Origin of the sequence: Citrobacter sp. Cf072, from assembly GCF_030334485.1 — a bacterium.
Lineage (GTDB): Bacteria > Pseudomonadota > Gammaproteobacteria > Enterobacterales > Enterobacteriaceae > Citrobacter > Citrobacter freundii.
In genome coordinates this window covers 113,956-207,068 of sequence record NZ_JAOWDX010000043.1, presented here as the reverse complement: position 1 = coordinate 207,068, position 93,113 = coordinate 113,956, and the positions used below count along the sequence as shown (strand labels likewise).

Here is a 93,113-nt window from a genome sequence, read left to right as displayed (position 1 = left end):
GGGATGCTGGAAGTATTTATCAAAACGATTTTCCAGCTTAAAAACTCTATCGTCGCAATTATGGCGATCGTCGCGCTGGCCACGGTGATGGATCTCAGCGGGATTATCTCCACGCTGGCGCAGTCGATTGTCGATCTGACCGGCAGCTCGTACGTCTTCCTCGCCCCGGTGATTGGCGCGCTGGGCACGTTTGTTACCGGCAGCGATACCAACTCGAACATTTTGTTCGGAAAACTGCAAACCATTGCCGCCAGCAAACTGCATATCGATCCCAACTGGCTGGCAGCGGCCAATACCTCTGGCGCAACGGGCGGGAAAATGATTTCGCCGCAAAGCATCGCCATCGCGGTATCCGCCACAAAAATGGACGGTCAGGCCAACCAGATCATGTCTGGCACCATGAAATACTGCTGCGCCTATATCGTGATCCTCGGCTTAAAGGTTGGCCTCTTTTATTACTGGTTTATGGCGTAAGCCATTGTCAACCCCGTCAAATTTGCGGCAACCGTATTTGACGACGCGGTGACCAAAAAGGTTTACACCTCCCCGGGAACGGAACGAGGCGACAGACTTTACGATTTGTCGGCGCTGACTAAAATAGCGCCGATGTTTCAAATCGAGGATTGTTGTTATGTTGTTCTGGAAAAAGATGGTGAAGAAGTTCGACGCCTTTTCCGCGTTGATTCCACCACGCTACTTCCGCGTGTAATACTGGGCACTTATGCCTGATGGCGCTTCGCTTATCAGGCCTACGTTTCGCATTCATTTGTAGGCCTGCGTTTCACGCTCATTTGTAGGCCGGATAAGGCGCTAGCCGCATCCGGCAGCAGCGTAAAATGTTCACCCCTTTCTCTTACGCAGTCCGCACGCTCTTAACATCACAACCCAAATACGAAGCCATGCAAAACGGTAGACCAGCGGATGCTGAAACCTCAGCAATGTCAGAAACACAGAGCCCCCTTGCGGCTTCAGATCACCGTGGCCTGATAGCGAACCTGTGGGTCCATAATCTGGTGGCGCGCGTCTATCAGCCGCAGTTCATACGAATCATGCTCTTTCGTCAGCCGCATTACCGCGTCAACAACACTGGTGGTCCGCTCCAGTGCCAGCTTGTCCTCATAACCATTGAGCAGTGAGGCCAGCATCACGCTGCAAATCAGATCCCCAACTCCCACCGGCATTTTGGCAAAGGTATACAGCGGCCGGGCAATGTGTAACGTCTGTTCCGGCGTCACCAGCAGCATTTCAAACGCCTGTTTGTTCCGCGAACAGTCGCCGAGATGCTTCACCAGCACCTTCTTTACGCCCCACGACACCAGCTGCCGCGCCGCTTCCACCACCTCGTCAAAACTACGCAGTTGTCTGCCCGTCAGCACGCCCAGCTCATAGAGATTCGGTCCCATCATGTCGGCCAGTTGAATGGCGTCATCGACAAAAAATGACTCCACGCCCTGCGCGACAATGCAGCCTTTTTGCGGGTCGCCCATTACCGGATCGCAAAAATAGAGCGCCTGCGGATTACGCTGACGAATGGTGGTGACCGCGTGCTTCACCTCTTCACAATGGCGTTTATCTCCAAGATACCCGGACAATACGGCATCGCATTGCGCCAGCTTTTGCAGGTCATCCAACCCGCTGATGATCGCGCTCAGCTCGCCGTGCGGCATCGCCATACCCTGCCACATCCCATATTGGGTGTGGTTGGAAAACTGTACGGTGTAAAACGGCCAGACATCGATCCCCGAGAGCTGCATCGGCAACACAGCGGCTTTATTTCCGGCATAGCCATAAACAACCGACGACTGAACAGACAACACGTTTTTCATTTTGACTCCGTCTAACGAAACGTTGGCAGCAGACCAAATACGTCCAGAACAACCGTCAGATAGACAACCGCTCCGCAGACAATCACCAGGTTAAGCACGGTGTTATTACAGGGCGCGGTATAGCTGGCGGTTGGGAAACGTTTCCGCGCGGCTTTCACCAGGAACGGCGGCAGGATCACGCTCCAGATGGTAAAGGCCAGACCGGCGTAACCAATCGCGTGCACAAAACCGTTCGGGAAGAAAAAGCACACGGCGGCTGGCGGGAAGTAGGTCACCAGCGCGGTTTTCAGGCGGCCCATACCGTCGTCCGGGAAGTGAAACAGATCGGCGATGTAATCGAACAGGCCAAGCGTCGCCGCCAGCAGGGAACTGGCTACCGCGAAGTTGCCGAAAAAGGTGAGGATCAGATCCATATACCGGCTGGTGAACAGCCCGCTGATGGCCTCGACAAACACATCGATATTGCCGCCTTTGGCGATGATCGGCGGGAATGAGGAACGGCTGATGTTACCCATCGTCACGCCCAGCCAGAAAATATACAGCAGCAGAGCAAACAGCGTACCGATGATAATCGAACGCGTAATATTCGAGACTCCGCTTGTGCCATACAGTTTGACCAGGCTCGGCACGTTACCGTGAAAACCAAACGAGATGATGCAGAACGGCAGCGTCATCAGGATGTACGGCAGATACTGCGAATTGGGCAACGCCACCGCCACGCTGTCGATGAGTTTTGCCACTTCGATATGGCCAATCAGCCCGGAGAACGTGGCAAAGAACGCCACAAACTTACCGATAATCAGCACGGTAGTGATGCGTCCAACCAGCAGGGAGCTATACCAGGCAATCGCGCCGACCAGCATACTGACGATCACCACCGAGATATTCGCCGGAAAGCGCACGCCGCTGTATTTGAACACAGTTTGCGCCATCACCGCCGACGAACCGGAGATATAGGCATAGGTCAGAATATACAGCACAAAGCCGAAAGCGATACCAACCACGATATTCCACTTCCGGCCTAATAAATCCTGAGTAAAGGTATTAAAACTGGCACCGGCGCCATAATGCAGGTTAACTTCAACCAGCATCAGACCGGTTAATAACATCATGATGGCGATAAACAGAAGAATAACAGACGCACCGGGGAACCATACGCCGGCCATCGCAATCGGCAGGGAGAACATCCCGCCACCCACTACGGTCGCGATAACCAACATGGTTCCGCTAATCAGTCCGGGGGTACTACTCTGTCGCTCAATGGCATTAATATCCATGATAAATGTTCCTGTAGACTATTCGTTATAATTACAGCTGTCATTTGTACATCATGCGGATAATAAAAATGTCGGAGTCAGGGTTTACTTTTTTTAGTTATGTCACGGTAACGGGCACCGCAAAGGCTTCCTGTTCATGGAAAAGGAATACAAAAAAGCCCCATCACGTGATGGGGCCATAACTATTTTTTAGATGTAATCAAAGCGTGCAGTAAAGAAACGCAACTGCTTCGGCTCGTAAATAAACTTCAGCCCGCGAATATCTTCTTTGTGCTGGTAAAGTTTAATAATACCGTCAGCCACAACATCCATATGTGCGTAGGTATAAACACGACGTGGAATAGTCAGACGCACGGTTTCCAGTTTCGGTCTGTGGTGTTCACCGGTCACGTTATTACGGCCCGCAGAGATAATTCCGCGCTCCATACTGCGCACGCCGGTTTCCACATAGATGCTGGCAGCCAGACTTTGTGCCGGGAACTCATCTTGCGTCAGATGCTCGCAGAAGCGACGCGCATCGAGGAATACCGCGTGACCACCTACCGGTTCAACAATCGGTACGCCAGCGGCTTTCAGCTTATCGCCCAGGTAGCGAACCTGCTTCACGCGGTGCTCAATATATTCGTACTGCATGGCTTCACGCAGGCCAATCGCCATGGCTTCCATATCACGTCCGGCCAGGCCGCCGTAAGATGGCATCCCTTCGTAGACCACGACTAACTCTTTGGCAGAAGAGAACATTTCGTCATCGTTCATGCACAGGAAGCCGCCGATGTTCACCAGACAGTCTTTTTTACCACTCATGGTACAACCGTCGGCGTAGCTGAACATCTCATGCACGATCTCGGCGATGCTCTTGTTCTCAAAGCCCTGCTCTTGCTCTTTGATAAAGTAGGCGTTTTCTACGCAGCGGGTAGCGTCGTAGAACACTTTAATGCCATGCGCTTCTGTCAGTTCACGCACCGCACGCATGTTAGCCATAGAGACCGGCTGCCCACCCGCGAGGTTAACCGTCACCGCCAGGCAGATATACGCAATATTCTCTGCGCCTTTTTCATCAATCAGCTTTTGTAATTTTTTAAGATCGATATCACCTTTAAACGCAATATTCAGACCGGCATCGTGCGCTTCGTCACGAACGATATCGACAAACACCGCACCATTTTTTTCCTGGTGATAACGGGTGGTAGTGAAATACATATTCCCGGCAACATATTGCCCAGGTTTAATAGCCAGCTGCGATAACAGGTTTTCTGCGCCACGCCCCTGGTGAGTCGGAACAATATGTTTAAAGCCAAACAGTTCCTGCACGGTTCTTTCCAGATGATAGAAGTTTTCGCTGCCCGCGTACGCTTCATCACCCATCATCATTCCGGCCCACTGCTTGTCGCTCATTGCGTTAGTGCCACTGTCTGTCAGCAGGTCAATATAAATATCTTTCGAATTTAACAGGAAAGTATTGTAACCCGCTTCCTGCATTTTTTTGAGGCGCTCATCACGCGGGATCATAGATACAGTTTCAACGCTTTTAATACGGAAGGGTTCTGCCGGATAATTCATTTTGTTTCTCCAGTAACAGTGGTCATGTACGTATTAATGTGAAGTAAATCATACCTGGTTCATCAACAAATCCTGATGAAATATAACTATTCGCCTCCTGAGTCAGGGGGAGAAATAATGTGGAGGCACTATGCAAGATTTGATTGATTATGGAAATAGCCCGGTCAACATTAATCACTGGCAATAATTTAAAAAGCTGTAAATGTGGGTGATGCAAATCACACGTCATTTTTTTACCCGTTAATATTCAACAAGTTTTTTTTTGCTTTTCGATTTGCCATTCGTCGTAGTGTGTCTGCGGAGAGTGGAAATACTGAAAACATAACTTTCCAGGCTGGGCGCATAATGTATTGGTGAATGAGTACACCTCATTTTGTGAGAGTCGGATCACTTCACGGAGTGATATTTGTGATTCACATCACTAAAAGTGTAAAGCAAAGTGTACAAAATGCTGCGATTTCATAGTTTGCTATTTAATTCAGTGATTTAGATCTCATTTTTTGTCTGATGCAGATGGGCGTTATTTTCTGGAAATGGCAGGTATTTGAGAGATTGGATGAGAATGAATTTATACGGTGAATAATACCGGATGTATTGAGATAGAGAGGATTTCTATTTATTCCGAAAGCATGTTAATCGCGCTTATTTCATCTTATTTACATCTGGACTTCCCCCATTCTACTGGCGTAATTTACAGGTGTTTTTATTAGCGCGATGCGAAGGTGCGCCAACACCTCCGCATCGCTAATCGCAGTAACTATTAAAGGGAATAGTCACCATGACTGATACGCATTGTATTGCAGTTTCATTTGATCCAGAAGTCCACGCCGCAGATAACCGCCGCCTGAAGGTGGGTTATGCGAGCCGTTATCCTGATTACAGCCGTATTCCGGTGAAGTACGTCCGGTTTCCGTCCATTGTGATGAAGGGCCAGTGGCTGAAAGCCGCCGGATTCGACACCGGCACCAGCGTTGATGTGCGCGTAATGCAAGGCTGCATCGTATTAACTGCCCGCGCCGCCGAACCCGAAGAGTCAGAACTAATGAAATCCCTGCGCGCCGTGGAAAAGCTCTCCGCGCGTAAGCAAAAGCAGGTGCTGGAGTTTATCGGGGTAATTGCGGGGAAAACGTTGAAGGGGTGAGTGTGTGATTGTCATTGAGGCGCCTGCGGGCGCCTTTTTGAGCTTTTACAGGTAAGCGATAAAGGGACATCGATAGTGTATCGGCCTCACACCTGTTGATCAGGTGATAATTTGCGAGCATCATCGCAATTATTTACCCGATAATGAAATCAATGACTTCCAGTAAAACCCTGCAACAGGCAATTGCCGACATCACCATCTGGCGTAAAGGCGAGCAACGTGCGCCGCATAAGCCTCTGCTGCTGCTTCATGTGCTGGCGGGTTATCAGCAGGGTCACAGTCGCCTGTTTGACTACGGTTCGGAAGTTCGCGACCCGTTGCATAGCCTGCTGGAGCGATTTGGGCCACAGCGCGCGCAGTACCGCCCCGATATGCCCTTCTGGCGCTTACAGGGAGATGGGTTCTGGGAGCTACAAAACGCCGAGCATTGTTCAACTTCCGGCAGCAGCAAACAGCCCCCAGCCGGAGAACTGGTGACGCATAACGTTGCCGGAGGCTTTGATGAACAACATTTTGCCCTGCTGAAAAAGAGTAACAACCTCATCAACGCCCTGGCCCAGCACATCCTCGAGGCGCACTTCACCGAAAGCATCCAGGAAGAGATCGCGGATGAACTGGGATTTGATATCCTGCAAATCCGTAAACAGCGGGACCCGTTGTTCCGCCAGCAGGTTCTGCGCGCTTATAACTATGAATGCGCTATTTGTGGCTTCAATATGCGCCACGACAGCACCTCTGTCGCCCTGGAAGCCGCCCATATCAAATGGAAACAGCACGGCGGCCCGTGCGAGATTTCAAACGGCCTGGCGTTGTGTGCAATCCACCACAAAGCCTTTGATAAAGGTTCGATTGGGCTGGATGAGAGTATGCGGATTCAGGTATCTCCCGCAGTGAATGGCAGCAGCATAGTGGGCAGACTGTTCTGGGATTTCGACGGGAAGGAGATTGCTCTACCGATGATGCGCGAAAATTATCCACAAGAAGGGTTTGTGGAGTGGCACAGGAAAGAGGTGTTTAGAGGGTGAGTGCGAAGGCCGGACTCACCTTTATAAATTAACAAACTGAATTATAAGCAATTTATTATTAATGGATTGGTTATGTATACTCAGTTATATACTCAACAGCTTTCTTTCCAAAATCACCGAGTAACAGAGTATATAAACCAACTCAGATATGATGCAGCAATTATACCCGATAGCATCGTTTCAGCCAGGAGTGTTTTTTACTATCGAGAGGTAGCATCCTAGATAATGTTTCGATCAGTTAAAACTTCAGCTTCAGTTTGCATGGTATTTTTTCCTATAAAAGCAAATGCCCCCAATACCTGCAGGCACATTATCTAAAGAATAAACAAGGAAGAAAGGTCGGCTGTGTACACCGGGAAGACAATTCACAATCCGGAGTTACTACTGTTTCGTCGCAACAAGCCAGTTGCCTGTCGTGCCCGGAGAATATCTACAGCCCGAAGATATGGGGACTGCTCTTGCCAGCTAAGTCCTTTGCGATCGATACGAACCAATTCATATTTCACCACCAAAAAGTTAACGGCATTAGCCAGAGTAATACCGGCATCGATATGTTCCTGTATAACCGTTTCATCACTGAACTGCGTATCGTTTAGTGTAAGACCATAGTGCTGTTCCAACAGGCGTGTCAGTAACATTTGCCAGACTGCCACAGGCGACAGACATAGCGTCGCCGCCTGCGGAGTTATTGCAGGCAGAGTTTTCATGCTTGCTCTCGTGAAATTAGTTAGCGTTGTGTGGGATAAATGGCGATGTATACGTAGCCGCAACTACCAAGGGTATCGGCTTCGCAGGTGAAACAATTGTGGTACAGAGTGACACAGTGGGCATGGCGAGGGTTCATTTCACCAGTAGTCAGCATCGACTCCATCTGGCTGATAAAATGTGGGAGTACTTCATCCAACTTCAAAGATTCTGCATTATTGAATTCACCGGTAATGCTGGCCCGGTCAGCCAGATAGTACAACCGGTTTCCCTCCTGTACTAGACGAGCACCAAAGCAAGGTGTCACATTACGATTCAGTCCCCATTTTAGAAATGAATCGTTCTCTGAGTCAGTAGATTTCATTGAAGTGCCCTCATATCCAGCCTCGCTCTGCAAATGACACAATGTCATCTGAGCCGATGACCAGATGATCGAGCGTGTTCACATCAACCAGTGCCAGCGTTTCTTTAAGCCTATCGGTAATGTTGCGATCGCATTGGCTGGGCTCCGGGTCGCCGGATGGATGGTTATGTGCCAGCACGACAGCGGCAGCATTGAAACGAAGCGCTGACTTCACCACTTCACGGGGATGGACCTGGACATGGTTAACCGAACCGGCAAATAGCGTTTCGCTCTCCAGTAAACGGTGCTGGTTATCGAGATAGAGCACCATAAATACTTCCCGTTCTTGTCCTGCCAGCTGTAACCGAAGCCAGTCACGGGCAGCAGTACTTGAGGTAAAGGATATACCGGGCTGGCGCAGATATTTATCCAGCAAGTTGATAGCGCGGCGAATGGTTCGTTGGGCATAGGGCGTCAATCCGGATGTCGCGGGAAGCAGACAACTAGGTTGAGCCATAACCGGCAGCGGAAAGAGTTCAGGCTGTGATGACATCGGGGATAATGCGGTATTCATGTAAAGCATTCCTCAGTCGATAAGATGCATAATGGCGCTGCATTCCGGATGATTCAGCGCGTAGTCGCGTAAAAGATAATAATGCTCTGTCATCGCGTCACACTCGGTGCGACAGGCATGGTGGCTGTATGCCATCAGGCAGACCGCAATACCGGCAGCCTCTCCGCTTATTTCCGCACCATTGCCGTTCATGCCGTTGAACAGATGCCATTTATCGTCACCGTCAGCATCAGGGGCCATAAACGCACCGCCATTACTGAGCATGTAAAAGGACCAGATTCCACCGCAGTACTCGTCACAGAAGCGATCCATCCAGGCGAAAATGCGAGGTTCAAGAGTTATCCATTGCGGGATGGAGCCAAAGTGCTGCGGCCAGAAGCCGATGCGTAACTCGTCTGGGACCACTGAGGCAGTAATTGCGGTATGCTCCGCGAACTGATGATTTTGTGTATTCATTAAACTATCTCCTTATGCAGGAACTGTTGTTTAACGCCCGAAAAACTCGAGCATGCTTTCTGCCATCACCCACAGGGCGCGGTTGAGTTTCACATCGCCGTCAATGCCGGTAACAGCACGGGTGCGGCTGCTTTTCCCATGTGCGGTTCGCCCTGACAGACCGCCTTTTATCAGGTTCTCCTGCACGCGCTGGTAGACGGTCCACAGGTCATCGCTGTAGTCCTCCCGGCGACGTGGGGTCAGCAACTGCGATACCGTTACCGGCTGGTGGTTCTCACCAAATCGATACTTCAGCGCGGCATTCGCCAGGGCGTTACGGGCTGGTTCTGGCAACGCCAGTGACTGCATCGCATCGCGCTTCTCCTCCACCCGGTCAAAGCCCCCCAGCACTTCGTAAGCCCCTTCAATCACCTTCTCGACGACATTACCTTTATGCGGCACCCGCACTTCTCCGAATGACTGACCGCAGACCAGGCCGTTGGTACAGACGCCACGAAACAGCCCCGGCAGCATCTGGTAGCTCGAGGATCCGTCATGGCTGTTGAGCAGGATGATTTCCGGTACCTGATGCCCGGTAAGTTGCCCGGCTCGACGCAGACGAAGCATGTGTTTGGTGTGTTCCCGCTTGCTCTGATCACGGACCTTTGTCTGGCAAGCAAAGAACGGCTCAAAGCCTTCACGCTGCAGGCTTTCGAGAATGGTGATGGTCGGGATGTAGGTATAACGGTCTGAACGAGATTCATGCTTGTCACTCCCGAACACGCTGGGTACATGACTCATCAGCTCTTCATGGGTCAGAGGCCGGTCACGTCGTATCTGGTTTATACGACCAAAGCGGCTGGCTAATCGCATAGCTAACTCCTTATCTGATAATGAATTAAAAACGAAAAGGCCATGTTCCCGAAGGAGCATGGCCTGTTGCTATCTGGTGTTGGTATGTTGTGGGGTGGAGAGGTCTGAAATGTAAGTAACTAATCGCTGTAGTGTGTGGTTCGGCACTCACTGAGGTCAGACAGCTCTTTTTGCGTATTCTTCAGCCCCGGACTGAAGGTGCCGACTTTTTTATCGTTGACGTAAACATCAAAATTCTCAGCCTGACTCAGGGCGTCAATAAATGACACCCAGGCGTTATCGCCATTCCTCCAGCCGAGGGATGAAGGTAATGGGAACTGACTGTTATCCATGACGACCGTTATTTCCGTCCCGTCGTCATGAGAACTTACTGATGTCCCATCAGGCAGGTTGAGATTAACGCCGTGTTGCAGAATATTCTGCGCATCCGGATTGCCAGTACAATTCAGATTAAACACCACCTTCTCCGGGCTGGTAATGATATATTCGGTCACGCCCATCCCAAAACCACTCGTCCACATATTGGGAATAGCCTGTGCTGTTGATACAGAAGCCAGCATAGCTAATGTAAATATCACGTAAGGCAGTCGCATAATGTTGTCCTCAAATCATGTAATAAAGCTTTTGTTGTTTAAAACAATAAAGTAACGAAAAAACAGTTGGATTATTTTATTTGTTTGTAGCGAAACGCTTCTTTCCCGGCATAAATCCCGACGAGATCGTCATAACGAGGGTCCGTTTTATTCGGGCGGAACGTTACTTTCATATCGGGACTGCACATATCCTTCATGGTGAGATTGAATTCTTTACCTGGCGTAATGGTATACCCTGTTGCCACATCGTCTTTACTGGGAGTGATCCACCCCCAAAGGCCGCCCGGACAATCTCTGGAAGGTTTCGAGCGAACAACAATAAACCATCCCATTGAATCCACTTCCGTCGCCGTACACAGTTTTCTGACCTGGCGGTGCGCATCACACCAGAATATATTCCCACTCTTGTTATTCACTGCTGCAGGCAGGAACTCGATATAAGGACGTGCTGCGTAAGTATTACCTGCAAAAAGTAAGGGAAACAATATGACTGGCAGTAAAGACAATAATTTCAATTTTTTCATTAGATTAACCTTACATTTAATTATGGAGACCATCTCTAATCAGTTTGTCCGGATTGCCCCCGACTTTCTGAGGGAGAAAATGAATTCAGCGACTGCTGAATAAAACGGAAATGAGGTAAGGCAGAGATAAAATGCTTATCCTCCGACAACTGATGGAGAAGCTCACTGCGAATAAATGTTTCCCGGGATGGCCTTACCAGATGAATGTCATCCAGCCGGAAGACACGTAATTGCCTGTTATGTTCAGCGACCAGATACCAGTAACCGTCCAGAGCGATTAGCCGGTAAGGTGCAACGGCCTCATGACGCTCCCCTTCAGTCAGAATGGTGATGCGCTGACATCCCGAAATAGCTCTGACCAGCCTGTAGAAGGAGAGCTTTCCTGCCGGAGGATGAGGTCTGTCCTGATGCCATACCAGACAGGGTCGATCATCACAATCCAGCAGGCTGCTGACCAGTCGCCGGTCAAAGCCCGGGAAAACCCCGGCCAGCCCCGTGCGGTGAGCAAAGGTCAGAATATCTATTTCCTGCCGCGTACTGTGAATATCCGAGCGCAGACTGCACTGCCCCTGATAATAATCCAGGTCGAGATACATCAGACGTTCCCGAAAGTCACGACGTAACGTGCGCTCTGACACCCCGAATTCAGTTGCCAGTTTGCGAATAAACAGAGTTTCACCGGACACCAGGCGGCTGATAATCAACGACAACCTGACGGCAAGCCGGTCATGTCGCCGCTCCTGAAGCGTCATGAAAGATTTCTCCTGAGAAGTTAACTCTCTGAATTAATAATGATTACTTTAAAGGAAGGAGTGGACAGGGTATGGACAACATCGGAACTATTTTTTATGAGCAGTCCAGCCTTGTGGGCGCTCGTCTGACAGATAATGATGCTTCGCCTGATTTAATTGATGATAAAACGCAGTGGAAAGGACGTGTCCACAATCAACACATCATTAACAACCAGTTCATCATTCGCAGAGAAAATTGCGATATCAGAAGAATATCCAGTCCCAGACGGCTCGTGCGACCGACACCACCGCATCACGCACGGTACGAATCACCTTTTTCAGTGGCGCAGGCAGCAATGACGATGACTCAGCCGTATCGAAAACACGGCCCACAGCGTCACCGAAACTGTCACGGGCCTGCGACTTTACCGGCTCTGTGCAGAGTCTCCCGTGCAGTTGTGTCACCACCGGGCTGGTGGCGCGGTCAGGCAGACAGCGCATCATGGCTGCCACCATATCCTCAATGCCCCATCCAGTGCTGGCGGACACCGCACAGACCGGATGATGTGGTTTAAACATCGCCATAATCGCAGCCTGCTTCGCTTTAAGATTTCCCTGTTGGTGTGTTGAAGGTTTGCTGGTGAGGGTATCCCATTCATAGCAGGGTTCGATTTTGTCGGCCTGGTTAATCACAAACAGTATCTTTTGCCTGTAAGGTTGCATCACACCGAGCCAGAACTGCTCGTCCACGGTCAGTGCCCGATCATCGGCCTTAATGACCCACAGCACCAGGTCCAGCTCCGGCAGCATTCGACGGTACAGGGCTCGGTACTCATGATCCCGTCGCCCGTTTTCACCTACACCCGGTAAATCGACAATCACCAGACTGTGACGACCGCTGCGCAACCGGAAGCGCAGTACGTCGCGAGTGCAGGCGTTCACGTCACTCACCGGTGACACCTCGCCCCGGAAAAGTTCATTGCAAAGAGAGGATTTACCAGCACCACTTTTGCCCATGATGCCTATCACCGGCTCGTAATGGGTCAGGTTCTGGATACGTTCAAGAATAAGCTCGCGAAGCGTAGAGGGAAGCGATGCCAGCGGTTTTTCCAAGGCCTGAAGGCCATCAGTTTTATTCATACAGTAGTCTCAGCGTGAAGAATTAAAAACCCCGCGTTCCAGTCAGGAAGGCGGGGATTCACTGAGATAATATCTGTCTGAAATTATTTGGAATATTAGGTTAACACGTAAAGGAAATTGTGCAATCCAGAACTGAACGATGTCCGCTTAGTGCCAGGAGCGGACATTGTTATTAATAGCAGCAGACGCCAGCCGGACTCTCTCGTCTTACAGCACTTCAACCACTTCAAATTCTTCTGCGATCAACTCCATATCTTTAGAAAAATGACCTTCGCGGGTAAAAAATCGCTGATGCTCATTTCGCCAGTATTGAAGGCTTAAATCGCCTTCACCTTCTTTGCGGGCAAACTCCTCAGTCACATCACAAAAACGCACCAGTCGCATTGAAACCAGCCGGGTCACGCAGACCGGGGCATTCAGGCCATCAAGGATAATGTTATAGCTTCCAATCCTCGGGGCAGACTTTTCTTGCTGGTAAGAGGCAAAGGATCCGCAGGAGGCCGTTTTAATCCCTTTTTTAATCAGGTCCGCAAGCTCGCTGGCCAGTTCCGGGCTGTCTCCCATTTGCCAGGCATCTGCGCCTGGATACTTTACTTTTAATACCTCAACAGTAGCCATTAAGAGCCCTTTTTAATCGTCGATGAAAAATGTCATACAGAGTTTTAACATGAACTTTCCGGACATTAACATTGATGCTTTCCCTCTGCTACTTTGTCCGCTCTTCGCTCAAAGTAGACTGTCAGATTTGATAGTGTGCTGCCAGATAAATCTGTCAGGTCAAGTCTGAGCTAATACACTATATCTCGGCCAGGGCTTTGAGTTCGGCAAGCTCACTCTCTATACTTTTTACCCGGTTGGCCAGCTCCTTCATGGCCTCAACATACAGGGCGCTCATCGCACTGTAGTCCACGGTTTTGAGATCGTTAATCTCCTCTCCATTCTGCGTTGTGCCGGTCCCGCCAGAACTTACAGCAACGGGTAACACTTTTTCCAAATCCTGAGCGATGATGCCTGCGCTGTGCACCGATTCCGATTCAGTCAGTTGGATGCCGAACGTATAACCCGTCAGGGAACAAATCTTCTCCAGAGCGTTACTGACGGGCTCTTTATCGAACTTCACTCGCTCATCCGAAGTCTGGTTCACAGAAATACAGGTAAATGGGAGGTCATTAATGCCCGTAAGTCATGAAATGAATAATACCGTTGTTGCCTGCGTGGACGGTTCGTCATCAACACAGGCCGTCTGTAAATATGCGGCCTGGGCGGCCTCCGCGTTGAAGATATCTGTGGCCCTTCTTCATGTACTGGAAAAAAGTGACCAACCTGTGGTTTCGGACCTGACAGGAACCATCGGCTTAGACAGTCGGGAACATTTTACAGAAGAGCTGGTTCGCATTGAGGGCGAACGTAACCGATTGTTGATGGTACAGGGTAAAGCCATCCTGAAAAATTGTGCTGAGCTGCTGACAGAGAAGGGGCTACCGGAGCCAAAGCAACTGCAAAAACATGGCGCGCTGGACGGGATTTTGGCTGAATTGGGTGATACGCGTCTTATGGTGCTGGGGCGCCGCGGGGCATCTAATCCGGTCGGAAGCCATATTGAGAATGTCATTCGTCTGCAAAAAAATCCTGTGTTAATCGTACCCGAAACCTTTTCTTTCCCTTCACGCGTAATGTTCGCCTATGACGGAAGTGAGGCGAGTCTGGAAAATTTGCGCCGACTTTCTGTAAGTCCATTGTTCTTAAATCTTACGTGCCACCTGGTGATGGTGAATGGAAATTCAGAATCGCTGGATGCAGCTCAGTCTCTGTTGCAAAGAGCTGGCATAACCAGTCAGGCAAGTCTGCTGAAAGCCGATACCGTGGCTAATGCACTGTGCCGCTACGCCAGGGAACACGGGATTGATCTTATGGTCATGGGAGCGTACGGACATTCACGCCTGCGCAGATTCTTTATCGGCAGCAACACATCAGAGATGCTATCTAATAGCAGTCAGCCCCTGCTGATGCTCAGATAAAAACAGGCGGGCCCTGATTTGAGGGTCCGCTTTTCGCTCAAAGCGGACCTGACAACAAGCTGGTCGGTCCGCTCCGTACCAATAGCAGACGTTGTTAAGCTCATGCAGTATGGATTCACGAAGAACATACGTTATTTTTTGTCCTGATTGACTCGGAATGAAAGCTCCTGATGGTTCTCATTTCGCTCGCTGTAACGATCAGCAAGATAACCGGTTTGTCCCTTAAGCTGCACTGTGATTTTAAACAGCTCCTCGGCTACATCGACGGAAATAAATGTTTCTCGGCTATTCTCTAAGGCAACTTGCGGCCTATACAAAAAAGAGCCGGGTTATACCCGGCTCTTTTTAGCTGATTTCAAAATCTTTTAATTCCCCACCTTCAGCAATCAGATTTGAGATCCGCTTCGGCATTCGCCCCTGACCTGACCATGTTTTTGACTCTCCAGTTTCGTCAGTATATCGATACTTCGCGGGGCGGGGGGAGCGCGTCCTTTTAGCCTTACCCAGAGAGCCAATAGCAGCTAAAAGTTCGGAGGGGTCGATACCCTCATCAAGCATCATCTGACGAAGTGTTTCCAGTTTATCGCGGCGCTGACTTTCATTTGCAAGACGTAATGTCTCTTCTTCTCGTCGTTCTATAAGAATAATTTTAAACTTTTCCAGAACATCTTCCAGTACATCTAATGACATTTCACGAGTCTGAGAACGTAAGGTACGGATATTGTTTAACTGTGTTAGAGCATCTGACATAAAGAGACCTTTTAAAGTTTTTTCGTTGTTCAGCAAATACCAATGTCGACGGTTGCTCATCAACACGATTTTTCTTACTGAGCATTTTAATCCGTTTGGGACATATTGTTATTAACGAGGTTTAGACTACTTATATAAATCTCTTATCGCAAGAAAAATTAAGAAGAATGTGCAAGAACTAAATTACAACTCATACGAAATGTCCATGCATTTTTGAAGGTACTTAAAACTATGATGCCAGGAGTCATCCGGAGAGCCTTTTTATATCCTCATAACTTATTGCTTCAGTCACACCTGATGAGATTTAAAATGAGGAGAGACAGCGCCGCCGCTTAGCAAGGTTTTTTCACAAATGGCAAGATGGCACGCAGGGGAGAGACACCTGCATTTTGTCAGAAGGTAGCGAATTACTCTCTCTTTATAGAGGTGTTTCTAAAAAAGTGTAATGTAAAAAAAAGCCTGCTGTTAGCAGGCCATAAATGTTTTCAACTCATTTTTTGTTCGATTCTGATAAATAGGGTAAGTATGCAATTAAACGTGGAGCAGAGAGCATGACAAAAATGCTATAAATATTTCCTGGCCGCATCAAGTATCTCCTGTGACGTTAACTCCCTGTCAGTAGCCACGTAAACAATACCATGATCGCCAGTTAAGGAAGGAAAACCTGCAGACATAATCCGAAGATGTGTTTCTTCACCGTTTGGATATTCCTGCCTGATAGAGGATATACCTTCCAGAACGGTCATGACTTTACAGGATTCAGCATTAAAGAAAACAAGGACTTTAATCATATTCTATTACCATGTTCTCTCGTGGATATTAACTGGCAGATGCCATTAAGGTAAAAGCCATTACGCACTTCTTATTTAACATGTGGTTAGTTTGTGCTTTTAGACTTTTTATGCAGTAGTACTGCACTTCATCACATCGGTTAGCATACTCATAATTTTGAAAAATATGCTGATCAGATATTATGAATAAACGACTTTCATCTGATTTAAGTTATGGATCTGTCTACTCAGGAATAATCCTTCATCGTTATCGCAGACCCACAATGATTTATTTATCGCAAAGTGTTACGTTTGCAGCAGCAGGACCCTTGTCTCCGCGGTGAATGGCGAATTCAACTTTCTGACCTTCAAATAAAGTTTTAAAGTTGTCGCCATCAAGTGCAGATAAATGGACAAAGATATCTTTGCTGCCATCAAGAGGAGAGATGAAGCCAAAACCTTTGTCTTCGTTAAACCATTTAACCAGGCCCATAATTCTAGAGGTCATACTGACTCCGTTATACATGATTGTATTGATAGTAAACGTATAAGATTAAACATATGGACTCAAAAGAGGGGATATCAACGATAGCGCCTGGTAATGAGAACTGCCCGGAAAATTTCTAACTTTCATTAGTACATCGAACTGATGGGATTCATTAAGGCACAGGGAATCGATATAAGCAAATTATCTTTTAGCCGTCCAGAGGTCCTGTAGGGAAAATAAAAGTGGCTGAATGCCATTTTCAATGTATAGTCTTTACGTGTTTTCAATAAGGAATTGACTTGTCCCATAAAATGACAGGAATTGTCAAAAGCTTTGATATTCTTAGTGGTAAAGGCCTCATCATCCCATCTGATGGACGAAAAGACGTTCTGCTTCACATTTCAGCCGTTAACTCTCGCGAATCAGAATTACTCATCCCTGGAAGCCGCATAGAGTTTTGCCGGATAAACGGTCTCAGGGGGCCTGTGGCTGCGAACATTTATCTTTCCTGATTTTCAGTGTGTCAAAATAGATAGATTAAAACTTAACCACATGTGGTACGGTGAAGCTCATTCATTGAAAGGTTAATGGTTATGTCTGTTATCAATTACGCAATGAAATTCTTCAGCAGTGCGTCTACTGCCACTGCTGCCTGTCCTGTTTGTGGCTTAAAATCAGCACAACCGTTGTCAAAAATCCGGCTCAACCAGACCATGCTTTGCCCCGGATGTAAGGCTCTGTTTATCTCCCGACGCTAGCTCGACCAAAACCGCAGAACAGAGCTCATGTCCTATACTTATGTTAGATTCCGGCAGCTGTTAAATCCCTGATGCCTGACGCACATCCTGAGAGAACGTTTCTGAACTGATTTCGCAACTGCTCCTGCGCGCTAATGTCGCATCAGAGCAATGCTATGAAAATGAACCCCAGAGCGTGGTTTAACCGCTCCCGTATTCCGATGAATGCTGCCGAAAACCTAACGTTTTCGGCGAACGATCCTGCAAGCGAAAGCACTCCGCGGTCAGAACTCTTTTCGACTGCCCAGATGGAACGCTATGGTCAGAAGCTGGCACGGACCCATAAAGTATCACCGGATAAACATCCCTATTATCTTCTGAAACGGCTTGGCGACAATGAGGCCGTTATCACCCAAAACTGCTATGAGCTTAATGCAGGTAAAAAGACCAGTATCATGCCCGCCGGGGAGTGGTTGCTGGACAATTATTATCTGATTGAGGAACAAATCCGTACCGTCCGCCAGCACTTGCCGAAAAGTTTTGGTAAAGGTCTCCCGTCGCTGATGTCGCCGCTGAATTGCCCAAGAATTTATCATATCGCATCAGAGGCCATTGCTCACGGTGATGGCCGCTGGGATGCCACCAGTCTGACCAGCTATCTCGCTGCCTATCAACAGGTGACTCCGCTGACACTAGGTGAAATCTGGGCATTACCGGGAATGCTGCGCCTGGCGCTGATTGAAAATCTTCGTCGTATCAGTATGGAAGTGATAAAAGCGCAACAGGACAGAAACCTGGCAGATACGTGGATAACCAGGATTTTCGAATGTGCAGAGAGTGCGCCTGGTGATTTAATTATGGTGGTTGCCGATTTGGCGCGCTCCCGTCCTCCGTTATCCAGCGCGTTTGTCGCAGAACTGGTGCGGCGTCTGCAGGGGCACGGCAACGCGCTGTCGTTACCTCTTACCTGGGTTGATCAGTGCCTTCGGGAACAGGGAGTCACCACTGACATTCTCATAAATAACTTCAATCAACAGCTTGCCGCCAGCCAGCTGTCTGTCAGTAACAGCATCGCAGGTCTGCGATTACTGGGTGAAACGGACTGGGCTGATTTCGCCGAAACGATAAGCGTCGTCGAACAGGCATTAAGAAATGATCCTGCCGGTATCTATCCCCGGATGCACTTCAATACCCGGGATCATTACCGGCACGTAGTTGAGGTCCTGGCCAGAGACAGTGGGCTCAGCGAGCCTGAGGTTGCTGACAGGGTGCTGGCGCTTTCAGAGGAAAAAGCCCCCAATACACTGGAACATCATATTGGTTATTATCTCGCCGGCGAAGGTCGACAGGCACTGGATATACATCTTCTGGCAGACACCTCAAGACTCATACGCTTGCGGCACAGTTTCAACAGAATAACCCTGCTGTCATGGCTTGGCAGCCTGGCGTTGTTGACAACCGCAGCGACCGCGGCAATATTGCACGAAACTGCCATGCAGGGCGCAGGTTGGTTGTTAATCGCGGTGATATTACCTCTGGTTATCGCTTTAACTCAGTTAATGAGTGATTTACTCAGTGACGCAACCACCCGTTTTCGCGTTCCTCGCCCCTTGCCGGGGATGGATTTTTCAGCCGGTATTCCCGCTGACAGTGCCACTATGTTAGTCATTCCCTGCATGTTGACCAGCCACGAAAGTTTCAGCCAGCTCCTCACCAGTCTTGAAGTTTGCTGGTTGGGGAATGAAAACGAAAATCTCAGGTTCGCGCTGCTCACTGATTTTGCAGATTCTGAAAATGAACCCTCGCCGGAAAGTCACGCGCTGCTCAGACAGGCTATCGCTGATACGCAGGCGCTGAATCGGCGCTACCCCTCCGGCCGACCACGTTTTTATCTGTTACATCGTCAGCCTGAATGGAACCCCTCGGAAGGAGTGTGGATGGGCTACGAACGCAAGCGGGGAAAACTGGCGTTGCTGAACAGCTGGTTGCGCCATCCGGGAACGCAATTCGTCAGCGTTGCAGACATGCCGGCCCACCTTTTACCGGATCACATTAAATACGTCATTACCCTGGACAGTGATACGGTGTTGCCGCGCGATACGGCTCACAAACTGGTCGCGGCGATGGCCCATCCGTTGAATACGCCAGAGTATGATCCGGTACGCCAGAGGGTGGTCAAAGGATTTGGTATTTTACAACCCGGTCTTGCGGAGGAGATACCACGTAACGGTCAGGGGCGTTACGCCGCCCTGCGCAGCAGCATACCGGGTAATAACCCCTATACTATGATGTCTTCGGATATCTATCAGGATCTCTTTGGGGAAGGCTCGTTTGTGGGCAAAGGGATTTACGATGTTGATATTTTTATGCAGGCCACTACCAACATCTGCCCGGAAAATCTGGTACTCAGCCACGATCTGCTTGAAGGATGCTATGCACGTTCGGGTCTGCTGAGCGAGGTGTTACTGTACGAACAGTACCCTAATAATTATCTGTCGGATGTTGCACGACGTTCACGCTGGATCCGGGGTGACTGGCAACTGCTTAACTGGCTAAAACCACGCGTCAGAAAAGCCGATGGAACCCGGGTCAGGAATCCGCTGACCGCGCTTTCTTACTGGAAATTACTCGATAATCTACGTCGCAGTCTGGTCGCCCCCTCCTTACTGATATTGCTGTTCTTCACTCTGCTTTGGGTACCCAATCCGGTTTACTGGCTGGGCATACTGTTGCTGATATGGTTGTTGCCAGCCATCCTCTGCATTAGCCACGACCTTCTGCATAAACCTCTGCGTCGCCGCGTGAAGTCGCATCTGTTACTGGTGGGGGCGGGCGCGCTAAAGCGTCTGTCAGGTATCAGCCTTAATTTTGCGATACTGCCGCACGAAGCCGGATATTCGCTGAAAGCGATCGCCGTGACGCTATGGCGACTGGGGATAAGCAGGCGTCACCTCAGCCAGTGGGTCAGCCACAGCCAGGACAGCAGTCAGGCCAGACCCACTGTTGCACGTTTTTATCAGGCGATGTGGCTGAGCGCTGCCGGTGGCGTGGCGCTGACAATACTGACCGGACAATTTGCCCCACAGCTGCTGGGGATTGCGCTACCGATCGGTTTGGTATGGTGTGTGGCACCGCTGCTGATGAGCTGGCTGAGTCGCCAGCCTGTGCGAAAGGTTTTTTCGCCTAATCAGGAACAAAAACAGCTGTTACGCCAGACAAGCCGTGAAATCTGGGCTTTTTTTGAAACATTTGCCACAGCAAAAGAGAACTGGCTTCCGCCTGATAATTATCAGGAAATACCACAACCGACGGTGGCACACCGAACTTCTCCTACCAATATTGGTCTTTCACTTATGGCTAACCTGACGGCATGGGACTTTGGCTACCTGCCTGGCGGAGAGGTGCTCCGGCGCGTGTCGCTCACGCTCGACACGATGGATAAAATGGAGCACTACCGGGGCCATCTCTACAACTGGTATGACACCCGTACGCTGGTCCCCCTCAGTCCACGCTATATCTCCAGCGTCGACAGCGGCAATATGGCCGGGCATTTATTGACCCTGCGTGCAGGCCTGTCCGCCATGCGTCATCAGCCTGTTTTAAGCAACCAACAGATACTGGCAGGACTGAACGATACGCTGGATATTCTGGAAAAACAGTGGGGTAAGAACCCACCTGACAGCCTGAGACTGCTGCGCAAGCATTGCCTGAACGCGGTGTCGCTCTCTCCGCAGGCGCTTTTCAGCGAACTGAAAAGCATGCGCACCCAGTGCAACCATCTGACCAGCGCATGTCATCAGGGATCTCCTCTTCAGATGCGCTGGGCTGGACATCTGGAGCATCAACTGGTTCAGCTTTGCCATGAGTGGTCTCTGTTGCTTGGCTGGTTGCCTGCATCCTGGAATGAACAGACGCTGCCGACGCTGAGCGAGCTTGCCCGTCCGACATTAACCGGTACAGGAACGCCTCCGGCGTCAGTGGCGGAGCAGGCCCGAATGCGACTCAATATTATCACCGAGCTGGAACAGCGGCTGGATGAGCATGCCCGGATGGATTTCGCCTTTCTGTACAGTGAAGCAACCAGTCTGCTCAGCGTCGGTTATAACTGTGACACCAATATGCCTGACAAGAGCCACTACGATCTCCTGCCGTCTGAAATCCGCCTGACCAGTTTTCTTGCCATTGCGACTAATCAGCTGCCTCTTAAAAGCTGGTACGCGCTGGGTCGATTGTTTACCACGATTGATAATGAAACTGCCCTGATGTCATGGAGCGGATCCATGTTTGAATATCTGATGCCGAATCTGGTGATGCCCACCTGGCCCGGCAGCCTGCTCGATGAAATGAGTCAGTCGGCGGTTATGCGCCAGATTCACTGGGGGAAAGAACGCGGGGTACCATGGGGTGTTTCAGAGTCTGGCTATCATGCTTTTGATGTTCAGCATAATTATCAGTATCAGGCATTTGGCGTACCGGGGCTCGGTCTGCGCAGGGGACTTGCCGATGACATGGTTGTCGCTCCTTACGCCACGCTGCTGGCGCTGATGGTTTCCCCGCAGAAAGCTTGTGAGAACCTGTTCAGGCTGCAAAAAAATGGTGCATGCGGAGAATACGGTTTTTATGAAGCGCTGGACTATACCCCCTCACGTCTTGCAACCGGTCAGCTCTATGCGGTGGTACAGTCCTGGATGGCGCATCACCAGGGTATGGCATTTCAGGCGCTGGCTCATGTGCTGCTTGATGCCCCCATGACTGAACGCTTTATGTCCAGTACGGTATTCCGGTCAGCGAGTCTGCTGTTACAGGAGCGCGTGCCGGATGCGGTCGATCTGTACAGTCCGCGCCGTCATTTTGAATCTCATGAGGGCATGGTCAAACCCGTTCGCTATGAACCCCGTATTTTCTATAGCGTGGATACCCCCGCCCCGGATATTCAACTCCTGTCCAACGGCCATTATCATCTGATGTTGACCGCGGGCGGCGGCGGTTACAGTCGCTGGAATGATATTGCACTAACGCGCTGGCGCAGTGATACCACCCGTGATAACTGGGGAGCTTTCTGCTACATCCGCGATACCCAGACGGGAGATGTGTGGAGCAATACCTGGCAACCAACAGGCTACACCAGCGGACAAGACGAGGAAGTGTTGTTCACCGATGCGGGGGCAGAATTCAGACGCAGCTTAGGGGGACTCAGCGTCAAAACTCAGGTGGTGATCTCTCCGGAGGATGATGTTGAATTGCGACGGCTCACACTGATTCATCGTGGTCGCAAGCCTCGCTCTCTGGAGCTGACAACCTATGCTGAAGTGGTACTGGCACCTGATGCCAGCGATCTGGCACACCCGGCATTCAGCAATTTGTTTATTCAGACTGAGCTGGCTCCTGAGCGTGACGCTATTCTTTGCCACCGGCGCCCGCGCTCACCGGATGAACCGGGCCCTTGCCTGTTTCACATGATGGTGGTGCACGGCGATAACCGACATAACGTGTCGTTTGAAACGGACAGGGCAAGGTTTATTGGACGTGGCAGAAACCCTGCGAATGCACAGGCAATAGAGACGGGAGGGATGCTGGGCAACACGTCGGGCTCGGTGCTGGATCCGATACTGGCAATTCGCAACGCCATTATTCTGCAGCCGGGGCAGCCGGTTACGATTGATATCATTTATGGCATCAGCGAGACCCGTCAGCAGAGCCTGGCGTTGCTGGAGAAATATCGCGATTACCCTATCGCCGATCGCGTCTTTGAACTGGCCTGGTCTCACAGTCTGGTGGTATTGCGCCAGATGAACGCCAGTGAAGATGATGCCACGTTGTTCAATAGTCTCGCCAGCGCTGTGCTTTACCCTGTCCAGGAGCTGCGCGCCGAAGGCCAGGCGATCGGCCGCAACCGGCGTGGCCAGTCCGGACTGTGGGGCTGGGCAATTTCAGGGGATCTGCCGATAGTGCTGCTGAGTATAACCAGCGAGGAAAGTATCACCTCAGTGACCACACTGATTCAGGCACACCGTTACTGGAGACAGAAAGGGCTGGATGTTGATTTAGTTATCCTGAATAACAGCCCCGGCGGCTACCAGCAGGGATTACAAAATCAGATTATGGAGTTAATTTATGCCGGGTCTGAAGCCAGTCTGCTGGATAAAAAGGGCGGGCTTTTTGTCCGCAACGGTGAGCATCTCTCCGCTGAGGATAAGTTGCTTTTGATGAGCGTGGCCTGTCTTTATCTTGATGACCGCGCAGGGGGGATTAATGAGCAGCTTAACCAGCGTATTCATACCCTGAAATCGCCGGCAAGGGCATTCATTCCGCGTGCTGTGCGCGAGCGTAATCAACATACGGACTGGAGCCCTGATACCAGTCAGTTATGCCATTTCAATGGGTACGGTGGATTTTCTCAGGATGGGCGGGAGTATCAGATCGTCCTTCGGGAAAATGCGCTTACACCGGCTCCCTGGTCGAACATACTGGCAAATTCTCGTTTTGGCAGTGTGATCTCAGAGGCAGGGCAGGCCTATACCTGGTATGAGAATGCCCATGAATACCGGTTGACGCCGTGGGAGAACGATCCGGTGAGCGATCGCAGCGGCGAGGCATTTTACCTGCGCGATGAAGAGAGCGGGGAGTGCTGGTCGCCGACGGCTTTACCTGTTCGCGGACACGGTGATTACCTGACCCGCCATGGTTTTGGCTACAGCGTTTTTGCCCATCGTGAGAGTGGTATAGACAGCGAGTTGACGGTCCTGGTTGCTGAAGAAGATCCGGTTAAACTGGTGCTCCTGACGCTCAGCAACTCTTCGGGACGGACACGTCAACTTTCCGTCACAGGCTATGTAGAATGGACGCTCGGAGAAACACGAACGCGCTCAGCCCCTCACATTGTGACACATGTGGCCAGAACGCCCGGCGGCTGCGGGGTGCTTGCGAATAACTTTTATGGTGATAATGGTGGCGGCCGAACTGCATTTTTTGCCGTCAGCGGTAATGACTGTTCTCTGACAGGGGACCGCCGGGAGTTTATTGGCCGTAATGGTTCCCTTCACGCCCCTTCGGCTATGAAACTGCAAAAGCTTTCTGGTAAGACGGGGGCCGGTCTGGATCCCTGCGGAGCGGTGCAATCGGCGGTTACATTAATTGACGGGGACCAGAGGACGTTTATTTTTATCCTCGGCGCAGAGGAGAATGATGTTTGTGCTCAGGAGACGCTGGCCCGCTACATGAACGAGGATACGGTCCGCCAGGAGCTGAACCGGATTCATAATCATTGGCACAATGTTCTCGATAAAATCGTAGTTAACACCCCCGACACGTCCGTAAATTTACTGGTTAATGGCTGGCTGTTGTATCAGACGGTCGCCTGCCGTCTTATGGCCCGGAGTGGCTACTATCAGTCTGGCGGTGCATTTGGTTTTCGCGATCAGCTGCAGGATACGCTGGCTCTGAGCCACGCTGCTCCGGACCGGATGCGTGAACAGATAATACTCTGTGCATCACGGCAGTTTATCGAGGGGGATGTGCAGCACTGGTGGCACCCGCCACACGGCAACGGTGTGCGTACCCGCTGTTCCGATGACTATCTTTGGCTGCCGCTTGCTGTTTGCCACTATGTTGAAACGACGGGGGATAGGGATGCACTGGAAATACGCATTCCTTATCTGGAGGGACGCTCGCTTCAGCCTGGTGAAGAGTCTGTCTATGACACGCCGGTCATCAGCGGCACCGAAGAGACACTCTGGTTACACTGCGTCAAAGCTATTCACTATGGACTTCGCTTCGGGGAGCATGGCCTGCCGCTGATGGGGGCTGGTGACTGGAATGACGGGATGAACCGGGTGGGTATCGAAGGCAAAGGTGAAAGCGTCTGGCTGGGCTTCTTCCTGTACGACATTTTGCAGCGGTTTGCAGCGCTGGCGGAGCGCAGGCTGGATGAAAGCGTCGCCGCGATGTGCCGTTCACAGGCTCTGCGCCTGCAAAGTAATCTCGAAGCCCACGCCTGGGATGGGGAATGGTACCGGCGCGGGTATTTTGACGATGGTACTCCCCTGGGATCGAAAACCTCACAGGACTGCCGGATTGATGCGATTGCGCAGAGCTGGTCTGTATTGTCCGGCGCCGCGAGCCCGGGACGGTGCGCAAAGGCCATGCAGGCGCTGGATAAGCACCTTGTGGATAACGAAGGAGGGCTGATCAAACTGTTAACGCCTCCTTTCGACGGACACGGTCCAAATCCGGGCTACATACAGGGGTACCTGCCCGGCGTGCGGGAAAACGGAGGGCAGTATACGCATGGCGCCATCTGGGCAGTGATGGCCTTTGCCCGAATGGGGAATGCCGGACGAGCCTGGCAACTCTGGTCAATGCTCAACCCTATAAATCATACCCTGAATGCGGACTCTGTCGGGATTTATAAAGCTGAGCCTTATGTCATGAGTGCTGATGTCTACAGCGTCGCTCCCCATACCGGACGTGCAGGGTGGAGCTGGTATACCGGTTCCGCAGCCTGGGCCTGGCGTTTACTTACCGAGGAATTACTGGGGATAAAACGTTCCGGCACTGACTTTAGTGTTCATGCCAGGTTACCGGATGAGTGGTCGTCTTTTTCTATGGCATATCAATATGGTGAAAGCCATTATCAGATTAGTGTTTCACGCGGCGATGCAGAATATTGCGTGACGCTGGATGGTGTTCTCCTCCCTGATGACAGAATACCGCTGAAGGATGATGGACAAAACCATACGGTTGAGATCATTCAGAACTGACACTGATCCCGGAGGTGCATTAACGTCTGCCGTTAATGCGCTGATTATCCCTGAGAACATCAATCGCAGTCTGCATGGCGATTTTGTCATCCCGCCTTTTTTGTTTGTCCTGCATGACCTGAAGGTATTCCAGCAAGGTGCGGGTATTAATCGGTCGGCCCTGTTTACCCACAGCCAGCACGGCTTCGCCAAGAATAATTTTCACAGGCGGTAGTTGTGCCGGATACCAGTCAAGGGTGTCTTCTGATTTCATCTTAAATTTCTCACGGAAGGGTAGTGTATCATAAATCAGACGTTCAATTTTCAATATCTGATATCCTGATTCAGACACAACTTAACATAACTTATGCCAGTTATTTTTCTATTAAAGCGTATAATAATCACTCTATTCCTCAGAGAATTATTTATGTCTTATACAAATGGGCTCAGGTATTTTAAAGAAAGACCGGTTCATGTTGCCTGCCCGGTATGCGCACACAGAGCCGATCAGAAAGCAGGTAAACTAAGAAAAGATGCGGTTCTTGAGTGCCCTGCCTGCGGACTGTTGTTCAGGCCTTCAGAATGCTGGTGTATCGGCGGCTGATCAGCTTCTGCCACTTAACGACAGTGATGTCGGGAAATGACAACATTTCTCCTGTACTGCAGTTGTCGAGGGTATGATAATGAAATCTAAAAAATCTGTTTTTATTGAAGGGCATATCCTGTCGAACAGCTGTCACGGACAGGCTGGCCAACCTTTCTGTATTCACCGGGTCAGGTTTAGTAATGGTAAATATGCGATTATCCGGGTGGCTTCAGGGATATGTTTCAAACCAGGCGAAAGTATTCAACGAAACGATTGCGAGTGGTTTTATAAACTTACCAAAATTCGGCTTCTTTCTTTTGAGTACCTTGATGATGATGAATCAAGAAGACAATTTCTTGAGTATCAATGATAAAACCATGGATTTATAACAGAATAAATTTGCTGGCTTACAATTCATCCTGGCTCTTTAAATCCTTTACCAGGCATTTCAAAATTATTTTCTCTGAATTTAGATGGGTTTAAATTGTCTAAAACAAAATGTATCGCTAAAGACGAATTGCCTCATTGTTTTCCTTTTGCGTTATAACCTTCATTAGCATTAAGGAAATTTATGGCACAGACGTTTACTCATAATTTACTTCATCCTCGCCACTGGCTTACCTGGTCTGGTTTGGGTCTGCTGTGGCTTCTCGTTCAGCTTCCTTACCCGGTTTTACATATTCTGGGTTCTGGCCTTGGAAAAATATCCAGACCCTTTCTGAAACGTCGAGAAGGAATTGCGATTAGAAATATCGAACTGTGCTTCCCCGAGATGACACCGTTTGCCCGGAGCCAGATGGTTAATAAAAACTTTGTTTCTCTTGGGCTGGGACTGATGGAAACAGGAATGGCCTGGTTCTGGAGCGATGCGAGAGTCAAAAAATGGTTTGATGTTGAAGGGCTTGAAAACCTGACCGGCGCGACAAGAGGAGTAATGGTTGTCGGGATTCATTTTATGTCCCTTGAGTTGTGTGGAAGGGTAATGGGGTTATGTCATCCTATGATGGCAACGTATCGCCCACACAATGATCCATTAATGGAATGGGTACAGACAAAAGGGCGTATGCGTTCAAATAAAGCTATGATTAATCGCCGTAATTTATCTGGTTTTGTTCATGCGCTAAAAGCTGGTGAAGCCGTTTGGTTTGCACCAGACCAGGATTATGGGTCTAAAGGAAGCGTTTTTGCACCTTTTTTCTCGGTAAAAAAAGCAGCAACGACGAACGGAACGTATGCTCTGTCAAAGCTCGCTGGTGCACACTTAATCACACTTAGCATGATTCGACGTAGCGATAAAAAAGGTTATCACATGTATATCAGCAATCCGTTGTCAGGCTATCCAGGGGAAGACAAGGTCGCCGCAGCGGCTTATATGAATAAGATCATCGAGCATGAAATTCTCCGTGCTCCTGAGCAATACCTGTGGATGCATCGCAGGTTCAAAACGCGTCCTGAAGGCGAAGTCTCTTTATACAAATGAACCACTCTACTTGTCATGAGCCAGAATCTGTCTTTCTTGACACTGCGTATTTGTAAAAAATGCGATAAGGAATTTTCGATCGGATTCATGTTAACGATGGCTTGACTGACAGCCAAGGTTAATCAATCGAACCGGTTCGGATTTGAAGGTCCGTTTTTCGCTCACAGCGGACCTTCAGATCAGTCAGTTTGTACGCTTCGAGCCAGAAGTAAAAGTTCTAACTTCCATGCCTCGGCTACGGTGCTCTGTACGTAACGGGCAAGAGAGAGACAGCTATAGAACCTTGGTCGATTAAGATTCATAACAATACTGAGAAATCAGACGAAGAAACCGCTGGGATCACAACGCTATTTAGCAGATCGCCGATAAGATTTCGCCGCTTGCCAGGCATGTTTCATCTTCTCAATAAACTCCAGCTTCTCTTCAGGTTGGACGTTCCACACATCTATAGCCGCAATAATCATGTCATAACGCATAGAGGTATTATAAGGGCGAAGATAGCCTGCTATTCGTCCTTTTCCTTTGAGATAGTCCCAGAGATAGACTAACTGAATTTCGTCATCACGTGACATCCAGTCAAAATCTGTCAGAAAAAAATCATATTGCTCAAGCCAGCGCTCATGCAGTTTTTTGAAATAAGAGATCTTATCTCCAAGTGAGCATGGCGCTTCATCAATGTACCTCATCACACCATTGATGAGTTCACGCTCAGTTACCGGAGTGGGGTTATACAGAGAGGTACTAGCTCCCGCGTTCAGATAAAATCGGGAGAAAACGCGTTTCGGTTTCTTTGAAGCAGTGGCCTGTGGATTTGTTATCAGGTCCCAATCTATATCGTCCAGGTCAGTATTCAAATTAGAGAAATCAAGATTTGTGAAGATATTATCGTCCATTAAAAGAGAATTAAAACTACCAGAACAACCGACGTCATTCCCCAACCCACCAAGCGTCAGCCCTGCAGATAATACCGGGTATTCAAAAATATAATGGTGAGCAAACCACAATGCTCTTGGTGTACCTTTGAAACAATCAAAATAATCTTTATCAATCAGTAGCAGCTCAGCCCATTCTTTAAGAGTTTTCCGACCAACTTTGATCCTGTCCTGATCGCCCAGGAAATGCCGTTCAAGGATCTCAGAGATTAAACGTCGAAACTGATCCGGCGAATCATAAGTACTCCACTGTAAGGAGTAATCAGTGTTGGAAAGCGCACCAAGCATTTTTAGATACATTATCTCGTAGCGGATCATATCGTAATGCAACATCGTCTCTTCCCTCTAATTCTGGCTCCTGGACACAGATTAGCATGAGCATCTTTTAGGTAGAGGGAGGCGGGTCACAGGCTGAGGAATGGCTGATTTTTTACTGATATCCCCCTGATTCTATTGTGATAATACTCTGACACCTTACTGCATTATTCCTGTGATTTTTACCCTAGGATCGTCCTCTGTTCACCTCATTAGCATCGTTCAACAGCAAATATGAACATTTGGGTTTTTAGTATAATTAAGGGGGACTCCCTGTCTCTATACCACCCTGTTCATAGCTCCTTCCCCCAACAAGCAACCCTGCCTGTATTCCCCTGGATACACACTTTCCTTTATCTGCTGCATCCCCGCTTCTCTTAAAAATTACATCTCATCCCAATCCTTTGAACACTACCAGACAAAGGATAAATCAATGCACACACCTTACCCTTTTAATTCCAGATACACGATGAACTGGTTTCTGCTGTCTCTACTCAATGACCACCTGAATCAACTACTGAACCGATATTCCCGAATACAGGCACTCAGACTCGACCTGTTCTATCAGAAAGGTACGGAGCGCTATAAACGTCATTCATGGAACGAAACCGAACGAGAAGTACGTATGCTGGTTGAACGCACCCTGCAGAACACAAATCTGGCAGGATATTTCTGGGTACTTGAGAACTCTGTAGACCACGGGTGCCATGCTCATATCGTGTTCTATCTCGACAGGCACCTTAACCAGGCTACCTACCCAATAGCTGAGAGAGTAGGAACAATATGGCGGGAAATAACGCAACGAGAAGGCTATTACAACCGCTGCGTGTACAAACCCACTTATGAAGTAAGTATTGATAGGCCGGTGAACTACGGTGATACCGAAGCCATCGATAACCTGCGCTACATCATCAGCTACCTCGCCAAAGAAGAGCAAAAGCACGGTCACTATCACTACGGAGCCAGTGAGGTACCGCCGCCCAGCGGACTGGGGCGTCCTCGCACGTTGTAACCTACATTCTGCACTTTTTTACGTATCAATCCATTGATGTGGAAGGGCTGGTGGTAACGAGCAATCACCCACCAACTCGGGCTAATCCCACAATGGAAGACAGCATCATGACAGAACATATTTCTTTGCTCGATGATCAACTTGTGGATATGCGGTTCATCACGAAGCTAACGGGGCTGACAGATAAATGGTTTTACAAGCTGATAAAAGATGGCCTGTTTCCGAGACCAATTAAGCTGGGCCGCAGTTCCCGCTGGAAGCAAAGCGAGGTCGAATTATGGTTACAGCAGCGCATTAAGGATTCGCGCGGCCAATGATACAACCAATTCAATTAAGCTACGCCTTGCCAATACCCCAATCCTTAAAGCACCATTCAGACTCGGCACAATTCAAGCGATATCGTTTATCACCCCATTCACTAAAGTTCTCAATTCTGAAGCTGAAAAACTGAAGCTCCCCTATCCCCGGCCTATTTGGCATTATGTTGAACCGCTGCCACACGGGCGTTTATTACCTCAGGGGAGCTTCATGTTTTTAACGATGCGTCAGAACAATCCTGCGCCTGGCATATAAAGTTTCCGCAGACAACTGGAATCCATATTCCGATGACTTCAGCTTTCTCGATTTAAGCATCTTCATCGTAACGCCGCTAATCTGCCCTGCTTCCACCCTTCTCTGAATCTCACCAGCGCTCAGCATGAGCTGTTGCTTCAAAATCGACAGCAGACTTACCTGAAATGTACGGGAGATCCTGACACTAACGTGAACCCGCTGGTGGGCGGTGATGCTTAACTGCCAGCGCTCCTGAACGGTAAAATCAGGCCGACCCGATAGCTCGGCGTTGTTCCGCTTCAGCGTCGCGATATCACAGGCAAAATGTTGAACCGTAGCGGCATCGTTTGTCATTAGCCGATGATAAAGCTGGCGGTCAATTTTGCTGACGTGCAGACGCGAAAACAGGGAGATATTCCAGGTGTAATCACAGTGTGTGCATTTATAGATACTCCACACGTCCAGCACCTTCTTTTGCGAATTAACCCGAAATGCACCTGACGGCGTGAAGTCCCGTTTAATGTTGCATGAAGGGCATCGTTTCGCGATGCGCTGATACCCCACAGGCGTGACGGTCCATGTAACTTTCATAACGTACCTTTTTTAACCCATACAAAACCGGATCCGTACTAAACGGACCATGAATGTTTGTGTATGAAAAATATTTAAGAGATATTTTTCAGCAGGTTAAAAAAAGATTTCCAACGTTACAATCCTGTAAATGGTCAACGAGTTAAGTCGAGCCTATCAAAATGGAACTTATCTGGTAAATGAGCTCAATCAATGTTCATAGTGGTTCCGTTCCATCAGGAGCTGTTGATCTGACCCGTTAAAGACAGTGCAGTAAGTTTGTATGTTTAGCAGACAATCAACTGACTGAAGGAGCACATGATGACACAGAACAAGTGGTTTAATCAGGCCTGCGGAATGGCGATGTATTCACCCGATGCACACAGTGCCAGTGATAAATATTGTGCGTACCGCAGCGACGGCAACGGCAATCTTAAACACTGGTCATAGGCGATGCAGGGTTTCCTTGATTGCTGGCAAAAAGTCGGGCACAAAAGCAGGCAAAACGTTACCTGACGGCAATGCCCGCCTGGGAATTTCCAATCTGAATGGTTATCAGCTGGTGGCCCTTAACCGGGCCAGCATGCATCTCGATTAAACTTTCTCTACAGGGAACTGTATTTCAGTCATCCACTCTGCGGAGTCTTGTTTGTTCCAGATGCCGTCGATGTAGCTTTCCCTTGGTGAATTTGTTAACAAGTAACCATTATCTTCAACCCATTGCATAAGGTAAATGTAAGCATTTCTTAATGAATCATATGGTCCCTTATGTATTACAGTTACAGCTGTTATGGCAGGGATTACCTGAAAAAAAATACTCCCTTCATTCTTACCAAAATCATCAACAGCTTCACAGAACTCCACATCCATGTTTTTCTCTTTGTACTCTTTATCATGATAAAGAGTGAAGCAATAAGCTGGGGTTGCTAAAGTTAAATCTGGATTTGCCTTCACAACCTCTTGTCCTATATGCGGAATTAATTTGAGATATGAGGAAAAATCAGGAACAATGAAACGCTTGGAGTAAACAATACATTCCGGGATCTCTTTCAAAACAGCTTGATATAACATAATTCCTTCCTTTTTTTTATGTTGCAGATAGTGGTTAATTCGGGAGAGAATATCGTCCATGTCTCGAATTTGTTTCTGTATTTCAAGGCGTCGCCGTTCAATTATGTGGCAGGAATTTTCATCCTGAGTAAGAGTAACTATTTCTGTTATGGTAAATCCAAGCTGACGTAAACTCGCAATCTGATGGAATTTCATTAATTGGTCAGAAGTATAAAATCGATAACCATTCTCAGGATTAATATAGGCAGGAACAAGTAAACCAATTTTATTATAGTAATGAAGCGTTTTTATCGTCACACGGCAGATCTTTGAAAACAGCCCTATTTGATACATGTAACTATCTCCCTGAATGAGTATGTGAACCTTACAGTCTTACCTTACAGGAGAGTCAACAACAAACTGACGCGTCTTACGTTGAGCCATCATTATAGTACTGGTTAATCACGCTTATTAAACCTGAGAATCAACTGACCGGGGTGTGATTGCATTGTGGCTCATCAGAAGGAGTCATCTCTCCAGTTCTCATAAGCGCCTATCAATTAGCGTTTCTGGATAGTTCCGGATTGATTATTATTTGAGCGCACATTATTCGATTAGTATTGTTTAAATAAATGCTAAACAACCACTCATTTGATATGGATATACTGTTTTTATCCGTTAACCTGTTCTGGCTAACAAACGAACAGTTCTACAGGGTGAAGCTGTCAACTCAGAAGGAAAACGGTTAGCCACTTGTGGCTTGTTTTTACCGCCTCGACCGTTACGTTAGCTCCACGGCAATTAACCTTGCTCATAAGTGCCTTGTTTGTGGAATAATTTTTTTCATTGTTTAGTAGCCTGTGCAGGCGGCTCTTTTTCAGGAGGCAGCATGTCACACAATAAAATGAAGCGTCATGCCATACTCCACACGCTCTCTATACCTGAACGTAAACTACGCCCTGTAAAATGGCTTGCTCTTATCTCATCCCTGCTCGTTATATTACAACTGGCAATTGAGAGCCTGGTCATCAGCGAATAACGGAATAGCAATTCCTGTACAAAGACCAAATCTGGAATGATTTTCTGATATCTGTCGGGTTCAGAGCACAAAACTTAACGTATTTTTTTTTCCAACAACACAATCATTACGTAGAGTTGTGCCTCTGTTGAGTTTCACAGGTAAAGACCTGACTGACAGAATCTGAATAAGGAAATGAACCATGGATAACTATACGCTGCATCGTGGCAGACTTATCGACCATATCCAGCTCGTGGTAAACAACTTTGCCGCAAGCAAAGCGTTTTACACTGCTGTTCTGGCGGAACTTAAGATCCCCATGGTTATTACCGATGACGATTATATCTGGGCCGACGAACTGGTCATTTCGTCGGTAAAAAGTTCGGAGTCTGGCGGGGTGCCTACAGGACGGCACCATCTGGCCTTTCAGGCCGCAGACCGTGAATCGGTGAACGCGTTTTACCACGCAGCACTAAATCATGGCGGACGTGATAACGGCGCACCTGCAGAACGAACCTATCATCCGGGATACTATGCCGCTTTTGTTCTGGATCCGGACGGTAACAACATCGAAGCTGTTTACCATGGTGAGGGCGATCGCAGTGCCCGCTCTGTAGAAATCAGCTTCACTGTCTGAGAAAACAGGGAGCATATTTTCCCCTGTAGCTCCCGGTAACCGCAATGGAGAGCTTTATCTATGACCGTTATTCCGGTATCAGCCCTTGAATGCAGCATTACTGAGCTGTGCCGTATTCTTGCAGACAGCTTTAATGAAACATTGACACCGTTTGCGTTGCCACCGGAAATGTTTGCCTCACGTTTCATTTCCGAAGGACTCAGCCTTGAAGACTCGTTTGTCTGGCTGGTCAATGATAACCCGGCGGCAATAGCCATCGTAACCCGCAGAATGGACAAAGCGCGTCTGGCAGCATTTGGTGTGTTGCCTGAGTACCGGAGCCAAGGACTGGCAAAACAGATGCTTACTCCTCTGTTTACCTCCTTAAAAGAGAAAAAGTTATCCAGCGTGAGACTGGAAGTGATGCACGAAAATACCCGGGCAATCGCTCTCTATCACGCGCTCGGTTTTCAGGTTCGTCGACATCTGTGCAAATACCGGGGAGATCCACAGTCTCGTCCGGAAATACCTTCAGGGGATATGGAATCCAAGACTGCTGATGACTTCCTGCGTACCGTCTGGTCTGCACCAGATGATGATCTTCCCTGGCTGGCCAGCCCCCTGCCGCTCTTGTCTATTCCCTGCGACATCCTCAGGGATAACGAACATGCATGGTGTGCTGTCGCGGAGTTCATGGGACAACCTCAGCTCCGCTGTTTGTTTGTGGAACCGGTGTATCGTTACCAGGGACGGGCTAAAAGAATGCTTCAGAAAATCAATGCCAGATGGCCTGGCATAGGTACATCAGCCGCGATCCCAGAAACGCTGGCACCATTATTTACTGCGGCGGGTTATCAGGCTGAAACGTTATGCCAGTTTGAAATGGAACTGACATTTTAAACTATCGTTATGCTGCATTCCGCATGACAGGAGAACAATGATGATTTGCAAGTTTGAATGGATCAATGAGCCCGCCGTATGGTGCTACGAAAATAACGCCCTATCGGTAATCACAGATGAGCATACTGATTTCTGGTGCCGTACCTGGTACGGGTTTGAGCGTTTTACCGGCCACATCTACGCTACTGATGTAACAGGTGATTTTACTTTTCAGGTCAGGATCCGCGCAAACTTCACCACACTCTATGACCAGGCCGGAATTATGATTCTCTCTGACGAACAGCACTGGCTCAAAGCTGGCATCGAATTCAACGATGGCGCACCTGCAATCGGGAGTGTACTCACGCAGGGATGTTCCGACTGGGCTACAGGACTCTTTCCTGGGGATCCGAAGGAATTCTGGCTGCGTCTGACCCGTAAAAAAGATGCGTTACGACTGCAGTACTCCTCAGATGGACAGCACTGGCCATTACTTCGCTTATGCCATTTCCCTACGGGCCCTGTCAAAACGGGAATCATGTGTTGTACACCTCAGCGCAAGGGGTTGGAAGTAGAATTTCTTGATCTCAGACTAACTCCTGCGATGGATAAGGAACTGCACGATCTAAGTTGATAATAACCATTCAATAATAAAAAATCGGAGAACCCGTTTATGAAGCCATTTTCGGGACGCATTGGCAGGTATGGCAGCGTGCTATTATTTCCACTGGCGATGATCATCTACGATTTTTCAGCCTACCTGACAACGGACCTTATTCAGCCGGGCGTCATTAACATTATAAATGAGTTACAGGCGGATGTTACGCTGGCTCCAGCATCAGTCAGTTTGTATATGGCAGGCGGACTGGCGCTACAGTGGCTCCTGGGGCCACTCTCCGACAGGATTGGCCGCCGCCCGGTCCTGCTCACGGGTGCAATGATCTTTGCCCTGGCATGCCTGAGCATGCTGTTTGTCACCTCGATCGAACAATACTTCGTCGCCCGCTTTATTCAGGGCACCAGCATCTGTTTTATCTCCACCGTTGGTTATGTATCAATACAGGAGGCCTTTGATGAAAAAGATTCCATCAGGATCATGGCTGCGCTGACCTCCATTGTTCTGCTCGCCCCAATAATCGGGCCGGTGGCCGGCGCTGCGCTGATGGCGTTCATTCACTGGAAACTGCTCTTTGCCATCATCGGTGTGTTTGGTCTGGTAGCATGGTTCTTACTACTGTTCAAAATGCCGGAAACAGTTATATCTCAGGGAAGAGAATTCAAACCGGGTGAAGTGCTGTCAGATTTCATCGCGGCCTTTCGCCATCCAGTGGTGCTGACCGGCTCACTGGCAGTCGCTTTTGGTAACCTGCCCATCATCACCTGGGTGGCGCTCTCCCCCGTGATCCTGATTGAGCACGGGGGTATGTCTCCCGGTACCTATGCCTGGACACAGGTGCCCGTGTTTAGTGGGATCATTATCGCCAGTGTGATTGTAGCGAATGTTATCAAAGACCCGACGTCACCGCGTTTTATCTGGGGTACTGTCCCGATACAGTTTGCTGGCTTGCTGGCTTTGCTGGTCGGCAACCTGCTATGGCCACACGTCTGGCTATGGTCAGTAGTGGGAACGAGCTTTTATGCCCTGGGTATTGGACTGCTCTATCCGGTGCTGTTTCGCTTCACGCTCTTTTCTCATAACCTGCCAAAAGGCACCGTTTCTGCCACGCTGAATATTCTGGCGCTCGGCATAATTGCTCTTAGCATTGAAATAACCCGCTGGGTTTACTTCCATGCCGGCGGCAGGATTGCTTTCCACGGCGCGGCGCTGCTGGCCGGTATAGCCGTCATCATATCAGTTGCCCGCCTGCTTATGCTGCGTGGGCAGCATCAGAGCCAGTCAGTATCACCGTCAGGCTGTCAGGAACAATAATACAAAAGTGAGTAAGGAGGGTTTATGTTTTCTTACGTGATGCTGGGTACTAACGATCTACAGCGCGCCATAAGGTTCTACGATCCGCTGATGGAATTGCTTGGACATCCAAAGGCAGGCCGTAATGAAGAAGGCGCATCCTGGGGGACGTTCAGCAATAACCATACCATCGGATTGTGCGTCGGCAGGCCCTTTAACCAGCAACCAGCGAGCGTTGGTAATGGCACGATGGTCGCACTGAATACCCACTCGTTTGAACACATCCAGCAGTTGTACGAACTTGCTATCAGTCTGGGCGCCAGGGATGAAGGTACACCGGGGCACAGGCCACAATACGGACAGGGATTCCATAGTGCCTATGTACGCGATCCGGACGGGAATAAGCTGGCGTTTGTGTACTATGCCGATGAGGGTTGAACATCAAACTGACAGTTTTCGTGTTGTGTATGAAAGCGGCGACGCACCGGACATAGTCAGAGAGTAGCCGTCGGGCGTAGCGTCAGGCGGTAACTCTTGTAGTCGCAGAGACTGGGGCAGGAGAATCACTAAACAGGAAGCCTTATGCAAATAATATCGTCAAGATGCATCATTCGACCATTTCAGTCACACGAAATTGATAGTTTTATGCTGTATCGTAATGATGCTGAGTGGATGAAATATCAGGGATTTAAGGGGCTAACAAAAGAGGACTATGAATCAGCATTGCTGGGCGTTCTTACGCTTACTCAGGGAATTCAATTGGCCATCGTCAACAAGCTGACGCAGGTTTTGATTGGTGATATCTATTTACGTCAGCAATGCGATGTATTTTGGCTCGGTTATACCATCACCCCCGCTCATGCTCGCCAGGGATATGCATTTGAAGCCATTACCGCCACCATCGGCTGGATAAAAGAGAACGGTTTTTCACTCATCAAAGCCGGTGTGGATCCGGAAAATACCTCTTCAATAAAATTACTTATCAGGACTGGCTTTCATTTTTCAGGCATCGAAGAGGGTGAGCATATTTATGTTCTGGATTTAACAAAAGGAGAATAACCTCCGGAGGGGAAAAGCCAATGAGGCCATATAAGGGGTACTAAAACCTGCATTCGTCAGTGCACCTGCCTTTTTTCAGTAAATGAGCTGGCGTTCGATTTCCGAAGTACATCACACTTTTTCTACTGAAACATATCCCTGCTAAAACTACGTGTTATTATTCGCTCCGTAAATACCTTTCAACTCTACCCGAGGCTTTGATGCTGGAGAATGTAATCATCCGATAATCAGCTTACCGACCTTTTCAGGCCGGACTGATTATCAATGCGCCGAAATCGAATGCGGACACCGCCGTGTGTTTGCACGTTTTGCACATGATGATTAAACAGGTTCTTCAGTATGAATTTATCCCGTCAGGAACAACGTACCTTACACGTTCTCGCTAAAGGTGGACATATTGCGCACGTCCGCGATTCTTCAGGCCGCGTCACTTCCGTTGAATGCTACAGCCGCGAAGGGCTGTTGCTGACCGACTGCACGCTCACCGTCTTCAAAAAACTCAAAACCAAAATACTTATCAAGTCCGTCAATGGTCAGCCCTACCGCATCAACACCACCGGGCTGAATAACGTTCGCTCACAGCTCGATAACCGCTAAGGAGAGCATAATGGATATCAGCACCCTTATTTCCTCATCCCGACACATTCAACTGTCGGCGGAGGAGAGCAAAATTCCCTGGGACGAACCGGCCTTTAGCCAGCGCATGCTCGCGAACCATTTGTCGCAGGATCACGACTGGGCCAGCCGCAGGCAGGAGGTCATTGAGCGGCAGGTGAATTGGATCGCCAGCCTATTACCCCCAGGCGCACGTATTCTCGATCTCGGCTGCGGTCCCGGCTTTTACACCCACCGCTTAGCAGAGCGTGGATTTCACTGCACCGGCGTGGATTTCTCACCGACATCAGTGAGCTGGGCCCGCCAGCAGGCGCAGCACGCCGGATTGAATATCGACTATGTTCAGCAGGATGTCCGCGCATATTGGCCCGATAAATCTTTCGATTTCATCATGATGATATTCGGGGAGTTGAATGTTTTCAGCGCGGCGGATGCGCGCTCACTCGTCAGTCGCTGCGCGCTGTGGCTGGAGTCGGGCGGCAGGCTGCTCACTGAAGTCCATACTTTCGACGAAGTTAAGCGTCAGGGAATGGCTGAAGCAAGCTGGCAACGCTGTCCGGACGGGCTGTTTCTGGGCGTCCCTCATCTGCTGCTGACTGAACATGACTGGGATGAAGAAGCCCAGACCAGCTCAACAAAGTTCTGGGCCATAGAGGCAAACGGCCAAACCACCTGTTTCGGCAGCCAGATGACGGCATGGCGCGATGACGAGTACGTCAGCCTGCTCGACAATGCCGGATTTAACCTGCTTCCTCCTCCTGAAAGCCACGACTGGTCAGTCAGCGAAACATTTGAAGGAAAGCTGTTTGCTCTGCTAGCCGAAAAAGCAAAAGCCTCAGAGGAACTTCCTCTTAATACTCAACGCAATAAAAGGAATTCCAAATTGGATATCCCACGTATTTTTACCATCAGCGAAAGTGAGCACCGCATTCATAACCCGTTCACCGAAGAGAAGTACGCCACGCTGGGTCGCGTGCTGCGCATGAAGCCGGGCACCCGCATTCTTGATCTCGGTAGCGGCTCGGGCGAGATGCTCTGCACCTGGGCCCGGGATCATGGCATTACGGGGACTGGCATCGACATGAGTTCGCTCTTCACCGCGCAGGCCAGACGCCGCGCGGAAGAACTCGGCGTCAGCGAACGCGTACATTTTATTCATAATGATGCGGCGGGTTACGTCGCCAATGAAAAATGTGACGTGGCAGCCTGCGTCGGCGCGACCTGGATTGCCGGAGGCTTTGCCGGGACAGTCGAACTGCTGGCGCAGAGCCTTAAACCGGGCGGCATCATGCTCATCGGTGAACCTTACTGGTGCCAGCTTCCGGCAACGGACGAGATAGCCCAGGCCTGCGGCGTCAGCTCGACAAGCGATTTCCTGACGCTTCCAGGGCTTGTCAGCGCGTTTGACGACCTCGGCTACGACGTGGTGGAAATGGTACTGGCGGACCAGGAAGGCTGGGATCGGTATGAGGCCGCGAAATGGCTGACCATGCGCCGCTGGCTGGAAGCCAATCCTGACGACGATTTCTTCGCCGAAGTCAGGGCCGAGCTAAACATCTCGCCGAAACGCCACGTAACGTACGCGCGGGAATACTTTGGCTGGGGCGTATTCGCGCTCATCGCCAGGTAACAACAGGTTCCCGGTATTTCTGACTGGAGTTACCGGGGGCTTCGCCTTGGCTTTGACCAGATGCAACACCTGCACAATACATACTCTGTATGTTTATTAATCAGCACGTCACCATAAGGAGCATCATATGTCACAACATGAACAGTTCTGTCAGGCTTGCGGGATGCCGATGTCTGCACCCGATGCACACAGTGCCAGCGATCAATATTGCGCGTACTGCTGTGACAGTAACGGCAATCTTAAACCCTGGGAAGAAGCGGTATCAGGTTTAGCCAGCTTCCTTGATTCCTGGCAAAAAGTCGGCCCGGAAGAAGCACAGAAGCGTGCAAAACGTTACCTGACGGCAATGCCCGCCTGGGCTCATAAAGCAGACGAGTGAAGAACAAAGCCTGAGTATTTTAGGCAGACTATGTTCACTCCCCTGATTCCATAAAGGAGAGACGATGTTTTCTTACATTATGCCCGGCGACCTGCCACACGCCATCACGTTCTACGATCCGCTGATGGATATGCTGGGGTAATAGCGTTACATAGTGAAGAACCAATTGGTATTGACCTACTGGAATAATTGACGAAATAAAGATGAAGGGGCATTTGCCCCTTCATCTTTATTTCAGTCGTTTACCTGCATCATCAACGACTTTCTCGCCGTCTTCCTTGGTGAACGCCCCTTTCTGCACATCTGGAAGGATATCAAGAACCACCTCAGAAGGACGGCAAAGTTTCGTTCCCAGTGGCGTCACCACAATCGGACGGTTAATCAGAATCGGGTGCTGTAACATAAAGTTGATGAGCTGATCGTCAGTAAATTCATCTTCTGCAAGACCCAGTTCCTCATACGGCTCGACATTTTTACGCAGCAGTGCCCGTACCGTGATCCCCATATCGGCAATGAGTTTGACCAGTTCCTCGCATGAAGGTGGAGTCTCAAGGTAAAGAATCACGGTTGGCTCAGTACCGCTGTTGCGGATCATCTCCAGCGTATTACGTGATGTGCCGCAGGCTGGGTTGTGATAAATGGTGATGTTGCTCATATCAGTATCTCATTACAAAGTGAAAGAGAGACGTAGCGCCAGCGCGGCCAGCGTTACAAACAGAACAGGCAGAGTCATGACGATCCCGGTGCGGAAATAGTATCCCCAGGTGATGGTCATGTTCTTCTGTGAAAGAACATGCAGCCAAAGCAGCGTTGCCAGGCTACCAATCGGTGTAATTTTCGGCCCCAGATCGCAGCCAATCACGTTGGCATAAATCATCGCCTCTTTGATAACACCGGTTGCGGTGCTGCCATCAATAGAGAGCGCGCCAACCAGCACGGTAGGCATGTTGTTCATGATGGAAGACAGGAAAGCCGTCAGGAAGCCGGTACCCAACGTCGCGGCCAAAAGCCCTTTATCTGCCAGCACGTTCAGCACACCGGAGAGGTATTCTGTTAGTCCGGCGTTACGCAGACCATAGACCACCAGATACATCCCCAGCGAGAAGATGACGATCTGCCATGGCGCACCGCGCAGCACTTTGCCAGTGTTAATGGCATGGCCTCGTTTCGCTACCGCAAACAGGATGACAGCCCCGACAGCCGCAATCGCGCTAACGGGAATACCGAGCGGCTCGAGGATAAAGAACCCAACCAGCAGAAGAATCAACACTATCCAGCCTGTTCTGAAGGTTGCCAGATCTTTAACCGCTTTTGCCGGTGCTTTCAGCAGAGCCAGGTCATACGTTGGCGGAATGTCTTTGCGAAAGAACAGATGCAGCATCACCAGCGTGGCGATAATCGTGGCAATATCCACCGGCACCATTACCGACGCATATTCTGTGAAGCCCAGCCCAAAGAAGTCCGCCGAGACGATGTTAACCAGGTTCGACACGATAAGCGGCAGACTGGCCGTATCGGCAATAAACCCGGCGGCCATGACAAATGCCAGCGTAGTCCCTTTACTGAAACCTAATGCCAGCAGCATGGCGATGACTATTGGTGTCAGAATCAATGCCGCGCCATCGTTGGCAAACAGTGCAGCTACCGCTGCGCCGAGCAGAACAATATACGTAAACAGTAAACGGCCACGACCATTGCCCCAGCGTGAAACGTGTAGCGCCGCCCATTCGAAAAAGCCGGATTCATCGAGCAACAGACTGATAATTATCACGGCAATAAAGGTCGCCGTCGCATTCCAGACGATATTCCACACTACAGGGATATCACCAAAATGGACTACACCAGATATCAGCGCCAGTACCGCGCCCAGCGTCGCACTCCAGCCGATCCCTAATCCCTTCGGTTGCCAGATAACCAAAACGATGGTCAGGACAAAAATAGCGCCTGCCAGTAACATACATCCTCCAGACAGGACGGCTTTGCCGCCCTGTATATACAAAAAAATTAAACGGCCAGCTCTCTGAGTTTCTCGATACCAGTGGGCTCTGCAGCCATTACCGGTACTAACGCTATGCGGCTTGCATGCTGGTTTTTCACAACCTCGATTTGAGGAAGCTCTTGTCGGGCACGCTGGCAAAGCAGTGGCGATTGAGTCTGTGCAATAGAAAGGCTGTTATTGATAATCCAGCCCCAGGGATGAATTCCCGCACGTTCCAGATCGGACTGTAAATTTGCCGCCTCCAGCACCGGTGTGGTTTCAGGCAGAGTGACCAGCAGGACTTTGGTGCGTTCCGGGTCCTGAAGCTGCATCATCGGCGTGGTAAAATGACCTTTATCCCCCATCTTCCTGGCAATCTCACGGTGATAAGCCCCGGTAGTATCAAGCAGTAATAGCGTATGCCCGGTAGGTGCCGTATCCATGACCACAAACCGTTTGCCTGCTTCACGAATTACGCGTGAGAACGCCTGGAACACCGCAATCTCTTCTGTGCAAGGAGAACGTAAATCCTCTTCGAGCAGCCGTTTCCCAGCCTCATCCAGATCCCTGCCTTTCGTCTCAAGAACATGCTGACGATAGCGTTCAGTTTCATCGTGAGGGTTGATTCGGCTGACCTGCAGATTTTTGAGGCTGCCATTAAGCGTTGTACTGAGATGTGCAGCAGGATCTGAGGTGGTGAGATGCACATCAAAACCCATGTCCGCAAGTCGGACGGCGATAGCAGCAGCCATCCTGGTTTTACCTACGCCACCTTTGCCCATCAGCATAATCAAACCGTGTTCACTGCGGGCGATATCATCAACCATGGCAGACAGCGACATATTCTCTGGCTTGTTCTGTATGCTTTGTTCAGGAAGCGATGCTATCTCAGCGTGTTCGTTGAGCAGGCCTTTCAATGCGGAGACACCAACCATGTTCAGCGGTTGAAGGAATAGTGTATCTGTCGGCAAGCCAGATAACCCAGCAGGAAGATTTGCCAGCGCCTCTTGTTCCCGTTGCCATATTTTAGCGGCCAGGGCGTCATGTTCAGCTTCGGCTTTAGGCAGCACACCATTAATCACCAGATACTGGTTTTTCAGTCCAATTGCGGCGAGTTCTTCATGGGTGCGGGCGACTTCCTGCAGCGTAGATTTTTGCAGTCGTGCAACCAGAACCAGGCGGGTACGTTCAGGATTGGATAACGCCTCTACCGCATGAGCATACTGCTCACGCTGCTTTTCCAGCCCGGCCATTGGGCTAAGACAGGAAGCACCATCTGGATTACTTTCAATGAAGCTACTCCAGGCACCGGGAAGCTTGAGAAGGCGAATCGTGTGGCCCGTCGGCGCTGTATCAAAAATGATGTGATCGAAGCGGGTCAGCAGAGAAGCGTCGGTCAGTAAGCCAGTAAACTCATCGAACGCCGCAATCTCAGTCGTACAGGCTCCTGAAAGCTGCTCGCTGATACTGTTAACGACGTCATCTGGCAAAAGACCTTTAATAGGGTCAACGATTCTGGCGCGGTATTGCTGGGCGGCGTCCTGTGGGTCAATCTCCAGCGCTGAAAGGCCTGGCACCGCAGCCACGGGCTGGATCGTGTTGCCAATAGCCTGGTCGAATACCTGGCCGATATTGGAGGCCGGATCGGTACTGACCAGCAAAATCCGCTTACCCTGTTCTGCAAGGCGTATAGCCGTCGCGCAGGAAATTGAGGTTTTACCTACTCCTCCTTTGCCAGTGAAAAACAGGTAAGGCGGGATATTCTGTAAGAATTTCATATGTCCTCCTGACATAATCAACAACAGGAAGTATTACCACCACAGCAGCTTGTCGGAGCCACTCCTACTTTCTCCAGCGGAATACCAAACCAGCGCGCCAATTCAGCGCGTTTGGGATATCGCCCCGCCATCACCGTTTCGCCATCAAGCAACAGCAGCGGAAGTCCTTCAGCGCCAGACGCTTCAAGAAATGCTTTCGCTTTTGCGTTCTCAACGAAGCTCATCGGCTGCTGCACCAGGTTGTAACGTTCAACCTGTACGCCACGTCCTTTCAGCCACTGCACATCAGCAGAAAAATCAACCAGAACCTGATCGACATCTGAGCCACATACGCCGGTACTGCAGCACATCGCCGGGTCAAACACCGTTAACGTCTTCATTCTGAATACCTCACATTCGTAAAATCATATATGTTCAGGCAAATTTTTTAGATGCAAACAGCCTTGCCGCTACCAGAGCAGTTTGCTGATGCCAGCTTACGGGCGATGACCTGTACGTCGTCCTGTTGGCTTAACCAGGCCTGCTCAATCACCTGGGCGACCCAGGAAGGAATATGCGGGGATAAGCGGTAGTGAACCCACTTGCCCTGTTTACGGTCCAGCAATAGACCACTTTCCCGGAGCATTGCCAGATGACGGGAGATCTTGGGCTGCGACTGCTCCAGCGCCGTACAGAGATCACACACGCACAGCTCCCCCATCTCTCTGAGCAGCAGTACGATCCCTAGACGGGTTTCATCGGAGAGTTTTTTGAAGAGCTGTAATGATGATAATTGTGGCATAGGTCCTCCTGCTATTATCTCGCAGTTTCTCTCTATAACAGTACAATGTCAAAAATACATTTGAATTTTCATATATGAAATAAACAAAAAGCTACTCTCTACATCTTTCATGGAAAGAGAGATAATCCAGAGTAACCTTCTATGCCAGAAAGCCCCGAAGACACTCGCAGGGCACATTTTGTTAGAGTTACAATACACAACAATTGCAAAGTCGCTGTATTAAGCGGGAGGCAGTGCCCAGAGTTCTTCAAGGTTCACATCATCACTGCTGGGTCGATGCTGTTTCAGCAGCGGGTCAATTTTCAATATCATTGGAAGATCAAAAGCGGTTCCAGTGACTACGCAGCAGCCCTTGGCTAGAGTCGGTATGAGAGTCTTAGAACTGGAATCTAACGTGCTGATAGTATTGTCTAGCAGCATAAGGTCGCGATCGTTCACTAATCGATGTATGAAGAAGTTGTGAATCTGGGAAACAATAGTAGGTGAAATATCGGCAGGCCGCTGACTAGATAGTGTAAGGTATACGCCATATTTGCGTCCCTCCTTGATTATTTCTTCAAAGAGTTCAAGCCGGTAGTCTTTCCAGATTTCATGCTCACGGGTGGACTGCTCTGACAAAATATTGTGTGCCTCATCAATGATAAGGTGAAGAGTCCGGCTTGGAGGGCTCTTGAGAGTCTCGGCATCTTTGTGATTTGTATAGAAATTCTTAGCAACAAGCAGTGGTAAGATCTTTTTTATCTCATTCTTGCATTTCTTTAAAGAGATGACATGTAAGAGATGTGGTGGTTGTGGCACATCGACGATTTCAAGAACATTACGCAGAGCCGATATAGATGATTTGGCCCTGGCAAGCACTGGTTGAATGTGTTCGTATTGGGCGTAGCCAAATACAACATCTGAACAAAGTTGGAGGTAGCACCTCAAGATTAGTTCGTCGAATTGATCAATTCCATCTAAATTAACATTATCATCAAGAATAGGCTTGATGTTAGCGTCAAATCCATTGCCATTTGAATTATAGTACGTACCGCTGGCATGCTTAAAATATTTATCTTTATTAAAATAAATGATTCCTTTTAAATGGTCTTGAAGCAATTCGCAGTCAATCATGCGTGCAATTTCACGGCTCAGGTCTAAAGCATCTGATTTCGCTTCGCCTGTACTAAAAACTTTTTCAAAAACCTTTTCCACATATCTTTTGAGTGGGGTAGTTTTAAATTTTTCCTTACCAGACAGAACGCGACGCAGAAATGGCTGTTGTGTGTTCGTAGTTGCCTGAAATAGGAGACTTAGAGTTTCGACATCCCAAAAATGAGCACCTTCAATCTTGAATTTGTGCTTTGATTTTTTAGAGTCCAGCACTGTGATTTGCTTATTCTTGGCTGGTAGTAGCTGATCTTCCGTGTATTCACCATTAAAATCTATGATAACAAACTGACTCTTGTTTTGTAATGCTTGGAGCCGCTCATTAAAAAGTGTAGTATAAAGTTTAGCTAGCGTATTAGATTTACCACTCCCAGTGTTACCAAATATGCCCAAATGGCTGTTGAATAATCGCATCCATGGGAGGTTGATGGGTACATTCTCCTTAAGCATAGAGCCAATAGAAAAACCTGTTTTTCCGTCCGCTCCATAAATTTTCCCTACCATAAATTCGCTGAGTAGAGATGCCTTGTCTCTGATCATCGGCATGTACTTCACACCTTCAAAAAACTTATCATCCACTATATAACCAATGGGGCGAACATCCACTTTTCGTACGTATTGGATCTTCTCGGCATCTGTCTCTAGCCTTTTCTCATCCAAAAATTCACCTTCAACAAGACAGACAATATCTATAAAACCTCGCTGAATAGATACGTGCTCCCGAAGTGAAATACCTCTGTACTTAACTCCTCCGTAGTAAATTGTCTCATGATTGGAGTCTTCAAAAATTCGAAGGGAGATACGTACTCCACTCACTGCAATGACCTCACCTACGATGATACTCATATCAGATCCTCCTCTTCAGCTTTTAATTGAGGTTCATAAGTGTCTGGCTTGAGTGAGAAAACATATTTATTGAAATTGGTGAAGTCCATATTCATATCTTCAGCGGGTCCAATTACTTGGACGTTTTTCCAAGATTTAAACTCTTCCCGCATGCTATTTGCACTATTATTGCTATAACAGCAAATAAAAGTATGAAGTTGTGGGTTGGAGAGGGAGCGTTGGATAAGCCTGAGAATGTGTTCATCAGCAAACGAAAAGCCAAATGTGATAAGGATAGAATTTGGTTTTTCAAGCTCATAGCTTAATAGCCTGAGCATTTGGTAGTAGTGTTCTTCGAAGACAGTTTCGTAAAACTTCCACTTAGTGGGGTTGACAATAGGTAGCTTATTGTACTCCCCCCAGAAAATATCTATCTGATCTTGACTGAATGCCAAGGATGGAATGCCTTCGGTTCTGTTGCCATCGGCACCTAGAAATTCGGAATATCCATTCAAATTTCCGAGTGTCTCTTCTGTCAAGAGGTTAATAAAATCATTGCGGTAATTGACTTCAATCTTATCACCGCTTTTTGACCAGTAAACCGAACCATGAAGGTGGATAATGTTTAGCTGTGGGATGCCATAGTTGCTTCGTTCAAATACTCCAGTTTGACATTGAAACGTACTGAAGTTTTTGGAATGAAGATGCTTCGTATGAAAACCGGAGGTACCATCATTCACCACAAAATCATGTGAGCCCTTCATGAGAAGGCTGTCAGCTGTATGGGACAGACATCCATCATAGTTAGTGGTAAAAATATTGATTTTGCGGTTGAGATCTTTCCTTCTATCCAACAACCCCAAAAGGGTTGTTAAAAAAACCTCATAATTCTTGAGATTTTCTTTTCCTTTATCTGATGTAACGGAACTTGGGTTGAATGTCTGCACTGGAAAAATACATGTGTTGTAGTAGTGCATGAATAAAGCGGTTCGCTTTTCTGGCGAGTTTTCAAACTGTGTGGCGAGCGTCTCGATCGTTTCTCGTCGTCCATCTGCATTCTTGATGGCTAGGGACAGCGTCGGGAATAAGTCTGCTGAAGCGCCTGAGCCAATCAGTATGTTGATGTTCTTATTGTATATATCCAGTGGCTGGATCGCCTCAAACATACTTACCTCCCTTATTTAGTTTTGTCGAAAATAGCATCAGTGTATAGTCAGACCAAGTTTTGACTTAGGCAAAAAATTTGTATCAATAGTCACTACTTCTCTGGTTTCCAACTATTGCAGTTAGCAGCATATATTGAATTACATCCGTCCAGACACCTAGATGGATGTGATTGCTTTTCGAGACTGCCTTTCAACATATCAGCTTTTAATAATTCCTTCCTTGCCTAAATTACTAGTAAAATCACCATACCACTGCATCATCTCCCGCCTCGCCTCCAGATATTAAGCATTGTCATACGTTCCACGAATTGAGTTCTTATCGACGTGAGCCAGTTGTAGCTCGACGCAAACCGATTTAAATCCCTGCTCATGCAAAATGATACTCATCGTGTGACGGAAACCATCCCCCTAACACGCCTTACGTAACATATGTGCTTCACTATCACATTGAAAATGTTAAGTACTGTCATGAGATGAGCGGCGTCGAATCAAAACCTCATTCAATTCCAATGAAAACTGACACCCATGATACAAAAATACTATGAATTCATTGACATAAATTGCTACCCGCTGAGATCATATAGCAAACCGCTCCTGAATGAGGAATGAGCAATGGCAGTGAGTATCGCGGAATATTTAGGCCAAAGAACAGACGTGGAACAACAGATTCTTCCCGTTTCAAAGGGCACGCTGGCGCAATGCCCTTTTATGGACCGTACCTGTGACAAAGTAAGTAAAAATAATCATCCAGTCTGCTCCGTCCGCAAACCAGACAGTACTATTTGGATCGTCTGTGAACATAGACTTTGTTCTACCCGCCAAAAAAAGACGATCATCTCAGGTGAGCGTACACAACTTGTCGACAATGTCTTGGTTGAACATCAAAGAGACATTCTAAGGAAAGTAGCAAAACTGATCTATCAGGATCCTGAACTGCAAGACTCAGAGATTGGCGTAAAAAGAGAAGTCAATATTCCTTTACCTGATTCAGATAATAGCTACCACGCAGACTACGTTATGAGAAACTTTTCCGGTAGAGGAAGAGTTGATGAAGTCCTCCTCGAAATGCAAGGTGGCGGAGAAACAAGCAGCACAGGTGCCATTACTCGCCATATTGCCGCTTGGGCTGATCTCGAAATCCCAACAAATGAAATTCTAAGAAGGCCAGTGGCAGCAAATACTATCGAAACCAACGCATGGAGACGACAACAAGAACAATTTCTTGTGAAAGGGAATGTTGTTGATCAAACTGGTGGGAAAATCGTTTTTGCTGTAGGTAGCTTACTCTATGACTATTTACATAGACGTTTTAGGAATGCCAATCTCAGGGATCTAAAAGCCCATAACTGGACATTATGCATTTTAGCTTTCAAGGAAGATACATCGGATGAACCACGACCTGGCCCGATTCCGTTGATCATTGATGATTCAAAGACATTATTTACTAACTATTCAACATTTGTAAGATTTCTAACAGATCAGGGCGCACCGCGCCCTGAACTATTCGAAGGATCATTTTTACGTTTAGATAATAGTACTGTTACGATAATGCCTCGTTAAGCATCTGCTGATCTACCAGGACAATTCTTTTTCCTATCCATTCAACAATAGGGACCGCGACAGCGTTCCCTACTGCTCTGAATCGATTAGAGTCCAGTTCTCTGGAAATCCCTGCAGACGCTCGTACTCGGAAGGCAGCATCCGGCGCACATACAGCATCTGAACTTCCTCTTGAGTCAAGAGTGTAGGTTTCTCCGTCGTTCCGGTATCCTTTTGCTTGAGGTCCTGCGGTTGCTTTTCGTCCGATACTTGCATGCTGGATAGAATAGATATCTGCTTTTGATAGGCCTGTATCAGAGGCTCCGGAAGCATTTGCCCTCTCTCCTTGGCCCTGTTTATCAACGATTCTAGTTGCTCCGGGTTCAAAAAGGACTCGAGCGGAGCGCATGTCTCCAAGACTTGCGACAATGTACACTCTTCTTCTACGCTGGGGTGTTCCAAAGTATTTTGCATCCAATACTCTCCACGAAACGCCATACCCGAGTTCGACCAACGTATCGATGACAACTTTGAAGTCTTGTCCATTGTGGCTGTTGAGCAGTCCGGGAACATTTTCAATAACAAGCCATTCAGGTTTTCTTTCTTCGATGAGTTTTGCATATGTATAAAATAAGCCGCTTCGGGCTCCCTCTAAACCTTTCCGTTTTCCTTGGTTAGCTGACGACACATCCTGGCAAGGAAAACCACCACACCAAACACTGCTTTCTGGGATCTCATCAGCATTCAGTTGTGTAATATCAGTATGTAATGGTACATTTGGCCAATTCTTTCTAAGTACTTTCTGGCAAAACTTATTGATTTCGCATTGGAAAACAACTTCCATCCCTGCTTTCTCAAGACCAAGATCGAATCCACCAATCCCTGCGAAAAACGAGGATACCTTGTACTGCTTCAGTGGTTTCTTTTTCATATCGACTTTTTCATCACTTTTTGATCCGAAGATCCTAACGGAAACCAGTCCCGATGGCCACCTTTTTTTTCTAACTAAGGCCAGTTCCTTGGTATCCAGGCATTGATTATGAAACAAACTAACTGTAATTATATACAGTGCATTTTAAATTCCAACAAAAGTGTGCTTTTTTGCGAATAGTCTTCCAATTTAACTACGCTTTCGCATAGTCAAACGGGCTAATCCCCTTCTCCCGATTCACATCTAGATAATCCGCCCACCATTGCAACATCAATCGTCTCTCATCCAAATGTTCCGCCTTATGAATATAAGCCGCCCGCACAGAGTTACGCTCCATATGGCTCATCTGCCGTTCAACTGCATCTCTCGACCACAATCCAGATTCAATCAACGAGCTACATGCCATGGTCCTGAAGCCATGACCGCAAACCTCAATCTTAGTGTCATATCCCATCACGCGCAGCGCCTTGTTCACTGTATTCTCACTCATCGGTTTACAAGGATTGTGATCTCCAACGAAAACAAAATCGCGCTCGCCACTAAGCTTGTGAACCTGTTTAAGGATTGCCAGTGCCTGACGAGAAAGTGGCACTAAATGAGGAGTACGCATTTTCGAGCCACGTTCCGAATGCTTCACTCCTTCAATAGCTTCTCGTTCAGCCGGAATTGTCCACATTGCCGTTTCAAAATCTATTTCAGACCAACGCGCAAAACGCAGTTCACTTGAACGAATAAAGATTAACAAGGTGAGTTCAACAGCCAGACGAGTTAAAGGGCGTCCCGTGTAACTATCTATTCTGTGGAGTAGTTCAGGTAAGCGTTTCAGCTCAAGTGCAGGACGATGAACACGGTTACTGGAGGCAACTGCCCCAGCCATCTCCTGAGCAGGATTGTAATCGATCAAACCGCTTTGCACTGCATAACGCATAATCGCATTGGTACGCTGCTGAAGACGCGAAGCCACTTCAAAACGCCCTGTAGCCTCAACTCCTTTAATAGGAACAAGGAGATCGCGCGTGCTAAAACTATCAATACTCCGCTTCCCAATTGCTGGGAACAAATTATCTTCCAGGCTCTTTAACACCCTTCGGCTATGTTCTTCTGACCATTTTTTATTAGCGGCATGCCACTCTCTGGCAACTGACTCAAAGGTAATATCTTCTTTCGCCAGTTCTTCTTTCACGGCCCGCTTGTGTTCACGAGGATCGATTCCAGCAGCAACAAGCCTTCTGGCCTCTTCCCTCTTTTGACGAGCATCAGCGAGGGATATTTCAGGGTAAACCCCAAACGCCATCAGGTGTTGCTTGCCACCAAAGCGAAAGCGAAACCGCCAGTATTTTGAGCCGTTAGGGTGAATAAGCAAAAACATGCCATCCCCATCGACAAGGGTGTACTCCTTTTCCTGCGGTTTTGCAGAACGCACTTTGATATCTGTCAGAGCCATAAAAGTTCTCCTTCCATGAGCTGCCGTGAGTATATAAGCATTATCGAACCAGCATATATACTCGGTTCTATACTCACAAGCATGTTGATGTGGGGTAACTCAGATTGATGTCGGTTGACTGAAAAGCGGGGCAAGGCCTTGCGGATACTGGAATTCAGGCACAAAAAAAGACGTCCGTTGACGTCTATTGATGTTCCGATGGTGCCGAAGGCCGGACTCGAACCGGCACGTATTTCTACGGTTGATTTTGAATCAACTGCGTCTACCGATTTCGCCACTCCGGCACGGAAGGGATGCGGAAAACGTTGTGGATTATACCTGTCGTGCGCCACCATGCAAGCGCCAGCGTGTGTCTGGCTCGCTAAGTGTTGAAAATTTCAGCATTACCTTTCTTACCTGTAACCATCATCACAGTTTGCCCTCTTCTTAACCCCCCCTTCTGCGAAGCGTCCCGTTTCCCCATGCTCTACACTTCCAGTTCAACACCACACTGAGGGAAACACGATGTCGATGATAAAAAGCTACGCCGCAAAAGAAGCAGGCAGCGAACTCGAACTCTATGAATATGATGCGGGAGAGCTCAAGCCGGAAGATGTCGAAGTCCATGTCGATTACTGCGGTATCTGCCATTCCGATTTGTCGATGATCGACAACGAATGGGGGTTCTCTCAGTATCCGCTGGTTGCCGGGCATGAGGTGATTGGTCGTGTGGCAGCGCTCGGCAGCGCGGCGCAGGATAAAGGCCTGAAAGTCGGCCAGCGCGTCGGCGTTGGCTGGACGGCGCGCAGTTGCGGGCACTGCGATGCCTGTATCAGCGGTAATCAGATCAACTGCCTGGAAGGTTCCGTTCCCACTATTCTCAATCGCGGCGGCTTTGCCGAGAAGCTACGGGCCGACTGGCAGTGGGTGATCCCGCTACCGGAGAGCATCGATCTGGCGGCGGCTGGTCCCTTGCTGTGCGGCGGCATTACGGTGTTCAAACCGCTGCTGATGCACCATATCACCGCCACCAGCCGCGTCGGGGTGATCGGCATCGGTGGCCTGGGACATATCGCCATTAAGCTGTTACACGCGATGGGCTGCGAAGTGACCGCATTCAGTTCCAATCCGGCGAAAGAGCAGGAAGTGCTGGCGATGGGGGCGGATAAAGTGGTCAACAACCGCGATCCGGATGCGCTAAAAGCGCTGGCGGGCCAGTTCGATCTCATCATTAACACGGTTAACGTCGATCTCGACTGGCAGCCCTATTTTGAAGCGCTGGCCTACGGCGGTAACTTCCATACCGTCGGTGCAGTGCTGAAGCCGCTGCCGGTTCCGGCGTTTACCTTAATTGCCGGGGATCGCAGCATCTCCGGTTCGGCGACCGGGACGCCATTCGAGCTGCGCAAGCTGATGAAGTTTGCCGGGCGCAGCAAGGTGTCGCCTACCACCGAGCTGTACCCGATGTCGCAAATTAACGAAGCAATCCAGCACGTGCGTGACGGCAAGGCCCGCTACCGCGTGGTGCTGAAAGCCGACTTCTGATCGTCTTTGTCGGGAGGCGTAAGCTTCCCGGCTATTCTCCCCGCTATTCCAGGCAGGTAAAATTCTCCTCACAATCTCCGCAATTTAGCGGTGAAGAGTGCGTCACGGTTGCCTATACTCCAGGCAGGATAAATGGAGGAAATCTCAATGAGCGCACCCCTGCTAATTGCCCGCACGCCGGACACCGAACTGTTTTTACTACCAGGCATGGCCAACCGTCACGGGCTGATTACCGGCGCCACCGGGACTGGTAAAACCGTCACACTACAAAAGCTGGCCGAGTCGTTGTCCGAGATTGGCGTACCGGTATTTATGGCCGATGTGAAAGGTGATTTAACCGGCGTGGCCGAGGAAGGACAAGCCTCTGAAAAGCTGCTCGCTCGCCTGAAAAACATCGGCATTACCGACTGGCAACCGCATGGTAATCCGGTCACGGTGTGGGATATCTTCGGCGAAAAGGGTCACCCGGTGCGAGCCACGGTATCTGACCTCGGGCCGCTGCTGCTGGCTCGTCTGTTGAATCTCAACGACGTTCAGTCCGGCGTGCTGGATATTATCTTCCGCATTGCCGATGACCAGGGCCTGCTGCTGCTCGATTTCAAAGACCTGCGGGCCATAACTCAGTACATCGGCGATAACGCTAAATCCTTCCAGAATCAGTACGGCAATATCAGCAGCGCTTCGGTCGGGGCTATCCAGCGCGGACTGCTGTCGCTGGAGCAGCAGGGAGCGGCACACTTCTTTGGCGAACCGATGCTGGACATCAAAGACTGGATGCGTACCGACGCCAGCGGCAAAGGGATGATTAATATCCTCAGCGCCGAGAAGCTCTACCAGATGCCCAAACTGTACGCCGCCAGCCTGCTGTGGATGCTCTCTGAACTGTACGAACAGTTGCCGGAAGCGGGCGATCTGGAGAAACCAAAACTGGTGTTCTTCTTTGATGAAGCGCATCTGCTGTTCAACGATGCTCCGCAGGTGCTGCTGGATAAAATCGAACAGGTGATCCGTCTGATCCGCTCGAAAGGGGTCGGCGTGTGGTTCGTCTCGCAAAACCCGTCGGATATTCCGGACAACGTGCTTGGTCAGTTGGGGAACCGCGTGCAGCACGCCTTGCGCGCGTTCACGCCGAAAGATCAGAAAGCGGTGAAAACCGCGGCACAAACCATGCGCGCCAACCCGGCATTTGATACCGAAAAAGCCATTCAGGAGCTGGGAACCGGCGAGGCGCTGGTGTCGTTTCTGGACGCCAAAGGCAGCCCGTCGGTGGTTGAACGGGCGATGGTGATTGCGCCGTGCTCACGGATGGGACCGGTGACGGACGACGAGCGCAACGGGCTGATTAATCACTCTTCGCTGTACGGCAAATATGAAGAAGATATCGACCGAGAGTCCGCCTATGAACGTTTACAGCAAGGCGTGCAGGCCAGTACCGAGCAGCAAAATACGCCTCCCGCAAACGGTAAAGCGGTCGAGGTGGACGGCGGTATTCTCGGTGGATTGAAGGATATTTTATTTGGCAGCACAGGGCCGCGCGGCGGCAAGCGCGATGGCGTGGTACAGAGCGTGGCGAAAAGCGCGGCGCGACAGGTCACTAATCAGATAATCCGCGGCATGTTGGGGAGTTTGATGGGCGGGAGAAAACGCTAGCCCGTATTACGTTGCCGGATGGCGGCTTAACGCCTTATCCGGCCTACGGGTCCGGAGTAGGCCTGAAAAGCGCAACGCCATCAGGCCTACGATTACTGTGATTACGATTTACGCAGCATCAGCCACAGGCTTATCAGGAAGAAGCTGGCGCTTGGCAGCAGCGCACCGATAATCGGCGGAATGCCGTACACCAGCGTCAGCGGGCCAAAGATTTGGTCCAGCACATAGAACACAAAACCGAAGCTAATCCCCGTCACCACACGCACACCCATCGGGACGCTACGCAGCGGACCAAAGATAAACGACAACGCCATCAGCATCATGACCGCCACTGATAGCGGCTGGAAGACTTTGCTCCACATATTGAGCTGGTAGCGTCCGGCATCCTGGCCGCTCGACTTCAGGTACTTCACGTAGTTATGCAGACCGCTAATCGACAGCGCGTCAGGATCCAACGCCACGACGCCGAGCTTGTCGGGCGTCAGGTTGGTTTTCCAGGTGCCGCTCACCGTTTGCGAGCCGGTGATTTGTTTCGGATCGGTCAGGTTGGATTCATCCACCTGCGACAAACGCCAGACCTTCTGCTCCGGGTCAAACGTCGCGCTCGCAGCATAGCGTACAGACTGCAGACGGCGCTTGTCGTTAAACGAGTAGATGCTAATCCCGCCCAACTCGGCCTCGCCTTTCACCCGCTCGATGTAGACAAAGCTGTCACCGTCTTTCGCCCACAAACCCTGCTGGGTAGAGAGCAGCGAGCCGCCGTACATCTGCTGCGCACGGTAGTTACGCGCCATCTGTTCACCCTGCGGTGCGACCCATTCGCCAATGGCCATCGTCAGCAGCACCAGCGGAATCGCGGTTTTCATCACCGATAACGCCACCTGCATACGGGTAAAGCCAGAAGCCTGCATCACCACCAGTTCACTGCGCTGGGCCAGCATGCCCAGCCCCAGCAATGCCCCCAGCAGCGCCGCCATCGGGAAGAAGATCTGGATATCTTTCGGCGCACTGAGCAGGGTATACAGCCCGGCGCCCATCGCATCGTAGCTCCCCTGCCCGGCTTTTTTCAGCTGGTCAACGAACTTGATGATCCCGGAGAGCGACACCAGCATGAACAGCGTCATCATGATGGTGGTGAAAATGGTTTTACCGATATAGCGGTCAAGTACACCAAAAGGCTGCATTATACCGCTCCTTTACGCATAAAACGGGCACGCAAGCGGCGCATCGGCACCGTATCCCAGAGGTTAAGCACAATCGCCAGCGCCAGATAAGCCAGGTTAACCACCCACATCCAGAACACCGGATCCAGCTTACCTTTGCCACCGTTCGACTTCAGCGATGTCTGAACCAGGAAGAACAGCAAATAGAGCAGCATTGCTGGCAGCATCGACAGCACGCGACCCTGACGCGGGTTTACCACGCTCAGCGGTACAACCATCAGCGCCATCATAAATACGGTGAATACTAACGTGATACGCCAGGTCAGCTCCGCGCGGGCGCGATCGGTGTCGGTCGCCAGCAGCGTACGCATGGTCATCTGTTCGGTATCGTTTGGATCCAGCGCCACGGCCTGATGGCCGATAATCGCCTGATAATCCTGGAAGTCGGTAATGCGGAAATCGCGCAGCAGCGCGGTACCTTCAAAGCGCGTCCCCTGGTTTAGCGTCACAACCTGAGAGCCATCGCGCAATTGGGTAAGATGTCCGGAATCGGCTACGACGACCGAAGGACGAGCGTTGCCTTTCGGGCGGATTTGCGCGAGAAACACGTCTTTGAAGTTGCTGCCGTCAACGCTTTCGATAAACAGCACCGAACTGCCGTTGGTCGCCTGCTGGAATTGCCCCTGAGCAAGCGCCGCCATACCGGGGTTCGCTTTCGCCTCTGCCAGGACTTCGTCCTGATGTCTGGAGGACCACGGTCCGGCCCACATCACGTTGACCGCCGCAATAATACTGGTAAACAACGCCAGCACCATCGCCGCTTTAACAAGCACAGCCTTGCTCAGCCCACAGGCATGCATGACCGTAATTTCACTTTCGGTATACAGTTTGCCCAGCGTCATCAGCAGCCCGAGGAACAGGCTTAAGGGCAAGATAAGTTGCGCCATTTCTGGCACGCCCAGCCCCAGCAGCGAGAGCACCAGATTTGCCGGGATATCACCGTCAACAGCCGCACCAAGGATCCTGACCAACTTTTGACAAAAGAAGATCAAAAGCAGGATGAATAGGATCGCAAGTTGGCTTTTGAGCGTTTCCCGAACCAGATATCTTATGATTATCACTTTAAATACGCCCGTAAAAACCCGTCTTTTGCCGGAATTTAGCTTGTTTCATGGCTTAAACGTCATTTATTCTCTTGAGTCGTCGAAATCGTCGCTAAGATCATTATACTCAACGGATCCACCTCTCAGAAATTGTTCTGACGTGCCAATGCCGTAATAACGTTAAGATTAACACGAAGTCACCGCAACAGCGGGTATGAGTTACGAAAGCTTGCAATTCTATCCGTAGCCACCGCCGTTGTCTTTAAGATTCAGGAGCGTAGTGCATGGAGTTCAGTGTAAAAAGCGGTAGCCCGGAGAAACAGCGGAGTGCGTGCATCGTCGTGGGTGTCTTTGAACCACGCCGCCTCTCTCCGATTGCAGAGCAGCTCGACAAGATCAGCGACGGGTACATCAGCGCACTGCTGCGTCGTGGCGAACTGGAAGGCAAACCGGGTCAAACCCTGTTGCTGCACCATGTTCCTAACGTTCTGTCTGAGCGAATTCTCCTTATTGGTTGTGGCAAAGAGCGCGAACTTGATGAGCGCCAGTACAAGCAGGTCATTCAGAAAACCATCAATACGCTGAATGATACTGGCTCAATGGAAGCCGTCTGCTTTCTGACTGAGCTGCACGTCAAAGGGCGCAATAACTACTGGAAAGTGCGCCAGGCCGTTGAGACGGCACAGGAAACGCTGTACAGCTTTGACCAGTTGAAGACCAACAAAAGCGAGCCGCGTCGCCCGCTGCGTAAAATGGTCTTCAACGTGCCGACCCGCCGCGAGCTGACCAGCGGTGAGCGTGCGATCCAACACGGTCTGGCAATCGCCGCTGGCATTAAAGCGGCGAAAGATCTCGGCAACATGCCGCCGAACATCTGTAACGCAGCTTATCTGGCCTCTCAGGCGCGTCAGCTGGCAGACAGCTACAGCAAAAATGTTGTGACCCGCGTGATCGGCGAGCAGCAGATGAAAGAGCTGGGTATGCACTCTTATCTCGCCGTCGGTCACGGTTCGCAGAACGAGTCGCTGATGTCAGTCATCGAGTACAAAGGCAATCCGTCCGAAGACGCGCGTCCGATTGTGCTGGTCGGTAAAGGGTTAACCTTCGACTCCGGCGGTATCTCCATCAAACCTGCCGAAGGCATGGATGAGATGAAGTACGACATGTGCGGCGCAGCAGCAGTATACGGCGTAATGCGCATGGTGGCCGAGCTTCAACTGCCCATCAACGTCGTCGGCGTACTGGCGGGCTGCGAAAATATGCCGGGTGGCCGCGCGTATCGCCCAGGCGACGTGCTGACCACCATGTCTGGTCAGACCGTTGAAGTGCTCAATACCGACGCCGAAGGCCGTCTGGTGCTGTGCGACGTGTTAACCTACGTCGAGCGTTTTGAGCCGGAGGCGGTGATTGACGTTGCGACCCTGACCGGCGCGTGCGTGATTGCGCTGGGCCATCACATCACCGGCCTGATGTCGAACCACAACCCGCTGGCGCATGAGCTGATCGGTGCGTCCGAGCAGGCTGGCGACCGCGCGTGGCGTTTGCCGCTGGGTGATGAATACCAGGAGCAGTTAGAGTCTAACTTTGCGGATATGGCGAACATCGGCGGACGTCCTGGCGGCGCCATTACCGCGGGCTGCTTCCTGTCACGCTTTACCCGTAAGTACAACTGGGCGCACCTGGATATCGCCGGTACCGCATGGCGTTCCGGGAAAGCCAAAGGCGCAACCGGTCGTCCGGTCGCGTTACTGTCGCAGTTCCTGCTCAATCGCGCGGGTTTTAACGGCGAAGAGTAAGTTTAAGATTGCCCCGTAGGCCGGATAAGCGCAGTGCCATCCGGCAAAACGCCTGATGGCGGCGCTAATACGCCTTATCAGGCCTACGGTGTGCATCATGGCAACGCATTTAAATCCACCACAAGAAGCCCCATATATGAAGAATGCGACGTTCTATCTTCTGGACAACGACACACAACAAGATGGTTTAAGCGCCGTCGAGCAACTGGTGTGTGAAATTGCCGCAGAACGTTGGCGGGCTGGCAAGCGCGTGCTTATCGCCTGTGAAAACGAAAAGCAGGCTCTTCGACTGGATGAAGCCCTGTGGGCAAGACCGGCAGAAAGCTTTGTTCCGCATAATCTGGCGGGCGAAGGCCCCAGAGGCGGCGCGCCGGTAGAGATTGCCTGGCCGGAGAAACGCAATAGCAGCCCGCGCGACCTGCTCATCAGTTTGCGCGTTGGCTTTGCAGATTTTGCCACCGCTTTCACAGAAGTGATAGACTTCGTTCCTTACGAAGATTCTTTGAAACAATCGGCACGCGATCGCTACAAAGCTTACCGCGTGGCTGGTTTTAACCTGAATACGGCAACCTGGAAATAATGGAAAAGACATACAACCCACAAGATATCGAACAGCCGCTTTACGAGCACTGGGAAAAGCAGGGCTATTTCAAACCTAACGGCGATGAAAGCAAAGAGTCCTTCTGCATCATGATCCCGCCGCCGAACGTCACCGGCAGTTTGCATATGGGTCATGCTTTCCAGCAAACCATCATGGATACCATGATTCGCTACCAGCGCATGCAGGGTAAAAACACCCTGTGGCAGGCTGGTACCGACCACGCGGGTATCGCTACCCAGATGGTGGTTGAGCGTAAGATTGCCGCTGAAGAAGGTAAAACCCGTCATGACTACGGTCGCGAAGCGTTTATCGATAAAATTTGGCAGTGGAAAGCGGAATCCGGCGGCACCATTACCCGCCAGATGCGCCGTCTCGGCAACTCCGTTGACTGGGAGCGCGAGCGTTTCACTATGGACGAAGGTCTTTCCAATGCCGTGAAAGAAGTCTTTGTTCGCCTGTACAAAGAAGACCTGATTTACCGTGGCAAGCGCCTGGTAAACTGGGACCCGAAACTGCGCACCGCTATTTCTGACCTGGAAGTGGAAAACCGCGAGTCTAAAGGCTCCATGTGGCATATCCGCTATCCGCTGGCCGACGGCGCGAAAACCGCAGACGGTAAAGATTACCTGGTCGTGGCGACCACCCGTCCGGAAACCATTCTGGGCGACACCGGCGTGGCCGTGAATCCGGAAGATCCGCGCTATAAAGATCTGATCGGCAAATTCGTTATTCTGCCGCTGGTTGACCGCCGTATTCCGATCGTCGGTGATGAACACGCCGATATGGAAAAAGGTACCGGCTGCGTGAAGATCACCCCGGCACACGACTTTAACGACTACGAAGTCGGGAAACGTCACGGCCTGCCGATGATCAACATTCTGACCTTTGACGGTGACATCCGTGAAACCGCGGAAGTGTACGACACCAAAGGTGAAGAGTCCGACGTTTACTCCAACGCAATCCCGGCTGAGTTCCAGAAGCTGGAACGCTTTGCCGCGCGTAAAGCGATCGTCGCTGCCATTGATGCGATGGGCCTGCTGGAAGAGATCAAACCTCACGATCTGACCGTTCCTTACGGCGACCGTGGCGGCGTGGTTATCGAACCGATGCTGACCGACCAGTGGTACGTCCGTGCCGACGTGCTGGCAAAACCGGCGGTTGAAGCGGTTGAAAACGGCGACATTCAGTTCGTACCGAAGCAGTACGAAAACATGTACTTCTCCTGGATGCGCGATATTCAGGACTGGTGTATTTCCCGTCAGCTGTGGTGGGGTCACCGCATCCCGGCATGGTATGACAACGACGGCAACGTATATGTTGGCCGTACCGAAGACGAAGTGCGTCAGGAAAACAACCTCGGCGCCGACGTTGCGCTGCGTCAGGACGAAGACGTTCTCGACACCTGGTTCTCCTCCGCGCTGTGGACCTTCTCTACGCTCGGCTGGCCGGAAAACACCGACGCGCTGCGTCAGTTCCACCCAACCAGCGTGATGGTCTCCGGCTTCGACATTATCTTCTTCTGGATTGCCCGCATGATCATGATGACCATGCACTTCATCAAAGATGAAAACGGCAAGCCGCAGGTTCCGTTCCATACCGTCTACATGACCGGTCTGATCCGTGACGACGAAGGCCAGAAGATGTCCAAATCCAAGGGCAACGTTATCGACCCGCTGGATATGGTCGACGGTATCTCACTGCCGGAGCTGCTGGAGAAACGCACCGGCAACATGATGCAGCCGCAGTTGGCTGAGAAGATTGCCAAACGTACCGAGAAGCAGTTCCCGAACGGTATTGAGCCGCACGGCACCGACGCCCTGCGCTTTACCCTGGCGGCGCTGGCTTCGACCGGCCGCGATATCAACTGGGACATGAAGCGTCTGGAAGGTTACCGTAACTTCTGTAACAAGCTGTGGAACGCCAGCCGCTTCGTGCTGATGAACACTGAAGGAAATGATTGCGGCTTTAACGGCGGCGAAATGACCCTGTCTCTGGCAGACCGCTGGATCCTCGCTGAATTCAACCAGACCATCAAAGCGTACCGCGAAGCGCTGGATAACTTCCGCTTCGATATCGCCGCGGGCATCCTGTACGAGTTCACCTGGAACCAGTTCTGCGACTGGTATCTGGAGCTGACCAAGCCGGTAATGACCGGAGGAACTGATGCTGAACTGCGCGGTACCCGCAATACGCTGGTGACCGTGCTGGAAGGTCTGCTGCGCCTGGCGCATCCGATCATCCCGTTCATCACCGAGACCATCTGGCAGCGCGTGAAAGTGATTTGTGGCAACACCGCAGATACCATCATGCTGCAGCCGTTCCCGGAATATAACGCGGCTCAGGTAGATGAAGCGGCGCTGGCCGATACCGAATGGCTGAAGCAGGCGATCGTTGCCGTACGTAATATTCGCGCGGAAATGAACATTGCCCCGGGCAAACCGCTGGAGCTGCTGCTGCGTGGTTGCAGCGCGGATGCGATGCGTCGTGTCAACGACAACAAGAGCTTCCTGCTGAACCTGGCGCGTCTGGAAAGCATCACTGTGCTGCCAGCCGATGACAAAGGTCCGGTTTCCGTAACCAAAATCATCGACGGCGCCGAGCTGCTGATCCCGATGGCTGGCCTCATCAACAAAGAAGATGAGCTGGCGCGTCTGGCGAAAGAAGTGGCGAAAATCGAAGGTGAGATTGCCCGTATCGAAGGCAAACTGTCCAACGAAGGTTTCGTTGCCCGCGCCCCTGAAGCGGTCATCGCCAAAGAGCGTGAGAAGCTGGACGGTTACGCAGAAGCCAAAGCGAAGCTGATTGAACAGCAGGCGGTCATCGCCGCGCTGTAATCATCGTGCCTGTACGTTTGCCGGATGGCGCTTGCGCTTATCCGGCCTACGGGCACCGTCAACGTAGGTCGGATAAGCGTAGCGCATCCGACGCCGCAGACAATAAAAGCCTCTGACGCATATGCTCAGAGGCTTTTTATTGAATTATCCTCGCTTGCGCTTCCCCTCACCGCAGTGGTATTAACTGCATATGTCTCACTTTTATGTCATGAGTTCGCTATGAGTGCCATTACCTCCGTCGCGGCAACGCTGCGCCGAATTTCTGCCGATGATAACGCCGCAATTGCCCGCGTTATCCGCCAGGTTTCCGCCGAATACGGCCTGACCGCCGATAAAGGCTACACCGTTGCCGACCCTAATCTGGACGAATTGTTCCAGGTTTACAGCCAGCCGGGCGCGGCCTACTGGGTGGTTGAGCAAAACGGTGAAGTCGTGGGCGGCGGCGGTGTTGCACCGTTAGGATGTAGTGAACCAGACATTTGCGAGCTGCAAAAGATGTACTTCCTGTCGAGCGCGCGCGGTCAGGGGCTGGCGAAAAAACTGGCGCTGATGGCGCTTGAACATGCCCGTGAGCAAGGTTTTAAGCAGTGCTATCTTGAGACCACGGCTTTTCTGACTGAGGCAATTCGCCTGTATGAGCATTTAGGCTTTGAGCATATCAGCGAAGCGCTGGGCTGTACCGGGCACGTAGATTGTGAAGTGCGAATGTTAAAGCCCCTCTGACCTTACGCCGAGAGGCTTTAACCGCGTTACTGCATCTCGGCTGAGAGCATCAGTCGAATAACGCCAGCCGCGCGAGCGGTTGGCAGCTTCAGCACCTGTGACCATAAATCTTGCACCATTTCACAGGCGACTTTCTCTTTGCCCACGCCTTTACTCGGATCGGCCATGATTTGGATATCCGGTCCAAAGCGTTGTACCAGCCCCGGACTGATGGATTGCAGATCCTGAAGCGCCAACTGTTTTTCTTCCGCCGTAACCGTATGTTTGTTCGGGCCATAGGCCGCGTGCATCATACTCATGTCGCTGGCCATACGACGGTTCATGAGCTCGCGCGGAATAATACGCACCGGGTTAATCCCGCCTTTCACTGCCGGGAACAAAAAGCGAAAACATTCGTCATTGCCCACTTTTGCCACCGCGGCAATCTGCTCGAGATTAATCTTCATATACTCGATCACGTTGGCATCAGGCGCCTGCTGCAAACGCGCCATCTGTACCTGTAGGATCTGCGGCTGAATAGCGTCGATAATCTGTTGCTCGCTTTTCCCCGCCTCTTTCAGCTGCGTTGCCTGGGTGAGGATGTTCTGCCACAGCGCTGGCTCCTGCTCCTTAAGCACCTGATAAACGGGCATGGACAGCATCGCGTTTTCAAATTTCTGCGCATCCGTCAGACCATAATCCGGGCTTTCGCGTGGGATCAGGTAGTGCACATCAAACAGATTCCACGCGATAATCGCCACCACAAAGACCACCGCGCCGGAGACCTTGCCCAGCCAGCCTTTTTTGCGAAACATGCCGACGACGATAGCAATCACCGCCCCGATATAACCTGCCAACAAAACGTGTGCCCAGTTCATTAACCATCCTTATGTCAAATCGTCTCTGTTACAGGGATATATTTCCCCTTCGATGTTTTGATTATTACGGCAGCAGCGAGCTATTTCCAGCCACCAGATTTTGCTAACAGAAACAGGAAGGATTAAACCGCGCGGCGATGGGCACGCGCGTCAAAGAAAGGAACTAAGCTGGCACACCGCTGTGAAAGCGGAATTCATCGTCAGGAGAGGTGATCAACGCGGCTTCTACTTCGCCAAAAAACTGCACCCGGCTACTGATATCATCGGTTGAAACCTGCTGCGCCAGCGCCAGGTAATCCTGATAGTGCCGCGCCTCGGATCGCAGCAGCGACAGATAAAACGCCTGCAAATCGTCATCCAGATACGGTGCGAGCGCGGCGAACCGTTCACAGGAACGCGCCTCAATGTAAGCCCCGCAAATCAGTTTATCGATTAACGTCAGCGGCTCGTGGGTGCGTACCTCTTTGAGCATGCCTTTGGCGTAACGGCTGGCGGTAATCTTAATATAGGGAATGTTGCGACTCATCATCGCCTCACGCACCTGCCAGAAATGATGCAGTTCTTCTTTGATCAGCAAAACCATGCTGTCGATAAGCTTGCGTCCCCACGGGTCGTCGGTTTGCGGCATCACGCTTTTGCTTATCTGTTTATTCAGCGCGATAAAATCCGGCTCATCCCCTTCTCTGAAAGCAAACGCTTCATAGGGTTTCAGCCAGTCCAGCAGCGCCTGAGATCCCTGTTTATCTGCGACATACTTACGCACCAGCAGCATCGCCGTTTGCGCCGCTTTCAGCTCACAGACGAGGTGGTCGGTCAATAACAGAGGCAGATTAGCCGGGTCTCGCGCTTTATCAAGCCAGGCCTGGGGCGTTTTACAGTGCAGGAAATTGTGAATCGGGGAGAGTATTTGCAGATAATCCATACATTGTCCTTGGCCTGCGGCAGCCTGGGCTACCGCAGGTCAGTAGATGACTTAGTGACGCACGCCGTCATCATCTTCGTCGACGAGATCTTCATCGTCGCCGTCTTCACCTTCTTCGCCGTTCGGGTCTTCAAAATAGGTGCCCCAACCGTCGTATTCCACATCATATTTTTCAGCCAGGTTCATCAGTTGCTCAACCTGAGCATCGATCAACTCCGCATTCAGTGCACATTCGCTCAAAATGTCACAGCAAATAACCGTGTCGCCTTCTTCCACTTCCAGCTCTTCCGGCTCGGTCACTTCATAACCCAGCTTGAAGGCTTCTACTGCCGCTTTTTCCAGGGTTTCGAAGTCATCCGCGGAAAGGTGATGCTCAATGGTGTACAGCGCGTCTGGATCGCTGCCATCTTCGAGTAACTCTTCAATAATCAAGCGCGTTTCTTCACGCTGTTCTTCCAGTAGTTCCGGGTTTGCCATGGCTCGTTCCTCATAATGTCCTGCCGATACTCTTATTGTCACATACCGCTGTCATTGCCTCCACCTTTCCTGGAAAGATTTGTTAAACAAGGTTGCAAATGAATAAACATCCATATAAATTGAATTTTAATTCAATAAATGGCCTAAGCCATGTGAGGGAACCATGTCTGCGTTTTATCATAAACATTTTTTGAAACTGCTTGATTTCACCTCTGCTGAACTCACGTCACTGCTCCAGCTCGCCGCGCAGCTAAAGGCAGATAAGAAAAACGGCACTGAAGTCGCAAAGCTCACCGGTAAAAACATCGCGCTCATCTTCGAAAAAGACTCAACCCGCACCCGTTGCTCTTTCGAAGTTGCCGCATACGACCAGGGCGCTCGCGTGACGTATCTCGGGCCAAGCGGCAGCCAGATTGGCCATAAAGAGTCGATCAAAGACACCGCCCGCGTGCTCGGCCGCATGTACGACGGTATTCAGTATCGGGGACACGGCCAGGAGATTGTCGAGACGCTGGCGGAATATGCCGGAGTTCCGGTGTGGAACGGATTAACCAACGAGTTTCATCCCACCCAGCTGCTGGCGGATCTGTTAACTATGCAGGAACACCTGCCGGGTAAAGCGTTTAATGAGATGACGCTGGTCTACACCGGTGATGCCCGCAACAATATGGGCAATTCCATGCTGGAAGCCGCTGCGTTAACCGGGCTGGATCTGCGCCTGGTCGCACCGCAGGCCTGCTGGCCAGAGGAAAGTCTGGTTGCAGAGTGCAAAGCGCTGGCGCAGAAAAACGGCGGCAATATTACGCTGACCGAAGATGTCGCCGCGGGCGTGAAAGGTGCGGACTTTATCTATACCGACGTCTGGGTATCAATGGGCGAAGCAAAAGAGAAGTGGGCCGAACGTATTGCGCTGCTGCGTAAGTACCAGGTTAATAGCACGATGATGGCGTTGACCGGCAATCCACAGGTGAAATTCCTGCACTGCCTGCCCGCGTTTCATGACGATCAAACCACGCTTGGCAAACAAATGGCACAGGAATATGGTCTGCACGGCGGTATGGAAGTGACCGATGAGGTCTTTGAATCACCCGCCAGCATCGTATTTGATCAGGCGGAAAACCGGATGCACACCATCAAAGCGGTGATGGTGGCGACGCTGGCGAAGTGAGGGCATGGATGAAAAGAATGCCGGATGGCGATGCTAAGCATCTTATCCGGCCTACAACCGCGCTCTCGTAGGCCGGGCAAGGCGAAGCCGCCCCCGGCAAATACGCTTATGCCACTTGCATTTTCACCACGGCTTTGCGTACCAGCGCAGGAGCACCGACCGCGCACAGCGGTTTATGCACTTCACCCGGATAGAACACCACGAAATCACCTTCGTTCAGCACCACCGTTTTCTCCTGTACCCCTTCCGGCAGGAAGGCGATGTCTTTATCCGCCAGCCAGTCAGTTTCCGGCGCGCCCGCAGGCTGCGTGCTGAAGGTCATTCCTTCCTGGCCTTTGAGCAGGATCTGAATATCCAGATAGCGGGCGTGATACTCGGCGCGGCGCTGTGCAAACGGCTCCGTCATATCTTCGGCAATCAGATAAAACAGGCGATCGCCGTCAATGTCGTGCTTACCTTTTTCCGTCGCATCCGTCACATGCGCTTTAATGTGTTCAATTGCCTGACGCAGCTCTTCCGGCAGCCAGGCATCCAGGTTGTGAATATTGCCAACAATCATCTCAAACCCCTTAATTAAAACATCGTTTCATTTTAGTTGTTATACGAAAAAACGGCCTGCCATACTACTGCTATTTGCCGATATTTTGCGTCAACGCATGTTTATCGCTGATGGTGTTAAATAATTGCTAACTCTCAGCAACAGGTTATGCATAAACTTTGCATAACTTTCGGCTACCCTTTTTCAATCTGATCAGTAACATACTGTTATTAAAAGTTTTATTAGAAAAACCAGCTATCGATCACAGTTCACCTCTCCTTCGCTATCCTTCTTCATCGTCATATTTATTTTGAAATGAACTTTACCGCGCAAATAATAAAATCATATATTCGCATAATAATTCACAACACAGAAAAAAGCACAAATAAATCAATGTATTACTTATATTACAGCACACTAAAAGTGTACATAAAATTAACACCGATAAATAACAAGACATATTCCCGCGTAGTAATTCAATTATTCATGTTTTTATTTTATTAATTCTCCGAGCCATATCATAAATTAAACATCAAAAGTCAAATATCGACCTGACTGTGAAATAAATCACGTTTCCTCATCAAATAAGATCTAAATATAGATTCCGAAATCAGCTGAAAAGTCATGACTGCAATAAATATTATTTGCAGGCACATCCTCTTTATTTTTTAAAATCGTATTAAAGGAATAATGATGGAAAAGCATTATGTCGGGTCTGAAATCGGTCAATTACGTAGCGTAATGCTACATCGCCCTAATCTCAGCTTAAAAAGGCTGACGCCATCAAATTGCCAGGAACTGCTTTTTGATGATGTTCTTTCGGTAGAGCGTGCAGGAGAAGAGCATGACATTTTCGCCAACACGTTACGTCAGCAAGGGATTGAGGTTCTGTTACTCACTGATTTATTGACACAAACCTTAGATGTCCAAGATGCCAAAGACTGGTTGCTGGAGACACAAATCTCTGATTATCGCCTTGGCCCCGCTTTCGCCACGGATATTCGTGCCTGGCTTGCAGATATGCAGCATCGGGAACTCGCCCGGCATTTAAGCGGTGGGCTAACCTACGGAGAAATTCCTGCCTCAATCAAAAATATGGTGGTCGATACTCACGATATTAATGACTTTATTATGAAGCCATTACCAAACCACTTATTTACCCGCGACACCTCATGCTGGATATATAACGGTGTGTCAATTAACCCAATGGCAAAAACCGCGCGGCAAAGAGAAACCAATAACCTGCGGGCGATCTACCGTTGGCACCCTCAATTTGCTGATGGTGAATTTATTAAATATTTCGGCGATGAAAATATTAATTACGACCACGCCACATTAGAAGGTGGAGATGTGCTGGTCATTGGTCGCGGCGCGGTACTCATCGGTATGTCGGAACGCACCACGCCGCAGGGCATTGAATTCCTTGCCCAGTCGCTGTTTAAGCATCGCCAGGCTGAACGCGTCATCGCGGTTGAACTGCCGAAACATCGCTCCTGTATGCACCTCGATACCGTCATGACCCACATTGATATCGATACCTTCTCCGTCTACCCGGAAGTGGTACGCCCGGATGTCCAGTGCTGGACCCTGACGCCAGACGGGCGCGGCGGCTTGAAACGCACCCAGGAAAGTTCTCTGGTACATGCCCTCGAAAAAGCGCTGGGCCTCGACCAAATCACGCTGATAACCACCGGGGGTGACGCCTTCGAAGCTGAACGCGAACAGTGGAATGACGCCAACAACGTCCTGACGCTACGCCCCGGTGTGGTCGTGGGCTACGAGCGCAACATCTGGACCAACGAGAAATACGACAAAGCGGGCATCACCGTTTTACCCATTCCTGGCGACGAACTTGGACGTGGACGCGGCGGCGCACGCTGCATGAGCTGCCCACTGGAACGCGACGGTATTTAAGGAAAAGTCATGGAAAACAAACCTACTCTGGTTGTGGCGTTGGGCGGCAATGCGCTGCTCAAACGCGGCGAGCCGCTGGAAGCTGACATCCAGCGCAAGAACATTGAGCTGGCGGCAAAGACTATCGCTCAGCTCACACAGCAATGGCGCGTGATTCTGGTGCACGGCAATGGCCCGCAGGTTGGACTTTTGGCGTTGCAAAACAGTGCGTATGCCAGCGTCACCCCCTATCCGCTCGACATTCTCGGCGCGGAAAGTCAGGGAATGATTGGCTATATGCTGCAACAGGCGCTGAAAAACCAGCTTCCACAGCGTGAAATTAGTGTGCTGCTGACTCAGGTTGAAGTCGATGCCCACGATCCAGCCTTCAGCAATCCGACCAAATATATCGGACCGATTTACGACGACGCTCAGGCTAAAACGCTACACGCGGAAAAGGGCTGGATTTTCAAAGCCGATGGCAAAGCGTTCCGCCGCGTTGTGCCCTCTCCACAACCCAAACGTATCGTTGAAAGTGATGCCATTCGCACATTGATCGCCCGCGATCATCTGGTGATTTGCAACGGCGGAGGCGGCGTACCGGTGGTGGAAAAAGCCGATGGCTACCACGGCATTGAAGCGGTGATCGACAAGGATCTCTCCGCCGCCCTACTCGCCCGCCAACTCCATGCCGATGCGTTGCTGATCCTCACCGATGCTGATGCCGTGTACCTCGACTGGGGCAAACCTACCCAGCGCCCACTGTCCCAGGTCACCCCGGAACTGCTCGGTGAAATGCAATTCGACGCCGGTTCAATGGGCCCCAAAGTCACCGCCTGTGCGGAATTCGTCTCTCACTGTCGTGGGATTGCTGGCATCGGTTCACTGGCCGACGGCTCAGCCATTCTCGCCGGCGACAAAGGCACGCTAATTCGTCTCGAAACCACCGACGCTAACGCGTAGGACTTTTTTTTGCCGGATGACGGCTTCGCCTTATCCGGCCTACATAAGGACATTTTCATGACTGTTAACCTGAAAAATCGCAATTTTCTCAAACTGCTGGACTACACCCCGACGGAAATCCAGTACCTGATCGATCTGGCTATCGAGTTAAAAACGGCAAAAAAGGCCGGGCGCGAAAGACAGACGCTGGTCGGTAAAAATATCGCGCTGATCTTCGAAAAAACCTCAACCCGTACCCGCTGTGCCTTTGAAGTCGGCGCTTTCGATCAAGGCGCACAGGTGACCTATCTCGGCCCAAGTGGATCGCAGATCGGCCATAAAGAATCAATGAAAGATACTGCCCGCGTGCTAGGCCGCATGTACGACGGCATTGAATATCGCGGATACGGCCAGGACATTGTGGAGGAACTGGGGCAATTTGCCGGAGTTCCTGTTTGGAATGGACTGACAAATGAATTTCACCCCACCCAGATCCTCGCGGATCTGATGACCATGCTGGAACACGCCCCGGGTAAAACCTTGCCGGAACTGAGTTTCGCTTATCTCGGTGACGCCCGCAATAACATGGGTAATTCCCTGATGGTTGGCGCAGCGAAAATGGGGATGGATATCCGTCTGGTCGCACCTAAATCCTTCTGGCCTGACGAGGCGCTGGTTGCCGAATGCCGTGAAATTGCCAGCGTGACTGGCGCACGCATTTCGCTCACAGAGGATGTTGAGGAAGGCGTATACGACGTCGATTTCCTCTACACCGATGTCTGGGTCTCTATGGGCGAACCCAAAGAAGCCTGGGCAGAACGCGTTAGCCTGATGACGCCCTATCAAATTAACCAGCGGGTCATCAACGCAACCGGTAACCCCAATGTGAAATTTATGCACTGTCTGCCCGCCTTCCATAACGAGCACACAAAGGTTGGACGTGAAATCGAAATGGCCTACGGCCTGAAAGGGCTTGAAGTCACGGAAGAGGTTTTTGAGTCAGCTCATTCCATCGTCTTCGACGAAGCAGAGAACCGGATGCATACCATTAAAGCGGTAATGGTAGCGACCCTCGGCGACTAACCCCAGCGGGCGTATGTCGCCTGACGGCATATGCCCAAGCTATCCGGAGAACATCATGGGCAAATTCAAATTTCCCAGCGCATATACCATCCTGTTTATTCTCATTGCACTCGTCGCGGTTATGACCTGGATAGTCCCGGCAGGGAAATACCAGATGGCGATGAATGCTACTCTGGGCAAAGAAGTGCCAGTTGCCGGTACTTATGCCCCCACAGAGGCGCACCCGCAAGGTTTTACCGCTGTACTGCTGGCCCCGATTGACGGTCTTTACAACCACGAAACCTATACCGCAGGCGCAATTGATGTGGCGTTGTTTGTCCTGATTATTGGTGGGTTTCTCGGCGTAGTAAACAAAACAGGCGCCATCGACGCAGGTATCGAGCGCGTGACGGTCAGGTTGAACGGTAAAGAGGAGTGGATGATCCCCATTCTGATGGGACTTTTCGCCGCCGGAGGTACGATTTACGGGATGGCGGAGGAATCACTCCCATTCTACACATTGCTGGTTCCGGTCATGATGGCCGCACGCTTTGATCCGTTGGTTGCCGCCGCCACCGTTCTGCTCGGCGCAGGCATTGGTACACTCGGCTCGACAATCAACCCTTTCGCAACGGTTATCGCGGCTAACGCCGCCGGGATCCCCTTCACCCAGGGAATGCTGATGCGCATTCTGCTGCTGGTCGTCGGCTATGTTATCTGTGTGGTGTGGGTCATGCGTTATGCGCGCAAAGTCCGCAATCACCCGGAGTTGTCGATTGTGGCGGATAAAATGGAGGAAAACCGTGCGCATTTTCTCGGCAATCGCGGCAATACCAATCTTGAATTCACAGCCACGCGTAAGTGGATCCTGCTGATATTCGCCGCCGCCTTTGCGGTAATGATTTATGGCGTCGCGGTACTCGGATGGTGGATGGCAGAAATATCCGCAGTCTTTCTGGGTTCTGCCATTATCGTCGGCGTGATTGCCCGCATGAGTGAAGAAGCCTTCACCAGTACCTTCATTGACGGTGCGCGGGATCTGCTTGGCGTGGCGCTGATTATCGGCATTGCACGCGGTATCGTCGTGGTGATGGACAACGGCATGATCACCCACACTATTTTGCACAGCGCCGAAAATTTAGTCTCCGGTCTGTCCACGACCATTTTCATCAATGTGACCTACTGGCTGGAAGTATTGCTCTCCTTCCTGGTCCCTTCCTCGTCTGGCCTGGCGGTGCTCACGATGCCCATTATGGCCCCGCTGGCCGACTTCGCGCATGTACAGAGGGATCTGGTCGTCACCGCGTATCAATCCGCTTCCGGCATTGTGAATCTGATTACACCCACCTCTGCCGTCGTGATGGGTGGGTTAGCCATCGCCCGTGTTCCTTACGTGCGCTACCTGAAATGGGTCGCCCCGCTCCTGCTCATTTTGACGTTACTGAACATGGCCGTCCTGAGTATCGGCGCGATGTTGTAGCCCTTTTAGCCGTCGGATCCCGACGGCTTTTTTGAGCGCATTCTCGTTTTTCTGCGCAACCGCCCGTTTGAGCCGTTATTGATACTGCAAATGTGGTGAATTTCGCCATCACATTGATACAAATGATAAACTTAGGGTGTATTTATGAAGGAATTCGATGATTACTCGACCAAAGAGCAGAAACAATTGGCGATTTGTCAGCGCCTGATTAGCGAAAAAAGCTACCTTTCTCAGGAAGCGCTTCGCCGCGATCTCCAACACCATGGTTTTACCGGAATTAGCCAGTCAACGGTATCCCGTCTGCTGAAACTGCTCGGGGCTATAAAAATAAGAAATACAAAAGGGCAAAAAATTTATTCTGTAAATCCGCAATCGCGACCCGCTCCTGATGCTGCCCGATCGATTGCTGAAATGGTGGTCAGCGTTGAGCACAATAGCGAATTTATCCTCATCCACACGGCGGCAGGTTATGGCCGTGCCGTTGCCAGAATCCTCGATTACCACGCGTTACCAGAGATTCTGGGTGTCATCGCTGGCAGCAGTATTGTCTGGGTTGCGCCGCGAGTTGTGCAGCGAACAGGGCTGGTGCACAAGCAGATTAACTATCTATTTAAAATGAATTAAAATTCATAAGAACCGTTTGCGGTGAATAAATTGTGCATTTTCCGCTTGATCCCATAACGGAGCTGAGTATAATCGCGGACAATTTGCCGGGAGGATGTATGGTTCAGTATGTACGACATTTTGTCTTACCGCGTCTGAAAAAGGACGCTGGCCTGCCGTTTTTCTTTCCGTTGATCACCCATTCCGAGCCCCTCAATTGAGGGGCTTTTTTTTTGCCCAGGCGTCAGGAGATAAACATGGCTAACCCGCTCTATCAAAAACACATCATTTCCATAAACGACCTCAGCCGCGATGACCTCAATCTGGTCCTCGCGACGGCGGCGAAATTAAAAGCTAACCCACAGCCGGAGCTGTTAAAGCATAAGGTTATCGCCAGCTGCTTCTTTGAAGCGTCAACCCGCACCCGTTTATCCTTTGAAACCTCCATGCACCGTCTGGGCGCCAGCGTGGTGGGTTTTTCTGACAGCAGCAACACGTCGCTGGGCAAAAAAGGCGAAACCCTGGCCGATACCATTTCCGTCATCAGCACCTATGTCGACGCCATCGTCATGCGTCATCCGCAGGAAGGCGCCGCACGTCTGGCTACAGAGTTCTCCGGTAACGTTCCGGTACTGAACGCAGGCGACGGCTCCAACCAACATCCCACCCAAACGCTGCTGGACCTGTTTACCATTCAGGAAACGCAGGGTCGCCTGGACAATCTGCACATCGCCATGGTAGGTGACCTGAAATATGGCCGTACCGTCCACTCCCTGACCCAGGCGCTGGCGAAGTTCGAAGGTAACCGTTTCTACTTCATCGCCCCGGACGCACTGGCCATGCCGCAATACATTCTGGATATGTTGAACGAAAAAGGTATCGCCTGGAGCCTGCACGGCACTATCGAAGAGGTGATGGCGGAGGTCGATATCCTCTACATGACCCGCGTACAAAAAGAGCGTCTGGACCCGTCCGAATACGCCAACGTGAAAGCACAGTTTGTCCTGCGCGCCAGCGATTTGAACGGCGCCAGAGCAAACATGAAGGTGCTACATCCGCTGCCGCGCATCGATGAAATCACCACCGACGTCGATAAGACGCCGCACGCCTGGTATTTCCAGCAGGCTGGCAACGGCATCTTCGCCCGCCAGGCGTTACTGGCATTGGTACTGAATAGCGAACTGGCACTGTAAGGGAGAAAAAGAGATGACACACGATAACAAACTGCAGGTTGAAGCCATCAAACGTGGCACCGTGATTGACCACATTCCCGCACAGGTTGGTTTTAAGCTGCTGACGCTGTTCAAACTGACGGAAACCGACCAACGTATCACCATCGGTCTGAACCTGCCGTCTGGCGAGATGGGCCGTAAGGATCTGATTAAAATCGAAAACACGTTCCTGACCGACGAGCAGGTAAACCAGCTCTCCCTGTACGCCCCGCAGGCAACGGTAAACCGCATTGACGATTACGACGTGGTGGGTAAATCACGTCCGAGCCTGCCTGAGCGTATCGATAACGTGCTGGTTTGCCCGAACAGCAACTGCATCAGTCATGCTGAGCCGGTTTCTTCCAGTTTTGCAGTGAAAAAACGTGCCGATGACATCGCACTCAAATGCAAATACTGTGAAAAAGAGTTTTCGCATTATGTGGTGCTGGCCAACTAATTGGGGTTGGTTATGAGATCCCGGCTCCCGTTACACATAAGCATTCGCAATGCATTGAGGCGGCAAGTCCGATTATCATGGGAGCATAGTAAACTATGTGACCAGGGTAAGAGGACGTAGCCAACGAAGAGGCAGTGTGAAGGATGACGTGTATAATGGGCGGGAACATTCTACTACCGCTGTAAATTCAGGAGAAATCATGAGCAAGACTATCGCGACGGAAAATGCACCAGCAGCAATCGGCCCATACGTTCAGGGCGTTGACCTGGGTAGCATGGTAATCACTTCCGGTCAGATCCCGGTCGATCCGAAAACCGGTGCCGTAGCGGAAGACGTGTCCGCTCAGGCACGTCAGTCGCTGGAAAACGTAAAAGCTATCGTTGAAGCAGCAGGCCTGAAAGTGGGCGACATCGTAAAAACGACCGTTTTCGTTAAAGACCTGAACGATTTCGCCACCGTAAACGCGACCTACGAAGCATTCTTCACCGAGCACAACGCGACCTTCCCGGCACGTTCTTGCGTAGAAGTTGCCCGTCTGCCGAAAGACGTGAAAATCGAGATTGAAGCGATCGCCGTTCGTCGCTAAGTCTCCTTGTGCCGGATGGCGGCTTCGCCTTATCCGGCCTACGCAAGCGTAGTTTGTAGGCCCGGTAAGCGTGAGCGCCACCGGGCATTTATCACATCACGCCAAACAATTTCGGCAGGAACAGTGAAATCGCCGGAATGTATGTCACGAGCATCAGCACCAGGAATAGCACGAGGTAGAACGGCAGCATCGCCTTTACCACCTGTTCTATTTTCTGCTTACTCACCGCACTGGCCACAAACAGCACCGACCCTACCGGTGGCGTAATAAGGCCGATCCCTAAGTTCACCAGCATGATCATGCCAAAATGGACCGGATCAATGCCGAGCGCGTTGGTCACTGGCAGCAGAACCGGCGTCAAAATCAGGATCAACGGCGCCATATCCATCAGCGTACCGATCAGCAGCAGCATGATGTTAATGCACATCAGAATGACGTATTTGTTGTCCGAGATGCTGGTGAAGGCTTCAGTGATACGCATCGGCAACTGCATATAAGTCATGACGGCCCCAAACGCGGCGGCAAAGCCTATCAGGATCATGACGATCGTGACCGTTTTCACCGTGCGGAACATCAGCTTTGGCAGCTCAGACCATTTATAGTCACGATAGATAAACATGGTGACAAAGAAGGCCCAAAGGCAGGCAATCGCCGCAGATTCCGTCGCGGTAAAGATACCTGACAGGATGCCGCCCATGATGATCACAACCGTCATCAGGCCCCACAGCGTATCGACGAAAATCTTCAGCGCCTGGCGAAACGGTACGCGTTCCCCTTTTGGATAACCGCGCTTGTGCGCAAAAGCCACGCACATTACCATCAGACTGAAACTTAACAGCAGGCCCGGCAGGATCCCGGCGATGAACAGTGCGGCAATCGACACCGTTCCGCCTGTAGCCAGCGAGTAAATAACCGAGTTATGGCTGGGCGGCGTAAGAATCGCCTGCACCGAACCACTGGCCGTTACCGCCGCGGCAAAGTCGCGCGGATAACCTTTTTTATCCATTTCCGGGATCATTACCGAACCAATGGATGCGGTATCCGCTACAGACGATCCAGAAATAGCGCCAAAAAAGGTTGATGCCACAATGTTTACCAGCGACAGTCCGCCGCGAATAAAGCCAACAAAAATATAGGCAAAGTTCACCAGTCGCCGCGCAATTCCCCCTTCGGCCATAATAGCCCCGGCCAGAATAAAGAACGGGATCGCCAGCAGGGAGAACTTATTCACCCCGCTGGTCAGTTGGATCATCACCGCTTCCAGCGGAATATCAATGTACCAGGCGCCAATGATGGCGCTAATGCCAACCGCATACGCTACCGGTACCCCAATTGCCAGCATAATGCCGAGCGTAAAGACGAGAATAAATGCATCCATCTGCTTTCCTTTCTGAAATGGGGGCGGTAACTAGCTGGTCGATCCCAACATGACAACGGGACGTTGGTACTGCGGACCACGGAAAATCTTTTCTGCGATAAACAGCAGCGTTATGGCAGAGCCAATCGGCAATGGAAGGTAGTTTTGCCCGGCACTTAAAAGCGGGAATTCGGCCACGGGCTGTTCCCACAGCTCAAGACAGAGATTGGTTCCGTACCAGAGGATAAAAAGGCTTATCGCCACTAACATAACGTCAGCGATTACAGAGCAATAACGGCGGGAAGCATCACCCAGACGGTCAATCACCATACTTACCGCGATATGCGAGCCTGCACGATAGCTCACCGCCGCGCCAATAAAGGTGAATGTCACCATACACAGAATAGCGACGGGTTCAGGCCATGACAGGGCGTTATTCAGAACATAACGCGCGAATATACCAATGGGGATAATGGCGACCATGACTAATAATGCGATACCGGCAATCCACATTGACACCCGATAAAGAAAATCCATTACCGATGAATAGCATTCACCCATAATCATCACCTCGAATTAATCAAAAGATTCAGGCGGAGGGTTGATATCCTCCACCTGATGAATTACTTCACATCCTGAATTCGTTTGATCAAATCCTGGTGGTCTTTACCGTAATTATCCCGCACTGACTGCGTGGCTTTATAGAAATAGTCCGTATCAATATCGTGGAACTGAACGCCGTTGGCTTTCATGGTCTCCAGCGATTTTGCATTATAATCCTGCCAAAGTTTTCGTTGCTCTACCTGTGCTTCTTTGGCGAGTTTAATAATGAGGTTCTGGTCTTCTTTTTTCAACTTATCCCATTTGGCTTTCGAGAACAGAAAAAGCTCAGGAATAATAAAGTGTTTGCTCCAGGTATAGTTTTTCACGACCGGCAAATAGTTATGCGCAACAAACGTTGGCGGGTTATTTTCCGTGCCATCAATAACGCCGGTCTGCATGCCGCTAAATACTTCACTAACGCCCATGACAACGGAATTCGCGCCCATCGCTTTCAGGGTATCCAGCGCTATCGGACTCCCTTGAACACGGATTTTCATACCGTGTAAATCTTCCGGTTTCACCACTGGATTTTTGGTGATCAGGTTGCGCGTTCCGGCATCCATCCAGCCGAGGAACACCAGCCGCGATTTGGCGTTGGCCGTCAGGCGGTCGCCAATCTCCTGACCAATCATGCCGTCGAGAACCTTATGCAGATGGTCTTCATCACGGAAAATATATGGCAGGGTAAACACGTTAATTTCAGGGAGAATAGCGGCGACTGGCGTCATTGAGACACGAATAATATCGATAGCGCCTAATTGTGCCTGCTCAATCATCTGTTTTTCGTCGCCTAACACACCACCGGGAAAGGTTTTAATCTCCAGACGACCTTCGGTAGCGGCGCTAAGTTTTTCCCCCATATGTTTCACGGCAACAACGTTCGGGTAATCAGCCGGATGCACATCTGCGGCGCGAAAGGTTTGTGCCAGCGTTGCATGACTCGCCAGTAATACAGACGCGCCAATACACAGACTTAACAGGTTTTTTGTCAGTTTCATTTGTCCTTCTCCAGAAGTTCATAATATCCATTAACAGGAATAGCTTGCAGAGCAAATGACTGCCGGAATTAAAAACGGGCAGCGAGAAACTTTCTTAACGACGTTACCTGCGCAGACTAACTGGTGTAACAATTTATTTCGATGACTACGTTCACAAAAAATCGCAGACAGTTAAATTTTTTAGCACACTGTTTCATTTTTGCAATGCAGATCGTTTTATTGATAAAAAAACAACGCAAGAAAGGCGATTTGATACTAACAACCCGCGTTAGTATTTCAATAAAAATAAAACACCAATATTTCTGGAGAATATCTTTCGAATGAAAAAGTGAAATGCAGGATGGTATTAACACCATCCTGCAGAAGAGAAGTTGAGGATTACTGCCAGCCGTAGCGGCGGCTATAAAAACCTTTCACAAGCTGGGTTAATGTCATGTAACCCGCCAGAATCGCAATCAGCCACGGGAAGTAGCTCAGCGGCAGCGCCTGCAATTGCAGATAGCTGGCCAGCGGCGAGAACGGTAATGCAATGCCCACCACCATTACCACCAGCGTCATCAGCATCAGCGGCCATGCGGCGCGGCTTTGGATAAACGGCACGCGACGGGTACGGATCATATGCACAATCAGCGTTTGCGACAGCAGGCCCACCACAAACCAGCCAGACTGGAACAATGTCTGATGTTCAGGTGTATTGGCATGGAAGACGAACCACATCAGGCAGAAAGTCAGAATGTCAAAGATCGAGCTGATCGGTCCAAAGAAGATCATAAAGCGGCCCAACTCGGCGGGATTCCAGCGCTGCGGCTTTTTGATCTGCTCTTCATCAACGTTATCAAACGGAATCGCCACCTGGGATACATCATACAGCAGGTTCTGAATCAGTAAGTGCAACGGCAACATCGGCAGGAACGGTAAGAAGGCGCTCGCCACCAGCACGCTAAACACATTACCGAAGTTAGAACTGGCCGTCATTTTGATGTACTTCAGCATGTTAGAGAAGGTACGGCGTCCTTCGATTACCCCTTCTTCCAGCACCATCAGGCTCTTTTCCAGCAGGATGATATCAGCCGCTTCACGGGCAATATCAACCGCGCCGTCAACGGAGATACCAATGTCCGCCGCGCGCAGCGCCGGGGCGTCGTTAATGCCATCCCCCATAAAGCCGACCACATGACCTTCGCGCTTGAGCAGCGTGACAATACGCTCCTTGTGCATTGGTGTCAGGCGGGCAAACAGCGTGGTGCGCTGGGCAAGTTGGGCCAGCTCGTCATCGCTTAACCCCTCAATGCTGCTACCGATAACCACATCGCCCGCATCCAGCCCCACTTCATGACACACTTTCGCCGCCACCAGCTCGCTATCGCCGGTGAGGATTTTCACCGTAATACCGCTGGCTTTCAGCGCTTTAAGCGCCGGTGCGGTGGTCTCTTTCGGCGGATCGAGGAACGCGATATAGCCTTCGAGGATCAGATCGGATTCATCAATACGCTGGTAATCCCCCTCACGCGCTGGCAGGTATTTCGTCGCCACCGCCACCACGCGCAGCCCCTGGCGGTTCAGCGTGTCCGTGACGCGTTTCACCCGACGCAGCATGTTGTCATCTAACGGAACAATCTCACCATTGTGGCGCACCTGGGTACACACGCTGAGGATCTCCTGTAGTGCCCCTTTACAGACCAACTGGTGCACATCGGTTTCTTCTGCCACCACCACCGACATGCGGCGACGTTCGAAATCAAACGGGATCTCATCGATTTTTTGCCAGCGGGTAGAGAGCCGACGGGCGGATTCTTCGTCCACGCCTTCCAGCACTGCCGTATCCAGCAGATTCTTCAGCCCGGTCTGGTAGTGGCTGTTCAGCCACGCAGAATGCAGGACGTGTTCGCTGGGCTTTCCAGATATATCAGTATGATTCTCCAGCACTATTTTATCTTGTGTCAGAGTGCCGGTTTTATCGGTGCACAGAATATCCATCGCGCCAAAGTTCTGGATAGCGTCGAGGTGTTTAACGATGACCTTTTGTTTTGACAGCTTCACCGCCCCACGTGCCAGCGTCGAGGTGACGATCATCGGCAGCATTTCTGGAGTCAGTCCCACCGCCACAGACAGCGCAAACAGCGCCGCTTCCCACCAGTCACCTTTGGTGTAGCCATTAATGATAAGCACAATCGGCGCCATCACCAGCATAAAGCGGATCAGCAGCATGCTGACGCGGCTGATCCCTTTCTGGAAGGCATTCTGCTCGCTTTCCTGCTCGCTGACGCGGCCCGCCAGTTGCCCGAACCAGGTATTGGCCCCGGTCGCAATCACGATGGCCTGCGCCGTGCCGCTCACCACATTGGTGCCCATAAAGCACAGGGTATCGCATTCCAGCGGGTTGCTTTGCTGCGGGTCGCGGCTGGTTGCAACTTTCTCTACCGGCAGCGATTCACCGGTCAGCGAAGCCTGAGCCACGAACAGGTCACGAGCCTGTACCACGCGCAGATCGGCCGGGATCATATCCCCTGCCGCCAGTTTGATAATATCGCCAGGAACCAACTGATCGATCGGCAGTTCAACCCAACCGTTCTCCCCTTTCTCGTTGATAACGCGCAGCACCGTGGCGGTGTTGCTGACCATCGCTTTCAACGCATCCGCCGCTTTGGTGGAACGCGCCTCCTGCACAAAATTCAACAGCGTCGAGATGGCGACCATCAGCGCGATGACGCCGGCAGCGAACAGATCCTCAGTGGCATAAGAAATCGCACCAAGGATGGTCAGCAGAATATTAAACGGGTTGCGGTAGCAGACCCACAGATGCACCCACCAGGGCGACGGCTTCTGCGCCGGCAACTGGTTTTCGCCATGGATTTCGCGAGCGTTCTCGACTTCTGCGGCGTTCAACCCTTCTGGGTGCGCGCCGAACGTTTTCCACAGCGCTGCTTCGTCCATCAGCGCCATTTTCAGGCAATGTTCGCTCAGCGAGGGTGGGATCGGCGTGCTGGCAACGGTCTGCGCATTGGGTAGCGGATCGCGATGCACCAGACGATGTGGTAGATGGCGGTTTAGCCGGGCAAATAGCTGGCGGGTAATATTTTTGAACATAGGCAGTCCCCCTGCGCCAGTCTTAACAGGCGCAGTAAATCCTTCAGGCGTGGCAAATCCTTGCCTGATGGCAATCTCAAAATCGTAACAGGGACGTCAGAACGTCACTGTCTTACGCATCCGGTAAGACAGTGAAAGACAGGCTTACCGGAAAGGGTTGTTTCTCCGTCTCGGGAGAGGGGTGGGATCGGGATCCATATAGCCTCCGGTAAGTGAAAGATTTGCGCTGCGGATTATACGCAGAAAACCATAAGGTTTGTGGCAATTATGGCGGTATGATACAGCACGGAAACTAAACCAAATGTATACCAGACTTTGCCCATTGCACTGCGCTTGAGTAAAGTTATTCTCTATTTGGCATAACTTCACACGCAACATGGGAAAACAGGATGCAAAATCGGCTGACCATTAAAGACATCGCCCGCTTAAGCGGTGTGGGAAAATCAACCGTTTCCCGTGTGCTCAACAATGAAAGCGGCGTGAGTGAACGCACCCGCGAACGCGTTGAAGCGGTGATGAATCAGCACGGTTTTTCCCCTTCCCGCTCCGCACGCGCCATGCGTGGGCAAAGCGACAAGGTAGTGGCGATTATCGTCACGCGTCTGGACTCACTTTCGGAAAATCTCGCCGTGCAGACCATGCTGCCCGCCTTTTATGAGCAGGGTTACGACCCGATCATGATGGAAAGCCAGTTCTCTCCTGAGCTGGTTGAAGAACATCTCGGCATGCTCCGACGCCGCAACATTGACGGCGTGGTGCTGTTTGGTTTTACCGGCATTACTGAATCCATGCTCACCACCTGGCAAGATTCGCTGGTGCTGCTGGCAAGAGATGCCAAAGGCATTGCCTCCGTCTGCTATGACGATGAGGGTGCCATTCGCACCCTGATGCAGCGTTTATACGAACGCGAGCATCGCCATATTAGCTTTCTTGGCGTTCCTCATAGCGACGTGACCACCGGTAAGCGCCGCCATGAAGCTTATCTGGCATTCTGTAAGAAACACAAACTGCATCCGGTTGCCGCGCTGCCGGGTCTGGCCATGAAGCAGGGCTATGAGCAGGCCGCCAGTGTCATCACCCCGGAAACCACCGCATTAGTCTGCGCGACAGACACCCTCGCCCTTGGGGTCAGTAAATATCTACAGGAGCAGCGAATAGAGAACCTGCAATTGGCGAGCGTGGGCAGCACGCCGCTGATGAAATTCCTCCATCCGGAAATTATCACCGTCGACCCAGGATACGCCGAAGCCGGGCGACAAGCGGCCTCGCAGCTGATCGAGCAGATCAACGGCCGCAGCGAACCACGACAAATCATTATTCCTTCCACCCTCTCCTGACCGCTTTCTGAGCGTTAATTTGTGATCTTCGCTGCGTTTCGGGAACGTTCCCATTTTTAAATATTCATCGACGATATACTCTGGCGCCAACAACGCGAGAGTTGCCGGATGGCGACCTAACGCGTCTTATCCGGCCTACGGGGAACACACGTCATCATGAGCAAAATAAAACAAGCAGACATCGACCGGCTGATTGAGCTGGTAGGCGGGCGCGACAATATCGCCACGGTAAGTCACTGCATTACTCGCCTGCGTTTTGTGCTGAATCAGCCTGCGAACGCCAGGCCGAAAGAGATCGAACAGTTGCCGATGGTCAAAGGCTGCTTCACCAACGCCGGGCAATTTCAGGTGGTGATTGGCACCGAGGTAGGTGATTACTACAAAGCGCTGCTGGCGACGACCGGACAAGCCAGCGCCGACAAAGAGCAGGCGAAAAAAGCGGCGCGGCAGAATATGAAATGGCATGAACAGCTGATTTCTCATTTTGCGGAGATCTTCTTCCCGCTGCTGCCCGCGCTGATTAGCGGCGGCTTGATCTTAGGTTTCCGTAACGTGATCGGCGATCTGCCGATGAGCAATGGTCAGACGCTGGCGCAGATGCATCCTTCGCTGAAAACCCTTTACGACTTCCTGTGGCTAATTGGCGAGGCGATCTTCTTCTATTTGCCGGTCGGAATCTGCTGGTCGGCGGTGAAGAAAATGGGCGGTACGCCGATCCTCGGTATTGTGCTGGGCGTAACCCTGGTTTCACCGCAGTTAATGAACGCTTATTTGCTCGGTCAGCAGGTACCGGAAGTGTGGAACTTCGGCCTGTTCAGCATTGAAAAAGTAGGCTACCAGGCGCAGGTCATTCCGGCATTGTTGGCTGGGCTGGCGCTCGGGTTTATTGAAACACGCATGAAGCGCATCGTGCCGGATTATCTGTATCTGGTGATCGTCCCGGTGTGTTCGCTGATCCTTGCGGTATTCCTTGCGCACGCCTTTATCGGTCCGTTTGGCCGCATGATCGGCGACGGTGTCGCGTTTGCGGTCCGCCATCTGCTGACCGGCAGTTTTGCTCCGATTGGCGCGGCTCTGTTCGGCTTCCTGTACGCCCCGCTGGTGATCACCGGTGTGCATCAGACCACGCTGGCTATCGACATGCAGATGATTCAGAGCATGGGCGGCACGCCGGTATGGCCACTGATCGCACTGTCGAATATCGCTCAGGCTTCTGCGGTGGTCGGGATCATTATCTCCAGTCGCAAGCACAACGAACGTGAAATCTCCGTTCCTGCCGCGATCTCTGCTTATCTTGGAGTAACTGAACCAGCAATGTACGGGATCAACCTGAAATACCGCTTCCCGATGCTGTGCGCGATGATCGGCTCCGGTCTCGCCGGACTGCTGTGCGGCCTGAACGGTGTGCTGGCAAACGGGATTGGCGTCGGCGGTTTGCCGGGCATCCTCTCCATCCAGCCGACTTATTGGCAGGTATTTGGCATGGCGATGGTCATTGCAATTGTTATCCCAATGATACTGACCTCATTTGTTTACCAGCGTAAATACCGTCTGGGCACATTACAAATTATCTAACTTTTCTTCGGGGCGCAGTTGCGCCCCAGCGTATTTCCAGGAAACAACCATGAATATTCCCCACTGGTGGCAAAACGGCGTTATCTATCAGGTTTACCCCAAGAGTTTTCAGGACACTACCGGCAGCGGCACCGGCGATTTACGCGGCGTGACGCAGCGCCTCGACTATCTGCAAAAACTGGGCGTTGATGCCATCTGGCTGACGCCGTTCTATATTTCGCCGCAGGTTGATAACGGCTACGACGTCGCGGATTACCTGTCTGTCGATCCGGCCTACGGTACGCTGGAAGATTTTGACGAACTGGTGGCGCAGGCGAAAGCGCGCGGCATCCGTATTATTCTCGATATGGTGTTTAACCACACCTCAACCCAGCACGCCTGGTTTCGTGAAGCGCTGGATAAAGACAGCCCGTATCGTCAGTTTTATCTCTGGCGCGACGGCACGCCAGGCAGCCCGCCGAATAACTGGCGTTCCAAATTTGGCGGTAACGCCTGGGGCTGGCACGCCGAAAGCGAGCAGTACTATCTGCACCTCTTTGCTCCGGAGCAGGCCGATCTGAACTGGGAAAATCCGGCGGTACGCGCCGAGCTAAAAAAAGTCTGTGAGTTCTGGGCCGATCGCGGCGTGGACGGATTGCGCCTCGACGTGGTGAATCTTATCTCTAAAGATCAGGACTTCCCGAACGATCCCGACGGCGATGGGCGGCGTTTTTATACCGATGGTCCGCGCGCGCATGCGTTTTTACGCGAGATGAACCGCGACGTCTTCACGCCACGCGGCCTGATGACGGTGGGCGAGATGTCTTCCACCACACTGGAAAACTGCCAGCAGTACGCCGCACTCGATGGCAGCGAACTGTCGATGACCTTTAACTTTCACCACCTGAAAGTGGATTACCCCAACGGTGAGAAGTGGACGTTAGCCAAACCCGATTATGTCGCGCTGAAAACCCTGTTCCGTCACTGGCAGCAGGGCATGCACAATCAGGCCTGGAACGCGCTGTTCTGGTGTAACCACGATCAGCCGCGCATCGTGTCGCGTTTTGGCGATGAAGGTAAATACCGCATTCCGTCGGCCAAAATGCTGGCGATGGTGCTGCATGGCATGCAGGGCACACCCTATATCTACCAGGGTGAAGAGATCGGCATGACCAATCCGCACTTCAGCCAGATTACCGATTATCGCGATGTGGAAAGCCATAACATGTTTGCCGAACTGAACGGTCAGGGGCGAGATGCCGACGAACTGCTGGCGATCCTCGCCAGTAAATCCCGCGATAACAGCCGCACGCCGATGCAGTGGGATGCCAGCCAACACGCGGGCTTTACCGAGGGCGAGCCATGGATCAATCTGTGTGGCAACGCAGCGGAGATCAACGTGGCGGCAGCGCTGAGCGATGCCGACTCGGTGTTCTACACCTATCAGAAACTGATCGCATTGCGCAAAGTGGAGCCAGTTATTACCTGGGGCGACTATCAGGATCTGTTACCGGACAGCCCACATCTGTGGTGTTACCAACGCGAGTGGCAAGGGCAGCGGCTGCTGGTCATTGCTAATCTGAGCGATACCTTCCAGAACTGGCAACCAGCCCAGGCCGATGGAAACTGGCAGGTGCTGATGCACAACTATGCCGAGGTCGCCAGCCAACCTGGGGACATGACACTGCGTCCTTTTGAGGCCATCTGGTGGGTACAAAAATAGCTTGCAATTGGCGTCAGGCCCGGTTCGTGTAGTATTGCCGGGCTTCACTGCTGACACTGCATTTACCCTACTGTTTTTGTTGAATAATTAATCAGAATTTTCTGCCCATAATTTACAATCGCTGTACTGCCCGTCATCTGTACGCTCCGATTTTTACTTTGCGCTACATCAAATAAACCGTAAACATCCTTGATGCAAATCACTACATATAGAACTTAAAATGCACGCCGACCCAATATGTTGTATTAATCGACTACAATTGCTACAACTACAGTGCACCGCTTTACGGTGAAATTGTGGATAAAGTGGGTCAGGATTGCGGGAAGTCATTGGCAATAGAGATGAATAAAGCCATGGCCGCTTCCCCAACCTCTGTGGATAACCTGTTCTTATAAATATGGAGTGATCATGACACCGCATGTGATGAAACGAGATGGCTGTAAAGTGCCGTTTAAATCAGAGCGCATCAAAGAAGCCATTCTGCGTGCAGCTAAAGCAGCGGGAGTCGATGACGCAGATTACTGTGCCACCGTCGCAGAAGTCGTTAGTAGCCAGATGAATGAGCGCAGCCAGGTCGATATCAACGAGATCCAGACAGCGGTAGAAAACCAGCTGATGTCTGGTCCGTACAAACAACTCGCCCGTGCGTACATCGAATATCGCCACGACCGTGATATACAGCGTGAAAAGCGTGGCCGTCTGAACCAGGAAATTCGTGGTCTGGTTGAGCAAACCAACTCTGCTCTGCTGAACGAAAACGCCAACAAAGACAGCAAAGTGATCCCGACCCAGCGTGACCTGCTGGCCGGTATCGTCGCCAAACACTATGCGCGTCAGCACCTGCTGCCGCGTGATGTCGTCCAGGCGCACGAGCGTGGTGATATTCACTATCACGATCTCGACTACTCTCCGTTCTTCCCAATGTTTAACTGCATGCTGATCGACCTGAAAGGCATGCTGACGCAGGGCTTTAAGATGGGTAACGCGGAGATTGAGCCGCCAAAATCCATCTCCACCGCTACGGCCGTCACCGCGCAAATTATCGCGCAGGTTGCCAGCCATATTTATGGCGGTACCACCATTAACCGTATTGACGAAGTTCTCGCACCATTCGTGACCGAGAGCTTTAACAAGCATCGCAAAACCGCTGAAGAGTGGCAGATCCCGGATGCCGACGGTTATGCGCATTCCCGTACCGAGAAAGAGTGCTACGACGCATTCCAGTCCCTCGAGTATGAAGTGAATACCCTGCATACCGCTAACGGCCAGACGCCGTTCGTCACCTTCGGTTTTGGCCTGGGAACCAGTTGGGAATCGCGTTTGATCCAGCAGTCCATTCTGCGTAACCGCATTGCGGGTCTCGGTAAAAATCGTAAAACCGCCGTGTTCCCGAAACTGGTGTTCGCCATTCGCGACGGCCTGAACCACAAGTTTGGCGATCCGAACTACGACATCAAACAGCTGGCGTTGGAGTGCGCAAGCAAGCGTATGTATCCGGACATCCTGAACTACGATCAGGTAGTGAAAGTGACCGGTTCGTTCAAAACGCCGATGGGCTGTCGCAGCTTCCTCGGCGTGTGGGAAAACGAGAACGGCGAACAGATTCACGACGGGCGTAACAACCTCGGCGTTATCAGCCTCAACCTGCCGCGTATCGCGCTGGAAGCCCACGGCGATGAAGCCACCTTCTGGAAACTGCTCGACGATCGACTGGTGCTGGCACGTAAAGCGCTGATGACCCGCATTGCGCGTCTGGAAGGCGTGAAAGCCCGCGTGGCGCCAATCCTGTATATGGAAGGTGCCTGCGGCGTGCGTCTGAAAGCGGACGATGACGTGTCAGAAATCTTTAAAAATGGCCGCGCGTCTATCTCGCTGGGTTACATCGGCATTCACGAAACCATTAACGCACTGTTTGGTGACAAACATCTGTACGACAGCGAGCAGCTTCGCGCCAAAGCTATCGCCATTGTCGAACGCCTGCGTCAGGCAGTCGATCAGTGGAAAGACGAGACCGGCTACGGCTTCAGCCTGTACAGCACGCCAAGCGAAAACCTGTGCGATCGTTTCTGTCGTCTGGATACCGCCGAGTTTGGTGTGGTGCCAGGCGTGACCGATAAAGGTTACTACACCAACAGCTTCCACCTCGACGTGGAGAAAAAGGTTAACCCGTACGACAAGATCGATTTCGAAGCGCCATACCCGCCGCTGGCGAGTGGAGGCTTCATTTGCTACGGCGAATACCCGAATATTCAGCACAACCTGAAAGCACTGGAAGACGTCTGGGATTACAGCTATCAGCACGTGCCGTATTACGGGACCAACACGCCAATTGATGAATGCTACGAGTGCGGCTTTACCGGTGAGTTCGAGTGCACCAGCAAAGGCTTTACCTGCCCGAAATGTGGTAACCACGACGCCGCGCGCGTGTCGGTCACCCGCCGCGTCTGCGGTTATTTAGGCAGCCCGGACGCCCGTCCGTTTAACGCCGGTAAGCAGGAAGAAGTGAAACGCCGCGTTAAGCATTTGGGTAACGGGCAGATAGGTTAATCCGCTGTTACGTTAATGCCCGGTGGCGCTGCGCTTACCGGGCCTACGGACCGCACNCGGGTAAGCGCAGCGCCACCCGGCATGGTTACAAGCTATGAACTTTCACCAATATTATCCCGTCGACATCGTTAACGGCCCCGGCACCCGCTGCACGCTGTTTGTGTCCGGGTGCGTGCATGAATGTCCCGGTTGCTATAACAAAAGCACCTGGCGGCTCAATTCCGGCAAGCCATTTACCAAAGAGATGGCAGACAAGATCATTGCCGATCTGAACGATACGCGAATCAAGCGTCAGGGGATCTCGCTCTCCGGTGGCGATCCGCTACATCCGCAAAACGTGCCGGAAATCCTGCAACTAGTGCAGCGCGTTCGCGCTGAGTGCCCCGGCAAAGATATCTGGGTGTGGACCGGCTACAAGCTCGATGAACTCAACGCCGCGCAAATGCAGGTGGTCGATCTCATCAACGTACTGGTCGATGGCAAATACGTGCAGGATCTTAAAGACCCGGCGCTGATCTGGCGCGGCAGCAGCAACCAGGTTGTACATCATTTGCGTTGATCGCTAAAGCCGTTTGTTTGCATCGAGATAAACGGCCGAATGCTCTCGCTTGCCGACCGCGACAACAAACACGGTCACAACCTCATCCCGAACCTGGTACACCAGACGATAGCCGGACGATTTAAGCTTAATTTTATAGCAATCTGGAAGACCGTTTAAACGGGCAGAGTCAATTCTGGGGTTCAACAACACGTCGGCCAACTTCTTCTTAAACTGAGCCTTCACCGTATCACCCAGTTTATGCCACTCTTTTAAGGCTCTCGGGTCGAATTCCAGTTCATAAGTCATCCAGACTAACCTTGATTCCTTTTTGCGGGCTGGCCAGCCTCTCCCGGACTGTCTGAATCAGTGTATCTTCGCTGTCGCTAACGGTGACGGTTTTCACTGGCATGCGCCCCGTTTCCGCGACGTACTGAAACAGTAATCGCACAGCTTCCGTTGGAGTAATGTTCAGTTTTTCCAGCACGGCATAAGCCTCATTTTTGAGTTTGTCATCCAGACGGACGTTCAGCGTGGCCATTATGCCTCCAGTAGAATCGAATGTGTAATGCAGTTTAGCATTACATACGCATTACATCGAATTCTGGATAACGCCTCTCAAAAACGACTGACACACTCCATGGCGACGGTTTTGAACTCGGTGAAATTCCGGCATGCGCAGAGCCGCGTCATGGCGCGCTCGCGCAGGAAGGTGACGAAAATATCGTAGATCGCCATCGCTTCTTCGTACTCGCTTTTACTGATGGCGAGCAGGAAGATCACGTGCGCCGTTTCATCGCCCCAGGCAATGCCCTGCGGGGCGAGGATAGTGTAAACCACCGTTTTCTTGGCCAGCAGACCGAGGGCGTGCGGCAGGGCAATGCTGTCACCCAGCATGGTGCTGACGATGGCCTCACGCTCAACCACTGAATCAAGGAACTCTGCGTCGACAAAACCTTCATCCTGCAACTGACGGCATAAGGTTTTGAACAACGTTTGTTGATCCATTGGCTCGTCAATTACACGAAAATGGGCGGCATCGAAGAATTTGTTCAACATCCACGGGCGGGTTCTGTCCACCAGCACCAGTTTGCCAATTTGTTCCAGTTGATAATCGGTCGGGAACGGCGCAATCATCGCTACAGGCTTATCTTTTTCACCGATCCGCGCGGTAGAGATGACAAAATCTTCGCTGATGCTTTCCCGCTGTTCGTAGTCACGCAGCGTGACGGTATCGACGATCTCTATCTGCGGATACTTACGCGCCAGCACCGCTTCAATCATCCGCGCCATCGCATTTCCGGCATCGCATACCAGCAGAACCTTCGGCTGTCTCTGGTAACCGATGTTGTAACTACGCTCCAGCCCGACGCCAATATGCAGCACGAGGAAGCCGATCTCATTTTCACTGATGGTGTACGGCGTATATTTTCCCCATCCCGAGACGGCGGCCAGCGTCATGTCCCACGCCATGGGGTAGTGCTGTTTAATATTTTCCAGCAGCGGATTGGGGATCATTATCTGGTAACGCACGCGGGTGATCATCGTCTTAATATGCGTCAGCAGATCAGCATGTAACTGTTTGTCATTCAACAGGTTGTAGTTGTACTGGGTGTTGATAAAACGCAGAATGTAATTGACCAACGCTTCGTCATCATCCGCATTGATAGCACTGGGCGCGATCTCTTGTACTTGGCGAGCAGCAATATGCACCTGTAGCCAGTTTTCTTCGGAAACGGAAAGCGGTTTGTCTGCCAGGCGGTGCAATACCGCCGCGATTTCCCGCGTGGCCAGGCACACCGATTGATCGGCCTCTTCTGCGGCAAAATCCGGGAGTGGATACCCTTCGCTAATCCGCCGTACCGCCACCGCGCAGTACAAGCGTAAAAACAGCTCGCCCTCATCGGTCAGACGAATATGGAAACGGGCAAAAATGTCCTGCAAAACGGGCTGTAGCTGCTCAGGGATCCCGGCATTCAGCGCTTCTTGCGTCACTAACGGGTGCTGCGGATCCTGCTGCGCCAGCGTCCACAGCAAATCGGTCAAACAGGCGCGGATCGCCATTTCGCTGCCGAACAGCTTCATGCCGTGACGGGGACGCGTTTCCAGCGTCAGATGATAACGTTGCAGATGCTCGCGCACCTCAGCCATATCGTTTTGCAGCGTCGCGCGGCTGATAAACCATTCATCAGCTAAATCTTCCAGCTTTAGCGAGAAAGCCGATGTCAGAAAACGCACCACCAGCCAGTGTATCCGTTCCTGGCTGGTTCGAGGGATGCGTAGCAACGCGTTGGGCTGCTGCGTTTGCAGGGTGTTATAACTTGCCGGGTCGTCAATTTTGAGCTGATAACCGTTACCCCGGCTGAGGACAAACTGTGCGCCGTACTGGGTGAGCAGCGCGTTTAGCGCGGTGATATCCGCCCGTACGGTGCGTGTGGAAACCGACAACCGCTGCGCCAGCTCGTCCTGTGGAAGCGCTTCGTTTTGCAACATGTCAAACAGCTGTGCTAAACGTTGGTTGGGAAATCGCACGTCAGTTTCCTCATCAGTCAGTTAGCCTACGCAGGCCCGGGTCATCGCCATCAGCTGGCGTACGTCATCCGGACGAGTGTTACCACTCACCTTATCAATAATCGAACTATAGATGTGAGGAATGATTTTACTCACTCCGGCATCGAGGGCAATCTGCAGGATTTCAGTGAAATTATCCAGATCGATACCGCCAGTTGGCTCCAGCCAGAAGTCATGACGGGCGCAGGCCTGCGCTACGGCAATGTACTCTTCACGGCATTTCAGGCCGCCCATCGGGAAGTATTTAATCGAGCTACCGCCCATATCTTTGAGCAGCGCAATCGCGGTTTCTACCGGCACAATACCGTCCGGCGTCTGGCTGCTCAGCGGACCGGTGGAGATTTTCACCCTGCCCGGCATGCCGGTTGGCGAGACCAGACCGTTGACTACTGTATCCTGCTGGCCCAGCAGCGCGCGACTGGTGGCCACGCCGGTAAAGACCTGATTAACATGCTGCGGCTGTACCTGACGGGAAATTTCACTGACCATCGCCGACTGGTTTGGGTCGCCTGCCCCCAATCCCACGGAGAGCGCATTGTCGATAAGCGCTGCGTATTCACGCATATCCGCTACTGCGCTTGCGACATCCGGGTAATTTTTTGACAACACACCAACCAGCACGTGTCCTTCCGCAGCCGCGTAAATATCCCGCGCATTTTCTTTGGAGCCTGCCAGCACGTTCAGGCAGACGCGGTCGCGATAAAAGTTAGGGGTCAGTTTCATACTTCTTTCTCCTGCGAAATCACTTCACCAATTCGACGGGCCACA

Annotated in this window: 94 protein-coding genes, 1 tRNA gene and 3 pseudogenes (1 of these 98 running past the window's edge); 47 read left to right on the top strand and 51 right to left on the bottom strand. The window is 50.9% G+C overall.

Translation table 11 applies throughout. From position 1 onward, the window contains the following. A partial coding sequence (locus OGX66_RS09050) for an L-lactate permease (RefSeq protein WP_286511430.1) occupies positions 1–474 on the top strand: 474 nt, incomplete at its 5' end. A gap of 494 nt (positions 475–968) precedes the next feature. Here the strand turns inward: OGX66_RS09050 and pdxY are convergent. From pdxY to OGX66_RS09035, 3 genes are all read right to left on the bottom strand, one after another. Then, complete coding sequence (pdxY, locus tag OGX66_RS09045) at positions 969–1,826, bottom strand: pyridoxal kinase PdxY (RefSeq protein ID WP_049000915.1); 858 nt, start codon at positions 1,824–1,826, stop codon at positions 969–971. A gap of 11 nt (positions 1,827–1,837) precedes the next feature. Then, positions 1,838–3,103 (bottom strand): aromatic amino acid transporter, encoded by a 1,266-nt coding sequence (locus OGX66_RS09040; protein ID WP_003837156.1) that lies wholly within the window; start codon positions 3,101–3,103, stop codon positions 1,838–1,840. 189 nt (positions 3,104–3,292) lie between these two features. Then, on the bottom strand, positions 3,293–4,663 hold the full coding sequence (locus tag OGX66_RS09035; RefSeq protein WP_003837154.1) for a tyrosine phenol-lyase: 1,371 nt from the start codon (positions 4,661–4,663) through the stop codon (positions 3,293–3,295). 778 nt (positions 4,664–5,441) lie between these two features. Here OGX66_RS09035 and symE point away from each other — a divergent pair. Continuing rightward, a complete protein-coding gene (gene symE, locus OGX66_RS09030) occupies positions 5,442–5,804 on the top strand; it encodes an endoribonuclease SymE (protein ID WP_270924647.1) in 363 nt (120 codons plus the stop codon). Positions 5,805–5,956: 152 nt separating this feature from the next. Continuing rightward, entirely contained in the window at positions 5,957–6,829 is an 873-nt protein-coding gene (locus OGX66_RS09025; protein WP_270924646.1) for a phosphorothioated DNA-binding restriction endonuclease, read from the top strand. Positions 6,830–7,194: 365 nt separating this feature from the next. On the opposite strand, the gene OGX66_RS09020 is transcribed toward OGX66_RS09025, so the two are convergent. From OGX66_RS09020 to OGX66_RS08970, 11 genes are all read right to left on the bottom strand, one after another. Then, complete coding sequence (locus OGX66_RS09020) at positions 7,195–7,536, bottom strand: TA system toxin CbtA family protein (protein ID WP_089586935.1); 342 nt, start codon at positions 7,534–7,536, stop codon at positions 7,195–7,197. A gap of 20 nt (positions 7,537–7,556) precedes the next feature. After that, on the bottom strand, positions 7,557–7,898 hold the full coding sequence (locus OGX66_RS09015; RefSeq protein ID WP_058647031.1) for a type IV toxin-antitoxin system YeeU family antitoxin: 342 nt from the start codon (positions 7,896–7,898) through the stop codon (positions 7,557–7,559). 10 nt (positions 7,899–7,908) lie between these two features. Further along, complete coding sequence (gene radC, locus OGX66_RS09010; RefSeq protein ID WP_080395938.1) at positions 7,909–8,451, bottom strand: RadC family protein; 543 nt, start codon at positions 8,449–8,451, stop codon at positions 7,909–7,911. A gap of 12 nt (positions 8,452–8,463) precedes the next feature. Next, positions 8,464–8,907, bottom strand: a complete 444-nt coding sequence (locus OGX66_RS09005) for an antirestriction protein (protein WP_058647032.1) — start codon at positions 8,905–8,907, stop codon at positions 8,464–8,466. A 30-nt stretch (positions 8,908–8,937) separates the two neighbouring features. Then, positions 8,938–9,759, bottom strand: a complete 822-nt coding sequence (locus OGX66_RS09000; protein ID WP_286511421.1) for a DUF932 domain-containing protein — start codon at positions 9,757–9,759, stop codon at positions 8,938–8,940. 119 nt (positions 9,760–9,878) lie between these two features. Continuing rightward, positions 9,879–10,352 (bottom strand): YfjT/YkfB family phage-associated protein, encoded by a 474-nt coding sequence (locus OGX66_RS08995; RefSeq protein ID WP_058647034.1) that lies wholly within the window; start codon positions 10,350–10,352, stop codon positions 9,879–9,881. Positions 10,353–10,423: 71 nt separating this feature from the next. Further along, positions 10,424–10,876 (bottom strand): hypothetical protein, encoded by a 453-nt coding sequence (locus OGX66_RS08990; protein ID WP_089586936.1) that lies wholly within the window; start codon positions 10,874–10,876, stop codon positions 10,424–10,426. A 35-nt stretch (positions 10,877–10,911) separates the two neighbouring features. Continuing rightward, positions 10,912–11,628: a helix-turn-helix transcriptional regulator gene (locus OGX66_RS08985; protein WP_058647035.1), complete on the bottom strand. Its 717-nt coding sequence runs from the start codon at positions 11,626–11,628 to the stop codon at positions 10,912–10,914. A gap of 243 nt (positions 11,629–11,871) precedes the next feature. Further along, the gene (locus tag OGX66_RS08980; RefSeq protein ID WP_058647036.1) at positions 11,872–12,747 is read right to left on the bottom strand and encodes a GTPase family protein; all 876 of its coding nucleotides are present in this window, start codon (positions 12,745–12,747) and stop codon (positions 11,872–11,874) included. A gap of 207 nt (positions 12,748–12,954) precedes the next feature. After that, complete coding sequence (locus OGX66_RS08975; RefSeq protein WP_023299534.1) at positions 12,955–13,365, bottom strand: ASCH domain-containing protein; 411 nt, start codon at positions 13,363–13,365, stop codon at positions 12,955–12,957. Between the two features lie 178 nt (positions 13,366–13,543). Next, positions 13,544–13,891 carry a tail fiber domain-containing protein gene (locus OGX66_RS08970; RefSeq protein WP_157908882.1) on the bottom strand — a complete coding sequence of 116 codons (348 nt, stop codon included), beginning with the start codon at positions 13,889–13,891 and terminating at the stop codon, positions 13,544–13,546. Positions 13,892–13,937: 46 nt separating this feature from the next. Between OGX66_RS08970 and OGX66_RS08965 the strand changes: the two genes are divergently transcribed. Then, positions 13,938–14,765, top strand: coding sequence for a universal stress protein (locus tag OGX66_RS08965; RefSeq protein WP_089587128.1), 828 nt, complete (start codon positions 13,938–13,940; stop codon positions 14,763–14,765). A gap of 131 nt (positions 14,766–14,896) precedes the next feature. Here OGX66_RS08965 and OGX66_RS08960 read toward each other — a convergent pair. From OGX66_RS08960 to OGX66_RS08945, 4 genes and pseudogenes are all read right to left on the bottom strand, one after another. Next, positions 14,897–15,031: pseudogene (locus tag OGX66_RS08960) on the bottom strand (arsenical resistance protein ArsH); the annotation flags it as partial. 79 nt (positions 15,032–15,110) lie between these two features. Continuing rightward, positions 15,111–15,515, bottom strand: coding sequence for an H-NS family histone-like protein (locus OGX66_RS08955; RefSeq protein ID WP_171279038.1), 405 nt, complete (start codon positions 15,513–15,515; stop codon positions 15,111–15,113). 563 nt (positions 15,516–16,078) lie between these two features. After that, on the bottom strand, positions 16,079–16,306 hold the full coding sequence (locus OGX66_RS08950; RefSeq protein ID WP_010434226.1) for a hypothetical protein: 228 nt from the start codon (positions 16,304–16,306) through the stop codon (positions 16,079–16,081). Positions 16,307–16,574: 268 nt separating this feature from the next. Continuing rightward, positions 16,575–16,793: a cold shock domain-containing protein gene (locus OGX66_RS08945; protein WP_000203924.1), complete on the bottom strand. Its 219-nt coding sequence runs from the start codon at positions 16,791–16,793 to the stop codon at positions 16,575–16,577. Between the two features lie 278 nt (positions 16,794–17,071). Here OGX66_RS08945 and cspF point away from each other — a divergent pair, with 278 nt between their 5' ends. The 3 genes from cspF (at position 17,072) to OGX66_RS08930 (ending at position 26,268) form a co-directional block, all read left to right on the top strand. After that, positions 17,072–17,284 (top strand): cold shock-like protein CspF, encoded by a 213-nt coding sequence (gene cspF, locus OGX66_RS08940; RefSeq protein ID WP_001446195.1) that lies wholly within the window; start codon positions 17,072–17,074, stop codon positions 17,282–17,284. Between the two features lie 75 nt (positions 17,285–17,359). Next, complete coding sequence (locus OGX66_RS08935; protein ID WP_353655293.1) at positions 17,360–17,530, top strand: YnfU family zinc-binding protein; 171 nt, start codon at positions 17,360–17,362, stop codon at positions 17,528–17,530. 155 nt (positions 17,531–17,685) lie between these two features. Further along, positions 17,686–26,268, top strand: coding sequence for a glycoside hydrolase family 94 protein (locus OGX66_RS08930; protein ID WP_286511413.1), 8,583 nt, complete (start codon positions 17,686–17,688; stop codon positions 26,266–26,268). Between the two features lie 19 nt (positions 26,269–26,287). Here the strand turns inward: OGX66_RS08930 and OGX66_RS08925 are convergent, their stop codons facing one another. Then, the gene (locus OGX66_RS08925; protein WP_004132711.1) at positions 26,288–26,521 is read right to left on the bottom strand and encodes a YnaE/YdfK family cold shock protein; all 234 of its coding nucleotides are present in this window, start codon (positions 26,519–26,521) and stop codon (positions 26,288–26,290) included. Between the two features lie 93 nt (positions 26,522–26,614). Here OGX66_RS08925 and OGX66_RS24535 point away from each other — a divergent pair, with 93 nt between their 5' ends. From OGX66_RS24535 to lpxP, 3 genes are all read left to right on the top strand, one after another. Beyond that, complete coding sequence (locus OGX66_RS24535; protein WP_350360144.1) at positions 26,615–26,851, top strand: YnfU family zinc-binding protein; 237 nt, start codon at positions 26,615–26,617, stop codon at positions 26,849–26,851. 79 nt (positions 26,852–26,930) lie between these two features. Then, positions 26,931–27,203 (top strand): hypothetical protein, encoded by a 273-nt coding sequence (locus tag OGX66_RS08920; protein ID WP_171279005.1) that lies wholly within the window; start codon positions 26,931–26,933, stop codon positions 27,201–27,203. Between the two features lie 201 nt (positions 27,204–27,404). Then, positions 27,405–28,313 (top strand): kdo(2)-lipid IV(A) palmitoleoyltransferase, encoded by a 909-nt coding sequence (lpxP, locus tag OGX66_RS08915; protein ID WP_015705671.1) that lies wholly within the window; start codon positions 27,405–27,407, stop codon positions 28,311–28,313. A gap of 347 nt (positions 28,314–28,660) precedes the next feature. Here the strand turns inward: lpxP and OGX66_RS08910 are convergent, their stop codons facing one another. Continuing rightward, positions 28,661–29,578, bottom strand: coding sequence for a hypothetical protein (locus OGX66_RS08910; RefSeq protein WP_049047836.1), 918 nt, complete (start codon positions 29,576–29,578; stop codon positions 28,661–28,663). Between the two features lie 415 nt (positions 29,579–29,993). Between OGX66_RS08910 and OGX66_RS08905 the strand changes: the two genes are divergently transcribed. Both OGX66_RS08905 and OGX66_RS08900 read left to right on the top strand, forming a co-directional pair. Further along, positions 29,994–30,572 carry a YagK/YfjJ domain-containing protein gene (locus OGX66_RS08905; protein WP_086512800.1) on the top strand — a complete coding sequence of 193 codons (579 nt, stop codon included), beginning with the start codon at positions 29,994–29,996 and terminating at the stop codon, positions 30,570–30,572. Between the two features lie 107 nt (positions 30,573–30,679). Then, a complete protein-coding gene (locus OGX66_RS08900) occupies positions 30,680–30,889 on the top strand; it encodes a helix-turn-helix transcriptional regulator (protein ID WP_049047834.1) in 210 nt (69 codons plus the stop codon). A 217-nt stretch (positions 30,890–31,106) separates the two neighbouring features. Here the strand turns inward: OGX66_RS08900 and OGX66_RS08895 are convergent, their stop codons facing one another. After that, the gene (locus OGX66_RS08895; RefSeq protein WP_086512799.1) at positions 31,107–31,715 is read right to left on the bottom strand and encodes a DUF1062 domain-containing protein; all 609 of its coding nucleotides are present in this window, start codon (positions 31,713–31,715) and stop codon (positions 31,107–31,109) included. Between the two features lie 300 nt (positions 31,716–32,015). Here OGX66_RS08895 and OGX66_RS08890 point away from each other — a divergent pair. Further along, positions 32,016–32,242, top strand: a pseudogene (locus OGX66_RS08890) (hypothetical protein). Between the two features lie 46 nt (positions 32,243–32,288). Here the strand turns inward: OGX66_RS08890 and OGX66_RS08885 are convergent. Then, a complete protein-coding gene (locus OGX66_RS08885) occupies positions 32,289–33,098 on the bottom strand; it encodes a MerR family transcriptional regulator (protein WP_086512798.1) in 810 nt (269 codons plus the stop codon). A gap of 535 nt (positions 33,099–33,633) precedes the next feature. On the opposite strand from OGX66_RS08885, the gene OGX66_RS08880 reads away from it, so the two are divergent. The 10 genes from OGX66_RS08880 to OGX66_RS08835 all read left to right on the top strand — a co-directional run bounded on the left by OGX66_RS08880 (position 33,634) and on the right by OGX66_RS08835 (position 40,849). Further along, entirely contained in the window at positions 33,634–33,783 is a 150-nt protein-coding gene (locus tag OGX66_RS08880) for a hypothetical protein (protein WP_165351558.1), read from the top strand. 181 nt (positions 33,784–33,964) lie between these two features. Beyond that, positions 33,965–34,399 carry a VOC family protein gene (locus OGX66_RS08875; RefSeq protein WP_086512797.1) on the top strand — a complete coding sequence of 145 codons (435 nt, stop codon included), beginning with the start codon at positions 33,965–33,967 and terminating at the stop codon, positions 34,397–34,399. 60 nt (positions 34,400–34,459) lie between these two features. Next, entirely contained in the window at positions 34,460–35,278 is an 819-nt protein-coding gene (locus OGX66_RS08870) for a GNAT family N-acetyltransferase (protein ID WP_086512796.1), read from the top strand. A gap of 40 nt (positions 35,279–35,318) precedes the next feature. Next, complete coding sequence (locus OGX66_RS08865) at positions 35,319–35,891, top strand: DUF1349 domain-containing protein (protein ID WP_089587069.1); 573 nt, start codon at positions 35,319–35,321, stop codon at positions 35,889–35,891. Positions 35,892–35,930: 39 nt separating this feature from the next. Next, on the top strand, positions 35,931–37,187 hold the full coding sequence (locus tag OGX66_RS08860) for a multidrug efflux MFS transporter MdtM (protein WP_089587068.1): 1,257 nt from the start codon (positions 35,931–35,933) through the stop codon (positions 37,185–37,187). A gap of 24 nt (positions 37,188–37,211) precedes the next feature. Continuing rightward, on the top strand, positions 37,212–37,604 hold the full coding sequence (locus OGX66_RS08855; RefSeq protein WP_086512794.1) for a VOC family protein: 393 nt from the start codon (positions 37,212–37,214) through the stop codon (positions 37,602–37,604). A 144-nt stretch (positions 37,605–37,748) separates the two neighbouring features. Next, the gene (locus OGX66_RS08850; protein ID WP_058647043.1) at positions 37,749–38,225 is read left to right on the top strand and encodes a GNAT family N-acetyltransferase; all 477 of its coding nucleotides are present in this window, start codon (positions 37,749–37,751) and stop codon (positions 38,223–38,225) included. Between the two features lie 339 nt (positions 38,226–38,564). Further along, a complete protein-coding gene (locus OGX66_RS08845) occupies positions 38,565–38,822 on the top strand; it encodes a YjhX family toxin (RefSeq protein WP_058647044.1) in 258 nt (85 codons plus the stop codon). Between the two features lie 10 nt (positions 38,823–38,832). Next, positions 38,833–40,470 (top strand): class I SAM-dependent methyltransferase, encoded by a 1,638-nt coding sequence (locus tag OGX66_RS08840; RefSeq protein WP_089587066.1) that lies wholly within the window; start codon positions 38,833–38,835, stop codon positions 40,468–40,470. A 127-nt stretch (positions 40,471–40,597) separates the two neighbouring features. Then, positions 40,598–40,849, top strand: a complete 252-nt coding sequence (locus OGX66_RS08835; protein ID WP_058647046.1) for a zinc ribbon domain-containing protein — start codon at positions 40,598–40,600, stop codon at positions 40,847–40,849. A 229-nt stretch (positions 40,850–41,078) separates the two neighbouring features. Here OGX66_RS08835 and arsC read toward each other — a convergent pair whose 3' ends face one another. The 8 genes and pseudogenes from arsC to OGX66_RS08790 form a co-directional block, all read right to left on the bottom strand. Next, the gene (gene arsC / locus OGX66_RS08825) at positions 41,079–41,504 is read right to left on the bottom strand and encodes a glutaredoxin-dependent arsenate reductase (RefSeq protein ID WP_089587065.1); all 426 of its coding nucleotides are present in this window, start codon (positions 41,502–41,504) and stop codon (positions 41,079–41,081) included. A gap of 12 nt (positions 41,505–41,516) precedes the next feature. Next, entirely contained in the window at positions 41,517–42,806 is a 1,290-nt protein-coding gene (gene arsB / locus OGX66_RS08820) for an arsenite efflux transporter membrane subunit ArsB (RefSeq protein WP_058647048.1), read from the bottom strand. A gap of 47 nt (positions 42,807–42,853) precedes the next feature. Next, on the bottom strand, positions 42,854–44,605 hold the full coding sequence (gene arsA / locus OGX66_RS08815; RefSeq protein ID WP_286511395.1) for an arsenite efflux transporter ATPase subunit ArsA: 1,752 nt from the start codon (positions 44,603–44,605) through the stop codon (positions 42,854–42,856). A 17-nt stretch (positions 44,606–44,622) separates the two neighbouring features. Next, positions 44,623–44,985, bottom strand: coding sequence for an arsenite efflux transporter metallochaperone ArsD (gene arsD, locus OGX66_RS08810; RefSeq protein WP_058647050.1), 363 nt, complete (start codon positions 44,983–44,985; stop codon positions 44,623–44,625). A 47-nt stretch (positions 44,986–45,032) separates the two neighbouring features. Beyond that, positions 45,033–45,386: an As(III)-sensing metalloregulatory transcriptional repressor ArsR gene (gene arsR / locus OGX66_RS08805; protein WP_058647051.1), complete on the bottom strand. Its 354-nt coding sequence runs from the start codon at positions 45,384–45,386 to the stop codon at positions 45,033–45,035. Between the two features lie 219 nt (positions 45,387–45,605). Beyond that, positions 45,606–47,381, bottom strand: a complete 1,776-nt coding sequence (locus OGX66_RS08800) for an ATP-binding protein (RefSeq protein WP_058647052.1) — start codon at positions 47,379–47,381, stop codon at positions 45,606–45,608. After that, a complete protein-coding gene (locus OGX66_RS08795) occupies positions 47,378–48,526 on the bottom strand; it encodes an SIR2 family protein (RefSeq protein WP_058647053.1) in 1,149 nt (382 codons plus the stop codon). The genes OGX66_RS08800 and OGX66_RS08795 overlap by 4 nt, the downstream gene beginning before the upstream one ends. Before the next feature lie 198 nt (positions 48,527–48,724). After that, a pseudogene (locus OGX66_RS08790) lies at positions 48,725–48,934 on the bottom strand (integrase); the annotation flags it as partial. A gap of 204 nt (positions 48,935–49,138) precedes the next feature. Between OGX66_RS08790 and OGX66_RS08785 the strand changes: the two are divergent. Beyond that, on the top strand, positions 49,139–50,086 hold the full coding sequence (locus OGX66_RS08785) for a hypothetical protein (protein ID WP_058647054.1): 948 nt from the start codon (positions 49,139–49,141) through the stop codon (positions 50,084–50,086). On the opposite strand, the gene OGX66_RS08780 is transcribed toward OGX66_RS08785, so the two are convergent. From OGX66_RS08780 to OGX66_RS08770, 3 genes are all read right to left on the bottom strand, one after another. Continuing rightward, entirely contained in the window at positions 50,067–50,996 is a 930-nt protein-coding gene (locus OGX66_RS08780; protein WP_032170444.1) for a DNA cytosine methyltransferase, read from the bottom strand. The two genes, OGX66_RS08785 and OGX66_RS08780, sit on opposite strands and share 20 nt — an antisense overlap. A gap of 193 nt (positions 50,997–51,189) precedes the next feature. Continuing rightward, on the bottom strand, positions 51,190–52,440 hold the full coding sequence (locus OGX66_RS08775) for a tyrosine-type recombinase/integrase (protein ID WP_058647055.1): 1,251 nt from the start codon (positions 52,438–52,440) through the stop codon (positions 51,190–51,192). A gap of 199 nt (positions 52,441–52,639) precedes the next feature. Next, a tRNA-Leu gene (locus OGX66_RS08770) sits at positions 52,640–52,724 on the bottom strand. A gap of 220 nt (positions 52,725–52,944) precedes the next feature. Here OGX66_RS08770 and ahr point away from each other — a divergent pair. Beyond that, positions 52,945–53,964: an NADPH-dependent aldehyde reductase Ahr gene (gene ahr, locus OGX66_RS08765; protein ID WP_286511385.1), complete on the top strand. Its 1,020-nt coding sequence runs from the start codon at positions 52,945–52,947 to the stop codon at positions 53,962–53,964. A 147-nt stretch (positions 53,965–54,111) separates the two neighbouring features. Further along, positions 54,112–55,614: a helicase HerA-like C-terminal domain-containing protein gene (locus tag OGX66_RS08760; RefSeq protein ID WP_003025876.1), complete on the top strand. Its 1,503-nt coding sequence runs from the start codon at positions 54,112–54,114 to the stop codon at positions 55,612–55,614. 101 nt (positions 55,615–55,715) lie between these two features. Here OGX66_RS08760 and lptG read toward each other — a convergent pair whose 3' ends face one another. The 3 genes from lptG to OGX66_RS08745 form a co-directional block, all read right to left on the bottom strand. Next, positions 55,716–56,798, bottom strand: a complete 1,083-nt coding sequence (gene lptG / locus OGX66_RS08755) for an LPS export ABC transporter permease LptG (RefSeq protein ID WP_003025875.1) — start codon at positions 56,796–56,798, stop codon at positions 55,716–55,718. Further along, positions 56,798–57,898: an LPS export ABC transporter permease LptF gene (gene lptF, locus OGX66_RS08750; protein ID WP_003839630.1), complete on the bottom strand. Its 1,101-nt coding sequence runs from the start codon at positions 57,896–57,898 to the stop codon at positions 56,798–56,800. The genes lptG and lptF overlap by 1 nt, the downstream gene beginning before the upstream one ends. 62 nt (positions 57,899–57,960) lie before the next feature. Further along, positions 57,961–58,011 carry a hypothetical protein gene (locus tag OGX66_RS08745; RefSeq protein WP_212723231.1) on the bottom strand — a complete coding sequence of 17 codons (51 nt, stop codon included), beginning with the start codon at positions 58,009–58,011 and terminating at the stop codon, positions 57,961–57,963. A 153-nt stretch (positions 58,012–58,164) separates the two neighbouring features. Here OGX66_RS08745 and pepA point away from each other — a divergent pair, with 153 nt between their 5' ends. The 4 genes from pepA (at position 58,165) to OGX66_RS08725 (ending at position 63,834) form a co-directional block, all read left to right on the top strand. After that, entirely contained in the window at positions 58,165–59,676 is a 1,512-nt protein-coding gene (pepA, locus tag OGX66_RS08740) for a leucyl aminopeptidase (protein ID WP_003025870.1), read from the top strand. Positions 59,677–59,812: 136 nt separating this feature from the next. After that, entirely contained in the window at positions 59,813–60,256 is a 444-nt protein-coding gene (gene holC, locus OGX66_RS08735) for a DNA polymerase III subunit chi (protein ID WP_003025862.1), read from the top strand. Beyond that, positions 60,256–63,111, top strand: coding sequence for a valine--tRNA ligase (locus tag OGX66_RS08730; protein WP_048219831.1), 2,856 nt, complete (start codon positions 60,256–60,258; stop codon positions 63,109–63,111). The genes holC and OGX66_RS08730 overlap by 1 nt, the downstream gene beginning before the upstream one ends. Before the next feature lie 219 nt (positions 63,112–63,330). Continuing rightward, positions 63,331–63,834: a GNAT family N-acetyltransferase gene (locus OGX66_RS08725; protein WP_088902783.1), complete on the top strand. Its 504-nt coding sequence runs from the start codon at positions 63,331–63,333 to the stop codon at positions 63,832–63,834. Between the two features lie 26 nt (positions 63,835–63,860). Here OGX66_RS08725 and OGX66_RS08720 read toward each other — a convergent pair whose 3' ends face one another. The 3 genes from OGX66_RS08720 to rraB form a co-directional block, all read right to left on the bottom strand. Continuing rightward, a complete protein-coding gene (locus OGX66_RS08720; RefSeq protein WP_003839625.1) occupies positions 63,861–64,691 on the bottom strand; it encodes a hypothetical protein in 831 nt (276 codons plus the stop codon). 163 nt (positions 64,692–64,854) lie between these two features. Beyond that, entirely contained in the window at positions 64,855–65,613 is a 759-nt protein-coding gene (miaE, locus tag OGX66_RS08715; protein WP_003839623.1) for a tRNA isopentenyl-2-thiomethyl-A-37 hydroxylase MiaE, read from the bottom strand. Positions 65,614–65,664: 51 nt separating this feature from the next. Beyond that, positions 65,665–66,090 (bottom strand): ribonuclease E inhibitor RraB, encoded by a 426-nt coding sequence (gene rraB, locus OGX66_RS08710; RefSeq protein ID WP_003025845.1) that lies wholly within the window; start codon positions 66,088–66,090, stop codon positions 65,665–65,667. Positions 66,091–66,188: 98 nt separating this feature from the next. Between rraB and argL the strand changes: the two genes are divergently transcribed. Both argL and argF (OGX66_RS08705) read left to right on the top strand, forming a co-directional pair. Continuing rightward, entirely contained in the window at positions 66,189–66,284 is a 96-nt protein-coding gene (argL, locus tag OGX66_RS24615) for a putative translational regulatory protein ArgL (protein WP_371303384.1), read from the top strand. Next, a complete protein-coding gene (gene argF, locus OGX66_RS08705; RefSeq protein ID WP_003844898.1) occupies positions 66,254–67,258 on the top strand; it encodes an ornithine carbamoyltransferase in 1,005 nt (334 codons plus the stop codon). Before argL ends, argF (OGX66_RS08705) begins: the two co-directional genes overlap by 31 nt. A 106-nt stretch (positions 67,259–67,364) precedes the next feature. Here the strand turns inward: argF (OGX66_RS08705) and OGX66_RS08700 are convergent, their stop codons facing one another. Next, positions 67,365–67,817: a YhcH/YjgK/YiaL family protein gene (locus OGX66_RS08700; protein WP_003839618.1), complete on the bottom strand. Its 453-nt coding sequence runs from the start codon at positions 67,815–67,817 to the stop codon at positions 67,365–67,367. 672 nt (positions 67,818–68,489) lie between these two features. On the opposite strand from OGX66_RS08700, the gene arcA reads away from it, so the two are divergent. From arcA to OGX66_RS08675, 5 genes are all read left to right on the top strand, one after another. Next, positions 68,490–69,710 (top strand): arginine deiminase, encoded by a 1,221-nt coding sequence (gene arcA, locus OGX66_RS08695; RefSeq protein WP_046670835.1) that lies wholly within the window; start codon positions 68,490–68,492, stop codon positions 69,708–69,710. Between the two features lie 9 nt (positions 69,711–69,719). Continuing rightward, entirely contained in the window at positions 69,720–70,652 is a 933-nt protein-coding gene (arcC, locus tag OGX66_RS08690) for a carbamate kinase (protein ID WP_088902785.1), read from the top strand. A gap of 57 nt (positions 70,653–70,709) precedes the next feature. After that, on the top strand, positions 70,710–71,714 hold the full coding sequence (argF, locus tag OGX66_RS08685; protein WP_088902786.1) for an ornithine carbamoyltransferase: 1,005 nt from the start codon (positions 70,710–70,712) through the stop codon (positions 71,712–71,714). Positions 71,715–71,769: 55 nt separating this feature from the next. After that, positions 71,770–73,173 (top strand): YfcC family protein, encoded by a 1,404-nt coding sequence (locus OGX66_RS08680; protein ID WP_003839611.1) that lies wholly within the window; start codon positions 71,770–71,772, stop codon positions 73,171–73,173. A 144-nt stretch (positions 73,174–73,317) separates the two neighbouring features. Beyond that, on the top strand, positions 73,318–73,797 hold the full coding sequence (locus OGX66_RS08675; RefSeq protein WP_003839609.1) for an arginine repressor: 480 nt from the start codon (positions 73,318–73,320) through the stop codon (positions 73,795–73,797). Here OGX66_RS08675 and OGX66_RS08670 read toward each other — a convergent pair. Continuing rightward, positions 73,794–73,916 carry a hypothetical protein gene (locus OGX66_RS08670; RefSeq protein ID WP_088902788.1) on the bottom strand — a complete coding sequence of 41 codons (123 nt, stop codon included), beginning with the start codon at positions 73,914–73,916 and terminating at the stop codon, positions 73,794–73,796. The genes OGX66_RS08675 and OGX66_RS08670 overlap by 4 nt on opposite strands. On the opposite strand from OGX66_RS08670, the gene pyrL reads away from it, so the two are divergent. The 5 genes from pyrL to ridA all read left to right on the top strand — a co-directional run bounded on the left by pyrL (position 73,896) and on the right by ridA (position 76,030). After that, positions 73,896–73,997 (top strand): pyr operon leader peptide, encoded by a 102-nt coding sequence (gene pyrL / locus OGX66_RS08665; protein WP_088902789.1) that lies wholly within the window; start codon positions 73,896–73,898, stop codon positions 73,995–73,997. The two genes, OGX66_RS08670 and pyrL, sit on opposite strands and share 21 nt — an antisense overlap. Beyond that, the gene (locus tag OGX66_RS24530; RefSeq protein WP_106875647.1) at positions 73,978–74,031 is read left to right on the top strand and encodes a pyrBI operon leader peptide; all 54 of its coding nucleotides are present in this window, start codon (positions 73,978–73,980) and stop codon (positions 74,029–74,031) included. Before pyrL ends, OGX66_RS24530 begins: the two co-directional genes overlap by 20 nt. A gap of 2 nt (positions 74,032–74,033) precedes the next feature. After that, positions 74,034–74,969, top strand: coding sequence for an aspartate carbamoyltransferase (pyrB, locus tag OGX66_RS08660; RefSeq protein ID WP_003025818.1), 936 nt, complete (start codon positions 74,034–74,036; stop codon positions 74,967–74,969). Positions 74,970–74,982: 13 nt separating this feature from the next. Continuing rightward, positions 74,983–75,444, top strand: a complete 462-nt coding sequence (gene pyrI, locus OGX66_RS08655) for an aspartate carbamoyltransferase regulatory subunit (protein WP_003025816.1) — start codon at positions 74,983–74,985, stop codon at positions 75,442–75,444. Between the two features lie 199 nt (positions 75,445–75,643). After that, positions 75,644–76,030 (top strand): 2-iminobutanoate/2-iminopropanoate deaminase, encoded by a 387-nt coding sequence (ridA, locus tag OGX66_RS08650; RefSeq protein WP_000047544.1) that lies wholly within the window; start codon positions 75,644–75,646, stop codon positions 76,028–76,030. Between the two features lie 91 nt (positions 76,031–76,121). On the opposite strand, the gene OGX66_RS08645 is transcribed toward ridA, so the two are convergent. The 5 genes from OGX66_RS08645 to mgtL all read right to left on the bottom strand — a co-directional run bounded on the left by OGX66_RS08645 (position 76,122) and on the right by mgtL (position 82,273). Further along, positions 76,122–77,408 (bottom strand): TRAP transporter large permease, encoded by a 1,287-nt coding sequence (locus tag OGX66_RS08645; protein WP_003839607.1) that lies wholly within the window; start codon positions 77,406–77,408, stop codon positions 76,122–76,124. 30 nt (positions 77,409–77,438) lie between these two features. Beyond that, the gene (locus OGX66_RS08640; protein WP_048216913.1) at positions 77,439–77,948 is read right to left on the bottom strand and encodes a TRAP transporter small permease; all 510 of its coding nucleotides are present in this window, start codon (positions 77,946–77,948) and stop codon (positions 77,439–77,441) included. 62 nt (positions 77,949–78,010) lie between these two features. Beyond that, a complete protein-coding gene (locus tag OGX66_RS08635) occupies positions 78,011–78,988 on the bottom strand; it encodes a TRAP transporter substrate-binding protein (protein WP_270924628.1) in 978 nt (325 codons plus the stop codon). Positions 78,989–79,366: 378 nt separating this feature from the next. Next, positions 79,367–82,075: a magnesium-translocating P-type ATPase gene (mgtA, locus tag OGX66_RS08630; RefSeq protein WP_048219843.1), complete on the bottom strand. Its 2,709-nt coding sequence runs from the start codon at positions 82,073–82,075 to the stop codon at positions 79,367–79,369. A 144-nt stretch (positions 82,076–82,219) separates the two neighbouring features. Continuing rightward, on the bottom strand, positions 82,220–82,273 hold the full coding sequence (gene mgtL / locus OGX66_RS24525) for a mgtA regulatory leader peptide MgtL (RefSeq protein WP_191229402.1): 54 nt from the start codon (positions 82,271–82,273) through the stop codon (positions 82,220–82,222). A gap of 191 nt (positions 82,274–82,464) precedes the next feature. On the opposite strand from mgtL, the gene treR reads away from it, so the two are divergent. The 5 genes from treR (at position 82,465) to nrdG (ending at position 89,795) form a co-directional block, all read left to right on the top strand. Further along, on the top strand, positions 82,465–83,412 hold the full coding sequence (gene treR, locus OGX66_RS08625) for a trehalose operon repressor TreR (protein WP_049002379.1): 948 nt from the start codon (positions 82,465–82,467) through the stop codon (positions 83,410–83,412). A gap of 156 nt (positions 83,413–83,568) precedes the next feature. Continuing rightward, complete coding sequence (treB, locus tag OGX66_RS08620) at positions 83,569–84,987, top strand: PTS trehalose transporter subunit IIBC (protein ID WP_003839598.1); 1,419 nt, start codon at positions 83,569–83,571, stop codon at positions 84,985–84,987. A gap of 49 nt (positions 84,988–85,036) precedes the next feature. Next, entirely contained in the window at positions 85,037–86,689 is a 1,653-nt protein-coding gene (gene treC / locus OGX66_RS08615; protein WP_286511380.1) for an alpha,alpha-phosphotrehalase, read from the top strand. 408 nt (positions 86,690–87,097) lie between these two features. Further along, positions 87,098–89,236: an anaerobic ribonucleoside-triphosphate reductase gene (nrdD, locus tag OGX66_RS08610; protein WP_003844922.1), complete on the top strand. Its 2,139-nt coding sequence runs from the start codon at positions 87,098–87,100 to the stop codon at positions 89,234–89,236. Positions 89,237–89,330: 94 nt separating this feature from the next. Next, positions 89,331–89,795: an anaerobic ribonucleoside-triphosphate reductase-activating protein gene (nrdG, locus tag OGX66_RS08605; RefSeq protein ID WP_088902792.1), complete on the top strand. Its 465-nt coding sequence runs from the start codon at positions 89,331–89,333 to the stop codon at positions 89,793–89,795. Positions 89,796–89,798: 3 nt separating this feature from the next. Here the strand turns inward: nrdG and OGX66_RS08600 are convergent, their stop codons facing one another. From OGX66_RS08600 to OGX66_RS08580, 5 genes are all read right to left on the bottom strand, one after another. Beyond that, positions 89,799–90,083, bottom strand: a complete 285-nt coding sequence (locus OGX66_RS08600) for a type II toxin-antitoxin system RelE family toxin (protein ID WP_003839578.1) — start codon at positions 90,081–90,083, stop codon at positions 89,799–89,801. Continuing rightward, positions 90,073–90,315: a type II toxin-antitoxin system RelB/DinJ family antitoxin gene (locus OGX66_RS08595; RefSeq protein ID WP_003839576.1), complete on the bottom strand. Its 243-nt coding sequence runs from the start codon at positions 90,313–90,315 to the stop codon at positions 90,073–90,075. Before OGX66_RS08595 ends, OGX66_RS08600 begins: the two co-directional genes overlap by 11 nt. 77 nt (positions 90,316–90,392) lie before the next feature. Then, positions 90,393–92,306: a BglG family transcription antiterminator gene (locus tag OGX66_RS08590; protein WP_061548941.1), complete on the bottom strand. Its 1,914-nt coding sequence runs from the start codon at positions 92,304–92,306 to the stop codon at positions 90,393–90,395. Between the two features lie 21 nt (positions 92,307–92,327). After that, entirely contained in the window at positions 92,328–93,068 is a 741-nt protein-coding gene (dagF, locus tag OGX66_RS08585) for a 2-dehydro-3-deoxy-phosphogluconate aldolase (RefSeq protein ID WP_003025772.1), read from the bottom strand. Continuing rightward, on the bottom strand, positions 93,065–93,113 hold the 3' end of the coding sequence (locus tag OGX66_RS08580; protein ID WP_044713096.1) for a DgaE family pyridoxal phosphate-dependent ammonia lyase. Its footprint extends 1,070 nt past the window's final position; 49 of the gene's 1,119 nt are visible here — the last part of the coding sequence; the start codon falls outside the window, past its right edge; it ends in the stop codon at positions 93,065–93,067. The genes dagF and OGX66_RS08580 overlap by 4 nt, the downstream gene beginning before the upstream one ends.

What these genes read in the sequence shown, in the direction of transcription:
- pdxY (WP_049000915.1), bottom strand. Translation starts at nt 1,826, where the DNA reads ATGAAAAACGTGTTGTCTGTTCAGTCGTCGGTTGTTTATGGCTATGCC.
- OGX66_RS09040 (WP_003837156.1), bottom strand. Translation starts at nt 3,103, where the DNA reads ATGGATATTAATGCCATTGAGCGACAGAGTAGTACCCCCGGACTGATT.
- OGX66_RS09035 (WP_003837154.1), bottom strand. Translation starts at nt 4,663, where the DNA reads ATGAATTATCCGGCAGAACCCTTCCGTATTAAAAGCGTTGAAACTGTA.
- symE (WP_270924647.1), top strand. Translation starts at nt 5,442, where the DNA reads ATGACTGATACGCATTGTATTGCAGTTTCATTTGATCCAGAAGTCCAC.
- OGX66_RS09025 (WP_270924646.1), top strand. Translation starts at nt 5,957, where the DNA reads ATGACTTCCAGTAAAACCCTGCAACAGGCAATTGCCGACATCACCATC.
- OGX66_RS09020 (WP_089586935.1), bottom strand. Translation starts at nt 7,536, where the DNA reads ATGAAAACTCTGCCTGCAATAACTCCGCAGGCGGCGACGCTATGTCTG.
- OGX66_RS09015 (WP_058647031.1), bottom strand. Translation starts at nt 7,898, where the DNA reads ATGAAATCTACTGACTCAGAGAACGATTCATTTCTAAAATGGGGACTG.
- radC (WP_080395938.1), bottom strand. Translation starts at nt 8,451, where the DNA reads ATGAATACCGCATTATCCCCGATGTCATCACAGCCTGAACTCTTTCCG.
- OGX66_RS09005 (WP_058647032.1), bottom strand. Translation starts at nt 8,907, where the DNA reads ATGAATACACAAAATCATCAGTTCGCGGAGCATACCGCAATTACTGCC.
- OGX66_RS09000 (WP_286511421.1), bottom strand. Translation starts at nt 9,759, where the DNA reads ATGCGATTAGCCAGCCGCTTTGGTCGTATAAACCAGATACGACGTGAC.
- OGX66_RS08995 (WP_058647034.1), bottom strand. Translation starts at nt 10,352, where the DNA reads ATGCGACTGCCTTACGTGATATTTACATTAGCTATGCTGGCTTCTGTA.
- OGX66_RS08990 (WP_089586936.1), bottom strand. Translation starts at nt 10,876, where the DNA reads ATGAAAAAATTGAAATTATTGTCTTTACTGCCAGTCATATTGTTTCCC.
- OGX66_RS08985 (WP_058647035.1), bottom strand. Translation starts at nt 11,628, where the DNA reads ATGACGCTTCAGGAGCGGCGACATGACCGGCTTGCCGTCAGGTTGTCG.
- OGX66_RS08980 (WP_058647036.1), bottom strand. Translation starts at nt 12,747, where the DNA reads ATGAATAAAACTGATGGCCTTCAGGCCTTGGAAAAACCGCTGGCATCG.
- OGX66_RS08975 (WP_023299534.1), bottom strand. Translation starts at nt 13,365, where the DNA reads ATGGCTACTGTTGAGGTATTAAAAGTAAAGTATCCAGGCGCAGATGCC.
- OGX66_RS08965 (WP_089587128.1), top strand. Translation starts at nt 13,938, where the DNA reads ATGAATAATACCGTTGTTGCCTGCGTGGACGGTTCGTCATCAACACAG.
- OGX66_RS08955 (WP_171279038.1), bottom strand. Translation starts at nt 15,515, where the DNA reads ATGTCAGATGCTCTAACACAGTTAAACAATATCCGTACCTTACGTTCT.
- OGX66_RS08950 (WP_010434226.1), bottom strand. Translation starts at nt 16,306, where the DNA reads ATGATTAAAGTCCTTGTTTTCTTTAATGCTGAATCCTGTAAAGTCATG.
- OGX66_RS08945 (WP_000203924.1), bottom strand. Translation starts at nt 16,793, where the DNA reads ATGACCTCTAGAATTATGGGCCTGGTTAAATGGTTTAACGAAGACAAA.
- OGX66_RS08935 (WP_353655293.1), top strand. Translation starts at nt 17,360, where the DNA reads ATGGTTATGTCTGTTATCAATTACGCAATGAAATTCTTCAGCAGTGCG.
- OGX66_RS08930 (WP_286511413.1), top strand. Translation starts at nt 17,686, where the DNA reads ATGAAAATGAACCCCAGAGCGTGGTTTAACCGCTCCCGTATTCCGATG.
- OGX66_RS08925 (WP_004132711.1), bottom strand. Translation starts at nt 26,521, where the DNA reads ATGAAATCAGAAGACACCCTTGACTGGTATCCGGCACAACTACCGCCT.
- OGX66_RS24535 (WP_350360144.1), top strand. Translation starts at nt 26,615, where the DNA reads ATGCCAGTTATTTTTCTATTAAAGCGTATAATAATCACTCTATTCCTC.
- OGX66_RS08920 (WP_171279005.1), top strand. Translation starts at nt 26,931, where the DNA reads ATGAAATCTAAAAAATCTGTTTTTATTGAAGGGCATATCCTGTCGAAC.
- lpxP (WP_015705671.1), top strand. Translation starts at nt 27,405, where the DNA reads ATGGCACAGACGTTTACTCATAATTTACTTCATCCTCGCCACTGGCTT.
- OGX66_RS08910 (WP_049047836.1), bottom strand. Translation starts at nt 29,578, where the DNA reads ATGTTGCATTACGATATGATCCGCTACGAGATAATGTATCTAAAAATG.
- OGX66_RS08905 (WP_086512800.1), top strand. Translation starts at nt 29,994, where the DNA reads ATGCACACACCTTACCCTTTTAATTCCAGATACACGATGAACTGGTTT.
- OGX66_RS08900 (WP_049047834.1), top strand. Translation starts at nt 30,680, where the DNA reads ATGACAGAACATATTTCTTTGCTCGATGATCAACTTGTGGATATGCGG.
- OGX66_RS08895 (WP_086512799.1), bottom strand. Translation starts at nt 31,715, where the DNA reads ATGAAAGTTACATGGACCGTCACGCCTGTGGGGTATCAGCGCATCGCG.
- OGX66_RS08885 (WP_086512798.1), bottom strand. Translation starts at nt 33,098, where the DNA reads ATGTATCAAATAGGGCTGTTTTCAAAGATCTGCCGTGTGACGATAAAA.
- OGX66_RS08880 (WP_165351558.1), top strand. Translation starts at nt 33,634, where the DNA reads ATGTCACACAATAAAATGAAGCGTCATGCCATACTCCACACGCTCTCT.
- OGX66_RS08875 (WP_086512797.1), top strand. Translation starts at nt 33,965, where the DNA reads ATGGATAACTATACGCTGCATCGTGGCAGACTTATCGACCATATCCAG.
- OGX66_RS08870 (WP_086512796.1), top strand. Translation starts at nt 34,460, where the DNA reads ATGACCGTTATTCCGGTATCAGCCCTTGAATGCAGCATTACTGAGCTG.
- OGX66_RS08865 (WP_089587069.1), top strand. Translation starts at nt 35,319, where the DNA reads ATGATTTGCAAGTTTGAATGGATCAATGAGCCCGCCGTATGGTGCTAC.
- OGX66_RS08860 (WP_089587068.1), top strand. Translation starts at nt 35,931, where the DNA reads ATGAAGCCATTTTCGGGACGCATTGGCAGGTATGGCAGCGTGCTATTA.
- OGX66_RS08855 (WP_086512794.1), top strand. Translation starts at nt 37,212, where the DNA reads ATGTTTTCTTACGTGATGCTGGGTACTAACGATCTACAGCGCGCCATA.
- OGX66_RS08850 (WP_058647043.1), top strand. Translation starts at nt 37,749, where the DNA reads ATGCAAATAATATCGTCAAGATGCATCATTCGACCATTTCAGTCACAC.
- OGX66_RS08845 (WP_058647044.1), top strand. Translation starts at nt 38,565, where the DNA reads ATGAATTTATCCCGTCAGGAACAACGTACCTTACACGTTCTCGCTAAA.
- OGX66_RS08840 (WP_089587066.1), top strand. Translation starts at nt 38,833, where the DNA reads ATGGATATCAGCACCCTTATTTCCTCATCCCGACACATTCAACTGTCG.
- OGX66_RS08835 (WP_058647046.1), top strand. Translation starts at nt 40,598, where the DNA reads ATGTCACAACATGAACAGTTCTGTCAGGCTTGCGGGATGCCGATGTCT.
- arsC (WP_089587065.1), bottom strand. Translation starts at nt 41,504, where the DNA reads ATGAGCAACATCACCATTTATCACAACCCAGCCTGCGGCACATCACGT.
- arsB (WP_058647048.1), bottom strand. Translation starts at nt 42,806, where the DNA reads ATGTTACTGGCAGGCGCTATTTTTGTCCTGACCATCGTTTTGGTTATC.
- arsA (WP_286511395.1), bottom strand. Translation starts at nt 44,605, where the DNA reads ATGAAATTCTTACAGAATATCCCGCCTTACCTGTTTTTCACTGGCAAA.
- arsD (WP_058647050.1), bottom strand. Translation starts at nt 44,985, where the DNA reads ATGAAGACGTTAACGGTGTTTGACCCGGCGATGTGCTGCAGTACCGGC.
- arsR (WP_058647051.1), bottom strand. Translation starts at nt 45,386, where the DNA reads ATGCCACAATTATCATCATTACAGCTCTTCAAAAAACTCTCCGATGAA.
- OGX66_RS08800 (WP_058647052.1), bottom strand. Translation starts at nt 47,381, where the DNA reads ATGAGTATCATCGTAGGTGAGGTCATTGCAGTGAGTGGAGTACGTATC.
- OGX66_RS08795 (WP_058647053.1), bottom strand. Translation starts at nt 48,526, where the DNA reads ATGTTTGAGGCGATCCAGCCACTGGATATATACAATAAGAACATCAAC.
- OGX66_RS08785 (WP_058647054.1), top strand. Translation starts at nt 49,139, where the DNA reads ATGGCAGTGAGTATCGCGGAATATTTAGGCCAAAGAACAGACGTGGAA.
- OGX66_RS08780 (WP_032170444.1), bottom strand. Translation starts at nt 50,996, where the DNA reads ATGAAAAAGAAACCACTGAAGCAGTACAAGGTATCCTCGTTTTTCGCA.
- OGX66_RS08775 (WP_058647055.1), bottom strand. Translation starts at nt 52,440, where the DNA reads ATGGCTCTGACAGATATCAAAGTGCGTTCTGCAAAACCGCAGGAAAAG.
- ahr (WP_286511385.1), top strand. Translation starts at nt 52,945, where the DNA reads ATGTCGATGATAAAAAGCTACGCCGCAAAAGAAGCAGGCAGCGAACTC.
- OGX66_RS08760 (WP_003025876.1), top strand. Translation starts at nt 54,112, where the DNA reads ATGAGCGCACCCCTGCTAATTGCCCGCACGCCGGACACCGAACTGTTT.
- lptG (WP_003025875.1), bottom strand. Translation starts at nt 56,798, where the DNA reads ATGCAGCCTTTTGGTGTACTTGACCGCTATATCGGTAAAACCATTTTC.
- pepA (WP_003025870.1), top strand. Translation starts at nt 58,165, where the DNA reads ATGGAGTTCAGTGTAAAAAGCGGTAGCCCGGAGAAACAGCGGAGTGCG.
- holC (WP_003025862.1), top strand. Translation starts at nt 59,813, where the DNA reads ATGAAGAATGCGACGTTCTATCTTCTGGACAACGACACACAACAAGAT.
- OGX66_RS08730 (WP_048219831.1), top strand. Translation starts at nt 60,256, where the DNA reads ATGGAAAAGACATACAACCCACAAGATATCGAACAGCCGCTTTACGAG.
- OGX66_RS08725 (WP_088902783.1), top strand. Translation starts at nt 63,331, where the DNA reads ATGAGTGCCATTACCTCCGTCGCGGCAACGCTGCGCCGAATTTCTGCC.
- OGX66_RS08720 (WP_003839625.1), bottom strand. Translation starts at nt 64,691, where the DNA reads ATGAACTGGGCACACGTTTTGTTGGCAGGTTATATCGGGGCGGTGATT.
- miaE (WP_003839623.1), bottom strand. Translation starts at nt 65,613, where the DNA reads ATGGATTATCTGCAAATACTCTCCCCGATTCACAATTTCCTGCACTGT.
- rraB (WP_003025845.1), bottom strand. Translation starts at nt 66,090, where the DNA reads ATGGCAAACCCGGAACTACTGGAAGAACAGCGTGAAGAAACGCGCTTG.
- argL (WP_371303384.1), top strand. Translation starts at nt 66,189, where the DNA reads ATGAATAAACATCCATATAAATTGAATTTTAATTCAATAAATGGCCTA.
- argF (WP_003844898.1), top strand. Translation starts at nt 66,254, where the DNA reads ATGTCTGCGTTTTATCATAAACATTTTTTGAAACTGCTTGATTTCACC.
- OGX66_RS08700 (WP_003839618.1), bottom strand. Translation starts at nt 67,817, where the DNA reads ATGATTGTTGGCAATATTCACAACCTGGATGCCTGGCTGCCGGAAGAG.
- arcA (WP_046670835.1), top strand. Translation starts at nt 68,490, where the DNA reads ATGGAAAAGCATTATGTCGGGTCTGAAATCGGTCAATTACGTAGCGTA.
- arcC (WP_088902785.1), top strand. Translation starts at nt 69,720, where the DNA reads ATGGAAAACAAACCTACTCTGGTTGTGGCGTTGGGCGGCAATGCGCTG.
- argF (WP_088902786.1), top strand. Translation starts at nt 70,710, where the DNA reads ATGACTGTTAACCTGAAAAATCGCAATTTTCTCAAACTGCTGGACTAC.
- OGX66_RS08680 (WP_003839611.1), top strand. Translation starts at nt 71,770, where the DNA reads ATGGGCAAATTCAAATTTCCCAGCGCATATACCATCCTGTTTATTCTC.
- OGX66_RS08675 (WP_003839609.1), top strand. Translation starts at nt 73,318, where the DNA reads ATGAAGGAATTCGATGATTACTCGACCAAAGAGCAGAAACAATTGGCG.
- pyrL (WP_088902789.1), top strand. Translation starts at nt 73,896, where the DNA reads ATGGTTCAGTATGTACGACATTTTGTCTTACCGCGTCTGAAAAAGGAC.
- OGX66_RS08670 (WP_088902788.1), bottom strand. Translation starts at nt 73,916, where the DNA reads ATGTCGTACATACTGAACCATACATCCTCCCGGCAAATTGTCCGCGAT.
- pyrB (WP_003025818.1), top strand. Translation starts at nt 74,034, where the DNA reads ATGGCTAACCCGCTCTATCAAAAACACATCATTTCCATAAACGACCTC.
- pyrI (WP_003025816.1), top strand. Translation starts at nt 74,983, where the DNA reads ATGACACACGATAACAAACTGCAGGTTGAAGCCATCAAACGTGGCACC.
- ridA (WP_000047544.1), top strand. Translation starts at nt 75,644, where the DNA reads ATGAGCAAGACTATCGCGACGGAAAATGCACCAGCAGCAATCGGCCCA.
- OGX66_RS08645 (WP_003839607.1), bottom strand. Translation starts at nt 77,408, where the DNA reads ATGGATGCATTTATTCTCGTCTTTACGCTCGGCATTATGCTGGCAATT.
- OGX66_RS08640 (WP_048216913.1), bottom strand. Translation starts at nt 77,948, where the DNA reads ATGGGTGAATGCTATTCATCGGTAATGGATTTTCTTTATCGGGTGTCA.
- OGX66_RS08635 (WP_270924628.1), bottom strand. Translation starts at nt 78,988, where the DNA reads ATGAAACTGACAAAAAACCTGTTAAGTCTGTGTATTGGCGCGTCTGTA.
- mgtA (WP_048219843.1), bottom strand. Translation starts at nt 82,075, where the DNA reads ATGTTCAAAAATATTACCCGCCAGCTATTTGCCCGGCTAAACCGCCAT.
- treR (WP_049002379.1), top strand. Translation starts at nt 82,465, where the DNA reads ATGCAAAATCGGCTGACCATTAAAGACATCGCCCGCTTAAGCGGTGTG.
- treB (WP_003839598.1), top strand. Translation starts at nt 83,569, where the DNA reads ATGAGCAAAATAAAACAAGCAGACATCGACCGGCTGATTGAGCTGGTA.
- treC (WP_286511380.1), top strand. Translation starts at nt 85,037, where the DNA reads ATGAATATTCCCCACTGGTGGCAAAACGGCGTTATCTATCAGGTTTAC.
- nrdD (WP_003844922.1), top strand. Translation starts at nt 87,098, where the DNA reads ATGACACCGCATGTGATGAAACGAGATGGCTGTAAAGTGCCGTTTAAA.
- nrdG (WP_088902792.1), top strand. Translation starts at nt 89,331, where the DNA reads ATGAACTTTCACCAATATTATCCCGTCGACATCGTTAACGGCCCCGGC.
- OGX66_RS08600 (WP_003839578.1), bottom strand. Translation starts at nt 90,083, where the DNA reads ATGACTTATGAACTGGAATTCGACCCGAGAGCCTTAAAAGAGTGGCAT.
- OGX66_RS08595 (WP_003839576.1), bottom strand. Translation starts at nt 90,315, where the DNA reads ATGGCCACGCTGAACGTCCGTCTGGATGACAAACTCAAAAATGAGGCT.
- dagF (WP_003025772.1), bottom strand. Translation starts at nt 93,068, where the DNA reads ATGAAACTGACCCCTAACTTTTATCGCGACCGCGTCTGCCTGAACGTG.